A 112,593-nucleotide genomic window follows, 5' to 3' on the forward strand; every position below is an offset into this window, starting at 1 on the left:
TCGCTTCCTTTGTACTCACCCTCTCGGGCTTTCCTCCGGGCTTCCCTTCGGTGTTTCCGACTCTATCAGATCTTTTCTCGATCCGATTTCCTCGGCGCTTTCCAGGTTCCCGCTCCGCTTTCGCTTCGCGTTTCCCTTTCCGGCGGTTCCGACTCTATCAGATCCTTTCGGTGTCTGACTCCCAGTCAGGGGGCTTGTCCTCCCGGCCGTTGGGCCGTTCCGACGAGTGAGACTTTAGCGGATTCCTTGCTCCCGAGCTAATCGGGGGCCGAGTTCTTTCGAACGCGGATTCCTCATTTCGCAAATGCGCACGCCAAAACAACCGGCGCTACAGCGACGATCAGTGGCGTGGACTTGCGGAATGGCTGTCCGGGGACCGACCGGAGTCGGCGCTCACGTCGGACAACTCGGAGAACAGTACGGATCGAGGTGGGGCGTGTCAACCGGCGGTCGTGGATCACCCCGGAGGCGTACGTCGGCTCCGGGGTGGGGGGTCAGGACCTGCGGGTCCGGCGGTCAGTCCTTCTTGCCGGAGGCGAGTTCGCGGCTGCGGTCGCGGGCGGCTTCGAGGGCGGCGATCAGGGCGGCGCGGACGCCGTGGTTCTCCAGCTCGCGGATGGCGTTGATCGTCGTACCGGCCGGGGAGGTGACGTTCTCGCGCAGCCTGACCGGGTGCTCACCGCTGTCGCGGAGCATCACGGCGGCGCCGATCGCGGACTGGACGATGAGGTCGTGGGCCTTGTCGCGGGGCAGGCCGAGCAGGATGCCGGCGTCGGTCATGGCCTCGACCAGGTAGAAGAAGTAGGCCGGGCCGGAGCCGGACAGGGCGGTGCAGGCGTCCTGCTGGGACTCGGGGACCCGGAGCGTCTTCCCGACGGCGCCGAAGATCTCCTCGGCGTGCGCGACGTGCGCCTCGGTGGCGTGCGTACCGGCGGAGATGACCGACATGGCCTCGTCCACGAGGGCCGGGGTGTTGGTCATGACGCGGACGACCGGGGTGCCCGCGGCCAGGCGTTCCTCGAAGAAGGCGGTGGGGATGCCGGCGGCGCCGCTGATGACCAGGCGGTCGGCGGGGAGGTGCGGGGCCAGCTCGTCCAGGAGGGCGCCCATGTCCTGCGGTTTGACCGTGAGGATCAGGGTGTCGGCGGTCTTGGCGGCCTCGGCGTTGGTGACCGGGGTGACTCCGTGGCGCGTACGGAGTTCTTCGGCGCGTTCCGGGCGGCGGGCCGTGACCAGGAGGTCGGTGGGGGCCCAGCCGGCGCGGATCATTCCGCTGAGCAGGGCTTCGCCGATTTTGCCGGTGCCGAGGACTGCGACTTTCTGGCTCATGGGGGCCAGTCTGGCACCGGGGTGCCGGGCGTGGGGGGTGCTGTCCGGTGGGCGGAACGCGTGGTCAGGGCGTGCGTCGGCGCAGGGTCGCCGCGCCCAGGACGAGGACCAGGAGCGCGCAGCCCGTCACGATCAGGACGTCCCGCACGAAGGTGGCCGTCGTGTCGGTGTGGTGGAGGAGCTGGTTCATGGCGTCGACGGCGTAGGACATGGGGAGGACGTCGGAGACGGCCGTGAGGGCGGGGTGCATGTCGGCGCGCGGGGTGAACAGGCCGCACAGGAGGAGCTGCGGGAAGATCACCGCCGGCATGAACTGGACCGCCTGGAACTCCGAGGCCGCGAAGGCGGAGACGAAGAGGCCGAGGGCCGTGCCGAGCAGGGCGTCGAGCAGGGCCACCAGGAGGAGCAGCCAGGGCGAGCCCAGTACGTCCAGGCCCAGGAACCAGACCGCGAGGCCCGTGGCCAGGGCGGACTGGACGATCGCGAGGGCGCCGAAGGCGAGGGCGTAGCCGGCGATCAGGTCGGCCTTGCCGAGGGGCAGGGAGAGGAGGCGTTCGAGGGTGCCGGAGGTGCGCTCGCGCAGGGTGGCGATGGACGTGACCAGGAACATCGTGATCAGCGGGAAGACCCCGAGCAGGGAGGCGCCGATGGTGTCGAAGGTGCGGGGGCTCGCGTCGAAGACGTAGCGCAGCAGGACCAGCATCAGGCAGGGCACGAGGATCAGCAGCGCGATCGTGCGCGGGTCGTGGCGGAGCTGGCGCAGGACCCGGGTGGCGGTGGCGGTCGTGCGGGAGGCGCTCAGGGCACCGGCGGGCGCGGGCGCGGGGGCCGGTGCGGAGGTCGTGGCGGTCATCGGGAGGACTCCTGGGTGCGGGGTGCGGTGGCGGCCTCGTCGACCAGGCGGAGGAAGGCCGCTTCGACGGTGTCCGTACCGGTGCGGGTGCGCAGGGCGTCCGGGGTGTCGTCGTCGAGGATCTCGCCCTCCCGCATGAGCAGGAGGCGGTCGCAGCGTTCGGCCTCGTCCATGACGTGGGAGGAGACGAGGAGTGTGGTGCCGCGGGTCGTGGTGAGGTCGTGGAAGAGGTCCCACAGGTCGCGGCGCAGGACCGGGTCGAGGCCGACGGTGGGCTCGTCCAGGACGAGGAGTTCGGGGGCGCCGAGCAGGGCCACGGCCAGCGAGACCCGACTGCGCTGGCCGCCGGAGAGGGTGCCCGCGAGGGCGTCGGCGTGACTGGTGAGGTCGACGTCGGTGACGGCTCGGGTGACGTGCTCGTGCCGACGGCCGGCGGCGGCGTGACCGGGGTCGAGGACCGCGGCGAAGTACTCCAGGTTCTGCCGGACGGTCAGGTCGCCGTAGACGGAGGGGGCCTGGGTGACGTAGCCGACGCGGCTGCGCAGGGCGGGGTGTCCGGCCGGGTGGCCGAGGACGTCCAGGGTGCCGGTGACCTTGGCCTGGGTGCCGACGATGGCGCGCATGAGGGTCGACTTGCCGCAGCCGGAGGGGCCGAGCAGGCCGGTGATCCGGCCGCGCGGGACGGTGAAGCCGAGGTGGTGCAGGACCGTGCGCCGGCCGCGGACGACGGTGAGGTCGTCGGCCCGGACCGCTTTATTCATCATGTGATGAATAATTGCCCCGGGCGGGCACCGGCGTCAAGGCCCCTGAAGACGACGTCAAGGGGCCGAGCGGTGCTCGGCCCCTTGACGTGGTCGGGGTGTTCGTCAGGCCTTGGCGGCGACGAGAAGCAGGACGTCGTACGTCTCCTCGACGATCCCGTCGGGGAAGGCCACGAGCAGATGGGCGCGCTCCTCCTCCAGGAAGGCGGTCCTGCGGTCGGCGGGCATCACGAGGAAGTCCGAGTGGCTGCCGATGTTGGCGATGTGGGTGTCGACCGGGACATGCCGGCTCCAGCGGACCTCTCGGCGGACGAAGTCCAGGCGCCCGCTGGGGTCCGCCATGTCGGTGCTTCCCCGGGCGCGGCGTTTCCTGGCCGCGAAGTCCACGCCCAGCAGGCGGCCCCTGCGCTCGGCCGCCTCGGCGATCCAGCCGACGTCGAGGGCGTCGGTGTTCCACCACAGCGCCAGCGCGCCGCCCGGCCGCAGCACGCGCAGGGCCTCCGGCACCGACCGGGCGGTGTCGGTCCAGTGCCAGGCCTGGGCGTAGGTGACGAAGTCGGCGTGGGCGTCGGTGACGGGGAGGGCGTTGCCGCTGCCGCGCACGAGCCGGACGTGCGGCAGTTTGCGGCGGAACTCGGCGGCCATGCCCTCGCCGGGTTCGACGGCGAGCACGTCGGCGCCGCGCTCGTGCAGGAGGGCGGTGGAGATGCCGGTGCCGGCGCCGACGTCCACGACCCTGGCGCCGGTGAGCGGCCGGCCGGCCAGTTCCTCGACGGCGTCGAAGAGGGCGGGCGGGTAGGAGGGACGGTGCGCGGCGTACTGGGCGGCCGCGGCGTTGAAGGAGTGGGCGCGGGCGGCCGGTGAGGTCGGTGAGGGGGGCGTCGGGGTCATACGGCCATGGTGGTCGACCGGGTGGGGCGGACGCGCCGGGTTTTCGGGGGCTCGCCCGTACGTGCTGACGGCCGCCGTACCGTCGCCGCCGGTGGCGGCCGTCCGACGGGACTTCCCTACTTCCGCCGCTTCTTCTTCGACGGGTTGCCGGTGCGGCGGGCGGTGCGGCGCTGGTGGGCCTCGCGGGCCTGGTCGTACTCCTCGCGGTGGAGCTTCTCGCCCGGGGCCTCGGTGAGGGAGCGGAAGAAGTAGGCGAGGAGGGAGCCGACGAAGCCGATGGTGAGCAGGCCGCGCAGGGAGGCCTGGCGCTGGGGATCGGGACGCTTGCCGAAGCCCTCCCAGGTGTTGCGGAAGGCGAGCGCGCTGCAGATCGCGAACATGGCGATGACCAGCACGGTCACGAAGGAGCCGGTGTCGGCGATCCGGACGCCCTCGTAGGCGAAGCGCAGCACCAGACAGGAGGCGGCGGCCGCGGCGAGGGAGCCGACGGCGACGCCGGCGCGGCGGGCCGCGTAGCCGTGGTCGTGGTTCACCCAGGAGGTGCCGAAGAAGCGCAGGGGCTCGGGGCGGGGGCCGCCGCCCTGGCTCGCGCCGTCTGGGGAGCCCGCCGGGGTGTCCGGGGTGCCGGTTTCGTCGCTCTCGTCGCTCACGGCATCGATTATGGCGAACGGCCGCGGTGCCGGACGGGGGCGGGCTCCCGAGCGGGGTCAGCCGCAGCGCGAGGCGATGTAGCCGTCGCTGCCGGTGTGGACGTAGGCGTCGGAGACGTACTGGCCGTTGTCGATGTTGTCCCAGATGTTCGACGTGCCGTACGGGCCCGAGACCGTCGTGCCCGGGGACTGGCAGAAGACCGGGACGCTCACGCCCTCGGGCAGGACGCGCACGATCCCGTAGTCGGTGCCCGGGCCGCTGCGGACGTTCAGGCGGACGCCCGGGGCCACCGGGTACGTGCTGATGGCCGCCTGCGCGGTCACCGACTCGTCGGCGGTGCCGGCCCCGGCCTCTTCGGTGCGGTCAACAGCCATGTGGTTCCTCCCCGTTGCGCCCCATGGTCGCCATGGGTGTCAGTGATCCCCGTGATCGAGCCGCGGTACAGGTGTGCGCGACTCGCGCGCGCAGGCTAGCAAGCCGCCTCTGTCTCGCACGAGTCATCGACTAGGCTCCGTGCGTCGCGCGCGCGGACGAACAGCACGGGGGTGGTCCCATGGCGCCAGGGAGGAACACGGGGACCGGCGCGGAAGCGGACCTTCCCGAGTACGCCGGTCACTACCGCCTGGAGTCCTCTCTGGGGTCGGGCGGCATGGGCGTCGTCCATCTGGCGCGCAGCACCTCCGGGATGAAGCTCGCGGTGAAGGTCGTCCACGCGGAGTTCGCCCGTGACCCCGAGTTCAGGGGCCGGTTCCGGCAGGAGGTGACGGCCGCCCGGCGCGTGAGCGGTGCTTTCACCGCGCCGGTCGTCGACGCCGATCCGGAGGCCGAACGGCCGTGGATGGCGACGCTGTTCATTCCCGGGCCCACCCTGTCCGAGCACGTCAAGCGGAGCGGGCCGATGCCGGCCGCGCAGTTGCGTCGGCTCATGGCGGGGCTCGCCGAGGCCTTGCGCGACATCCACCGGGTGGGGGTCGTGCACCGGGATCTGAAGCCGGGCAACGTGCTGCTGGCCGAGGACGGCCCGAAGGTCATCGACTTCGGCATCTCCCGGCCGAAGGACAGCGAGCTGCGCACCGAGACCGGCAAGCTGATCGGCACGCCGCCCTTCATGGCGCCCGAGCAGTTCCGGCGCCCGCGCGAGGTCGGGCCGGCCGCCGACATCTTCGCGCTCGGCTCGGTGATGGTGCACGCGGCGACCGGGCGCGGGCCGTTCGACTCCGACAGCCCGTACGTCGTCGCCTATCAGGTGGTGCACCACGAGCCCGATCTGTCCGGGGTGCCGGAGAGTCTCGCGCCGCTCGTGCTGCGCTGCCTGGCCAAGGAGCCCGAGGACCGTCCGACGCCGGACGAGTTGATGCGGGAACTGCGGTCGGTGGCGGCCTCGTACGACACGCAGGCCTTCATACCGGCGCAGCGTACGGGCGATGCGGCGCAGGGCCGCGGTGACGCGGGGCACGGTACGGGCGACGGGGCGCCGCGTACGGCCGGCCCCGCGGGTGTCGGCGGGGCGTCGGCCGGGCGGTGGGCGAGGCGATGGGCCGGGCGGTCGGGTGACCGGTCAGGTGACCCGGCAGGTGACCGGTCGGGTGACCCGTCGGGTGATCCGTCGGGTGATCCGATGAGTGACCGGTCGGGTATGTGGTCGGCCGGGCGGGCCGAGGCCCGGGAGCAGCCCGAGTCGACAGCCGGGGGGCGAGCCGGAGCCGGGAGGCGGACCGGGCCGATGGTGGGGAGGCAGACCGGGGCCCGGGGGCGGCCCGGGACGGCGGACAGGAGCCGGACCAGGGCCGGGGGGCGACCCGAGCCGGCGGGCGGGAGGCGGGTCGGCGGGAAGGTGGCCGTGGGGGCCGGGGCGGTGGGGCTCGTCGTGGCCGCGGCCGTCGCGTCGGTCCAGCTGATCGGGGGCGGTGGGCCGGTGCCGGCGGGCACGGGCCCGCGCACCACGGCGGCGGCGTTCGCCTCCTGGCAGGCCAGACCGGTGCCCGAGGCGTCGGGGATGCCGCAGTGCGCGTACGGCGCGGGGACGGTGTTCTGCGCCCGGACCGGTGCCGCCTTCGCCCTCTCCCCCGGCGACGGCAAGCTCCTGTGGCACCGTTCCGTTCCCGCCGTGCCCGCGTGCGGACCGCCGGTTCCGGTGGGCTCCCTCGTGCAGTTCTGCGCGGACGGCGGCGCGCTGCTCACGGCACGCGACCCGCGCTCCGGCGCCGAGGTGTGGCAGCGGCGGCTGCCGCGCGGCACGACGGTCCGCCACGCCGGCGGCACGGCCCTGCTCACGGCCCCCGACGGCACGGTCACCGGCGTGGACGGCGGGTCGGGCCGGTCGAAGTGGCACCGGCGCCTTCCCGGCTACAGCACGCCGGCCCTGACCTCGTTCGCCGGGGACCCGCTGGCGTACGCGACGACCTCGTCGCCGGACGGGGCGCACACGCATGTGGCCGCCGTCGATCCGGACACGGGCGCGGTGCGCTGGGAGGCGTCGCTGGACGGGACGCTGAACCCCGTCGGCAGCCAGGGCGGATCCCTGTTCTTCCTGTCCGTCGACGGGACCTCGGCCACGGACGCCGTGGTCCGCTACACCCCGGCCGCGAAGGCGACGCGCCGGGTGGCCCTTGCGGTGCCGCGTCTGTCGCCGCAGGCCGCCGTGCACGGCGGCACCGTGTACCTGCTGGCCGCGGGAGGCTCGCTGGAAGCGGTCGATGTGGACGCCGGCCGGCGGCTGTGGCACCTGGAGACGTCCGTCAGCCGCGGCTCGGCGCCGGTCTCCGACGGCCGGCACGTCTGCTTCACCGCGGCCGACGGGCGGCTGCTCGCCGTCGACGCGCGGGCCGGCCGCCTCGTCGGGCAGACTCCGGCCCGGCTCGGCGCCGACGCGGGCACGGTCACCGCCGACCTGCCCGCACCCCTGGTCGTCGACGGCCGGATCTACGCCGCCGCCCCCGACGGGACGGTCTTCGGCGTGGCCGCGCGCAATCCCGCCGACTGGTGACACGGCAGGGGGCCGCCCCGACGGGAAGCGGCCCCCGATGTACCTGCGGGCTCAGCCCAGCTTGGTCACGTCGCGCACGGCGCCCCTGTCCGCGCTGGTCGCCATCGCCGCGTAGGCGCGCAGGGCGGCGGAGACCTTGCGGTCGCGGTTCTTCGGGGCGTACACCCCGTCCAGCGCCTGCTCACGGCGGGCCAGCTCGGCCTCGTCGACCAGCAGCTCGATCGTGCGGTTCGGGATGTCGATGCGGATGCGGTCGCCGTCCTGGACGAGGGCGATCGTGCCGCCGGAGGCCGCCTCGGGCGAGGCGTGACCGATGGACAGGCCCGAGGTGCCGCCGGAGAAGCGGCCGTCGGTGATCAGGGCGCAGGTCTTGCCGAGGCCTCGGCCCTTCAGGTACGAGGTCGGGTAGAGCATCTCCTGCATGCCGGGGCCGCCCTTGGGGCCCTCGTAGCGGATGACGACGACGTCGCCGTCCTTGACCTCGTGGGTGAGGATCCGCTGGACGGCCTCCTCCTGCGACTCGCAGACGACGGCCGGGCCCTCGAAGGTCCAGATCGACTCGTCCACGCCGGCCGTCTTCACCACGCAGCCGTCGACCGCGAGGTTGCCCTTGAGGACCGCGAGGCCTCCGTCCCTGGAGTACGCGTGCTCGGCGGAGCGGATGCAGCCGCCCTCGGCGTCGTCGTCCAGGGACTCCCAGCGCTCGGACTGCGAGAAGGCCTCGGCGGAGCGGACGCAGCCGGGGGCCGCGTGCCACAGCTCGACCGCCTCCGGGGACGGGGAGCCGCCGCGGACGTCCCAGGTCTTCAGCCAGTCCGCCAGGGACGGGCTGTGGACCGCGTGCACGTCCTCGTTGAGCAGGCCCGCGCGGTGCAGTTCGCCGAGCAGGGCGGGGATGCCGCCGGCGCGGTGCACGTCCTCCATGTAGTACGTGCGGTTCTTGGCGACGTTGGGCGCGACCTTCGCCAGGCACGGCACGCGGCGCGAGACCGCGTCGATCTGCTCCAGGCCGAACGGGACGCCCGCCTCCTGGGCGGCGGCCAGCAGGTGCAGGATCGTGTTGGTGGAGCCGCCCATCGCGATGTCCAGGGCCATGGCGTTCTCGAAGGCCTGGAAGGTGGCGATGTTCAGGGGCAGGACCGAGTCGTCGTCCTGCTCGTAGTAGCGGCGGGTGAGGTCCATGACCGTGCGGGCCGCGTCCTCGTAGAGGCGGCGGCGGGCGGTGTGGGTGGCGAGGACCGAGCCGTTGCCTGGCAGGGAGAGGCCGATGGCCTCGGTCAGGCAGTTCATCGAGTTGGCGGTGAACATGCCGGAACAGCTGCCGCAGGTCGGGCAGGCGTTCTCCTCGATGCGGAGGATGTCCTCGTCCGAGATCTTCTCGTTCACGGCGTCGGAGATCGCGTCGACCAGGTCGAGGGTGCGGACCGTTCCGTCGACCAGCGTGGCGCGGCCGGACTCCATCGGGCCGCCGGAGACGAAGACCGTCGGGATGTTGAGGCGCAGCGCGGCCATCAGCATGCCCGGGGTGATCTTGTCGCAGTTGGAGATGCAGACCAGGGCGTCGGCGCAGTGGGCCTCCACCATGTACTCGACGCTGTCGGCGATCAGGTCGCGGGAGGGCAGCGAGTAGAGCATCCCGCCGTGCCCCATGGCGATGCCGTCGTCCACGGCGATCGTGTTGAACTCGCGCGGGATGCCGCCCGCCTCCTTGATCGCCTCGCTGACGATCCGGCCGACCGGCTGGAGGTGGGTGTGGCCCGGCACGAACTCGGTGAAGGAGTTCGCGACCGCGATGATCGGCTTCCGGCCGATGTCCGCACCGGGTACACCGGAGGCACGCATCAGGGCGCGGGCGCCCGCCATGTTGCGGCCGTGGGTGACTGTGCGGGACCTCAGCTCGGGCATCGTCGCTCGCTCCTTCGAAGACCTACGAAGACCTACCGCCAGAGAGTTCTGGCACTACGCCCGAGCGTACGCCGCTGCTCCAAGGACTGGACACGGTTGTCCGGAATACGGGACGCGCGTATCACCGGTCCGTGAGGTGGTGCTGTACGACGGGGGCGACGCGGGCGACGATCTGGTCCAGGTCGGCGGACGCCAGCGGCTCCAGCTTGATCACGTAACGCATCATCAGCACGCCGACCAGCTGGGCGGCCGCCAGCTCGGCGCGCAGTTCCGCGTCCGGCAGCTCCACCTGGGCGGCGATCCGGCGCAGCAGCTGGGAGGCGATCAGGCGGCGGAAGACGGCGGCGGCGGTGTCGTTGTTGACGGCCGAGCGGAGGATCGCGAGCAGCGGCGTGCGGGTCGTGGGGTTCTCCCAGACGCCGAGGACGAAGCGGGCCAGCCGCTCCCCCGTCCCGTCCGGCGGGCCGGCGGCCACCTCGGCGGAGGCGTTCAGCGCGGGCGCGAAGACCACCGCGACGGCCGCCTCGAAGACCTGTTCCTTGGTGCCGAAGTAGTGGTGCACGAGCGCGGAGTCGACCCCGGCCGCCTTGGCGATGCCGCGGACGGAGGTCTTGTCGTAGCCGCGCTCGGAGAACTCCTCGCGGGCCGCGGTCAGGATGCGGTCGCGGGTGCCGGCGGATTCCGTGCGCGGCGGCCGGCCCCGTCTGCGGACGCTGCGCTCGCCGGCCGCCGGCGGCGTGGGCTCGGACTCGGAGCCGTTCATCGCCGGGGCACCCGTACCGCCGCGGCCAGGTGCTTGCGGGTGAAGGCCAGGGCCTCGGCGAGGTCGGCCTCGCGCTCGGCGCTCGACATCGCCCGCCGGGTGTTGACCTCGATCACGACATGGCCGTCGAATCCGGACAGGACCAGATGCTCCAGCAGCTCGGCGCAGGGCTGGGTGCCGCGGCCGGGCACCAGGTGCTCGTCCTTGGCGGAGCCGCGGCCGTCGGCGAGGTGCACGTGACCGAGGCGGTCGCCCATGCGGCCGGCCATCTCCAGGGCGTCGGTGCGGGCCGTGGCCGCGTGGCTGAGGTCGATCGTGAAGTGCCGGTAGTCGTGCTGGGTGACGTCCCAGTCGGGGGCGTACGCCAGCATCTCGCGGTCGCGGTAGCGCCACGGGTACATGTTCTCGACCGCGAACCGTACGTCCGTCTCGTTCGCCATCCGCCAGATCCCGTCGACGAAGTCGCGCGCGTACTGCCGCTGCCAGCGGAAGGGCGGGTGGACGACGACGGTGGAGGCACCCAGCTTCTCGGCGGCCGCCTGGGCCCGCTGGAGCTTCATCCAGGGGTCCGTCGACCAGACCCGCTGGGTGATCAGCAGACAGGGGGCGTGGACGGCCAGGATCGGGATGCCGTGGTAGTCCGACAGGCGGCGCAGCGCCTCCAGGTCCTGGCTGACCGGATCGGTCCACACCATGACCTCGACGCCGTCGTATCCGAGGCGCGCGGCGGTCTCGAAGGCCGTCGCCGTCGACTCCGGGTAGACGGAGGCTGTCGACAGCGCGACGGGGACGTCCCTGGGTTCGGCCACGGATGCCACCTTAAGGGGTTGAGTGGCTCGGGCGTGGGGTGCCTGTTCGCCGTTGTGACCTTCGCCATTTGCGGGTGCGGGTCCGTGGTGCGTACGCGCGGCCACGCGGCGCGGCCGCCCGTCGATACGGACCTCCGCCCTCCGGAGCGCTAGGCCGAACCCATGTGATCGAGGCGCCGCAGGATGACGCCCTCCCGCAGCGCCCACGGGCAGACCTCCAGGCTCTCCACCCCGAACAGATCCATCGCGCCCTCGGCCACCAGGGCGCCCGCCAGCAGCTGGCCGGCCCTGCCCTCCGAGACTCCGGGCAGCTCACCGCGCTGCGCCTCGGTCATGCCGGCCAGGCGCGGGACCCAGGCCTCCAGGGACTCGCGCTTGAGTTCGCGCTGGACGTAGAGGCCGTCGGCGCTGCGGGCGGCGCCCGCGATGCGGGCGAGCTGCTTGAAGGTCTTGGACGTGGCGACGACGTGGTCGGGGGTGCCGAGGCGGCTGAACTCGCCGACCGTGCGCGCGATCTCCGTACGGACGTGGCGGCGCAGGGCGCGGACGTCCTCGGGGTCGGGCGGGTCGCCGGGCAGCCAGCCCGCCGTGAGCCGGCCGGCGCCGAGCGGCAGCGAGACGGCGGCGTCCGGCTCCTCGTCCATGCCGTAGGCGATCTCCAGGGAGCCGCCGCCGATGTCCAGGACCAGCAGCTTGCCGGCGGACCAGCCGAACCAGCGGCGCACGGCGAGGAAGGTGAGGCGGGCCTCCTCCTCGCCGCTGAGGACCTGGAGCCGTACGCCGGTCTCGTCGGCCACGCGCGCGAGGACGTCGTCGGCGTTGCTCGCCTCCCGGACGGCGGAGGTGGCGAACGGCAGCAGGTCCTCGACGCCCTTGTCCTCGGCGGCCTGGAGCGCGTCCTGGACGACGTCGACCAGCTTGTGTATGCCGTCGTCGCCGACGGCGCCGCTGTCGTCGAGGAGTTGGGCGAGCCGGAGTTCGGCCTTGTGCGAATGCGCGGGCAGCGGGCGCGCGCCGGGGTGGGCGTCCACCACCAGCAGATGCACCGTGTTCGAACCCACGTCCAGGACACCGAGTCTCATGTACGGAACGCTACTGCCAGATCGCCGGTCCACGGTCCCCGGAGCGGTCCTCGGCCACTTACCCTGGACCTGTGCCAAAGACGAAAAAGGCGAAGGCCGGCAAGGCGGACACATCGCATAGGACCGCCACGTCCTCCAAGGGGTCGAAGATGAGCGACGAGAAGGGGCTCGACTTCGCGCGCGCCTGGGTGGAGTTTCCCGATCCCGCGGACGACGAGCAGGTCTTCCGCTGTGATCTGACATGGCTGACCTCTCGCTGGAACTGTGTCTTCGGCAGCGGCTGCCAGGGCATCCAGGCGGGCCGCGCGGACGACGGGTGCTGCTCGCTGGGCGCGCACTTCTCGGACGAGGACGACGAGAAGCGGGTCGCGGAGCACGTGGCGAGGCTGACCCCGGAGATCTGGCAGCACCACGACGAGGGCGTGCGGGGCGGCTGGGTGTCGAAGGACGAGGAGGGCTCCCGGCAGACGCGGCCCTTCCAGGGCTCCTGCATCTTCCAGAACCGGCCGGGGTTCGCGGGCGGCGCGGGCTGCTCGCTGCACATCCTCGCCCTGAAGGAGGGCCGGGAGCCGCTGGAGACCAAGCCGGACGTGTGCTGGCAGCTGCCGATCCGGCGGACGTACGACTGGATCGACCGCCCCGACGACACACGGGTCCTGCAGGTCTCCATCGGTGAGTACGACCGCCGGGGCTGGGGGCCGGGCGGCCACGACCTGCACTGGTGGTGTACGTCGGCGACGTCGGCGCACGGCGCGGGCGAGCCGGTGTACGTCTCCTACCGGGCCGAGCTGACGGAACTGATGGGCAAGGCGGGGTACGACCGTCTGGTCGAGCTGTGCGAGGCGCGCCTGGCGTCCCAGCTGCCCCTGGTCGCCCCCCACCCCGCCGACCCGGCGCCGTAGCACCGCCTCTCGCCTGTCGCCCCGCTCCCTAGCCGCCCGACGGGCTCGGCGTACCGCTGCCGGACGGGGTCGGGGTCGGTGTCGGGGATGCCGGAGGAGTCGGGCCCGTCGGGGTCGGGCTGCTCGGTGGGCCGGAGGGTGGGGTGGCGGGCGGGGTCGCGGGGGGTGTGGCCGGCGGGGTCGGCGTCGCGGGGGAGGACGGCGGGGGTGCGGGGGAGGTCGGGCGGGTCGGGGCCGTGCCGTAACCGTCGATCGTGACCACCGCGCCGGCCGGGGAGATCGCCACCTGTGCGTGCCAGGGGCCGGAGGGCTCGCGCAGATGGTCGACGTACACCTTGATCGTCAACGTGTCGCCGGGGGCGAGGGTTCCCGAGGACCGGCTGAGGTAGAGCCAGCCGGCGGCGGTGGACGCGGACCAGCGCACCGGGGCCGACGCCGTCGCGGCGAGGGTGATCAGCGTGGTGTCGCCGTCGTTGGCGGCGCTGACCTCCAGTTGCCCGGCGCCCTTCCGGCCCGCTCCGGCGACGCCGACGACCTGCACCGCGACGTCCGCCTTGCCGTTCCCGCCGACGCGGACAGCGGGCTTCGCGCTGGCGTTCCCCGCGTTCTCGTAGCCGCTGTCCCGGTCGTCGGCGAGGGCGTCGGGGCCCTGCGCCTCGCGCGCGGAGGCCGAGCGGCCGTCGCCGTCCGCCGTGGGAGCGCCCCGGTACGCGGCCCACAGGGCCAGGACGGGGGCGGCGACGACGGTGGCGACGACCGTCGTCGTCACCGCACGCGCGCGGAGCCGGTCGCGGCGGGCCGCGCGGTCCTTGGGGTCCATCGGGAAGCCGCGCCGGTCGAAGCGGGGCACGGCGGCGCCACGCGCGCGTGGAGGATGGGCGAGAGCCAGGTGCAGGGCCGCGCGGGGTGCCTCCAGGACGGGCAGTTCGGCGGGCGTGACGGTGGTGCCGGGCCAGCGGCCGGAGGCGGCCCGCTCGGCGGTGCGGCGGCAGCGCGGGCAGTCGTCGACGTGCCGGACCAGTTCGCGGCGCAGCGCGGTGCTCAGGACCAGCCCGCCGTCCCCGGTGAGGTGGGCCACGCTCGGGCAGCCGCCGGTCTCGACCACGGCCAGGGCCGCGCGGGTGCGCTCGACCTCGCAGGCGGCGGAGGCGAGCAGTTCGCGCGCGGTGGCGGTCTCCATGCCGAGGACGGCGGCGACCTCGTGGGCGGCGAGGTGGTGGCGGACGGCGAGTTCCAGCGCCTCGCGCTGCTCCGGGGTGGTCCCGGCCGCCTCCGGCCAGGCCAGCAGGGCGAGTTCACGGCGCCGCCGCTCCTGGACGTCCGGGGCGCAGGCCGCGTCGGGTGCCTGCCGCCGTGCCGGGCCGTGGTCCTCGCCCGCCGCCGTCCCCTCCGCTCTCGGCGCCGCCGGGCGGCCCGCCGCGTGCGTGGCCTGACGTTTCTGCTTGGCCTCGGCCAGCCCGCGCAGGCACGCCCAGCGGGCCAGCGCGTACAGCCAGACCCTGCGCTCGGCGGCGGCCTCCGGGACGCGGTGAGCGCGCCGCTCGGCGAGGGCGAGGACGTCACGGAGGGCGGTGGTGGCCGCGTCGTGGTCGCACAGCACCGACAGGCAGTAGGTGAACAGCCCGTCCAGATAGGGCTCGTAGCGCGCCGGCATCCGGTGGGCGAGGGTGCGCGCGGCGGCGCGGTCACGCGCCTCCCGCTCCTTGCGCGCCTCGCGTGCTTCGCCCGCCGCGCGGTGGGCCCGGTGCGAGCCGGTGGTGCGGGTCGTGGTCTCCGGGCTGCTCCTCATCACCCGTGCGACCGTAGGCGGCCGCGGAGCGCGCCTTCTCGCGCCTTGAGCAGTTTTAATCCGTACGGGTGAAACGATCCCTCATAAGGGGACAGGAACCCTTTGTTCCGCGACCCGGACCCGATGGGCGGTGGCCGATGCCGGTTCACCTGCACAGCCCGCGGGGACCGGTTGTCAGTGGCGGGGGCTACGGTTTCCGCATGGCTGCCCGTACCAAGACCATCAAGGACCGCCCGTCCTACCGCTGCACCGAGTGCGGCTGGCAGACGGCCAAGTGGCTCGGCCGCTGCCCCGAGTGCCAGGCGTGGGGCACGGTCGAGGAGTACGGCGCGCCCGCGGTCCGTACGACGGCACCGGGCCGGGTCACCACCTCCGCGCTGCCCATCGGCCAGGTCGACGGCCGCCAGGCCACCGCCCGCACGACCGGCGTGCCCGAACTGGACCGGGTGCTCGGCGGCGGTCTCGTGCCCGGCGCGGTCGTGCTGCTCGCGGGCGAGCCCGGGGTCGGCAAGTCCACCCTGCTGCTGGACGTGGCTGCCAAGTCCGCGAGCGCCGAGCACCGCACCCTGTATGTCACCGGCGAGGAGTCGGCGAGCCAGGTGCGGCTGCGCGCGGACCGCATCGGCGCGCTCCACGACGACCTGTATCTGGCCGCCGAGACCGATCTGTCCGCCGTCCTCGGGCACTTGGACGAGGTCAAGCCGTCCCTGCTGGTCCTGGACTCGGTGCAGACGGTGGCCTCCCCTCAGATCGAGGGCGCGCCCGGCGGCATGGCGCAGGTGCGGGAGGTCGCGGGCGCCCTCATCCGCGCCTCGAAGGAGCGGGGCATGTCCACGCTCCTCGTCGGCCACGTCACGAAGGACGGCGCGATCGCCGGTCCGCGTCTCCTGGAGCACCTGGTGGACGTCGTCCTGCACTTCGAGGGCGACCGGCACGCGCGCCTGCGCCTGGTGCGCGGGGTGAAGAACCGCTACGGCGCCACGGACGAGGTCGGCTGCTTCGAGCTGCACGACGAGGGCATCACCGGCCTCGCCGACCCCAGCGGCCTCTTCCTGACCCGGCGGGACGAGCCGGTGCCGGGCACCTGCCTGACGGTCACGCTGGAGGGCCGCCGCCCGCTGGTGGCCGAGGTGCAGGCGCTGACCGTCGACTCCCAGATCCCCTCCCCGCGCCGGACGACCTCGGGCCTGGAGACGTCCCGCGTGTCGATGATGCTGGCGGTGCTGGAGCAGCGCGGCCGGATCAGCGCGCTCGGCAAGCGGGACATCTACTCCGCGACGGTGGGCGGCGTGAAGCTGTCCGAGCCGGCCGCCGACCTCGCCATCGCCCTCGCCCTCGCCTCCGCCGCCAGCGACACCCCGCTGCCGCAGAACCTGGTGGCCATCGGCGAGGTGGGCCTCGCGGGCGAGGTGAGACGGGTCACGGGCGTGCAGCGCCGGCTCGCCGAGGCGCACCGGCTGGGTTTCACCCACGCGCTCGTGCCGACCGATCCGGGCAAGGTGCCGTCCGGTATGAAGGTCCTGGAAGTCGCGGACATGGGGGACGCGCTGCGGGTCCTGCCCCGCTCCCGTCGCCGAGAGGCCCCACGGGAGGCGGAGGAGCGCCGGTAGACTTTGCGCAGGTCTCGCCCGTCCGTACGAACCGTGTGCGGGTGCGGGGGCGCGTCAGAACCTGCGACCGGAGGAGTGCAGTGGCAGCCAACGACCGGGCAGCAGCTCCCGGAAAGTCCGGTGGGAGTGCCGGTTCCGATGGCCTGATGCGCGCCTCGCTGAGCGCCGTGGCTCCCGGTACGGCTCTGCGTGACGGCCTGGAGCGCGTGCTGCGCGGCAACACCGGCGGCCTGATCGTCCTCGGCTCGGACAAGACGGTCGAGGCGATGTGCACGGGCGGCTTCGTGCTGGACGTGGAGTTCACCGCGACCCGGCTGCGGGAGCTGTGCAAGCTGGACGGCGGCATCGTGCTGTCGTCCGACCTGTCGAAGATCCTTCGCGCGGGTGTGCAGTTCGTGCCGGACGCGACCATCCCCACGGAGGAGACGGGCACGCGGCACCGTACGGCGGACCGGGTCAGCAAGCAGGTCGGCTTCCCCGTCGTGTCCGTCTCGCAGTCGATGCGCCTGATCGCCCTCTACGTCGACGGCCAGCGCCGCGTCCTGGAGGACTCCGCCGCGATCCTGTCCCGCGCGAACCAGGCGCTGGCCACGCTGGAGCGCTACAAGCTCCGCCTGGACGAGGTGGCCGGCACGCTGTCGGCGCTGGAGATCGAGGATTTGGTGACGGTCCGGGACGTCTCCGCCGTCGCGCAGCGGCTGGAGATGGTCCGCCGCATCGCCACCGAGATCGCCGAGTACGTGGTCGAGCTGGGCACCGACGGCCGTCTCCTCGCCCTCCAGCTGGAGGAGTTGATCGCGGGCGTCGAGCCGGACCGTGAGCTGGTCGTCCGGGACTACGTCCCGGAGCCGACGGCGAAGCGCTCCCGCACGGTCGAGGAGGCGCTGTCCGAGCTGGACGCGCTGAGCCACGCGGAGCTGCTCGAAATGGGCACGGTGGCGCGTGCGCTGGGCTACACCGGGTCCCCCGAGACGCTGGACTCGGCCGTGTCCCCGCGCGGCTTCCGGCTGCTGGCCAAGGTCCCGCGCCTGCCGGGCGCGATCATCGACCGCTTGGTGGAGCACTTCGGCGGCCTGCAGAAACTGCTCGCCGCCAGCGTCGACGACCTCCAGACCGTGGACGGCGTCGGTGAGGCCAGGGCCCGCAGCGTGCGGGAGGGCCTGTCGCGGCTGGCGGAGTCCTCGATCCTGGAGCGGTACGTCTGAGCCGCCCGCCGGCGCGGACGGAGCGGGGCCCCGCGCCTCTCTTCGGGGCGCCGCGGGTGCCCTCAGCGGTTCGGCGACGTCCGGCGCAGTTCGGCAGCGTCCCGAAGGGGCGCGGGGCCGTGCCGACAGGCGGCTGTGCCGCGTGGGCGCGACCGGCCACGGCGGACCCGCGGCCGACCGACGGCACAGCGCGGCGCTGCCTGCGGAGCGCTCAGTCCGCCGACAGCACGAACGAAGCCTTCAGCGTCCCGAACCCCGGCGTCCTCGCCTCCAGCAGATACGTATCCGCCTTCGCCGAGCCCGCCGCAGGCGTCCCGCACTGCGGTGCGCTCGGCTTGCGGTCCCACTTCACCGTGTACGTGATGCTCCGGCCCGCCGGCACCCGGAACGCGAGGTTCGCCGCGCCCTGGGGGCAGTCGGCCGAGGACCAGTAGGCGTTGCTGCCGCTGGACGGCGTGATGGTCAACACCGCGTGCTTCGGCCCGAGATCGACCTTGCAGTCGGCCGAGGAGCTGTTCTTCGCGGTGAGTTCGAACGTCGGCGTCTGGTCCGGCGAGTAGCTGTTGCGCAGGCTCTTCAGGCCCAACGCCACTGTGGAGGAGGTGCAGTCGGGCAGTGGGGAGGACGCCGGGAGCGCGTCGCCCGCGACGACCGTACCGCCACCGGCCGTACCCGAGGACGAGCCGCCGCCGGAGCCCGGGGAACCGGAGCCACCGGAGGAGCCCGAGGATCCGTCACCCGAACCGGAGCCGGCGCTCCCCGAGGAATCCCCGCCGCCCGACTCGTCGCGGCCGCCGGGGTGTTGGCTGATGGCGGGCCCGGAGGAGGAGGGGCCCGGCGTGATGGTGGGCGCGGGATTCTTGCCGTTGGACGCGTCGCTGCTCTTCTTGCCGCCTCCGCCGCCGGAGGTGACGATCCAGGTGATCAGCAGCGCCAACACGGCGACCACGGCCAGCAGTACGGCCCTCCTTCGCCAGTAGATGGAGGAGGGAAGCGGCCCGACCGGATTGCGCAGAGATCCCACGGCCCAAACCTTACGAGAGATCGGCGCGCTGTCCTGCGTCACCCGCCGCGCCGACGACAACTTTTCCGGATCATCATTCCGGCAACTGCCCCGACTCCCAGGGTTCTTCGCCCTTCGCCACGCTCGGTGACCGCGCGGTCACCCACCCTGCCCGGTGAGGCGTGGCAGGATCGGAAGGCCATGACTGAGAAGCTCCACGCCCCCGTGATCGCCTGGTTCGACGCTCATGCCCGCGACCTCCCCTGGCGCCGCCCGGAGGCGGGCCCGTGGGGTGTGATGGTCAGCGAGTTCATGCTCCAGCAGACTCCCGTCAACCGGGTGCTGCCCGTCTACGAGGAGTGGCTGGCCCGCTGGCCGCGCCCCGCCGACCTCGCCAAGGAGGCGCCGGGCGAGGCGGTGCGCGCATGGGGCCGGCTCGGCTATCCGCGCCGGGCGCTGCGACTGCACGGCGCCGCCGTCGCCATAACGGAGCGGCACGGCGGGGACGTACCCACGGACCACGCTCAGTTGCTGGCGCTGCCCGGGATCGGCGAGTACACGGCCGCGGCCGTCGCCTCCTTCGCGTACGGCCAGCGGCACGCGGTGCTGGACACGAACGTGCGCCGGGTGCTGGCGCGGGCCGTGACGGGCGTGCAGTACCCGCCGAACGCGACGACGGCCGCCGAGCGCAGGCTCGCCCGGGAGCTGCTGCCGCAGGACGAGCGGACGGCGGCGCGCTGGGCCGCCGCCTCCATGGAGCTGGGCGCGCTGGTGTGCACGGCGAAGAACGAGGGGTGCGGGCGGTGCCCGATCGCCGCGCAGTGCGCGTGGCGGCTCGCGGGCAAGCCGGAGCACGCGGGGCCGCCGCGGCGCGGGCAGACGTACGCGGGCACGGACCGCCAGGTGCGCGGCAAGCTGCTGGCGGTGCTGCGCGAGGCGCACGCGCCGGTCTCGCAGGAGGTGCTGGACCGGGTGTGGCACGAGCCGGTGCAGCGCGCCCGCGCGCTCGACGGGCTCGTCACCGACGGTCTGGTGGAGCCGCTCGCGGACGGTCTGTATCGGCTGCCGCTCAGCTGACGGACAGCCAAGTCACAGGAACCTCCGCGCCGCTACCGAGCCACAACTCCTACAAAGCACCCCATAAAGGGACATAACAACCGCCCCCTTTACCCCGGACCTACTTCCGTTACACAACCGACGGATAGCCGATTGCTGGCCGAAGGCTGGCCCGCACAGCGCCGTGACAACCACTGCCTAACTTCTCTTCTGTGCCCGGCAGACCACCGGACACGTACACGGGGAACGCAGGACGCAGGACTTCAGGCATGAGCCGGAGTGAACGGGGAACGGAGGCGGTTGATCATGGCGCAGGGCGAGGTGCTCGAATTCGAGGAGTACGTCCGCAGTCGGCAGGACGCGCTGCTGCGCAGCGCCCGCCGACTGGTCCCGGACCCGGTCGACGCCCAGGACCTGCTGCAGACCGCGCTGGTGCGCACGTACGGCCGCTGGGAGGGCATCGCCGACAAGCGGCTCGCCGACGCCTACCTGCGCCGCGTCATGATCAACACCCGGACCGAGTGGTGGCGGGCGCGCAAACTGGAGGAGGTCCCCACCGAGCAGTTGCCGGACGCGTCCGTGGACGACTCCACCGAGCAGCACGCCGACCGGGCCCTGCTGATGGACGTCATGAAGGTGCTCGCACCGAAGCAGCGCAGTGTCGTCGTGCTGCGACACTGGGAACAGATGTCCACGGAGGAGACGGCCGCCGCCCTCGGCATGTCGGCCGGTACGGTCAAGAGCACGCTGCACCGGGCGCTCGCCCGGCTCCGCGAGGAGCTGGAGGCCCGCGATCTGGACGCACGCGCGCTGGAGCGTGAGGAGCGGGAGCGTTGCGCGGCCTGACAGGGCCCGGGTCCGACGGGGCCCAAGGCGGTACGCAGGCGGTGATCACGGTGGGGTCCGTGCTCGCCGCCCTCGGCCTTTTGGTCGCCGCGTGCGGCACGGGCGGCACGGGCGCCCGGGACGAGGGCCCGGCACACGCCTCCGCGGTGGCGGGGGCCGTCGCCTCGCCGTCGCCGAGCCCGTCCCGCCCGTACAAGAAGGTGGACGCGGTCACGCTGCTCCGGCAGGACCCCGCGGTCTCGACGACCGTCAAGCAGGAGCTGAAGCCGTGCAGCGGCGACGAGTACCCGGTCGACGTCACCTACGGCCGGCTCACCGGCGGTACGGTGGACGACGTCATCGTCAATGTGCTGACCTGCGCCGACGCGGTCGGGATCGGGTCGTACGTGTACCGCGACGAGGGCGGGTCGTACAAGAATGTCTTCAAGGCCGAGGAATCGCCGGTTTACGCGGAGATCGACCAGGGCCTGCTGACCGTCACCAAGCAGGTCTACAAGAAGAGCGATCCGATCTCCAGTCCGTCCGGCGAGGATGTGATCACCTACGACTGGACCGCGGGCCGCTTCGTCGGACGGCCGCCGGTCCACACGGACTACGGCAAGACCGGCTCGGGCGAGGACGCGACGCCCGCGCCGGACAACTGACGACCACGACCACCGAGCGACCACGAGGACTGAGAGCACCGGGATGGCAGACCAGACCCACGTCCTGTTCGTCGAGGACGACGACGTCATCCGCGAGGCCACCCAGCTCGCCCTGGAGCGGGACGGCTTCGCCGTCACCGCCATGCCCGACGGCCTGTCCGGCCTGGAGGCGTTCCGGGCGGACCGTCCCGACATCGCGCTGCTCGACGTCATGGTGCCGGGCCTGGACGGCGTCAGCCTGTGCCGGCGCATCCGCGACGAGTCGACCGTGCCGGTGATCATGCTGTCCGCGCGCGCCGACTCCATCGACGTCGTCCTCGGTCTGGAGGCGGGCGCCGACGACTACGTGACCAAGCCGTTCGACGGTGCCGTGCTCGTCGCCCGGATCCGGGCGGTGCTGCGCCGCTTCGGGCACGCGGGCGGCGGCGCGCACGCCGACGGGCCCGCGGAGGAGGTCTCCGGCGGCGTGCTCACCTTCGGCGACCTGGAGATCGACACCGAGGGCATGGAGGTGCGCCGGGCCGGGCAGCCGGTGGCGCTCACGCCGACCGAGATGCGGCTGCTGCTGGAGTTCTCCTCGGCGCCGGGCACCGTACTCTCCCGTGACAAGCTGCTGGAGCGCGTGTGGGACTACGGCTGGGGCGGTGACACCCGGGTCGTCGACGTGCACGTACAGCGGCTGCGTCAGAAGATCGGCCAGGACCGCATCGAGACGGTCCGCGGCTTCGGCTACAAGCTGAAGGCCTGAGCGAGGCGCGCATGAGGGGGTTCCTCCGCCGGCCGATGCTGCTCATGGAGCAGGCGAACCTGCGCACCGGGCTGAGATGGAAGCTCAGCGCGGCCATCGCCCTGGTGGCCGGGCTCGTGGCGATCATGCTGAGTCTGGTCGTGCACAACGCGGCCCGGGTGTCGATGCTGGACAACGCGCGTCAGCTGGCCAACGACCGCGTCCAGATCGCCCAGCGCAACTACGAGCTGAACCGCCGCCCCAACTTCCCCAACATCAAGCTCGACGACCCCCGACTGCCCGACGCCCTGCGCGAGAAGCTCGAACAGGGCCGGATGGTCAGCGACGTCTCCGACCACGGCGGCATCGCGGACATCTGGGCGGCCGTGCCGGTCAAGGACGGGCACGTGCTGTCGTACCACAGCCACCTGCCGGGCCCCTCGGCCGAGATGCTGAACGAACTCGACCAGGCGCTGGTCATCGGCTCCGTCTCGGTCGTGCTGGGCGGCAGCGCGCTCGGCGTGCTGATCGGCGGCCAGCTCTCCCGCCGACTGCGCAAGGCGGCGGTCGCCGCGAACCGGGTCGCCAAGGGCGAGACCGAGGTGCGGGTGCGCGAGGAGATTGGCGGGGTCGTACGGGACGAGACCGACGATCTCGCACGCGCGGTGGACGCCATGGCGGAGGCGCTGCAGCAGCGCCTGGAGGCGGAGCGCAGGGTCACCGCCGACATCGCCCACGAACTGCGCACCCCGGTGACCGGCCTGCTCACGGCCGCCGAACTCCTGCCCCCCGGCCGCCCCACGGAACTGGTCCTGGACCGGGCGAAGGCGATGCGCACGCTGGTCGAGGACGTCCTGGAGGTCGCCCGGCTCGACGGCGCCTCGGAGCGGGCCGAGCTGCAGGACATCATGCTCGGCGAGTTCGTCTCCCGGCGCGTGGCGGCCAAGGACCCGGACATCGCCGTACGGGTGGTGCACGAGTCGGAGGTCACCACCGACCCGCGCCGCCTGGAGCGCGTGCTGTTCAACCTCCTCGCCAACGCCGCCCGGCACGGCCGCCCGCCGGTCGAGGTGACCGTCGAGGGCCGCGTCATCCGGATAAGGGACCACGGCCCCGGCTTTCCCGAGGAACTCCTCGCGGAGGGCCCGAGCCGCTTCCGCACGGGCAGCAAGGACCGCGCCGGCCAGGGCCACGGCCTCGGTCTGACGATCGCGGCCGGCCAGGCCCGCGTCCTCGGCGCCCGTCTCACCTTCCGCAACATCCGCCCCGCCGGCTCCCCGCCCCACCTCCCGGCCGAGGGCGCTGTAGCGGTCCTGTGGCTCCCGGAGCACGCGCCGACGGCGACGGGCAGCTATCCTCTGCTGCCGTTGTCGGGGGGCACGTCCTGAGGGGCGGGGCTGTTCCGACGGCGCTCAGCGCAGCAGATCGTCGGCGAACCTCACCGCCGTGTCCCCGTCCAACGGCCCGTGCCCCAGCAGAAACCGGTACCAGAAGAACCCGTAGAACTGGTCCACCAGCAGATCCACATCCCTGCCGGCGTCCAACTCCCCCCGCGCACGCCCCCGTTCGAGCACGTGCCGCACCGCGTCCCGCCGCGCCTGCGTGAACGTCCGCATCAGCTCGGCCAGATGCGCGTCGCGCGCCGCCTCCCGGACGAGGCTCCGCAGGGCCGGCCCGGTCGGCGTCCGCTGGGACGCCTCGAACGTGGCGACGGCCAGCGCCCGTAGGTCCCCGCGCAGGCTCCCGGTGTCCGGCGCGGGCACGTCCTGGGCGGCGCGGTCGGTCAGCGCGTCCAGCAGGACGGCACCCTTCGACGGCCACCACCGGTAGAGGGTCTGCTTTCCCACGCCCGCCGCCCGCGCGATCGTCTCCACGCTCACCGGCGCGCCGTCGGCGTGGGCGAGCAGGTCCAGCGCGGCATCGAGGATCGCCCGCCGCGCGGCCTCGTTGCGGCGCCGTCCGGTGTGCGGGCGGGGTTCGTTGCTGTCGTGCACGGACCCATCCTCTCCGACTCGGCGCATCCAGCCTTGACGAGACTAGCGGTCTCGGCAATTCTCTAACGAGACCGACGTTCTCGGCAAAGGGCCCGGAACCCGGTGGACCTCGGGAGAGAGCCAGTCATGACCACTGCGAACACCCCTGTGCAGCCGCTCGCCGGACAGCGTGTCGTCGTGATGGGCGGCAGCTCCGGCATCGGCGAGGCGACGGCCGCGGCCTTCGCGGCGGACGGCGCGGAGGTGGTCGTCACCGGCCGCGGGCAGGCCCGCCTCGACGCCGCGGCGGAGCGGATCGGCGGCAAGGTCTCCACGTACCGGCTGGACGGCGCCGACCGCGCCGCACTGGACGCCTTCTTCGCCGCCTGCGGCACCGTCGACCACCTGGTCGTCGCCCTCAGCGGCAGCAAGGGCGGCGGCCCCTTCGCCGAGCTGGACCTCGCCGAGCTGGCCGCCGGATTCGACGGCAAGTTCTGGCCGCACGTCCAGACGCTCCAGGCCGCGCTGCCCGCGCTGCGCCGCGACGGCTCGGTGACCCTGGTGACGGCCGCCTCCGCCCGCGCCGCCCTGCCCGGCACGGCCGGCCTCGCCGCGATCAACGGCGCCCTGGAGGCCGTCGTCCCGCCGCTCGCCGTGGAGCTGGCCCCGCTGCGGATCAACGCGGTCTCGCCGGGCGTCGTCGACACGCCCTGGTGGGACGGCGTACCCGCCGAGCGGCGCGCGGCCCTCTTCGACGGCCTCGCCGCGACCACCCCGGTGGGCCGGGTCGGCCGCCCCGAGGACATCGCCCTCGCCATCCACCTGCTCGCCACCAACGGCTTCATGACGGGCGTCGTCCTGGAGGCGACGGGCGGAGCGACCCTGGCCACGGGCCGCTGAGCACGGGGCGCGGGCGCGCGCAAAGCAGAAGACCCCGGGGCGGACACCAACCGGGGTCTTCGGCTCGGGACGAGGTCAGACGGCCTCGACCATCGGCATCGGCGCCGCATCCTCGCTCTTCTGCGCAGGCCCGCCGCCGGCGCCCCGCAGCGGGACCTCCTTCACGAACACCGCCGCGACCAGCACGAGCACCGCGATCCCCGCGCCCAGCAGGAACGCCGAGTGCGTACCGGCGGAGACGGCGTGCTGGTAGGCGTCCCGGATCACCGGCGGCAGCTTGCTCAGGCTCTTGGCGTCCAGCGCCGCGCTCTTCTCGGTCATGTGCTTGCCGGCCGCACCGGCCCGCTCGGCCATGACGTGCTTGACCCGGTCGTTGAACAGCGCGCCCATGATGGCGACACCGAAGGACGAGCCGAGCGTACGGAACAGGGTGGTGGACGACGACGCCACGCCCATGTCCTTCATCTCCACGCTGTTCTGCGCGACCAGCATGGTGATCTGCATCAGGCAGCCCATGCCGAGACCCAGGACGGCCATGTAGACGCCGGAGGTCAGCCGGGTCGTGCCGGCGCCCATGGTGGACAGCAGGTACAGTCCCGCGGTCATCAGCACACCGCCGACGATCGGGAAGGCCTTGTAGCGGCCGCTGTTGGTGGTCACCCGGCCCGCGACCATCGAGGTCACCAGCATCGCGCCGAGCATCGGCAGGAGCAGCAGGCCGGAGTTGGTCGCGGAGGCGCCCTGCACCGACTGCTGGTACAGCGGCAGGTAGAGCGTCGCGCCGAACATCACGAAACCGGTGATGAAGCCGATGAAGGACATCAGCGTGAAGTTGCGGCTCCTGAAGATGTGCAGCGGCAGCACCGGCTCGGCGGCCCTGGTCTGCCAGAACACGAACCCGACCAGCGTGGCCACGCCGATGCCGATCAGCTCCATGATCCGCGCGGAGGTCCAGGCGTACTGGCTGCCGCCCCAGGTGGTGACGAGCACGATCGAGGTGATGCCGACGGTCAGCAGCACGACACCGAGGTAGTCGATGCCCGCCTTGGCCCGCTTCTTCGGCAGGTGCAGCACGGCGCTGACCAGCGCGAGCGCGACGGCGCCGAGCGGCAGGTTGATGTAGAAGGCCCAGCGCCAGCCCCAGTTGTCGGTGATGGTGCCGCCGACCAGCGGGCCGCCGATCATCGCCAGCGCCATGACGCCGGCCATCATGCCCTGGTACTTGCCGCGCTCCCGCGGCGGGATCAGGTCGCCGATGATCGCCATCACGCCGACCATCAGACCGCCGGCGCCGAGGCCCTGCACGGCCCGGAAGCCGATGAGCTGGCCCATGTTCTGGGCCATACCGCTGAGCGCGGAGCCGACCAGGAAGATCACGATCGAGCTGAGGAAGGACCCCTTGCGCCCGTACATGTCGCCGAGCTTGCCCCAGATCGGGGTCGAGGCCGCGGTGGCCAGGGTGTAACCGGTGACCACCCAGCTCAGGTGCTCCAGGCCGCCCAGTTCACCCACGATCGTCGGCATCGCCGTACCCACGATCATGTTGTCGAGCATCGCGAGCATCATCGCGATCATCAGCGCGAGCAGGACGACCCGGACGCTCCTGGGCTTTTTGCCCTTATCTGTGGGCTTTTGACCCATGGTGGCGTTTTCTATGGTGTCCGCCATCTTTCTTTCCATTCCCCCTGCGGCTTCTACTTACTTGCCGCCCGGCTAGTTAGCTACACTCGGGAAGGTAGTCCTGTTACTAGCCGGGCGTCAAGTAAGTTTCGTGGGAGTGCGAGGAGTACGAGGATGGGCGGCACCATGGACGGCACGAAGCAGCAGCGCCGCGGCAACACCCGCCAGCGCATCCAGGACGTGGCGCTCGAACTCTTCGCGGAGCAGGGCTACGAGAAGACCTCTCTGCGTGAGATCGCCGAGCGTCTCGACGTCACGAAGGCAGCCCTGTACTACCACTTCAAGACGAAGGAAGAGATCATCGTCAGTCTCTTCGCGGACCTGACGAAGCCGATGCAGGAGCTGATCGACTGGGGCCGGGAGCAGCCGTCCACCCTGGAGACCAAGCGGGAGATCATCCGGCGCTACAGCGAGGCACTCGCCGGCGCGGAGCCGCTGTTCCGCTTCATGCAGGAGAACCAGGCGACGGTGCGGGAACTGCAGATCGGCGACACCTTCAAGGACCGCATGCGCGGCCTGCGGGACATCCTCGTCGACCGGGACGCCGACCTGGTCGACCAGGTGCGCTCCGTCAGCGCGATGTTCACCCTGCACGCCGGGATGTTCGCGATGAACGACGTGGAGGGCGACCGCGAGAAAAGGCGTGAGGCCACTCTCGCGGTCGCCATGGACCTGATCACACAGGCGCACGAGCACGCCTGCCGGCGGCACTGAGGCGCTCCACGGGCAGTGGCCGCGACCTGCCGTCGGGCGACCGCGGGTCCGTCGCGGCCTGTCGCGCCCACGCGGCGGAGCCGCAGATCGGCGCGGCCCCGCGCCTCTTCGGGGCGCCGCGGAACCGCGCCGGCTTCGCCGAAGCCGCTCGGCTCAGCGGCCCGCGCCCTTGCCGCGCAGGAAGGCGACCGGGTCGACGGCGGAGCCGTAGCCCGGATTCGTACGGATCTCGAAGTGCAGGTGGGGGCCGCTGGAGTTGCCGGTGGAGCCGGACAGCGCGATGCGCCGGCCGGTGGCGACCACCTGGCCGGCCCTGACGTCGATCCGGGACAGGTGCGCGTACTGCGAGTAGGTGCCGGTGCCGTGCTTGATCACGACGGCGTTGCCGTACGCGGGACCGTCGCCGGCGCCGTTCGGACCGGCCTTGACGACGGTACCGCCGTGCACGGCGACGACCTCGGTGCCGGTCGGCACGGCGAAGTCCTGCCCGCTGTGCTTGGCCTGCCACATGGCACCGGACTGCATGAACCGGGCCGACAGGGTGTACTTCTTCACCGGGTCGACCCAGGAGGCGGCGGACGGCGCGGCCGCGCTCGCGGCCCCGGTCCCCACGACGGCCGCGGCCCCGACCGTGGCGGCCAGGACGGCCGTCCGGGCGCGAAGCGAGGACGTACGGAAAGAGCGGGACGTGGCGCGCTGGAACATCGGAACCTCGTGCATTCGAAAGACAGGACCGCCACCCGGCGAACAGACGTCCCGCCCGGCGGCCATCCCTTGGCAGTCCAGCACCCCACACACCCCAAAACGCCCAAATACGGCACTCAGTAGTAGAAGACTGTAAATCCCCCTTCTTTACCATCGCTTTTACTGGAATTTGCCTGGCAAACGGGGCCCTATCCAGCTTCGTAGGGGCCCTCGCGCCTGTGCGGCTTATCACCGGCACCCCACGCCGACGATGGCGGAAACGTGACGGGCACCTCTCGGCACCTACCCCCTGGTAACCCTACGGTTCCCCGCGCGCCACCCGCGTCACAGATCATGTCCCTGACATTCAGGCCGCCCACCGCGCGAGAGGACACCACCGATGAGCAGAGCCCCCTGGGCCAGCCGCGTCACCGCCACCGCCGTTTCCGCGACCGCCCTGACCGCCCTGATCGCACTGGCCGCCCCGGCCCAGGCCGCGAGCGCCACCGTCCCAGCCTCCGCCTCCGCCACCAAGGTGGACTACGCGACCTGGCAGAAGGACTGCCAGGCGGTGATGGACCAGGCCCTGCCGTACCTGCAGGAGCGCATCGCCGCCGCCAGGCCCGGCGAGAAGCAGGCGATCGTCTTCGACGTCGACAACACGACGCTGGAGACCGACTTCGGCTTCAGCTACCCCCAGCCGGCCAACAAGCCCGTCCTGAACGTCGCACGGTACGCCCAGGAGCACGGCGTCTCCCTCTTCTTCGTCACCGCCCGCCCGGGCATCATCGAAGAGCCCACCGAATGGAACCTGGAGTACGACGGCTACGACGTCTCCGGTCTCTACGTCCGCGGCCTGAGCGACCTCTTCAAGGACGTCGCCGCCTACAAGACGGCCCAGCGCGTCGACATCGAGAACAAGGGCTACACGATCATCGCGAACATCGGCAACAGCGCCACCGACCTCTCCGGCGGCCACGCCGAGAAGACCTTCAAACTGCCGGACTACAACGGGCAGTTGTCGTAAGCCGCGGGGTTCCAGCCATGGAGAAGGGGCCGGCGCTGTCCGCACCGGCCCCTTCTCTGTTCGGCTGATCCGCCGGAGGCTTACGCCTCCTTGCTCAGGTTCGGTCCGGCACCGCCGGCCGCCTGCTCGATCGGCGGGACGTCGGGCAGCGCCGACTTCTCCTCACCGCGGAAGGTGAAGGTCTGGGCGTCGCCCTCGCCCTCGGTGTCCACGACCACGATGTGACCGGGGCGCAGCTCGCCGAAGAGAATCTTCTCCGAGAGCGTGTCCTCGATCTCGCGCTGGATCGTGCGACGCAGCGGACGCGCGCCCAGCACCGGGTCGTAACCCTTCTTGGACAGCAGCTCCTTGGCGGACTGGGACAGCTCGATGCCCATGTCCCGGTCCTTCAGGCGCTCGTCCACCTTGCTGATCATCAGGTCGACGATCCGCAGGATGTCGTCCTGCGTCAGCTGCGGGAAGACGACCACGTCGTCGACGCGGTTGAGGAACTCGGGGCGGAAGTGCTGCTTCAGCTCGTCCGACACCTTGTTCTTCATGCGCTCGTAGTTGGTCTTCGTGTCACCCGAGGCCGCGAAGCCGAGGTTGAATCCCTTGGAGATGTCCCGGGTGCCGAGGTTGGTCGTCATGATGATGACCGTGTTCTTGAAGTCCACGACCCGGCCCTGGGAGTCGGTCAGGCGACCGTCCTCCAGGATCTGCAGCAGCGAGTTGAAGATGTCCGGGTGGGCCTTCTCGACCTCGTCGAACAGGACGACGGAGAACGGCTTGCGGCGGACCTTCTCGGTCAGCTGGCCGCCCTCTTCGTAACCCACGTATCCGGGCGGGGAACCGAAGAGACGCGAGACCGTGTGCTTCTCGCTGAACTCCGACATGTCGAGGGAGATCAGCGCGTCCTCGTCACCGAAGAGGAACTCGGCGAGCGCCTTGGACAGTTCGGTCTTACCGACACCGGACGGGCCGGCGAAGATGAACGAACCACCCGGACGCTTGGGGTCCTTCAGGCCCGCGCGCGTACGACGGATCGCCTTCGACAGCGCCTTGACGGCGTCGTTCTGGCCGATGACCCGCTTGTGCAGCTCCTCCTCCATGCGGAGCAGGCGGCTGGACTCCTCCTCGGTCAGCTTGAAGACCGGGATGCCGGTGGCCGTGGCGAGGACCTCGGCGATCAGCTCGCCGTCGACCTCGGCGACGACGTCCATGTCGCCGGCCTTCCACTCCTTCTCCCGCTTCGCCTTGGCGGCCAGCAGTTGCTTCTCCTTGTCACGGAGAGAGGCGGCCTTCTCGAAGTCCTGCGAGTCGATCGCGGACTCCTTGTCCCGGCGGACGGCGGCGATCTTCTCGTCGAACTCGCGCAGGTCCGGCGGAGCGGTCATCCGGCGGATGCGCATCCGGGAACCGGCCTCGTCGATCAGGTCGATCGCCTTGTCCGGCAGGAAGCGGTCGGAGATGTACCGGTCGGCCAGGGTGGCGGCCTGGACCAGGGCCTCGTCCGTGATGGAGACGCGGTGGTGCGCCTCGTAGCGGTCGCGCAGGCCCTTGAGGATCTCGATCGTGTGCGGCAGGGACGGCTCGGCGACCTGGATGGGCTGGAAGCGGCGCTCCAGGGCCGCGTCCTTCTCCAGGTGCTTGCGGTACTCGTCCAGCGTGGTCGCACCGATGGTCTGCAGCTCACCGCGGGCCAGCATCGGCTTCAGGATGGAAGCCGCGTCGATGGCGCCCTCGGCGGCACCCGCACCGACCAGCGTGTGCAGCTCGTCGATGAACAGGATGATGTCGCCGCGGGTGCGGATCTCCTTGAGCACCTTCTTCAGGCGCTCCTCGAAGTCACCGCGGTAGCGGGAGCCGGCGACCAGGGCGCCGAGGTCCAGCGTGTAGAGGTGCTTGTCCTTCAGCGTCTCGGGCACCTCGCCCTTGACGATGGCCTGGGCGAGGCCCTCGACGACGGCGGTCTTGCCGACGCCGGGCTCACCGATCAGCACCGGGTTGTTCTTGGTACGGCGGGACAGCACCTGCATGACCCGCTCGATCTCCTTCTCGCGCCCGATGACCGGGTCGAGCTTGGACTCACGAGCGGCCTGGGTGAGGTTCCGGCCGAACTGGTCCAGGACGAGGGAGGTCGAGGGCGTGCCCTCGGCCGGCCCGCCGGCGGCGGCGGTCTCCTTGCCCTGGTAACCGGAGAGCAGCTGGATGACCTGCTGCCGCACCCGGTTGAGGTCTGCGCCCAGCTTGACCAGGACCTGGGCGGCGACGCCCTCGCCCTCGCGGATCAGGCCGAGCAGGATGTGCTCCGTGCCGATGTAGTTGTGGCCCAGCTGAAGGGCCTCGCGGAGCGACAGCTCCAGGACCTTCTTGGCACGGGGGGTGAAGGGGATGTGACCGGACGGGGCCTGCTGGCCCTGGCCGATGATCTCCTCCACCTGCTGGCGGACCGCCTCAAGCGAAATGCCGAGGCTCTCCAGGGCCTTAGCGGCGACACCTTCGCCCTCGTGGATGAGACCCAGGAGGATGTGCTCGGTGCCGATGTAGTTGTGGTTGAGCATCCGGGCTTCTTCCTGAGCCAGGACGACAACCCGCCGCGCGCGGTCGGTGAACCTCTCGAACATCGTTAATCGCTCCTCAGAGCGGTCAGGCAGTGGGGGGGAACTTCCCCTCCCTGTCCTTCCGCAGCTTAGTCCCGCAAGCGGGGACCGCTCATTCCAACTGCCGACACCGTCCTTGGCCTCCTGACCCCGAACGCCGACATCTGCTCCAACCTGATGGTGCGAGACGATGTTCCCGCAGGCCAGGTAGTTACCCCCATCGCCAGTACGCCGATGGCGAACGTGAGACAGCCGGCCCTGCGTGTCGCCCCCTCCCACTAGGCATGTCTTACCCGCGGACGCTGACACTCCATGCCGTGCGCCCCCGTTCGCTCCGCTATGGGCGAACAACCCCGCGCCTCCCCCGACCCCCACTCGCCCCCTTTTCAGGCACGCAGCGCATCCGCTTGAACACGCAACGTAACTCCACGCCCGTTTCACCGGTTGCACCTGGCACGACCCCCACGACGCAGGCGGACCCCCATGACGCGCATGACGTCCACGACCCCCGCGCACCTCGACGTCCACACCGTTCCCCTTCCCCGCAGGCCCCTCGCCCGGCGACCCGAAGCCTGCGCCGACCCGGCCGCTCGGGCTCGTCACTGGTACGAGAACGATCTGGGGTGGGCGACCGTGCCCGGACAGCCGCTGCGGCTGGTCACGGGCGTGCGGTTCGACGTCCTGGACGTACCGGCCGAGGCGGGCGCGCGAGCGCTCCGGCGTCTCGCACCGGGCTCTCCGGTGGCCCTGCGGGGCGACCGGATGGAACTGCTGGTGGCCGCGGGCAGCGCGGAGGAGCTGCCGGGGCTGCTGGACTGGCTGGAGTGGAGCGCCGTCACCCTCGATCTGCGGGCGCTGGGCGCGGGCGACGTACTGGAGGCACCAGTGCCGCCGGCCGGGGCGGAGGCGGCCGGGAGCGCGCCACAGGCGCCGATGTCGTCCCTACCGGTGACCGGTCGCGTGCGGGGGGCCGCCGTGTGGCTGCGGCCCCCCGGGCCGGGATGCGAGGTCGAGGCCTCGCTGCCGGCGCTGTCTGCCGTGGGACGCGAGGGGAGCGTCCCCGATCTCGTGCGGCTGGTGGACACGGTGGCAGTGGCATGTCACCGCGCCCAGCTGCGGCGCGCGTGCGCCGGGCCGTCGCCCGCCGTGCGGCGGGATCAGCCGTTGGCCTTCTCGTAGGCCTCGCGGATGTTCCCCGGAACACGGCCGCGGTCGTTGACCTCGTACCCGTTCTCCTTCGCCCACGCGCGGATCGCCGCGGTGTCCTGGCTGCCACCGGAAGCGGCACGCGCCTTTCCGCGTCCGCCAGAGGCACGGCCCCCGGTACGACGGCCGCCCTTCACATAGGGCTCCAGAAGCCCACGCAGCTTGTCCGCATTGGCGGTCGTGAGATCGATCTCGTACGTCTTGCCGTCCAGCGCGAACGTGACGGTCTCGTCCGCCTCGCCGCCGTCGAGGTCGTCGACAAGAAGGACCTGAACCTTCTGTGCCACCGGATTTCCTTTCATCGATAACGTTGAGGGCCAGGGGTGTGTGGCGTCCGCCGTTTCGCCGCCCCTGTTATATGCAGTACTGCACTACGCCGGAAAGCAAACCGCTTTTGCCGGAAAAACACAAACCCCTGGGAGAGCACCAGCGGCCCGCCACCGCCCGGAAACATGCGCGTTTCGGACATAGGGCACCCGGGCAATGACGATCACAGATGCAGAAGCATCCGGCTGTTGCCCAAGGTGTTCGGTTTCACTCGTTCGAGACCGAGGAACTCGGCGACGCCCTCGTCATAGGAACGCAACAGCTCCGCGTACACATCGGTGTCGACGGGCGTCTCCCCGATCTCCACGAAGCCGTGCTTCCCGAAGAAGTCCACTTCGAAGGTCAGGCAGAAAACCCGCCGAACCCCGAGCCAGCGCGCCGTCTCCAGCAACTTCTCCAGCAACTGATGCCCGACGCCGGCGCCCTTGAGACCCGGCTTCACCGCGAGGGTGCGGACTTCCGCGAGGTCCTCCCACATGACGTGCAGCGCACCGCAGCCGACCACCTCGGCGTTGTCGTCGCGTTCCGCGACCCAGAACTCCTGGATGTCCTCGTAAAGCGTGACGGTGGCTTTGTCGAGCAGGATGCGGTCACGCGCGTAGGCGTCGAGGAGGCGACGTACGGCCGGGACATCGCTGGTCCGCGCCCGGCGGACGGTGATGGCTTTTGCCGAGACTTCGGGGTGCTCTGCTGACATGTGCGGACGTTATCGCCCGGCGCCACCCTCTGCCGAGCCGGGGTTCTGCTCTTGCGCGGGTCCGGCGGGCTGCTGTCGCCCGGCTTCCTCTTGCCGGGGTTCGGCGGCTTCGGGGGCTTCCCGGGTTTCCGGTCCCTGGACGATGCGCACGGCGTCCCGCAGGGCCTGGCGCTGTTCCGCGCTCATCATCCCGAAGAAGGCGACGAGAGCGGCGGCCGGGTTGTCGCTCTGCGACCAGGCGTCGTTCATCAGGGCGGCGGCGTACGCGGCGCGCGTCGAGACGGCCTCATATCGATAGGCCCGTCCTTCCGCCTCCCGGCGCACCCAGCCCTTCTGATGGAGATTGTCCAAAACCGTCATCACGGTGGTGTAGGCGATCGAGCGTTCCTGCTGGAGGTCTTCCAGGACTTCTCGAACGGTCACCGGGCGGTTCCACTTCCACACCCGCGTCATGACCGCGTCTTCGAGTTCTCCCAATGGGCGAGGCACAGCTCAGAACAATAGTGGGAGATCCCGGCAATGGCGTGCCGGACGTGCACTAGGCCCGCGAATGCGAACAAAAAGGGCGTACGACTCGGCGCCGCACCGGGATGCGGGAGTCGTACGCCGGGTGAGGTCGCTCAGGCGTCGCCGGCGGCGGAGGCCTGGCCCGCACTCTCCGCGCGGGCGAGGGCGGCGTCCACGGCCGCGTCCTCCTTGGCCTTGGCGGCCCCGCCCTGGGTCTTCACGATCACCCTGACCACACCGATGAAGAACACGGCCATCACGACCGGGGGCACGAGCGCGGAGACGTAGTCCATGCCTCCAGAGTAGCCACGCGGGAACGGGCGAAAGGGGCGGGGTGCGCGAACCGCACCGCCCGCCCCCGGGACCTGGGCGGATGCGGCGGCGCGGCGGGTCGGCGGGTCGGGGGCTTCCCCGAGGGTGGACGGCTGTCCCGCCGCGGCGGACAGCGGCGCGGTCAGCCCGCGGCCAGTTGTTCCGGTGGGGGTGCGGGCTTGCGGCGCGGGGGGAACACCTCGCCCGGCGTCGGGATGGGCCGGTCGGGTCGCGGCGGGGGCTGCTTGGCGGGGACCGGCTCGGGGCGCGGATCGGGCTTCTCGGCGGGTTTCCCGGGACTCCCGGGCTCCTGGGCCGGAGTCTGCGCCGAGCCCCCGGGGAGCGCCATCAGGCGCGTCCTCGCGGGCGGTACGGCGGGGGCGGGCACCCTCCGGGGGCCCTGCGCGAACCGGGCCCGCACGTCCTGCTCGGTCAGCGCCCGGCAGCGGTCCAGCAGTGCGGCGGCCGCGGGGTTGCCGCCCAGCGCCCGCAGCGCGGCCAGGTCCTGCGGCGTCGGCCGGTACCCGGCCCCCAGCACCTCCTCCAGGAGGGCGAGATAACCGGCGGCGCCGCCCGGCAAGGCGGCCCGGTACCGGCCGAGGTCCGCCACCAGGAACGCGCGCAGTCTCGCCCCCTCGCGCATCGCCTCGTCGAGCGACTCGGCGAGCCGGAAACAGTCCTGGACGTCCCCGGCAGAAGCCTGACCGGGGTGGAGGGCGAGGGCGAGGGCGCGGCGGAGCACACGCAGCTCCTCCGCGCCGAACGCCATGCCGCCGCGGGATCCGTATGGCGTGGGCATGCGGCGACGCTACCGCTAATCGGACAAAAGTGATGGAACGGAATGCTGTGTCGGCCGCGTGTCGCTCCCGGTTTCCCTCGACCGGGGCCACGGACACACCCACGCGCGCGTGGGTGTGAGAAGACCGGCGCCGTGCGAAGAGGGCACCGGCCGGTTCACAGCCGCGACATGTTGCGCTCGTACACCAGGCGCAGCCCGATCAGCGTCAGCCACGGCTGGTGCTCGTCGATCGCCGAGGACTCCCCCAGCACCATCGGCGCGAGCCCGCCCGTGGCGATCACCGTCACGTCGTCCGGGTCGTCGGCCAGCTCCCGGGCCATCCGCTCGACCACCCCGTCGACCTGCCCGGCGAAGCCGTACACGATGCCCGCCTGCATGGCCTCGACGGTGTTCTTGCCGATCACGCTGCGCGGCCGGGCCACCTCGATCTTGCGCAGCTGCGCGCCCTTGACGCCGAGCGCCTCCACGGAGATCTCGATACCGGGCGCGATGACGCCGCCGACGTACTCCCCGCGCGCGGAGACCGCGTCGAACGTGGTCGCCGTGCCGAAGTCGACGACGATCGCCGGGCCGCCGTACAGCTCCACGGCCGCGACGGCGTTGATGATCCGGTCGGCGCCGACCTCCTTGGGGTTGTCCGTGAGGATCGGCACGCCGGTCTTCACGCCCGGTTCGACGAGCACCGCGGGCACGTCGCCGTAGTACCTGCGGGTGACCTCGCGCAGCTCGTGCAGCACCGAGGGGACGGTCGCGCAGATCGCGATGCCGTCGATGCCGTCGCCCAGCTCCTCGCCGAGCAGCGGGTGCATACCCATCAGGCCCTGGAGCAGCACCGCCAGCTCGTCCGCCGTGCGGCGCGCGTCCGTGGAGATGCGCCAGTGCTCGACGATGTCCTCGCCGTCGAACAGGCCGAGGACCGTGTGCGTGTTGCCGACGTCGATCGTGAGCAGCATCGCCGTTACTCCGCCTCGCGCAGGTCCAGGCCGATGTCCAGGATCGGCGAGGAGTGGGTGAGGGCGCCGACCGCCAGGAAGTCCACACCGGTGTCGGCGTACGCGCGCGCGTTGCCGAGCGTCAGCCGGCCGGAGGCCTCCAGCAGGGCCCTGCCGCCGACGATGCCGACGGCCTCCGCGCACTCGCCGGGCGTGAAGTTGTCCAGCAGGATCAGGTCGGCGCCCGCCTCGACCACCTCGCGCAGCTGGTGCAGCGTGTCGACCTCGACCTCGATCGGCACGTCCGGAAAGGTCTCCCGCACGGCCTTGAAGGCCTGTGCGACGCCGCCGGCGGCGACCACGTGGTTGTCCTTGACCAGGGCCGCGTCCGACAGCGACATGCGGTGGTTGACGCCCCCGCCGCAGCGGACGGCGAACTTCTCCAGCGAGCGCAGGCCGGGGGTCGTCTTGCGGGTGTCGCGGACCTTCGTCTTCGTGCCCTCCAGCGCGTCCGCCCACGCGCGCGTGGCGGTCGCGATGCCGGACAGACGGCACAGGATGTTCAGCGCGCTGCGCTCGGCGGTGAGCAGATCGCGCGTGCGCGTGGTGACCGACAGCAGCTTCTGGCCGGCCTCGACCCGGTCGCCGTCCTCGGCGTGCCGCTCGACCTCGAACTCGTCCGTGCACACCACGGACAGGACGGCCTCGGCGACCCTGAGGCCGGCCACGACGCCCGCCTCGCGCGCGGTGAAGTCGCCGGTGGCGGTGGCCTCCTCGGGGATGGTCGCGACGGTCGTCACGTCCACGCCGCCGTCCAGGTCCTCCTGGATGGCGACGTTGGCGACGTCCTCGACCTCGATCGGATCGAGCCCGGCGGCGGCCAGCAGCTCGGCGAGCGCGGGGTCGAGTCCGCACTCCAGGTACTCGTGGTCGCCCTCGGCGCCGCAGGCGCAGTCGTCGCCGCAGCCGCCGGCGGGAACGAGGGGAAGGTCGTCGGTGCTCACGTCTGTCACTGCTCCTGGGGCGCTGGGTTCGCTGGTGTTACCGGGTCGGGGGGAAGTCTGCGCTGTCCGTGCCGCGTACGGCCAGGGACCGGTCGGGGTTCAGCCGTACGACGATGTGGCGCCGCCAGTTCGCGTCGTCGCGCTCGGCGCGGTCCTCGCGCCAGTGGCAGCCGCGGGTCTCCTCGCGCAACTGGGCGGCGGCGACCAGGACCCGGGCGACGCACAGGAGGTTGGTGGCCTCCCAGGTGTCGACGCCGGGCTCGGCCGTCTTGCCCTGCTCCGCCAGGGCGTCACGGGCCTGCACGTGCAGCTGCTGGAGCTGTTCGGCGGCCCGCGCGAGGGACTCCCCGGAGCGCAGCACACCCGCGCCCTCGGTCATGATCCGCTGGATGGCGAAGCGGGTCTCGGGGGCGAGCAGCGGGTGGGCGGGGGTCTCCGGGTACGGGACCGGTGCGGGCACGCGCGCGTGGAGGCCGTTCCCGGCCTGCTCGGCCGCGATGTCGGCGGCGATCCGCTCGGCGTAGACCAGGCCTTCGAGCAGGGAGTTGGAGGCCAGCCGGTTCGCTCCGTGCACGCCGGTGCAGGCGACCTCGCCGCACGCGTACAGGCCGGGCACCGTCGTACGGCCCCGCGCGTCGGTGCGCACGCCGCCGGAGGCGTAGTGGGCGGCCGGGGCGATCGGGATGGGCTCGGTGAGCGGGTCGATGCCGTTGGCGCGGCAGGCGGCCAGGATGGTCGGGAAGCGGTGCTCCCACATGTCGGCGCCGAAGTGCCGGGCGTCGAGGTACATGTGCTCGGCGCCCTGCTCCAGCATCCGCCGCAGGATGCCCTTGGCGACGATGTCCCGGGGCGCCAGCTCGGCCAGCTCGTGCCGGCCCACCATGAAGCGCACGCCGTCGGCGTCGACCAGATGGGCGCCCTCGCCGCGCACCGCCTCGGAGACGAGCGGCTGCTGCCCCTCCGCCTCCGGGCCGAGGAACAGCACGGTCGGGTGGAACTGCACGAACTCCAGGTCGCTGACCTCGGCGCCCGCGCGCAGCGCCAGCGCCACACCATCGCCGGTCGACACGGACGGGTTGGTGGTCGCGGAGAACACCTGCCCCATGCCGCCGGTCGCCAGGACCACCGCGGGGGCGTGCACGGCGCCCACGCCGTCGTGCTGCCCCTCGCCCATCACGTGCAGCGTGACACCGGCCGTACGGCCCTCGGTGTCGGTCAGCAGGTCCAGCACCAGCGCGTTCTCGATCGTGCGCAGCCCACGCGCGTGTACGGCCTCGACGAGCGCCCGGGAGACCTCCGCGCCGGTGGCGTCGCCGCCCGCGTGCGCGATCCGGCGCCGGTGGTGGCCGCCCTCGCGGGTGAGGTGGATGTCGCCCTCGCCGTCGGTGTCGAAGTGCGCGCCGGTGGAGATCAGCCGCCGTACCGCGTCGGGGCCCTCGGTGACGAGGAGCCGTACGGCCGCCTCGTCGCACAGGCCCGCGCCGGCGACCAGCGTGTCGTCGAGGTGCTGCTCGGGGGTGTCGCCGTCGCCGAGGGCCGCGGCGATGCCGCCCTGCGCCCAGCGCGTGGAGCCGTCGTCCAGCCGGGCCTTGGTGACGACGACCGTCGTGAGCCCGGCGGCCTCGCAGCGCAGAGCCGCGGTGAGGCCGGCCACGCCGGAGCCGACGACGACCACGTCCGCCGAGATGCTCCACCCGGGGGCGGGCGCGTGCAGTCGTATGCCTGTGCTGGTCACGAGGCGGCTCCGAGGGTTCCGAAGGTCAGGGGGAGGTTGTCGATCAGCCGGGTCGTACCGACGCGGGCTGCGACGGCGAGGACGGCCTCGCCGGTGAAGTCGTCACCGATCTCGGTGAAGTCGGCGGGGTCGACCAGGGCGAGGTAGTCCAGCCGCAGCGGCGGGAGGAACCGGGCGGCCTCGTCCAGCACCTGGCGGGCCGCCGCGCGGACCGCGGCCGGACCGCCGGGGGACGCGGTGGCCACCGCGTGCGCGTCGGCGGCCGCGCGGGACTCCCCCAGGGCGCTGAGCGCCTCGGCACGCGCGTGCGTGGAGGGCACTTCGCGGGCACGCGCGCGCAGCGCCTCCTGCGCCGCGTGCCGGTCGCGGCCCGCGAACAGCGCGCGGGACAGCGCGAGTGCCGTGTCGCGCTCCTCGGGCGAGAGGTAGCGGTTGCGGCTGGACAGGGCGAGCCCGTCCGGCTCGCGCACGGTCGGTACGGCGATGATCTCGACACCGAAGTTCAGGTCCCGCACCATGCGCCGGATCAGCGCCAGCTGCTGGGCGTCCTTCTGCCCGAACAGGGCCGCGTCGGGGCGGGTGAGGTGCAGCAGCTTGGCGACGACGGTGAGCATGCCGTCGAAGTGGCCCGGCCGCGAGGCGCCCTCCAGGCGCTCGCCCATGGGGCCGGCGGTGATGCGCACCTGGGGCTCACCGCCCGGGTAGACCTCGTCCACGGAGGGCGCGAAGACGGCGTCCGCGCCCGCCTGCTCGGCGAGCTTCAGGTCGGCTTCGAGGGTGCGCGGATAGCGGTCGAGGTCCTCGCCCGCGCCGAACTGCAGCGGATTGACGAAGACGGTGACCACGACCTCGCCGTCCGGTCCGGCCAGCTCGCGCGCGGAGCGGATCAGGGTCGCGTGGCCCTCGTGCAGGGCGCCCATGGTCATCACGACGGCACGGCGGCCACGGCGCACGCGCGCGTGCAGCTCGTCGGTGGTGCTCAGCAGTGCGGCGGTCATCAGGCGTTCCCCTCGGTGCCGTTGGTGCCGGCGGATCCGTCGGCCAGCACGCCGAGCAGGTCCTCGGCGAGTTCCGGTTTCAGCAGGCCGTGGGCGAGGGCCCGGTCGGCGGTGGCGCGGGCCATCGCGAGGTAGCCCGCGACGGTCTGCGGGGCGTGCTTGCGCAGCTCGGTGACGTGCGCCGCGACCGTGCCGGCGTCCCCGCGCGCGACGGGCCCGGTGAGCGCCAGGTCGCCGGAGCGCAGCGCGTTGTCCAGGGCGGCGCCGAGCAGCGGGCCGAGCATCCGGTCGGGTGCCGTCACACCGGCCGTGCGCAGCAGCTCCATCGACTGCGCGACCAGGGTGACCAGGTGGTTGGCGCCGAGCGCGAGGGCCGCGTGGTAGAGCGGGCGGTTGGCCTCGCTGATCCACTCGGGCTCGCCGCCCATCTCGATGACCAGGGCCTCGGCGGCCAGCCGCAGCTCCTCGGGCGCGGTGACGCCGAAGGAGCAGCCGGCCAGGCGCTGGACGTCCACCGGGGTGCCGGTGAACGTCATCGCCGGGTGCAGCGCCAGCGGCAGCGCGCCCGCGCGCAGGGCGGGGTCGAGCACCCCGACGCCGTACCGGCCGGAGGTGTGCACGAGCAGCTGGCCCGGCCGTACGGCACCGGTCTCGGCGAGGCCGGCGACCAGGCCGGGCAGGGCGTCGTCGGGGACGGTGAGCAGCACCAGGTCGGCCCGCTGGAGAACCTCGGCGGGCGGCACCAGGGGCACGTCCGGGAGCATGGTCTCGGCGCGCCTGCGGGAGGCGTCGGAGACGCCGGAGACGGCCACCGGGCGGTGCCCGGCGAGCTGGAGGGACGCGGCCAGCGCGGGGCCCACGCGGCCGGCGCCGACGACACCGACGGTGAGCCGCGCGGGGCGGTCCTTGAGGTCTGGCTGGTGGACTGTACTCACGCGACGGCGGCCTTCCCGTTCCAGTCCGCTCGGGGTACCGGACGATGTACCGAACGATTTCTCGTCATGTTAACGCTATCCGGTTCGGCGGCGGCCGGTTGTCCACAGGCTGTGGGTTTCGACACGCCCGCGGACGGGGGCGCCGCGCGGAAACCCCCGTGCGTCGCGCGCGTGCGGCACGGCATGATCCGCGGCATGACGGACACGGCTGAAGAGGACCAGAGGCAGGCACGGTACGAGCGGCGGGTGGCCGCCGCGAAACAGGCGCGGCGCGTGCTGTCGCGCCCTCGCTTCGAGGGCACGATCCGGGACCGCCTGGACTGGCTGGCGCGGACGGCGCCCGAGGTCTACGACCTCGACGAGCGGGCGGACGTCTACGGCGACCGGATCGTGGGCGCCCTGGAGGAGCGGGTCGCCGGCCTGCTCGGCACCGAGGCCGCCGCGTTCTTCCCGACGGGCACGATGGCCCAGCAGGTGGCCCTGCGCTGCTGGGCGGCGCGCACCGGCGACCGCACGGTCGCCCTGCACGCCCTGTCCCACCCCGAAGTGCACGAGCGGAACGCCTTCAGCCAGGTCAGCGGCCTGCGCCCGGTGCGGGTGACCAGCGAGCCCCGGCTGCCCACGGCCGCCGAGATACGCGACTTCGACGAGCCCTTCGGCGCGCTGATGCTGGAACTGCCCCTCAGGGACGCCGGTTATGTGCTGCCCACCTGGCAGGAGCTGACGGCGACCGTCGAGGCCGCGCGGGAGCGCGACGCGGTGGTGCACTTCGACGGCGCGCGCCTGTGGGAGTGCACGGAGCGCTTCGGCCGCCCTCTGGAGGAGATCGCGGGCCTCGCCGACAGCGTCTACGTGTCGTTCTACAAGTCCCTCGGCGGTTTCGGCGGCGCCGCGCTGGCCGGGCCCAAGACCCTGGTCGAGGAGGCGAAGACCTGGCGGCACCGGTACGGCGGCATGGTCTTCCAGCAGTTCCCGACCGCCCTCGCCGCGCTCGTCGGACTGGAGACGGAACTGCCGCGGCTGCCGGAATACGTGCGGCACGCGCGCGTGGTGGCCGGCGCGCTGCGCGAGGGTTTCGCCGAGGCCGGGCTGCCCTGGGCGCGCGTCCACCCGCACGAGCCGCACACCCACGAGTTCCAGGTCTGGCTTCCGTACGACCCCGGCGTGGTGGCCGAGGCCGCGGTGCGGCAGGCGGAGGAGACCTCGGTCCTGCTGTTCGCGCGGGCCTGGGACCGCGGCGGACCGGACCTGGCGTTCACGGAGGTCACGGTCGCCGCCGCGGGCCTGGAGTGGACTGCGGACGACGTGCGGGCGGCCGTCGCCGACTTCGTGACACGCCTGCCCGCACGCTGATCACAGCGCGCGGGGACGCAGCCACCGGCGCAGGGTGTGGCGCACGCGTCCGCGTGCCCGGCATTCGGCGATGACCGCGCTGAAGCGCCGGTACTCGCGCAGTTCGCGCGCCACCATCAGGTCGTGGCGGCCGGGCGCGGGCGGCTCGGGCTCGCCGAGCACTCGCGCGCGGTAGCTGTCGAGGAGGTACTGCTGGGTGATGCTCATGGCTGGTCGCCTTCACGGGACGTGGCTGATCTGTGGCTGATCGGGCTCCGCGGCTGCCCCGGTCCCTCAAGCCTGGCCGAGGCCCGTGCGGAAGTCCCGTGGATTGACGGCTGCCGTCAATCCACGGGGGCACTGTCAGTGGGCCGGTGCACGATGGACACATGAGCGTGACGATCGACGTCTCCGGACTCGCCGACGAGGGCGCCCCCGGGTCGGGCGGGGCCGGGAAGTGGGGGCGCGTGTGCGTCGTGCCCTCCCCGCTGGCGGAGCTGGGGATGGCCCTGCACGCGCTCAGCGAGCCCGGCCACCACCCCGACCTCCAGGGCTGGGCGACCGCCGTCTCGTCCCGGCTGGACCCCCGGCTGGCCGATCGCCTGTGCGAGGCCGACTTCCTGTGGCGTACGACGTTCTCGGACGTCTTCGCCCCGTTCGCGGGCATCCCCGGTCGGCGCACCCTGCCCGGCGCCACCCTCGCCGAGGAGCTGGACCTGCTGGACAAGCTGACGGACGATCAGTTCGTCAACGCCGCGCTGGAGTTCACCTGCCAGCTGAGCTACGACGTCCAGGAGCCGCCCCTGCTCGACGACCCGGAGCTGCGCCGCCGCTCCCTGGAACTGGCCGCCGCGCGCGGGACCGTGCAGGAGCGGTTCGCGCGCCGTCTGCTGGATGACCCGCCGGTCGTCCGCGCGTGGTTCCGGCAGCTGATGCTCGACTGCGACGAGGCCTTCTTCGCCGACACCTGGGCCCGCGTCCAGCCCCAACTCGCCGCCGACGCACGGCACAAGACCGAGCTCCTGCGCCGCAGGGGCCTCGGCGAGGCCCTCGCGTCCCTGTCCGAGGCCATCTCGCTGGACGAGGAGGCCGGACTCATCACGGTCGACAAGCTCTCGGTGGGCCGCACCGCCACGGGCGACGGCGGCCTGGTCCTGGTGCCGACCAGCCTCGGCTGGCCGCACGTCCTGGTCCTGCACCGGTTCGGCTGGCAGCCCTCGATCTCCTACCCCGCGAGCGGCACCCGCCCGCAGGCCCCGTCCGTCGAGCAGCTCACGCGCCGCCTGGAGGCCCTGGCCCACCCCGTGCGCATACGCCTGTGCCGGCATCTCGCGCGCGCCCCGCACACCACCGGCGAACTGGCCGACGCGCACGGCATGTCGGCCCCCGAGATATCCCGGCATCTGGCGGTGCTGAAGAAGGCGGGCCTGATCACCGACTGCCGCCGCGGCCGGTACGTCCAGCACCAGCTGAACCTGTCCGCGGTGGCCCGCCTGGGCAGCGACTTCATCGAGGGCGTCCTGCGCTGAGGAGCCGGAGAAGCGGCCCCCGCGGGGCTGCTTCGGGCAGGGCCCGGCTCAGCCGTGACCGCCCGCGCGCACCAGCCCGGTCTCATACGCCAGCACGACCACCTGCACCCGGTCGCGCAGGCCCAGCTTGGTCAGGATGCGGCCCACATGGGTCTTCACCGTGGCCTCGCTCAGCACCAGCCGCGCCGCGATCTCGCCGTTGGACAGGCCCTGCGCGACCAGCACCATCACCTCCCGTTCCCGGTCGGTGAGCCGCTCCAGCTCCTTGTGCCGCGGCTCCTTGCCGCTGGAGGGCAGCATCGGCGCGAAGCGGTCCAGCAGCCGCCGGGTGGTGGAGGGCGCCACGACGGCGTCGCCGCTGTGCACGGACCGGATGGCGGCCAGCAGCTCACCGGGCGGCACGTCCTTGAGCATGAACCCGGAGGCGCCCGCCTTCAGCCCGGAGAAGGCGTACTCGTCCAGGTCGAACGTGGTCAGGATCAGCACCTTCGGCGCGTCCGGCTCCGCGCAGATCCGCCGGGTCGCCTCCACGCCGTCCAGCTTCGGCATGCGGACGTCCATCAGGACCACGTCGACCGGGGTGGTGCGCAGCACCTGGAGGGCCTCGACACCGTCGCCCGCCTCGGCCACGACCTCCATGTCCGGCTGGGCGGCGAGGACCATCCGGAAACCGGTGCGCAGCAGCACCTGGTCGTCGACGAGCATCACGCGGATCGTCATCGGGTCTCTTTTCGAAAGTGGCTGACAGGTGTCATCAGGGGCGCGTGAAGGCGTCAGTGCGCCGGTTTGAGCGGGAGCAGGGCGCTGATGCGGAATCCTCCGCCCGGGCGCGGCCCCGCGTCCAGCGTGCCGCCGACCATACCGACCCGCTCGCGCATGCCGATCAGCCCGTGCCCCTGCCCGTCGGCGCCGCCCTCCTCGTACAGCTCGTGCGGAGCGCCCTTGCCGTCGTCCTCGACGAGCAGGCCGAGGCCGTCGTCGAAGTAGACCAGCCGCACGCTCGCGCCCGCGCCCGGCCCGCCGTGCTTGCGGGTGTTGGTCAGCGCCTCCTGCACGATCCGGTACGCGGTCAGCTCCACGCCGCTCGGCAGCGGGCGCGGGGTGCCCTCGACCTTGAAGTCGACCGGGAGCCCCGAGCTGCGGCACTGCTCGATGAGGTCGTCGATCTGCTCCACGTCGGGCTGCGGGACGTACTCCCCGCTCTCATGCTCGCCGGTGCGCAGCACGCCCAGCAGGCGGCGCATCTCGGCGAGGGCCTGCCGGCCGGTGGAGGAGATCGTCTCCAGGGCCTTCCTGGCCTGGTCGGGGGCGGCGTCGAGGACGTAGGCGGCGCCGTCGGCCTGCACCACCATGACCGACACGTTGTGCGCGACGACGTCGTGCAGCTCGCGCGCGATCCGGGCCCGCTCTGCGGCGACCGCGACCTTGGCCTGCGCCTCTCTCTCCTTCTCCAGCCGGGACGCGCGCTCCTCCAGCTGGGCGAAGTACGCCCGCCGGGTGCGCATGGAGTCGCCGAGCACCCAGGCCAGCGCGAACGGCACCGTCTGGAAGATCGCGATGGCGACCTGCCCGATGAAACTGGCGTGCCCGGCCGGCCAGCGGATCTGCGCGAGGGTCGCCGCGACGAGGCTCGTGCAGAGCGCGAGCCGGGAGGCCCAGCGGGCGCCGATCGCCGCGACCGTGTAGGCGATCACCAGCATCGCGAAGTCCGAGACGGTCGTCTCGATGTCCAGGGTCAGCTGCGCCAGCCCGGTCGCGCACGCGACCAGCAGCATCGCCTCCGGGTAGCGGCGGCGCAGCGCGACGACGGCGCACAGAACCACCGACACGGCCATGCCTGCGGCGGCCGACCCGTGGTGACCCCGTGTGCCGTTCGTATTGACCACGCTCACGCCGGACAGCCCGAGCAGGACGACGGCCCAGAAGGCGTCGACCCAGGTCGGGTGGCGGCGGAGGAAGTCATAGAGACGCTGCACGTAACCCAGAGTAGGGAAACGGGATGCGTGCAGGGGTCAACCGGAGGGCCGATCCACTCCCGGTGCGCGTACTCCGCAAGGTGGAGGAAGTGATCATCTGTGCGCCTAGTCTGTTCCGGTGACGGATGAAACGGCGTGGGACCGGCAGGACCGGCAGGGCTGGCGCGCGGCGGCCGGGGCGGCGCTGTACGGCCCCGGCGGCTTCTACCGGCGTCCGGAGGGCCCGGCCGGTCACTTCCGTACGTCCGTGCACGCCTCCGCGCTGTTCGCGCGGGCCGTGGCCCGGCTGCTGTGCCGGGTGGACGAGGCCCTGGGGCGGCCCGGCGTGCTGGACTTCGTCGACATGGGAGCGGGTCGGGGCGAGCTGGTCACCGGGGTGCTCGCCGCCCTGCCCGCCGACGTCGCCGCACGCGCGCGCGGGTACGCCGTCGAACTCGCCGACCGCCCGGCCGGCCTGGACGCCCGCATCGCCTGGCTGCACGAGCCCCCGGCCGCCGTCACCGGACTGCTGTTCGCCAACGAGTGGCTGGACAACGTGCCCGTCGACATCGCCGAGGTCGACCCCGCGGGCGTGCCCCGGCTGGTCCTCGTCGCGCGGGACGGCAGCGAACGGCTCGGGGCACCGGTGACCGGCGCGGAGGCGGACTGGCTCGCCCGCTGGTGGCCGCTGCCCGCCGAGGAGGGACTGCGCGCCGAGATCGGACTGCCTCGGGACCTGGCATGGGCGTCGACGGTGGACCGGGTGGTGCGGGGGCTCGCGGTGGCCGTGGACTACGCGCACACCCTCGACAGCCGTCCCCCGTTCGGAACGCTCACCGGCTTCCGGGCGGGCCGCGAGACGGCACCCGTGCCGGACGGGTCGTGCGACATCACGGCGCACGTCGCCCTGGACGCGTGCGCGGCGGCTGGCGCGGCGCACACCCCAACCGACACGTCCTGCGTCTCACCTGGCCCCTCGGGCACGGTTCGAGAAACGGCGCACGCGCCCGAGGACACGGCGCAGGAGCCCCCCGGTACGGCGCGTACAGTGGCGCCCGCGCGCCTCCTCACGCAACGCGCCGCCCTGCACGCCCTGGGCATCACCGGCGCACGCCCGCCGCTCGCGCTGGCCTCCACGGACCCCTCCGCGTACGTGCGCGCCCTCGCGAGCGCCGGAGAGGCCGGCGAGCTCACCGCGCCGGGCGGCCTCGGCGGCTTCGGCTGGCTGGTCCAGCCGGTCGGCATCCCGGACCCGCTGGAAACCCGGGCCTAGCCCGCTACTTGTCGATGTCGCCGACCACGAAGAACATCGATCCCAGGATCGCCACCATGTCCGCGACCAGCGTCCCGGGCAGCAGCTCGGTCAGCGCCTGGATGTTGTTGTAGGACGCCGAGCGCAGCTTGAGCCGGTACGGCGTCTTCTCGCCCTTGCTGACCAGGTAGTAGCCGTTGATGCCCAGCGGGTTCTCGGTCCACGCGTACGTGTGCCCCTCCGGGGCCTTCAGGACCTTCGGCAGCCGCTGGTTGATCGGCCCCGGGGACAGCTCGGCCAGCCGGTCCAGACAGGCGTCGGCGAGGTCGAGCGCGTTGTGGGTCTGCTCCAGGAGCACCTCGAAGCGGGCGAGACAGTCGCCCTCGCTCCGGGTGGCGACCTTCAGGGTGCCCTGGAGATCGCCGTACGCCAGGTAGGGCTCGTCGCGGCGCAGGTCGAAGTCGACGCCCGAGGCGCGCGCGATGGGCCCGCTGACGCCGTACGCGTGCACGACCCCCGGCGTCAGCGCGCCGACCCCGCGCGTGCGCCCCCGGAAGATCTCGTTGCCGAGCACCAGGTCGTCGAAGACGTCCATGCGCGAGCGCACGGCGGAGACGGCCGCACGCGCGCGTGCGGCCCAGCCGGCCGGCAGGTCCTCCTTGAGGCCGCCGACGCGGTTGAACATGTAGTGCATGCGCCCGCCGGAGACCTCCTCCATCACGTTCTGCAGCACCTCGCGCTCGCGGAACGCGTAGAACACCGGGGTGATGCCGCCCAGCTCCAGCGGATAGGAACCGAGGAACATCAGGTGGTTCAGCACCCGGTTCAGCTCGGCGAGCAGCGTGCGCGTCCACACCGCCCGCTCGGGCACCTCCATGCCGAGCATGCGCTCCACGGCCAGGACCACGCCCAGCTCGTTCGAGAACGCCGACAGCCAGTCGTGGCGGTTGGCGAGCACGATGATCTGCCGGTAGTCGCGCGCCTCGAAGAGCTTCTCGGCGCCCCGGTGCATATAGCCGATCACCGGCTCCGCGCGCACGATGCGCTCCCCGTCCAGCACCAGCTTCAGCCGCAGCACGCCGTGCGTGGACGGGTGCTGGGGACCGATGTTGAGCACCATGTCGGTGCTCTCCGCGGCGCCGCCGATCCCGACCGTGGTCTGGGTCGTAGGAGTCATGGCCCCAGTCTCCCCTACGTACGCTGGAGCCATGGAAACGGGGAGCCCGCGTGAGACGGGCACGGCGGGGACGACGGGCACAGACGGGCCGGCAGACACGGCGGGGACGGCGGGGCCACCGGGGGGCGAGGCGGTGTGGCGGGGGCTGCCACCGGGCCTGCTGCGGATGCGCCGGCTGCTGCTCGGGGTCTGGACGGCGGTGCTCGCGCTCGCCGCGGGTCTGCTGCCGGGCCTGTTCGCGGGCCCCGCGTGGGCGGCGTTCGCGCTGCTGCCCGTGGTGTGCGCCGCGTGGTGCTGGCGGCTGCTGGGGCGCAACTGGCGCTCCTGGCGCTACGCCGAGCGCGCGGACGACCTGCTCATAAGCCGCGGTGTCCTGTGGCGCGAGGAGACCGTGGTGCCGTACGGGCGGATGCAGCTGGTGGAGGTCACCTCGGGACCGGTGGAGCGGCGCTTCAAACTGGCCACCGTGCAGCTGCACACGGCGGCCGCCGCGACCGACGCGACCATCCCCGGCCTGGACCCGGCCGAGGCGGAACGGCTCCGGGACCGGCTCACCGAGCTGGGCGAGGCCCGATCGGCGGGCCTGTGACCAGCCCGGGACACGGCGACGGCATAGCCGCCGCGCATGCCGATGCCGCGCGCGCCGAGGGCACCGAAGAGGGCGCGCAAGGGGGCGGGGGGCGCGTGCGCGCAGCCGAGCGCAGACTGCATCCGGTCACGCCGTTCCGGCGGGCGTGGGCGCCGGTCGCCGTACTCGCCGGCTGGGCGGCGCACGACCCGAACAGCGCGCAGGAGCAGCTGGCGCGGCTGACCGGTGCCATGCTCCTGCTGGGGCTCGCGGTGCTGGTGCCCGTGGCCGGTCTGTACGGCTTCCTGTCCTGGTGGTTCACGCACTTCGCGGTCACAGAGTCCGAACTGCGCATCCGCACCGGCCTGTTGTTCCGGCGCACCGCGCACATCCGGCTGGAGCGCATCCAGGCCGTGGACGTCTCGCGTCCCCTCCTCGCGCGCGTGGCGGGCGTCGCGAAACTGCGGATCGACGTCGTCGGCACCGACAAGAAGGACGAACTGGCCTTTCTCGGCGAGCAGGAGGCGCGCGCCCTGCGCGCGGAACTACTCGCGCGCGCCGCGGGCTTCACACCCGAGACGGCACGTGAGGTCGGTGAGGCACCGGCCCGCGAACTGCTGCGGGTGCCCCCTCGCGCGCTCGCGCTCTCCCTGGTGCTGACGGCAGCCACCTGGGGGTCCCTGTGCGCCGCGCTCGTCCTGCCGACCGTGCTGTGGCTGACCACCCACAACCTGTGGACGGTCCTCGCGACCGGCCTGCCCCTGCTCGGCGGCGCAGGCGCCGGCAGCGCGCGGCGGTTCGTCGCCGAGTTCGACTGGACCGTGGGCGAGTCACCGGACGGGCTGCGCCTGGACCACGGCCTGCTCGACTGCACCCACGAGACGGTGCCGCCCGGTCGGGTGCAGACCGTGCGGATCGTCGAGCCCCTGCTGTGGCGGCGGCTCGGCTGGGTGCGGGTCGAACTGCACGTGGCCGGGTCGGCCAACTCGGTGCTGATACCGGTCGCCCCGCGCGCGGTCGCCGAATCGGTCATCGCGCGCGTACTGCCGGGCGTGACCGTTCCCCGGGAACTGTCCCGCGCACCGGGGCGGGCCCGGTGGTGCGTTGCGCTGTGGTGGCGCGGCTACGGCCTCGCGGTCACCGACACGGTGTTCGCCGCCCGGCACGGTCTGCTGCGCCACAGGCTCTCGCTGGTCCCCCACGCCAAGGTGCAGAGCGTACGGCTCACCCAGGGGCCCTGGCAGCGCCTGTGGCGGCTCGCCGACGTCCACGTGGACACCGGGGCCGGAAAGACCGTCACCGCCCGGCAGCGGGACGCCGAAGAGGCCGTACGGCTCCTGCACGAGCAGGCCGAACGGTCGCGCACAGGACGCCGCGACGCGCGCCCGGACCGCTGGATGACCGTCGGCTGAACGGACTTCGCTCTCCGGGACGAGACAAGGCCCGGCTCCTCTCGGGAAGCCGGGCCCTGTGCCTCACGGGACTACGCAGCGGCGCCTCAGGAAGCCGCGCTGCGCAGCCGCTGGACGTCGATCTGCTCGGTCTCGTCGTGCGCGGTCAGGTCGATGACCTGGCCGGCCGCGGGCGCCTGCGCGTCCTTGAACTCGGCCTCGGCCTCCGCCTTGTGCACGGCGAGGGCCTCCTGGCCGACGACATCGGCGAGGTCTTCGTTCTGTACGGAGTCCAGCGCGGTCCCGGGCGCGGCCTTCTGCGTGCCGAAGAAGTCGAAACCACCCTCGACCACCGGGCGCCGCGCGGGCGCGGCGGGGACGACCGCCACCGCGGTCGGCACAGTGAAGTGCCCGGCGGGCGGCTGGGCCACGGCCGGGGCCGCCTCGCCGGCGGCACGCCGGGCACCGGCCTGGCCCGGGACGACGGCCGCGCTCGGGGCAGCGTTCTGGCTCTGGACGACGGCCGCGCTCGGGGCAGCGTTCTGGCTCTGGACGACGGCCGTGCTCGGGGCAGCGGCCTCGCTGCGGGCGACGGCCGCGCCGGGTGCGACGCCCTCGCCGCCGGCGGCACGGATGCCGTCGGACGCACCGCCCGTCCGCCCCTCCGGCGCAGCGCCGGTCACGCCTGCCGCGGCGCCCTCGGCGGCTGCGGTACCGGCGGATGCCCCGGCCTCTTCTCCTTTGGCGACGGACTCGGCCTCGGCATCGGCGCCCTCGGACAGCCCGGCCTCGGAAGAGGCGCCCTCGGCGCTCTCGGGCGCGGCCGCCTCCCCACCGAACACCACGGGCTCGGACGCGGACGTGGACGTGGCCCCGTCCTCAGCCCCGGCACCGTCCTCAGCCCCGGCCTCGGGCTCCGCCCCGGCCTCGGCGTCGGTATCGACGCCGGCCGAAGCCTCACCCTCGAACGCGGCCAGGGCCGTCAGGGCGCGCCGGTACAGCCGCGCCCCCTCCGGGGAGAACACCGCGTACGCGGGCTGCCCGTCCCCGTCCGCCGCCGCGACCGCCTTCACGGAGTCGGCCGGCTCCGGCCGCGGCTCCGGCTCGGCGCTCCGCGCCGGCGGCAGGGCGGGTGCGGAGGAGGGCACGGCGGCCTCGATCTCCAGCAGCCGGCGGCCCTCCAGGGCGCTCGCGCGCTCGGTCTCCGCCGTGGCGTACCGGCGCAGCAGCGCCGCGTGCTCGTTGCGCAGGCCGGCCAGCTCGGCGCGCTTGGCCCGCAGGCGCTGCTCCAGCTTGGCGCGCAGCTCGCGGGATTCCTCCAGGTCGGTCTCCAGTTCGGCGATCCGCTCCTCGTTGCGCCATTCGTCGCTGGCACGCGCGCGTGTGAGTTCGGCGACCTGCTTGCCCGCCTGCGCGTCCCAGTGGCGCATCACGACCGCTCCGACGACGGCAGTCGCCGCGGCGGCCGCTGCCAGCACGCGCAGCACCGTGGTCTCGGAGAACACCCAGGGACCCAGCGCGCAGACGACGGAGACGCCGGCGATCGCCGAGGGAGGCAACAGCCGGTGCAGAGGTGGGGAATGGCGGTGGCGTCCACGTGGCATGGCCAGAAACTTACCGCGCGTAGGCGAATCGCGGGCCCCCGCCCCGTAAAAACACGGCGACACCGCGTGCTTCACGGGGCGTCAGGGCAACGGCGTCAGTTCGCGGTCAGCCGGGTGCTGAGCCACTGGAGCGCGGCCGGGATCTCCCGCATCCACGTGTTGAAGTTGTGGCCACCGCTCGGAAGGATGATCGAGGAAATCCTGGTCACGTTCGTGCCCTGGACCGCCTTGATGAATTTCATCGTGTCCTTGTAGTTGTGCTCACCGACCTTGCTGCTGGTGACGAGCAGCGAGGTCTCGGGCGGGGTCAGGTGCTTGATGGCCCAGAACAGGTCGGCGCGGTTCTGCAGGTCCTTGTTGCCGTGGAAGAGGTCGCCGGTGGTGGGATCGATCGGCGCCTTGTAGTACGGCGACAGGCCGACGGCGGCCGCGTACGAGCCCGGGTGGTGCATGGCGATCTTCAGCGCGCAGTAGCCACCGGTCGAGTCGCCGATGATGCCCCAGCTGGAGGGCGTCTTGTCCACCCGGTACTGGGACATCACCGAGTCGCGCAGATCCTTGGCGAAGAAGGACTCGGTCTGCGGACCGCCCGGGATGTCCACGCACTCGGTGTCCCGCGGCGGCGCCACGGTCGGCCGCAGCATCACCAGGATCATCGGCTGCATCTTGCCGCTCTTGGCCAGCCCGTGGGCGGTGCTCGGGTAGTTCAGCTTGTTCACCAGCGCCTCGGCCGTGCCGGGGTACCCCGTGAGGACGACGGAGACGGGGAACTTGTGCGTGCGGTTCTGCGGCTGGAAGTACTCCGGGGGCAGGTAGACGTAGGCCGGCGTCGAGAGGTGGGTCGTACGGCCGACGATGTCGACCTTCTGGACCTGCCCGGTCATCTGCGGCATTCCGCCGCCCACGCCCGCGACGTGGGTCGTGGAGACCACCTGGAGGGAACTGTTCGGGCCGCCCGCTATGTGGTCGACGACCACACCCTGGGCGTTCTCCTGGCCGAAGAGGTCCGCCCAGCTGGCGTAGAACCCGAAGGCCTGGTTGGCGGCGAGCCCGACTGAGGCGAAGAGCGCCAGCTGGGTGGTCAGCAGAAGACCGATCCGCCCGCCGATGGACTGCCAGCTCTGCCGCGCCAGCCGCGGCCACAGCCACACCGTGCCGGCGAACAGCACGATGGCGAACACGATCGCCAGCATCAGCACTTTATTGCTCGTGAGACCCATGGGCTGCTACCTGCCTGCGCTTTCCGCCCGGTTACCGCCCGCGCTTCGTTGCGAGAGCTTGCCCGGGGCTTTCCTCGGCCTTTGACCCGACTTTCCGGTGAAGAGTGAACCTCTTGCTCCGGGACACCGTCCTAGAGGGCGCAATGTCGCCGGATGCCCTGATCGGGCCCGGGTTCAAGGTCTCTCGCAGAACTACGGGATGCGATGTCTGTCAGGATAGATGGGGAATTGTCGGGCGGGGTTCCGGGCCGATTCAGCCGGGCGCGGCGCATACTGCGCGGCCCGCGCCCCGAGGCCGTCCCGACGCTGGTCAGCAGGGCGGCCGCGCTCGTGGGCGTCCTGGACATCGCCGCGGGGGTGTTCCCGCGCTTCCGTCACAGCCGCATGCACGCGATCGCCGAGGTGCTGCCAGGCTCCTTCGGACCCTTCGCGGCGGCGCTGTCGCTGAGTTCCGGCGTGCTGTTGCTGCTGCTGGCGCACGGGCTCGGGCGGCGCAAGCGCCGGGCCTGGCGCGCGGCGGTCGCGCTGCTGCCGGCGGGTGCCGTCGCGCAGTTCGCGTACCGCCACTCGCTCGCCGGGGTGCTGATCGCGGTGGCGCTGCTGATCCCGCTGCTGCGGCACAGGAACGAGTTCGCCGCGCTGCCGGACCCGCGCAGCAGGTGGCGCGCCCTCGCCAATTTCGTCCTCATGAGCGCCGGATCCCTCGTCCTCGGCCTGGTGATCGTCAGCGTTCATCCGCACCGGACCATCGGCGACCCGAGCCTGGCCGACCGCCTGACGCACGTCGTCTACGGCCTGTTCGGCTTCGAGGGCCCCGTCGACTACTCGGGCAACGCCTCCTGGACCGTCGCCTTCTCGCTCGGCGCGCTGGGCTGGATCACCGCGGTCACCACGATCTACCTGGCCTTCCGCCCCGAGCACCCGGCCGCGCGGCTCACCGAGGAGGACGAGGCGAAGCTGCGCGAGCTGCTGGCCAAGCACGGCCACCGCGACTCCCTGGGCCACTTCGCGCTGCGCCGCGACAAGGCGGTCGTCTTCTCGCCCAGCGGCAAGGCGGCGGTCACCTACCGCGTCGTCTCGGGCGTGATGCTCGCCAGCGGCGACCCCATCGGCGACGTCGAGGCCTGGCCCGGCGCCATCGAGCGCTTCATGGACGAGGCCAAGGCCCACTCGTGGACCCCGGCCGTCATGGGCTGCTCGGAGACGGGCGGCGAGGTGTGGACCCGCGAGACCGGCCTGGACGCCCTGGAGCTGGGCGACGAGGCGGTGGTGGACGTCGCGGATTTCTCGCTCGCCGGACGCGCGATGCGCAACGTCCGACAAATGGTCAAGCGCATCGAGCGGGCCGGCTACGAAACCCGGGTGCGGCGCATCCGTGACCTCAGCGACGGCGAGCTGGACCGCATCCGGCGCGCCGCCGACGACTGGCGCGGCACGGACACCGAGCGCGGCTTCTCCATGGCGCTGGGCCGCGTCGGCGACCCGGCCGACGGCAACTGCCTGATCGCCACCGCCCACAAGCAGGACGACGAGCCCGGCGAGTACGGCGACCTGAAGGCGATCCTGCACTTCGTGCCCTGGGGCACCGACGGCGTCTCGCTGGACCTGATGCGCCGCGACCGCAGCGCCGACCCGGGCATGAACGAACTGCTGATCGTCGCCGCCCTGCAGGCCGCGCCGAAGTTCGGCATCAACCGGATCTCCCTGAACTTCGCGATGTTCCGCTCCGCCCTCGCGCGCGGGGAGAAGATCGGCGCCGGCCCGGTGCTGCGCGCCTGGCGCGGACTGCTGGTGTTCCTCTCGCGCTGGTTCCAGATCGAGTCGCTGTACAAGTTCAACGCGAAGTTCCAGCCCCGCTGGGAGCCCCGCTTCGTGGTGTACCGCCACTCCGCCGACCTGCCCCGCATAGGCATCGCCGCCATGCAGGCCGAAGGCTTCGTCAACCTCGCGCTGCCGCTCCCGCGCTTCCTGCGCCGGCGCAAGGCGGCCGCCGAGCGCCCCTGCGCGCACTCGGTGGCGGAGCGGGACGTGCGCGCGGCCTGAAAGGACCGAAGCGTCGCGGCCCGGACAGGCCGGAGGATCGCGGCCCGAGCGGGCCGTGTCCTCCCGCCCGAAGGGCCGGCCGGACACGGACGGCACAGGACCGCGCGGCATGACCGAAGACCGGTCCGGACGGCAAGCCCCGCCCCCTCCAGCACAGGGGCTGCCGCCCGGGCCGCCGCGCGTTCCCGGCCCGCTCCCGCGTCATGGCGGACGCCCCCGGGGCCTACGCTGAACGTATGAACAACCTGAGCGGGCGCGGCCGGGTGACGGGTCTTCCGGCATGGGACCGGTGCGCGGTCATGGGCGTGGTCAATGTGACCCCCGACTCCTTCTCCGACGGCGGCCGCTGGTTCGACACGGCGCTCGCCGTCAAACACGGCCTGGACCTCGTCGCCGAGGGCGCCGACCTGGTGGACGTCGGCGGCGAGTCCACCCGGCCGGGCGCCACGCGCGTGGACGAGGACGAGGAACTGCGGCGCGTCATCCCGGTCGTGCGCGGCCTCGCCTCCGAGGGCGTCGTCGTCTCCGTCGACACCATGCGTGCCTCCGTCGCCGAACAGTCCCTCGCGGCCGGTGCCGCCCTGGTCAACGACGTCAGCGGCGGCCTGGCCGACCCCGCGATGATCCCGGTGGTCGCCGCCGCGGGCGCTCCGTTCGTCGTCATGCACTGGCGTGGCTTCCTGGCGGGCGGCAATGTCAGGGGCGTCTACGAGGACGTCGTCGCGGAAGTCGTCGACGAGCTGCACGCGCGCGTGGAGGCCGTTCTGGCGGGCGGCATCGCCCCGGACCGCATCGTCGTCGATCCCGGCCTCGGCTTCTCCAAGGAGGCCGAGCACGACCTCGCCCTCCTCGCCCACCTCGACCGCCTGGGCGCCCTGGGGCACCCACTGCTCGTGGCCGCCTCCCGCAAACGGTTCCTCGGCCGTGTCCTGGCCGGTCCGAAGGGGGCGCCCCCGCCGGCCCGGGAGCGCGACGCCGCCACCGCCGCCGTCTCGGCCCTCGCGGCACAGTCCGGTGCGTGGGCGGTCCGTGTGCACGAGGTACGCGCCACCGCGGACGCCGTACGGGTCGCTCGCGCCGTGGAAGAGGCGCGTACGGCGGGCACGGCGCCCGGCGCGGCAACCGGGAGCGAGGCGCGTGAGACGGCTCACGCACCGGGCACACCCGGCGAGCGCGGCGCTCAGGACGGCGGACGCGCACCCGGCGCCGACGGCGAGCGCGCTGCGGAAGGAGAGCGGTGAGCGCCGCCCACACCGACGTCGAGCAGGTGGAGGCCGCCAACACCGCCTTCTACGAGGCCATGGAACGCGGCGACTTCGAGGAGCTGTCCTCGCTCTGGCTCAGCCCCGCCGACCTGGGCGTGGACGAGGAGTACCACGACCCGGCGGACAGCGGGGTGGTCTCCTGCGTGCACCCCGGCTGGCCCGTGCTGACCGGCCGCGGCGAGGTGCTCAGGTCGTACGCCCTGATCATGGCCAACACCGACTACATCCAGTTCTTCCTCACCGACGTGCACGTGTCCGTCACCGGTGACACCGCGCTCGTGACCTGCACCGAGAACATCCTCAGCGGCGGCCCCGCACCCGCGGACGGCGCGGAGCTGGGACCGCTGGTCGGCCAGCTCGTGGTCGCCACGAACGTGTTCCGGCGCACACCCTCCGGCTGGAAGATCTGGTCGCACCACGCCTCCCCCGTCATGACGGAGAGCGAGGACGCCGAGGACGCCGAGGACGTCCTGGACAACGAACCCGGACCGAACGGAGCGAACCCGGACGAAGGGCCCCTCGGCTGAGCGGGCCGGCGTCCCGCGCTGACATACGGGGACTGGAAGAAGTGGTTGGAATCACCTACCCCTGGGTATGAGCCGCATTCAACCCCTGGCGCGACCGGGTTTCCCAGGGGAAACAGGAAGTGAACGCTCATGGTCCCGTCGCGGCCCCACGGCCCTGCGACCCGGCTGTGTCAGTGCCCGCAGGTAGATTCGTCCTCAGGACGGCGTGCCGCCCGCACGCGGTACGGGCCGGTCCTTCCCGACGATTGCAGGAGTGATTCGCGTGGATCGTGTCGCGCTGCGCGGCCTCAAGGCCCGCGGGCACCACGGTGTGTTCCCCAAGGAGCGCGAGGAGGGCCAGACCTTCATCGTGGACCTCGTCCTCGGCCTGGACACCCGGCCGGCCGCGGCGGACGACGACCTGACGAAGACCGTGCACTACGGCGTCGTGGCCGAGGAGGTCGTGGCCGAGGTCGAGGGCGAGCCGGTGAACCTCATCGAGACCCTCGCCGAGCGGATCGCGCGGACCTGTCTGAAGCACGAAGGGGTCCTGGAGGTCGAGGTGTGCGTCCACAAGCCGGACGCGCCGATCACCGTGCCCTTCGACGACGTGACCGTCACCATCACCCGGAGCCGAGTATGACCCGACCTTTCCTCCAGGGTCACAGCGACCCGACCGTCCAGCCGGTGCCCGCCTCGGTCGTCGAGCAGGTGGACGCCGCCGACACGACCCTGCAGAACCCGAAATGGGCCGTCATCTCCATCGGTGCCAACCTCGGCAACCGTCTGGAGACCCTCCAGGGCGCCGTCGACGCGCTGGAGGACACGCCGGGGGTGCGCGTGAAAGCGGTCTCCCCCGTGTACGAGACGGAGCCGTGGGGCGTCGAGCCCGGCAGCCAGCCGTCGTACTTCAACGCGGTCGTGGTCCTGAAGACCACCCTGCCCCCCGACTCGCTGCTGGAGCGGGCGCACGCCGTCGAGGAGGCCTTCAAACGGGTCCGCGACGAGCGCTGGGGCCCGCGCACCCTGGACGTCGACATCGTCGCCTACGCCGACGTCACCTCCGAGGACCCGCGGCTCACCCTCCCCCATCCGCGCGCCCATGAGCGCGCCTTCGTGCTCGCGCCCTGGCACGACGTGGACCCGCAGGCCCAGCTGCCCGGCCGGGGCCCGGTGGCCGATCTCCTGGCGGCCGTCACCCGCGAGGGCGTGGCGCCGCGCGCCGACCTGGAACTCCGACTGCCCGAGTAGTCGTTAAGGTCAAGACGGCAAGGTCGACACGACCGCGGTCCGGGCCGGTCCGGGGGAGCTGAAGGGACACCGTGAGAGAGCTGCGCATCAGGGTGCTGGTCGGCGTGTTCGTCGTGGCCGGGATCCTGTCCTGGGCGGGCGCCCGCCTCTGGAACTCGATCGGGACCCTGCCCAGCGTCCCGCTGGCCGCGCCCATCGTGCTCGCCCTGATCGCCGCGGTCCTGCTGTCGACGGCGCTCTCGCTGCGTGCCCGGCTCAAGGCCCAGCGCGAGCGCCGGCCGGGCGCCAAGGGCGTCGATCCGCTGATGGCCGCGCGCGCGGTCGTCTTCGGCCAGGCCAGTGCCCTGGTCGCGGCCCTCGTCGCCGGCATGTACGGCGGCACGGGCGCGTTCCTGCTGGAGCTGCTGGACCTCCCCACACGCCGTGACCAGGCCATCTACGCAGGCTTCTCGGTCCTCGCGGGTATCGCGGTGATAGCGGCGGCCCTCTTCCTGGAGCGTGTGTGCAAGCTCCCGGACGACGAGGACCAGAATCACCCGGGGGCGGAGCCGGCGGCATGACTGCGGCGCCGCCCCGCCGGTCCCGGCGCGCGGTGTTCAGCGCGCCATGATCAGGCTCATGGCCTCGTTCCGGGTGGCGACGTCCCGCAGCTGACCGCGGACGGCCGACGTTATGGTCTTCGCCCCCGGCTTGCGGATACCCCGCATCGACATGCACATGTGCTCGCACTCCACGACCACGATCACGCCCCGGGGCTCCAGGATCTCCATCAGGGAATCCGCGATCTGCGTCGTGAGCCGCTCCTGGACCTGCGGGCGGCGGGCGTAGACGTCCACGAGCCGGGCCAGCTTGGACAGTCCCGTGATCTTCCCGGACGTCGAGGGGATGTACCCGACGTGCGCCACGCCCCGGAACGGCACCAGGTGATGCTCACAGGTCGAGTACACCTCGATGTCCTTCACCAGGACCATCTCGTCGTGGCCGATATCGAACGTCGTCGTCAGGACGTCCTCCGGCTGCTGCCACAGGCCCGCGAAGATCTCCTTGTACGCCCGGGCCACCCGCGCCGGCGTCTCGCGCAGGCCCTCACGGTCCGGGTCTTCTCCGACCGCCATCAGCAGCTCCCGCACGGCGTTCTCGGCGCGCTTCTCGTCGAACTCGCCGATGCGTCCCTCGCCGTCCAGCGTCACGGGGTCGGTCATCTGGTGCCTCGTTCCTGTCGTCCGCATGCGTGCATAAGGAAAATGCCGCGCCCCCCAGGCTAAAACCCTGGGGGGCGCGGCATTCATTCCGGCCCTGTTGGCCGAAACACGCTCAGCTCTCGGAGCGGTCCTCCGGCGTCTGGTCCGTCACCGGGGCGGACTCCGCGGCGGTGGACTTGGCCGTGCTGATCGCGGCCGTCGCGCCGTTCGCACCGTTGGTCAGTGCCAGCTCCCTCGGGGAGAGCACCGGCGGCCGGGTGGACGGGGTGCGGCGCGAGGAGCCGGTCCATGCGGGCCGCGGCGGGCGCTTCACGATCGGGGCGAAGATCTCGGCGATCTCCTCCTTGCCCAGGGTCTCCTTCTCCAGCAGCTGGAGCACGAGCTGGTCGAGCACGTCGCGGTTCTCGACCAGGATCTCCCAGGCCTCGTTGTGCGCGGTCTCGATGAGCTTCTTGACCTCCTCGTCGACCAGCGCGGCGACCTCTTCCGAGTAGTCGCGCTGGTGAGCCATCTCACGGCCGAGGAAGGGCTCGCTGTTGTCGCCGCCGAACTTGATCGCGCCGAGCCGCTCGGTCATGCCGTACTGCGTGACCATCGCGCGGGCCAGGTTGGTGGCCTTCTCGATGTCGTTCGCGGCGCCGGTGGTCGGGTCGTGGAAGACCAGTTCCTCGGCCGCGCGGCCGCCCAGCATGTAGGCGAGCTGGTCGAGCATCTCGTTGCGCGTGGTCGAGTACTTGTCCTCGTCCGGCAGGACCATCGTGTAGCCCAGGGCGCGGCCGCGGGACAGGATGGTGATCTTGTGGACCGGGTCGGAGTTCGGCGAGGCCGCCGCGACCAGGGCGTGACCGCCCTCGTGGTACGCGGTGATCTTCTTCTCCTTGTCCGACATGATCCGGGTCCGCTTCTGCGGGCCCGCGACCACGCGGTCGATCGCCTCGTCCAGCGCCTTGTTGTCGATCAGCTTCTGGTCACCGCGGGCGGTGAGCAGCGCGGCCTCGTTCAGCACGTTCGCGAGGTCGGCGCCGGTCATGCCCGGAGTACGGCGGGCGACGGCGGACAGGTCGACGTCCTGCGCGACCGGCTTGCCCTTCTGGTGGACCTTGAGGATCTCCAGACGGCCCTGCAGGTCCGGCGGGTCCACCGCGATCTGCCGGTCGAAGCGGCCGGGGCGCAGCAGCGCCGGGTCCAGGATGTCGGGCCGGTTGGTGGCGGCGATCAGGATGACGCCGCCCTTGACGTCGAAGCCGTCCATCTCGACGAGCAGCTGGTTCAGCGTCTGCTCACGCTCGTCGTGACCACCGCCGAGGCCGGCGCCGCGGTGGCGGCCGACCGCGTCGATCTCGTCGACGAAGACGATCGCCGGGGCGTTCGCCTTGGCCTGCTCGAACAGGTCACGGACCCGGGAGGCGCCGACACCGACGAACATCTCGACGAAGTCGGAACCGGAGATCGAGTAGAACGGCACGCCCGCCTCGCCGGCGACGGCACGCGCGAGCAGCGTCTTGCCCGTACCCGGGCGGCCGTAGAGCAGCACACCCTTGGGGATCTTGGCGCCCACGGCCTGGAACTTGGCCGGCTCCTGCAGGAACTCCTTGATCTCGTGGAGCTCCTCGACGGCCTCGTCACAGCCCGCGACATCGGCGAACGTCGTCTTCGGGGTGTCCTTGGTGATGAGCTTGGCCTTGGACTTGCCGAAGTTCATGACCCGGGAGCCGCCGCCCTGCATCTGGTTCATCAGGAACAGGAAGACGACCACGATCAGAACGAACGGCAGCAGGGAGAGCAGGACGCCGAGGAACGGGTTCTGCTTGGACGGCGAGACCGTGTAGCCGTCCGGGAGCTGCTTGCTCTGGTACTTGTTCTGCAGAATCGTGGCGATGCTCTCGCCCTGACGGTCGATGTAGCTCGCCTGGATCTTCGAGCTGCCGTCGACCTTCTGGCCGTCCTTGAGGGTGACCTTGATGGTCTGCTCGTCGCCTGTGGTCAGCTTGGCCGACTGGGCCCTGTTGTCATTGATCGCCGCAACGACCTGGCCGGTGTCCACCGTCTTGTAGCCGCCGGACGAGCCGACGACCTGCATCAACACGACCACGGCAAGGACGGCCAGCACGATCCACATGACCGGCCCACGGAAGTATCGCTTCACGTCCATCCATACGGAGCGGTGCCGCCCCGTCCCTCCTGCCATAGTGAGTTTGATAAGACAGTTCTTCTGACGGTACCCCAGCATGGTTGTCCGAAGCCGCACGAAGTCGCATCGACGGCTGGGAAACCCGTCTCTGCATGCTTCAACGGCCTGGAACCCGCCGGGGTTCCCGATCGTCCTACAAGGACTGCGCCGACCGGCTCAGCCGCCGTAGACGTGGGGCGCGAGCGTACCGACGAACGGGAGGTTGCGGTACTTCTCGGCGTAGTCGAGGCCGTAGCCGACGACGAACTCGTTCGGGATGTCGAAGCCGACCCACTCGACGTCGATCGCGACCTTCGCGGCGTCGGGCTTGCGCAGCAGCGTGCACACCTTCAGCGAGGCGGGCTCGCGCGAGCCGAGGTTGTTGATCAGCCAGGACAGGGTCAGGCCGGAGTCGATGATGTCCTCGACGATCAGGACGTGCCGGCCCTTGATGTCGGTGTCGAGGTCCTTGAGGATCCGCACGACACCGGAGGACTGGGTGCCCGCGCCGTAGGAGGACACGGCCATCCAGTCCATGGTGACGGGGGTGGACAGCGCCCGGGCGAGGTCCGCCATGACCATCACCGCGCCCTTGAGGACGCCGACGATGAGCAGGTCCTTGCCCGCGTACTCCGCGTCGATCTTCGCGGCCAGCTCGGCCAGCTTCGCGTCGATCTCTTCCTTGGTGATGAGCACCTTCTCGAGGTCGGCACCCATGTCTTTCGCGTCCACCCGCATCACTTTCGGTCGTCCCGCACTTCCGGCGGCCGGCCGCCCGGACCGCCGGAGGATCGCTCCGCTGGGTCGGGATTCAGCCTTGCCGAATCACCAGTCTGCCACCCTGCCGCTGGGCGACGACCCTGCCGGGGAGATTGATGGCCCCCTGGCCGCGCCAGCCGGTGATCAGTCGGTCCACTTCCTCGATGTGGCGGGCGAACAGCGCGCCCGCAGGGGCGCCGGCCTCGATGGCGGCACGGCGCAGGATGCGGCGGCGCACGGCGGGCGGCAGGGCGTACAGCTTGGCGCACTCCAGCAGGCCCGCGGCGTCCCGTACGGAGGCCTCGGCCTGGCGGGCCCAGGTGTCGAGGGCGTCGGCGTCGTCGCGGGAGAGCTGGGCGGTGCGGGCAAGCGCCTCCACGACGCCCTTGCCGAGGGCCTTCTCCAGGGCGGGCAGACCCTCGTGCCGCAGCCGGGAGCGGGTGTAGGCCGGGTCGGCATTGTGAGGATCGTCCCAAACGGGGAGCGACTGGACCATGCAGGCCTTGCGGGCGGTCTGCCGGTCGAGCTGGAGGAAGGGGCGCCGGTAACGGCCGCCGGCCCCCGAGACCGCGGCCATGCCGGACAGGGAGCGGATGCCGGAGCCGCGGGCGAGGCCGAGCAGGACGGTCTCTGCCTGGTCGTCGCGGGTGTGGCCGAGCAGGATCGCGGCGGCTCCGTGGCGTTCGCTCACGGCGTCCAGGGCGGCGTAGCGGGCGTCGCGGGCGGCGGCTTCCGGGCCGCCCTCGCGGCCGACGGCCACGGTGACCGACTCGACCGGATCGAGACCGAGTCCGCGCAGGCGCAGGACGACCTCGTCGGCGCGCAGGTCGGAGCCGACCTGCAGGCCGTGGTCGACGGTGACGCCTCCGGCACGCACGCCGAGGCGGGGCGCTTCGAAGGCGAGCGCGGAGGCGAGGGCCATCGAGTCGGCGCCGCCGGAGCACGCGACGAGAACGAGCGGGGAGGGGGGCCGCTCGGCCGTCCGGCCCGGGTGCCCGACGCGGGCCGTGCGGCCCGGCTGACCCGAGGTGTGGTCATTGAGGATGTCGTGGAGGACGCGGCGGACCGCCAGGCGTATCGCCGCGACCGCAGGATGGGGACCCATGGTCGGTTCCCTTCATGAAGTTGTCGGGGATGGGCCCGATGCCAGTCACTCAGAGTGTGTAGATGGTGACAGAACCGGGAGGTTCCCCGAGCATTGCACGCCTACGCACGGCTCACGGTCCCTCGGACGGGTGATTGGAGGGGCGTTCGCCTGCCGTAGGCCGGATTCGATTCACGACGTGCCGCCGGCGTTCACGACTCGGGCTTGCGGTGCACCCGCGTGACCCAGTCCGCCGGTTTGGCGATCTCGGCCTTGGTGGGAAGCGTGTTGGGCGAGGTCCACACGCGGTTGAAGCCGTCGACGCCGACCTGCTCGACCACGGCCCGTACGAACCGCTCGCCGTCCCGGTACTGCCTGAGTTTGGCATCCAGACCCAGCAGCTTGCGCAGCGCGAGATCCAGCCGGGAGGCGCCCTTGGCGCGCCGCTGCTGGAACTTCTCGCGGATCTCGGCGACCGACGGCACGACGCTCGGTCCGACGCCGTCCATGACGTAGTCGGCGTGTCCCTCCAGCAGGGACATCACGGCGGTGAGACGGCCGAGGATCTCGCGCTGGGCCGGGGTCTGCACCAGTTCCACGAAGGAGCGTCCGCCGTCCTCCTCCTCGCCCTCGGGACGGCCCCCGGCGAGGGACTGCGCGGCTTCCCGGATGCGCTCCAGGAAGGTCATCGGGTCGACGTCGGTCTCCGCCAAGAACGACTGGATCTCGCCCTCGAGGTGGTCGCGCAGCCAGGGCACGGCGGTGAACTGCGTGCGGTGCGTCTCCTCGTGCAGGCACACCCACAGGCGGAAGTCGTGCGGGTCGACGTCGAGTTCGCGCTCGACGTGGACGATGTTGGGCGCGACGAGCAGGAGCCGGCCGCCGCCGTTCTCGCCGGCCGGCAGTTCGCGGGTGGCCGGGGCGAAGGTCTCGTACTGGCCGAGGACGCGCGAGGACAGGAACGACAGCAGCATGCCCAGTTCGACGCCGGTGACCTTGCCGCCGACGGCGCCGAGGACCGCGCTGCCGGGGTTGCCCGCACGCCGTTCCTGCATCTTCTCCAGCAGGGGCTTGAGGATCTCGCGGAAGCCGGCGACGTTGGCGCGGACCCACCCGGGGCGGTCGACGACGAGGACCGGGGTGTCGTGGATCTCGCCGGTGCCCATACGAGTGAAGCCCCGGACGTGCTCCTCCGAGGCCTTCGCGTGCCGCCGCAGTTCCGCGACGACGGCGCGTGCCTCGTCGCGGCTGACGTCGGGGCCCGGTCGCACGAGCCGTGTCGCGGTCGCCACCGCGAGGTTCCAGTCGACCATCCCGGGAGATGTGGTGCCACCGAAGCCAGTCATGCGTCAACCGTACGTGAGCCGTCCCACTTGGGGCAGTGGCCACGGCGCCGGGTGCGCGCCACGCGCGCGTGCGCAGCGGGTGGTGGCGACAACGCCACAGATGTGCGTGCCAGGCCCCGCGAGGCCGGGATGATCCGGACGACACCCCTAGCCGCAACCGCATCCCGCCAGTGCCGTCGCCGTCCTGTCCAGGGCCGACTGGGCCTCCTGGGGGTTCGTCGTGCCGGAGGCCATGAAGGCGAAGCCCAGCAGGCGTCCGTCGGCGTCGACGACCGTGCCGGCCAGCGTGTTGACCCCGGTCAGGGTGCCCGTCTTGGCGTGGACGAGGCCTGCCGCGCCGTCGGTGTAGCGGTCGGCCAGGGTGCCGGTGAAGGCGGCGATGGGCAGGCCGGTGAGGACGGACCGCAGGCCGGGGCGGGCCGGGTCGCCGGCCGCGACCAGGAGTCCGGTGAGCAGGTCGGGCGTGAGCCGGTCGTCCCGGTTGAGGCCGCTGCCGTCGTGGAAGGAGGCGCCGGCCATCGGCAGGCCCAGTTTCGTCAGCCGCGCGGAGATCGCCTTGGCGCCGCCGTCGAAGCTGCCCGGCTCGCCGCTCGCGAGTGCCGTCTGGCGGGCCAGGGTCTCGGCGATGTCGTTGTCGCTGTTGGTCAGCATCCGCTCGACGATGTCGGACAGCGGGGGCGAGGAGACCGTGGCGAGGTTCTGCGCGCGCGTGGAGGCCTTCGAGGGTCCGGGCGGTGTCGTGGTGATGCCTGCGTCCTTGAGGAAGCCGGCGAACTTCGCGGCCGCGTCCGCCGCCGGGTCGCTCACGCGGGGCGCCGGGCCGCTGGTGGAGTCGTCGGTGCGGCCCTCGTCGGCGGTCAGGGCGCTGACCGGGGCGAGGTTGTCGTTCACGCCGATGGGGTGCAGGGCGGGGCCCGTGAACAGGGTCGTGTCGTAGGAGAGCGTGACCTTCCGGATGCCGCGCTTGTTCAAGGCCCTGGCGGTGTCGGCCGCGAGCCGGCGCAGGCCGGCCGGGTCGTCGGCCTGCGTGCGGGCCGTCAGGGTGGGGTCGCCACCGCCGACCAGGACGAGTTCGCCGGTGTCGGGTTCGAGGGACGCGCGCGTGGTGAAGCGGTGGTCGGGACCGAGGGCGGACAGTGCGGCGACGGCGGTGGCGATCTTGGTTGTGGAGGCGGGCATGAGGGCGTTGCCGTCGTCGCTGCCGTACAGCCGCTTGCCGGTGGTCATGTCGACCACGGCCGCCGCGTGGCCGCCGCCGAGCGCGGGGGCATCCAGAAGGGGCCCCAGGAGGTCCGAGAGGGGCTTTGCGCCGGGGGCGGCCTTCTTGGTGCCGACGGCGCCCGTCGCGCCGTCCAGCCCCACCAGGACGGGTCCGGCGCTCGGCGCGGGCTGCGGTGCCCCGGCGGCCGCGGAGTCACCGTGATCTGCGCCACCTGACCGCTCCAGGGCGATCGCCCGGTCGCGCTCGGCCGTACGCTGGCCGTTGGCGTCCCAGGGGCCGGCCACGGTCACCACGCCGGCGGCGAGTGCGAGGCCGGCGGTGGCGGCGCCCGCGGTGTACTGCCAGGTCCTGACGGCTCGCGGACGGGGGAGGTGCGGGGACCGCGAGGCAAGGGCCCGCGTCAACCGCGCGACCCGCGGCCTCATGGCCGTCACGGCCCGCGCCAGACGTGGTCGTACGGCGTTCGCGATCCGCTCCACCTGCGGTCTTGCGCCCCGCCACGGCCTCGGCTCTGGCACGACCACCAGCCCCTTTCGCGATCACACACCTGCGTGAGGGACACTTAACCACCAGAACTATGTGCTGATCATGGAGGAGCCACCGGTGGAGTTCGACGTCACGATCGAGATCCCGAAGGGTTCGCGCAACAAGTACGAGGTGGACCACGAGACCGGTCGGATCCGCCTGGACCGTCGTCTCTTCACCTCGACCGCCTACCCGACCGACTACGGCTTCGTCGAGAACACCCTCGGCGAGGACGGCGACCCGCTGGACGCGCTGGTCATCCTGGACGAGCCGACCTTCCCGGGCTGCCTGATCCGCTGCCGCGCGATCGGCATGTTCCGTATGACGGACGAGGCGGGCGGCGACGACAAGCTGCTGTGCGTGCCGGCCACCGACCCGCGCGTGGAGCACCTGCGCGACATCCACCACGTCTCGGAGTTCGACCGCCTGGAGATCCAGCACTTCTTCGAGGTGTACAAGGACCTGGAGCCCGGCAAGTCCGTCGAGGGCGCCAACTGGGTGGGCCGCTCCGACGCCGAGGCGGAGATCGAGCGGTCGTACAAGCGCTTCAAGGAGCAGGGCGGCCACTGAGCGGTCCCTGTCTCGCTGAACGGGCCGCACGCGTGCGTGTGCGGCCCGTTTGTGTGTCCACCGCGCGGTCACGCGCATACTGTGGCCAGCGGAAGGTGTCATTCAGGGAGCGGTGCGAGGTGACGGAGGCGGAGGACCGCAAGCCCCGGTCGGACGAGGCGCGGTACGACCCGGAGATCACGTCCGAGTTCGCCATTCCCCAGGGCATCGAGGTCCCCGAGGGCGGTGGCGAGTCGGAGACCACGTCCGAGTTCGCCGTGCCGGACGGACTGGAGGTGCCGCAGCCGGACGCGGAGCCGGAGGCGTCGGCCTTCACCCTGCCGAGCACCTACAGCGCGAAGAGCGCCCCCACCGCCTTCACGCCGGCGACCGGGACACCGGCGGTCAGCCTGATCAAGGACGCGCCCTGGCAGGACCGGATGCGCACGATGCTGCGCATGCCGGTGGCCGAGCGGCCGGCGCCGGAGCCCGTGCAGCGCCACGAGGAGGAGGGCCCCGCGGTTCCGCGCGTGCTCGACCTGACGCTGCGTATCGGCGAGCTGCTGCTCGCGGGCGGTGAGGGCGCGGAGGACGTGGAGACGGCGATGTTCGCGGTGTGCCGCTCCTACGGCCTGGACCGCTGCGAGCCGAACGTCACCTTCACCCTGCTGTCGATCTCGCACCAGCCGTCGCTGGTGGAGGACCCGGTCACGGCGTCGCGGACGGTACGGCGGCGGGGCACCGACTACACGCGCCTGCAGGCCGTGTTCCGGCTCGTGGACGACCTGACCGACCCGGAGACGCACGTCTCGCTGGAGGAGGCCTACCGGCGGCTGGCGGAGATCCGCCGCAACCGCCACCCCTACCCCGGCTGGGCGCTGACGCTGGCCGGCGGGCTGCTGGCCGGTGCGGCCTCCGTGCTGGTCGGTGGCGACCTGATCGTGTTCGTCGCGGCGGCCGTCGGCGCGATGCTCGGCGACCGGCTGGCCTGGCTGTGTGCCGGGCGCGGGCTGCCGGAGTTCTACCAGTTCACCGTCGCCGCGATGCCGCCCGCCGCGATCGGGGTCGCGTTCGCGCTGGCCGACGTCGATGTGAAGGCGTCCGCCGTGGTCACCGGTGGGCTGTTCGCTCTGCTGCCCGGACGGGCGCTGGTGGCGGGTGTGCAGGACGGCCTGACCGGCTTCTACATCACCGCCTCCGCGCGCCTGCTGGAGGTCATGTACTTCTTCGTCGGCATCGTCACCGGCGTGCTGGTCGTCCTGTACTTCGGCGTGAAGGTCGGCGGCAAGCTGAACCCGGACGCGTCGCTCGTGACCAACGAACGGCCGCTGATCCAGATCGCGGCGTCGATGCTGCTGTCGCTGACCTTCGCGATCCTGCTCCAGCAGGAACGTTCGACCGTGCTCTGGGTGACCCTCAACGGCGGCGTCGCGTGGTCGGTGTACGGCGCGATGCACTACGTCGGCAACATCTCGCCGGTGGCCTCCACGGCCGTGGCGGCAGGTCTGGTGGGTCTGTTCGGACAGCTGCTGTCGCGCTACCAGTTCGCATCGGCGCTGCCGTACACGACGGCGGCGATCGGGCCGCTGCTGCCCGGCTCCGCCACGTACTTCGGGCTGCTCAGCATGGCCCAGAACCAGGTGGACAAGGGGCTGGTGTCACTGGCCAAGGCGGCGTCGCTCGCCATGGCCATCGCGATCGGGGTCAACCTGGGGTCGGAGATCTTCCGGCTGTTCCTGCGGGTCGGCTCCGCCGGCAAGCGCCGGGCGGCGAAGCGGACGCGGGGGTTCTAGCCTCCGGGCGCCGTCCACGGGCTCCTTCAGTGGTTGCGGTAGTCGTACGGGTACTGGTTCTGGTCGTAGTGCTGCTGCGGCTGCTGGCTGTAGTGCTGCGGCTGCTGCGGCTGCTCCTGGGCGTACTGCTGGGGGTACTGCCCCTGGTCGTAGTACTGCTGGTCCCAACCCTGCTGCTGGGGCTGCTGGTACGGCTGCTCGTACTGGTGGTCGTAGCCGTGGTCGTACGGCTGCTGCTCCGGCTCGATGCGGCGCAGCTGCGTCGTCGCGTCGTCCCTCACCGGCTGCTGCGCCTGGTGCTGGTACGCGGCCTGCTGCCGGGGGACGGCGGCGGGCTGCGGGGCGGGGCTCGGGGCCGGCACCTTCTTGGCCTTGCCCCGCGCGCGCAGGAACTCGATCGCGATCGGGACCACCGAGACCAGGACGATGAGGATCAGGATCAGCTCGATGTTGTTCTTGACGAAGTCGATCTTGCCGAGCCAGGAGCCGAGCAGGGTGACGCCCGCGCCCCACAGGACACCGCCGATGACGTTGAACGTCACGAACGAGCGGTACTTCATGCCGCTGACGCCCGCGATGATCGGCGTGAACGTGCGCACCACGGGCACGAAGCGGGCGAGGACCAGGGACTTCGGGCCGTACTTCTCGAAGAACTCGTGGGCCTTGGTGACGTTCTCCTGCTTGAACAGGCGGGAGTCCGGGCGGTTGAAGAGGGACGGACCGACCTTCTTGCCGAACATGTAGCCCGTCTGGTCGCCGAGTATCGCGGCGAGGCAGATCAGGCCGATCGCGCCCCACAGGGGGAAGTTCATCTGGTGCGAGGTGATCAGCAGGCCGCAGGTGAACAGCAGCGAGTCACCGGGCAGGAAGAATCCGATGAGCAGGCCGGACTCTGCGAAGACGACGAGCAGCAGGCCCCAGATGCCGAAGCTGTCCAGGAGGTTGTTCGGATCGAGCCAGCTCGGGCCGAGGGCGAGTGTCATCACGGGTCCGGGCTCCTGAAGGGTGAAGGGCGGCTGCGGCGGCTGAACGGCGTACTTCCCTGTGAGTGCCGCCCAAAGCTATCAACGTGAAGTGACCGCCCCGGGTTCCACCGGTGCCTCCAGGATGCACTGTGGACCGACCGAGAGAAAGCTGTGACTCATGGGACTCGAAGACTACGGCGGTGGCCAGGGGCCCCAGCCGGACGTGCTGGTCGTGACGACGAACGACGTGCCGGGGTACCGGGTGGAGCAGGTGATCGGCGAGGTCTTCGGGCTCACCGTCCGCTCGCGCCACCTCGGCAGCCAGATCGGCGCCGGGCTGAAGTCGATGATCGGCGGCGAGCTGAAGGGGCTCACCAAGACGCTCGTACAGACCCGCAACCAGGCCATGGAGCGCCTGGTGGAGCAGGCACGCGCGCGTGGTGCCAACGCCGTGCTGGCGTTCCGCTTCGACGTGACGGAGGCCGCCGACGTGGGCACCGAGGTGTGCGCGTACGGCACCGCCGTGGTCGTCGCCCGGCAGTGACCCGGGTCCCGGCCTGGGTGTGACCTCGCGCACACCCAGGCCGGGACCCGCCGGAGCGGGTCAGGAGCCGTGCCGGTCGGCGTTGGCGAGGATCGCGTCGTGCAGGTGCTGGGCGAGCCCCTCGCGCACGGCGTCGTAGAACGCCTTGAAGCGCTCGTCGGACACGTACATCCCGGCGAAGCACCGGTGCATCTCGTAGGAGACGCCGAAGTACCAGCGGCTGACGTGCTGCCGGTGCTCCTCGGCCAGGTCCATCGCCGCCTCGCCGGCCGGCTCCTCGCCGGCGTCCATCAGGGCGGCGTACCGCTCCTGCCAGTCGTCGACCTCTGCCTGGATGCGCTTCCAGTCCTCCTTGGTGTAGGTGGCGGCGCGGCGCTGCGACTCGGCGTACGCCTCGGTGTCGCCCCAGCGCGCCTCCGCCTCGGCGCGGTACTTCTCGGGGTCCTTGTCCCCGAAGACCTCGAACCGCTCCTCGGGCGTGAGTTGGATGCCCATCGCGCGTGCCTCCATGGCGTGTTCCACGGCCTCGGCCATCTTCTGGAGCTTCTCGATCCGGGCGGTCAGCAGGTCGTGCTGGCGGCGCAGGTGTTCGCGCGGGTCCACCGTGGGATCGTCGAGCAGGGCCGTGACCTCGTCGAGCGGGAAGCCGAGCTCCCGGTAGAACAGGATCTGCTGGAGCCGGTCGAGGTCGGCGTCGGTGTAGCGCCGGTGGCCGGCGTAGGTGCGCTCGCCGGGCACGAGCAGGCCGATCTCGTCGTAGTGGTGCAGGGTGCGCACCGTGATTCCGGTGAACCCCGCGACCTGTCCCACGGAGTAGCTCACTTTTCCGCTCCTTGTCATCGGTACGTCCACCACGCTGAGGCCTCACGTGGCGTGAGGTGCAAGTCCGGCCGGAACCTTCCTCTCGGGGTGTCCCCGATCCTCGACTCAGGGTCATTCCGGATGTCCGGCCGGTCCCGCCCGCCTATGGTGGCCGGTGAGGAGGCGCTCATGGCCCTGCACAAAGGTCCCGAGAGGCATCAGGAACGGACGATGTCGGTGAACCCGTTCTTCGGTGAGGCCAATCCGGTCGGCGACATGACCGCGGCCCCGCCCACCCACCGGCTCCCGGACGGCCCGCTGGCGCCGTCCACGGCCTATCAGCTGGTGCACGACGAGCTGATGCTGGACGGCAACTCCCGGCTGAACCTGGCCACGTTCGTCACCACCTGGATGGAGCCGCAGGCCGGGGTGCTGATGGGCGAGTGCCGCGACAAGAACATGATCGACAAGGACGAGTACCCGCGCACGGCCGAGCTGGAGCGGCGCTGCGTGGCGATGCTCGCGGATCTGTGGAACGCGCCGGATCCGTCGGCTGCGGTGGGCTGTTCGACGACCGGGTCGAGCGAGGCGTGCATGCTCGCCGGGATGGCGCTCAAGCGGCGCTGGGCCCGGCGCAACGCCGACCGCTACCCGGGCGCCCGGCCGAACCTGGTCATGGGGATCAACGTCCAGGTGTGCTGGGAGAAGTTCTGCAACTTCTGGGAGGTGGAGGCCCGGCAGGTCCCGATGGAGGGCGACCGCTTCCATCTGGACCCGCAGGCCGCGGCCGAGCTGTGCGACGAGAACACCATCGGGGTCGTCGGCATCCTCGGCTCGACCTTCGACGGCTCCTACGAGCCAATCAAGGAACTGTGCGCGGCCCTGGACGCCCTGCAGGAGCGCACCGGGCTCGACATACCGGTGCACGTGGACGGCGCGTCCGGCGGGATGGTGGCGCCGTTCCTGGACCCGGACGTGGAGTGGGACTTCCGGCTGCCGCGCGTGGCCTCGATCAACACCTCCGGGCACAAGTACGGGCTGGTGTACCCCGGCGTCGGCTGGGCCCTGTGGCGGGACGCGCAGGCGCTGCCGGAGGAGCTGGTGTTCCGGGTGAACTACCTGGGCGGCGACATGCCCACCTTCGCGCTGAACTTCTCCCGGCCCGGCGCCCAAGTGGTCGCGCAGTACTACACGTTCCTGCGCCTCGGCCGCGACGGCTACCGGGCGGTGCAGCAGTCGACGCGGGACGTGGCCGGCTCGCTCGCCCGGCGGATCGGGGAACTGGACGACTTCCGGCTGCTCACGCACGGGGACCAGCTGCCGGTGTTCGCGTTCACCACGGCCGACGGCGTCACGGCGTACGACGTCTTCGACGTCTCCCGGCGGCTGCGCGAGAGCGGCTGGCTGGTGCCCGCCTACACCTTCCCGGCGAACCGCGAGGACCTCTCCGTGCTGCGGGTCGTGTGCCGCAACGGCTTCTCGCACGACCTGGCCGATCTGTTCCTGGCGGACCTGACCCGTCTCCTGCCCGAGCTGCGCCGCCAGCCGCATCCCCTGACCCGCGACAAGGAGGCGGCCACCGGCTTCCATCACTAGTGCCCCGGCAGGCAACGTTCGCCCCGTCGCGACGCCCGGCACGCTCCCCCGCTGCGCGGGAGGTGCCCCCACTCGCCGCACCGGACGCGGCTCCTTGACCGGCAGACGTTGGCTGCCGGGGCACTGGCCCGGCGGCCGGCGGACCGCGCCCGGCGCGAGAAGAGGGATCGCCGACCCGCGGCCGGCGTAGTGCCGTACCGCTAGCCGCCCTGTTCCAGAGCCACCAGCTCGAACGCCGTCTTTCCGTCCAGGGACTCGCGGATGATGTCGGCGTGGCCGGCGTGCCGCGCCGTCTCGCGGATCAGGTGCAGGCACACCCAGCGCAGCGAGACGCGGCCCTCCGGCGGGAACCAGGGATCCGGCGGCAGCGGGAAGGTGTCGTCCAGCCTCGGCGCGGAACGGATGAACTTCTCCGTCTCGGCGGCCACCTGCTCCCAGTACGCCAGCTGCGAGGCCACCGTCTCCTCGCCGACCAGCTGGAAGGTCTCGTGCCAGTTCGACTGGTCGCGGCGGATCGCAGGCGGCTCCTGCTTGGCGCGGGCGATCCAGCTCTGTTCGACCTCGGCGGCATGCTTGAGCAGGCCACCGAGCGACAGCTCGCTGACGCTCGGCCGGGTGCGGGCCTGTTCCTCCGTCAGCCCGAGCAGTGCCCGGCGGATGCCGCCGCGCTGCTCCTCGATGAACGCGAGCAGCGCCCCGCGCTCGTCGCCCTGTGCCTCTGCCGGTACGTGCGTGACCATGGCCGGCCGCCTTTCGTCGGTGCCGTCGGGGGCCCTTCGCCCCTGACACCGACGAACGTACGGGCCATTGAGGTCAGATCCTGACCTCAATGGCCGAGCGTCCGTGGGAACGCCGGTAAAGGGTCAGAACGGGAACCCGCTGCGCCCGTGCTGCACCGAGATCCACTTGATGGTCGTGAAGGCCTCCAGCGTCGTCTCGCCGTTCAGGCGGCCGATGCCGGAGTGCTTCTCGCCGCCGAACGGCACGAGCGGCTCGTCGTGGACCGTGCCGTCGTTCACGTGGAACATCCCGGTGTCGATCCGCTTGGCGAAGGCGACGCCCCGCTCGATGTCCCCGGTGTGCACGGCGCCGCTGAGGCCGTAAGGGGTGTCGTTGACGATCCGGACCGCCTCCTCCTCACCCTCGAACCGGATGAGGAAGACGACCGGGCCGAAGATCTCCTGCTGGAGCAGCGCGGAGTCGGCCGGAAGGTCGGTGAGCACGCTGGGTTCGACCAGGTTGCCCTCCGCGGCGCCCCGGACCAGGGCCGTGGCGCCCTCGGCGATCGCCTGCTCGACGACGCCGGAAAGGGCGCTGGCCTGCTGGGAGTTGATCACCGGGCCGATGACGGTCTGCGGGTCGCGCGGGTCGCCGGTCTTCAGGGTGCGCACCTTGGCGACGAACTTCTCGGTGAACTCGTCGGCGACGGAGGCGTCCACGAGGACCCGGTTGGCGGCCATGCAGACCTGGCCCTGGTGGACGAACCGGCTGAAGACGGCCGCGTCCACGGCGTAGTCGAGGTCGGCGTCGTCGAGGACCACCAGCGCGCTGTTGCCGCCCAGTTCGAGCACCGAGCGCTTGAAGTTCCTGGCGCACACGGTGGCGACGTGCCGGCCGACCGCGTCGGAGCCGGTGAAGGAGATGACCTTCGGGACGGGGTGCTCGATGAAGGCGTCGCCGATCTCGGCGATGTCGGTGACGACGACGTTGAGCAGGCCGCCGGGCAGGCCGGCGTCCTCGAAGATCTTCGCGATCAGGGTGCCGCCGGCGATCGGGGTGTTCTGGTGCGGCTTGAGGACCACGCCGTTGCCGAGCGCGAGGGCTGGCGCGACCGACTTCAGGGACAGCAGGAAGGGGAAGTTGAACGGGCTGATCACGCCCACGACGCCGACCGGCACCCGGTAGACGCGGTTCTCCTTGCCGTCCACCGGGGAGGGCAGGATCCTGCCCTCGGGGCGCAGCGCGAGGTGGATCGACTCGCGCAGGAACTCCTTGGCGAGGTGCAGCTCGAAACCGGCCTTCACGCGCGTGCCGCCCAGCTCCGCGGTGATCAGGTCGGCTATCTCCTGCTCACGGTCCTCTATCAGCCGCAGCGCGCGCTCGAAGACCCCGCGCCGGGTGTAAGGGTTGGTCTCGGCCCACTGCTTCTGGGCACGAGCGGCGGCCCGGTAGGCCTGGTCGACCTCCTCGACCGTGGCCACCGTGATCGAGGCCAGCTTCTCGTCGTCGTACGGGTTGAAGTCGATGACGTCCCAGGATCCGGTGCCCGGACGCCACTCGCCGTCGATGTACTGCTGGGCCAGGTCGCTGAAGTAGGACGACGCCATGTGATCCCTCAATCGTTAGCGGACACCAGATCTACGCCACGTCTGATCACACGTCATCGTACTTGTGCCGGAAGGTGGTTGAAGGTGTCCTCTCAAGAACGGCCGGCCCTCCGGCCGCGCCTCAGGACAGCTGGAGCAGCCCGCGCAGCAGGTCCCTGCTCTCGTCCGGGCCGGGGCTGTCCTGCTGGAGTTCCTTCAGCGCCTGCTCGTACTGGGCGACGTCCTCGCGTTTGTCGAGGTAGAGGGCGCTGGTCAGCTGCTCCACGTAGACGACGTCGGACAGGTCGGCGTCCGGGAAGCTGAGGATGGTGAAGGCACCGCTCTCGCCGGAGTGCCCGCCGAAGCTGAACGGCATGACCTGGAGGCGTACGTTGGGCCGCTGCGAGACGTCGATGAGGTGCTGGAGCTGGCCGCGCATCACCTCGCGGTCGCCGTACGGGCGGCGCAGGGCGGCCTCGTCGAGGACGATGTGGAACTCGGGGGCGCCGTCCGCGAACAGGTGCTTCTGCCGTTCCAGGCGCAGGGCGACCCGGCGCTCGATGTCGTCCGGACTCGCGCCCTTCATGCCGCGCCGGACCACCGCGCGCGCGTACTCCTCGGTCTGGAGCAGGCCGTGGACGAACTGCACCTCGTAGACGCGGATCAGCGAGGCGGCGCCCTCCAGGCCCACGTAGGTGGGGAACCAGCTGGGCAGGACGTCGGTGTAGCTGTGCCACCAGCCCGCGACGTTGGCCTCGCGCGCGAGGGAGAGCAACGACTGGCGCTCGGCCTCGTCCGTGATGCCGTAGAGCGTCAGCAGGTCTTCGACGTCCCTGGTCTTGAAGCTCACCCGGCCCAGCTCCATCCGGCTGATCTTCGATTCGGAGGCGCGGATCGAGTAGCCCGCCGCCTCGCGCGTGATCCCCCGTGCTTCACGCAGCCGCCTGAGTTGCGAGCCGAGCAGCATCCGCCGCACCACCGATCCGGGCTCTCCCGCGCTCACGTTCGCCAGCCTCCCCAACCGTCTTCAGGGCCCGCAGTCTGCCACTAAAACGCTTCGCGCAGTACTCGTCCGGTTACGGAAACGGAAAGAGCCGGGCCGTTTCGGTCCGCGTACGACCGGGGAGAGGTCGGGACCACTGGCGCCGAGGGCCACAAAGATGGCAGAAAAAATGGCCAAGAAGCGGTACGCGCGGTGTCATTTCGGTCGCGTGCACGTGCATCTGCCCTTGCATCTGCTCTACGCATCCGAAACCATGGTGCCGCGCCACCGCTGCATCGCAACGACCGCGAACTCCCCGGGAGTGCCTCGCATGGGAACGAATGGATCGACCATGCTCAAGCCGTTACGGCAGGGCCTTCCGCCGCTGGATCCCGCGGCCGTGTCCGATGCGGCCTCCTGCGCCCTGCCCGCCCGCTACGAAGCGGTGCGCGAGGCCCGGCGGTTCACCCGAGCCACCCTCGACCAGTGGGACGTCGGGGACCATTTCGACGACATATGCCTCGTCGTCTCCGAACTCGTCACCAACGCCCTGCGCCACGCGGTGCCGGCCGACCAGGCACCCGACTGCGACCACCGCGCGCGGTCGGTCCGGCTGCACCTGATGCGCTGGTCCGAGCGGTTGGTGTGTGCGGTGCGCGACCCGAGCCACGAGTCGCCGGCACCGCGCGACTCGGACGACTTCGCGGCCGAGTCCGGGCGCGGGCTGTTCCTGGTCGACTCCTTCGCCGACAGCTGGGGCTGGCACCCGCTCGCGGGCACGCTCCAAGGCAAGGTGGTCTGGGCGATGTTCCGGCTGCACCCGGCCGCCTGACGCGCTACGGCGCCGAGCGACGCCCGGTGTCTACGCGCGTCGCCCGGTCGGTGCCGCCTCGTTCGACATCGTTGCCACCACGAGCCCCGCCGGCGTCGGTGGTCAGCCGGCGATCAGATGGTCGAACTCGCCGTCCTTGACGCCGAGCAGCATGGCCTCGATCTCCGCGCGCGTATAGACGAGCGCGGGACCGTCCGGGAAGCGCGAGTTGCGCACGGCGACCTCGCCGCCCGGCAGCCGGGCGAACTCCACGCACGAGCCCTGCGAGTTGCTGTGCCTGCTCTTCTGCCAGGCCACTCCGTCCAGCTGCGTGGCAGCCATGCCGTTGTACACGTCGTACCCCCCGTACACGCCGTCAACGTCGCGGTCCACAGGTCGCTCCCCGGTGGTGCACTGGCTGGTGTGGCCATGGATGCTGTAGTCAACCGATCCGGATCATAACCTTGTTCACGTGCAGATGCATGAGCATATGCACGTGCACGCGCGGTTGTCCCATGGTTACAGCTTTGACGTTCGCTTTACCCGCCGGAAGACGCCTGTGTCAGTGCGTCCGTTCCAGCGTCTGCCCGAGAGCAGGCAGGACATGCCCCCGCCAGCCCCCGTCCATGATCTTGCGCGCCATCATCTGAGCCGGGTCGTCCGGATCGAATCCCTCGTGCACTAGGAACAGACGCGTGCCGCGCCCTTCCTGTTCCAGGGTCCACGTGATCGTCCAGTCGGCGGGGTTGGCCGGATCGGCGTCCGACCAGCGGACGGACAGCATCCGCTCGATGTCGTAGGCCAGGACCCGCACCTCCACGACCCCGGAGAAGTCGGCGTTGGGACGCGGGACGGAGGCCATCCGGTACCGATGCCCCACCTCCAGCCGGAAGCCCTCCGCGCCGGGCATCTGCCACTGGGCGAGCAGGTCGGGGTCGGTCAGGGCGCGCCAGACCTTGGCGGGCGGGTGCGGGAAGAACTGGTCGACGCGGATGACGGTCAGGCCGTCGGCGTCGTCGGCGCGGGGTCCGGTGCTCATGACCGGTGGTCGTCGGGCATGCGGTGGTCGTCGGGCATGCGGTCATCGTCGGGCATGCGGTCGAGCAGATCGCCGAGGCCCTTCAGCTGCTCGCGCCAGAACCGCTCGTACGGATGGAGCCAGTCCTGCACCTCGGCGAGCGGGGCGGCCTGGAGGCGGTAGATGCGCCGGCGCCCGGAGCGCTGCTCGGAGACGAGACCGGCCTCCCGGAGCACCCTGAGGTGTTCCGACAGGCTCGGGCGGCGCATGTCGAAGTGGTCGGCGAGAGCCTGGACCGGCTGGGGTCCGCGCTCGCGCAGCAGCCGCAGCACCTCGCGGCGGGTGGCGTTGGCGAGCGCGGCGAAGACGCGGTCTTCGGCGGCGGCCTGACTGACCCCGGCTGCGGTCATCGCGGACCTTTCTGGCGATCGGGCTACGGGCGAGCCTCCGTGAGCAGCATCAGACCGTTGCCGTCGGGGTCCGCGAAGGAGGCCATCCGGCCCCACGGATACGGCTCCGGGCCGCGTACCTCGAAGCCCGCCTCGGCGAGCCGCGCGCAGTCGGTGTCGACATCGGTCGTCACCAACATGATCCCCCGGGCCGAACCGGGCTCGAAATCCCCCATCCCCGGCCCGGCGAGCGTGAAGACGGTCTGCGCCCCTTCGGGGGCGACCTGCAGCCAGCGGCCCTGGGGCATGTGCCGGTCGGCCGTGACCGTCAGCCCCAGGACGTCGCGGTAGAAGCGCAGGGCTCGGTCCTGGTCGGCGACGGGGAGGGTGACGAAGGACGCGTGCGTGATGGTCATGACCGCAGAATAGGTAGGCAATTCCCTACGCGTCAATCGTAGCAAATTGCCTACCTGTATCTGCTGACCTCGCTGTTCCCTACCTGCTGGAGTACGGCAGCAGCGCCATTTCGCGGGCGTTCTTGATCGCCCGCGCCAGCAACCGCTGCTGCTGGGCGGTGACCCGGGTGACACGGCGGCTGCGGATCTTGCCGCGGTCGGAGATGAACTTCCGCAGCAGCTCGGTGTCCTTGTAGTCGATGTACGTGACCCCGGCCTGCTCCAGGGGGTTCGGCCGGCCACGGGCCGGTTTGCGGTCGCTCTTGCGCGGCATCAGATCTCCAGCAGGGTGTCGAAGGCGGGCGGGAACTTCTTCCAGGCGTCGCGACCGGCGGCGTACTCGGCGTCGGTGAGCAGGCAGGACTCCAGCAGGTGAAGGAGCCCGTCGCGGTCGAGGCCGGGCGAGGTGAAGACCAGGTGGGTACGGCGGTCGCCGTGCTCCGGGTGCCAGTCCAGGGCGGCCGCGGCCCGGCGCACCGGCGGCACCATCTCCCAGGCGGCGTCCGGCAGCGCCGCGAGCCACGGCCCGGCGCTCTCCACGCACAGCGCGCCGCCTGCCGCGTCCCAGTGGAGCAGCGCATCGGGCTTGTCGGCGAGCCAGAACCGGCCCCGGCTCCGGGCCGCGGCGCAGGTCAGGTCCTCCAGCGCCGCGTACAGCCGCTCGGGGTGGAACGGCCTGCGGCGACGCCAGACCAGGGTCGCCACCCCATGCCCGTCCGCCTCGGCGGGCAGCAGGGCACAGGCCGGGTGCTGAGCGGCCGCGGCGGCCTCCACGTCGAATCCGTCGAGGGCGGCTCGGGCCAGGGGGCTGAGCGGAGGGCGGTGCGGGGGCTGGAGCGGGCGGTGGGCTGCACGTGCAGATGGCGGTTCCGGTGCAGGTGCGGGCCTGGTGGCGGGCGGTGCGGAGGCGGGCGGGTCCGGCGCCTGCCGCGGTTCCGGCGAGGGCCGCGACGCCCCAAGCCCTTGCGTCTCGCGTGGGGTGCCGTGAGCTTCCGGGGCCCGCGGTGTGCCGTGGCCGATCGGGATGCGGCGGGCCGTGGGGTGCAGCTGGGCGAGCAGTTCGCGGTCCTCGTCGTCGGCCTCCGGGGAGTCGGCGACCGCGAGGACGGGGGCGTACTCCAGCTGCCGCGCGAAGGTGTCGGCGACCGTGCGCTGATCAGTGGCCGCCGCCGCGAGCCCGGCCTCGGCGAGGTCGTCGCCGTTGCCGAGGTACGGCAGCACCAGCGCAGGGTCGACGGCGGTGATGACCGACGTGACGGTCAGTCCACCGGACGCGATCACCTCGGCCATCGCCTTCGGCTCGACCGAGTCCCACAGCTCGACGATGGCGAGCCGGGTCGTCCCGTCGGCGGCGAGCCGGCGCAGCTCCGGCACCAGGTCCTCGCGCAACGCACAGCACGCGCAGTCGTTGACCAGCGGCGTCTCGCCCGAGGACAGGACGCCGACGCGGTCGCGGACCGTGCGCACGACCGTGCCGGTGGCGGCAGTCGCCAGGTCGTGGTGGAGTACGACACCGCCGGGCACCTCGGCCAGCAGCCGCTCGACGGCCGCCCTGCGCGCGTCGGCGTGCAGCCCGCCGACGACGGCCACCGCCAGGCTCACGCGCCGCCCCGCTTGCCGTACCGGCGCTCGAAGCGCTCCACGCGCCCGGCGGTGTCCAGCACGCGCGCGGTGCCGGTGTAGAAGGGGTGGCTGACGTTCGAGATCTCGACGTCCACCACCGGGTAGGTGCGGCCGTCCTCCCACTCGATCGTCTTCTCGCTCGTCATGGTCGACCGGGTGAGGAAGGCGTGGTTCGCGGCCCGGTCACGGAACACGACGGGCCCGTAGTCCGGGTGGATTCCCTTGCGCATGGCGGTGGCTCAGCGCTCCTCTCGGAAGTCGACGTGCCGGCCGGCGACGGGGTCGTACTTGCGCAGCGTCATGCGGTCCGGGTCGTTACGGCGGTTCTTGCGGGTGACGTACGTGTAGCCGGTCCCGGCGGTGGACCGGAGCTTGATGACCGGGCGGAGTTCGTTGCGTGCCATGCTGCTATCTTACTGAAAATGAATTCCATTACGAACAACGAATGAGGAGAGCTACGTCACCGTGTCCGCCCACTGCATGCTCACCGGCGCCCGGCCCGGCTTCGGCAACCGGATCTCGCGCTCCCACCGGCGCACCTCCCGCCGCTTCGACCCCAACATCCAGACCAGGCGCTACTGGCTGCCCGGAGAGGGCCGGCACGTCCGGCTGCGGCTGAGCGCCCGCGCCGTGAAGACCGTCGACGTGATCGGCGTGGAGGCGGCCGTGGCCCGGATCCGCGCCCGAGGGGTGCGGATCTGATGGCGAAGAAGAGCAAGATCGCGAAGAACGAGCGGCGGAGGCGGATCGTCGCCCGGTACGCCGCCCGGCGCGCCGAGCTGAAGGAGATCATCCGGCGGCCCTCGGCCACGGACGCCGAGCGGGCCGCGGCACTGCGCGAACTGCGGGCGCAGCCGCGCGACGCGAGCGCCACGCGCGTACGCAACCGCGACCAGGTGGACGGCCGTCCGCGCGGCTACCTGCGCGCCTTCGGACTGTCCCGGGTAAACGTGCGCGACCAGGCTCACAACGGATTCCTGCCCGGTGTCCGGAAGTCCTCCTGGTGACTGCTGGTAGCTTGCTGCGGGCCGTCCGCACGAGGCGGCCCGCCGCTACCACCTGAGCTTGGGAGCTTTCCGGTGACTTCTGCGACTGCAAGGGTTGCGCCTGCGAAGGCGCGGACCGCCGCCGTGGCCGTGGGTCTGGTGGGCGCGCTCGCCGCGCTGACCGCGTGCGGCGGGGGCGGCAACGACAAGACCGCCGCCAAGACCACGCCGCACGCGAGCGCGACCCCGACCGCGTCCTCGACCTCGGGCGCCGCGTCCGTGACCGGCGCGCCCGGCAAGCTCCAGGGCAGCTGGCTCACCACGAACGGCGGCAAGATCGTGGCGCTGGTGATCAGCGGCAGGAAGGCCGGGCTGTTCGTCACCGGCCGGAAGGTGTGGTGCGAGGGCACCGCGGGCGAGGAGTCGGGGATGCAGATGATCCATCTGACCTGCCCCGACGGCAACAAGGAGCGGGTCACCGGCATGGTCGACTCGGTCGACACCAAGTCCCTGAAGGTGACGTGGTCAGGCAGGACCGGCCAGGAGACGTACACCAAGGCGGAGGGCGGCCAGCTGCCGACCGTGCCGCCGCGCCACCTGAAGAAGAAGTGAGGCCCGGCGCCTCGGCGTCAGCAGGCGGGGTGCCGCCGTGGGACGGGTCCACCTGAAGCGGTGATTCCGCGGGGGTGGACGAACGGAGCCGCGCGACAGGCGCCATGATGCAGGGGCACCGTCACGACCTCGATGGGACCTGCTCATGCGCGCCATTCCGCTCACCGTCACCGCCCTCGCCGCCGCCCTGCTGCTGACCGCTTGCAACGGCGGTGGGAGCAAGAGCAGCACCAGCGGCGGCAGCGGCAAGAACAGCTCGGCCTGCGAGATCGGCAAGGTCTCCGTGCAGATCGGGTCGGCGAGTGTGGCTCCGGGCGTCGGCGACACGGGCGAGATCCCCGTCAGCCTCACCAACCAGAGCGCCCCCTGCACCCTGGACGACTTCGCCGGGGTGGTGCTCGGCGCCGGCGGCACCGAGGCCAAGGTCCCCGTGCTCAAGGGCGCCAAGGCCCAGAAGCTGAAGCTCAACAAGGGCGACTCGGCGAGCTTCACCATCACCTACGTGCGCGGCAAGGAGGGCGGCAAGACCAGCCTGGCCGCCAAGACCGTGAAGATCACCCTGCCCGGCACGAGCGCCTCCCGCAGCTTCCCGTGGTCGTACGGCCCCGTCGCCGGCCAGGGCAGCGGCCCGAACGCCTCCGTGAGCGCCTTCCAGCAGGTCGGCGACTGACGCCCGCGATCGCGGCTCACTCCAGCCGGGGGCGGGATCCGACCTGCGCGCGGTCCGCCGCCCGCGCGCCCTCCGTCCAGCCGGCCGCGTCGCTCACCCCGCGCAGCCGGGTCGTGGTGGTCTGCGGGAACATCCGCTCCAGCCGGTCGGTGACGGCTGTCTCCCGGGTGGCCAGGACCGGCAGCAGGTCCTGGCTGACCTGGGTCTCGGCGGCGGCCGCGAGCCGGTCGCCCACGCGGTGGGCGTAGGCCGCGAGGAACGACTGCCGGAAGGTCTTGGTCCGCTTGCGCCCGCCCGCTCGCTGCGCGGCCTCCGCCGTGGCCATCGCGTGCGTGGCCTGCACGAGCAGCGAGGTGTAGAGCAGCTCGACCACCTCCAGGTCCGCCTCGAAGCCGACGACCGTGGAGAAGGCGAGCGGTTCGTTCCACACCGCGCGGCAGTGGTTCGCACCCGCCACCGCGTCCAGCAGCACCGCCTTGGCCTGTTCGTACGGCGGCTCGACCCCGATCCGGCAGGCGCCGGGGGCGTCCGGCGCGGGCGCGGCCGCCGCGAGCAACGCCTCGTCGACGCTGTGCCGGGCCATCAGCTCCTGGGCCTTGGCGCTCAGCGCCTCCGCCTCCTGCGGATACCCGGTCGCCTCGGCCTTCGCGAGCAGCGCGCGGATGCGAGCGAGCATCCGGGAGGACTGCGGGCCGACTGCGCGGCGGTGCTCCTCCATCAGCGGCTCCAGGGCGGGCAGGCGCAGCAGCAGGCGGTACAGCTCCAGTGCCGTCGTGGCCTGCGAGAAGCGGTCGGGACCGCGCGCGGGGTCCTCGGGCAGGTCCGCCAGCTGCGTCCGCCAGCGGCGCCCGCGCCCCCGGTCCCGCCGGGCCTGCGCCCGGATCAGCGCGGCGGCCAGACGTACGTGCGTGTCCGCCAGCTCGCGTCGTACCAGCCGTACGACATCGGCGGGCTGCCAGCCGCGCTGCCAGGCCGCAGCGACGAACTCCTCTCCGCGCCGCGCGAGTTCGGCATCGGCGGAGGCGTCGGCGGCGAGCAGGGACGCGCCCGTGTCGAGCCCGGTGTCGGTGTCGTCGTACAGCGCGGCCCGAAAGGCCCGCTCGACGGTGCTGGCAGTGCTGTTCACGCCCTCGATCGTGCCACGCCCCACCGACAGCGGGCCGGGCTTTGTCCACAACCTGTGGACAAAAGCGAGGGGGGCGACACCTCTTCGACCGGGCCGGCGCGACCAAGGTAGTGGCCGAGGGGTGCCAGGACCGGGAGGACGGCTCCCGGCCAGCCCCGCACGCAGCGGCCGGGGGCGGCTCGCACGGCTCTGGGAGCGCCGATGGTCGGCGACGTCTCGACCCCTGGAATTGCGCCCTGCGCGCGCGGGCCGGTGGCGAGCATGGCGGCATGGTGGACACGTCTCTCTACGCGGCCTTCCTGATCGCCGCTTTCGCACTCTGCGTCACCCCTGGGCCCGACATGATGTTCATCGTGGCGGTGGGCGGCCGGGGCGGGCCCCTGACCGGACTGACCGCGGCCGTCGGGGTCGCCTGCGCGATGTTCGTGCACACGGTGACCGCGACCCTCGGGCTGTCGGCGCTCTTCCTGACGCTGCCGACCCTCTATCACGCGCTGCGCTGGGCAGGTGCGGCCTACCTGCTGTTCCTCGCGTCCAAGGCGTTCCGCGGCGACGGCGGCGCCGAGACGGCGCCGGAGGAGGGCGGTTCGGGGCGCGAGCGGGTGCGCCGGCGGGCGTTCTGGCGTGGGGTCGTGACCAATCTGCTCAACCCGAAGGTGATCCTGTTCAACGTCTCCTTCCTGCCGCAGTTCGCGAACCCCTCTCTGGGGCACGTGCGCGAGCAGTTCCTCGTCCTGGGGTGCACGATCACGCTGATGGGCGTGATCGTCGACGGCTCGGTCGGCCTGCTCTCCGGACGGCTCGCCACGCTGCTGCGGCGCAGCCGCCGGGTGGCCCGGGGTCTGGACTACTTCAGCGGAACGGTGTTCGCGGGGCTCGCGGTACGACTCGCGGCCACCCCGAAGTGAGGGAGACGGCGCACAGTCCGTAGGAGAACTGGACTGTCAACCACCGGTTGACAACACCCGAGGCGCAACCTACGGTTGACACATGGCGACCAACCCGAACATCACGGCATCCGTACGCCTCGACGACCTCATCGAGGCCATCAAGAAGGTTCACCCCGAACCCCTCGACCAGCTCAAGGACGCGGTGATCGCCGCCGATCACCTCGGCGACGTGGCCGACCACCTGATCGGCCACTTCGTCGACCAGGCGCGGCGTTCCGGCGCGTCCTGGACCGAGATCGGCAAGAGCATGGGAGTGACCCGGCAGGCGGCGCAGAAGCGGTTCGTGCCGAAGGAGTCCAACGACCTCGACCCCAGCCAGGGCTTCAGCCGCTACACCCCCCGCGCGCGCCAGGTGGTCGTGTCCGCGCACAACGAGGCGGTGGCCGCCCGCAACCCCGAGGGCCGGCCCGAGCACCTGGTCCTCGGGCTCCTGGCCGAGCCGGAGGGTCTGGCGGCGAAGGCGATCGTCGCGCAGGGCGTCCCGCTGGACTCCGTACGCCAGGCCGCGACGGCCGCGCTCCCGCCCGCCTCGGACGACGTACCCGATCTGATCCCCTACGGCCCCGAGGCCAAGAAGACCCTGGAACTCACCTTCCGCGAGGCCCTGCGGCTCGGCCACAACTACATCGGCACGGAGCACATCCTGCTCGCCCTCCTGGAGCAGGAGAACGGCGAGGGGGTCCTCAGCGGCCTCGGCATCACCAAGGCCGGGACCGAGGCGTACGTCGCGAAGGTGCTGGCGCTTCTGGTGGAGCAGCACAAGACGGCGGCGGGGCAGCCGGCGGACGACTCCCCCTCCCCGGAGGACTGAGCCCCCACCACCGGGGGCCCCGCGGCCCCGGACGGTGAGACCGCCGACACCCCCTCCAGGCACCGAAACCGCAGCTCGGGGCCGATTGTCAGACCCTCCTGCCAGACTCGCACCCATGACCGACCGGTGGGCGCTCGCTCCGGCCGAGGACGGTGGCGTGGACGTCGCCCCCCTCGGCCCGGACGGGCTGCCCGCCGGGCCGGTACGGCGGGAGAGTGATCTCGCCGGGGCGGTGCGGAGCCGCCCGGAGGTGACGCGCTGGGTGTGGCGGTCCACCCCCGAGGTCTACCCGCGTCTGCTCGCCACGGGGGTGCGAGTGGAGCGGTGCTACGACATCGAGGACGCCGAGACACTCCTGCTGGGCCATGAGGGACGGTACGGCGAGCCACGCTCGGCCGCCGCCGCCCTGGCCCGCCTCCGGGGCGGCCCCGTACCGCCCGACCCTCCGCTGCGCGCGGCCGAACCGGGCGCCCAGTCCCCGCTGTTCGAGCCCACGGGCGCCCCGCTGCCCCTGACCGACCTCCTCGCGGTCTACGCCGACCAACTGCGCCGGCACGAGCGCACGGCCCACCCCGACCGCATGCGTCTGCTGACGGCCGCCGAGTCGGCGGGGATGCTGGTGGCCGCCGAGATGAACCACGCGGGCGTGCCCTGGAGCGCCGAGGTCCATCGCGAGCTGCTCCACGAACTGCTGGGCGAGCGGTACGCGGGCGGTGGCGAGCCGCGCCGCCTCGCCGAGCTGGCCGACGAGGTGTCCACCGCCTTCGGCCGCCGGGTGCGCCCTGATCTGCCGGCCGACGTGGTCAAGGCCTTCGCCCAGGCCGGGATCAAGGTGCGCTCGACCCGCCGCTGGGAGATCCAGTCCGTCGGCCACCCGGCCGTCGCGCCCCTGCTGGAGTACAAGAAGCTCTACCGCATCTGGGTGGCCCACGGCTGGTCCTGGCTTCAGGACTGGGTGCGCGACGGGCGCTTCCGCCCCGAGTTCCTCGCCGGCGGGACGGTCACCGGGCGCTGGGTGACCAACGGCGGGGGCGGGCTGCAGATCCCCAAGGTGATCCGCCGGGCCGTGGTCGCCGACCCCGGCTGGCGGCTCGTGGTGGCCGACGCCGACCAGATGGAGCCGCGCGTCCTCGCCGCGATCTCCCGCGACCCCGGCCTGATGGAGGTCGCGGGCCGCGAGAGCGACCTCTACCAGTCCGTCTCCGAGCGCGCCTTCTCCGGCGACCGCGACCAGGCCAAACTCGCGGTCCTCGGCGCGGTCTACGGCCAGACGTCGGGCGACGGCCTGAAGAACCTGGCCGCGCTGCGCCGCCGCTTCCCCAAGGCCGTCGCCTACGTCGACGACGCCGCCCGCGCGGGCGAGGAAGGCCGGCTCGTGCGCACCTGGCTCGGCCGGACCTGCCCGCCGGCCGCCGGGTCCGGCGAGGAGGCGGCGGAGGAAGCGGGCATCCCCCTGGGCGAGGACGACGGCGAGGCAGCGGCAGCGGACGGCCAGGCCTGGGTCCCCGGCTACGCCTCCGCCGACTCCCGCGCCCGGGGCCGCTTCGCACGGAACTTCGTCGTGCAGGGCAGCGCCGCCGACTGGGCCCTGCTGATGCTCGCCGCGCTCCGCCAGGCCTGCGCGGACCTCAAGGCCCAGCTGGTCTTCTTCCAGCACGACGAGGTGATCGTGCACTGCCCCGCCGAAGAGGCCGACACCGTCGTACGGGCCATCCGCGCGTCGGCCGATCTCGCCGGGCGGCTGACCTTCGGCGAGACACCGGTGCGCTTCCCGTTCACGACGGCGGTGGTGAAGTGTTATGCCGACGCGAAGTGAACGGGGATCAGGGGCACTTGGGCCGGTCCGGCTGATCGCGCTGACCGCACCGATCGCGTTGGCCCACCTGATCCGGTTGATCCGGCCGCACCGGCCGGCCCAGTCGGCCCGGGCTGTCCGGTTGCCCCGGCCGGTCCTCGACGAGCAGGGCGCGCAGCTCGCTCAGCACGGTCTGCTCGTCCGTGCCGTCCAGGGCCGCGAGCGCCGCGCGCCAGGCGTCGTGCGCCTCCGGCCACCGCCCCTGCTCGCGCAGCAGCAGCCCGTGCTGGTGCCGGGCGAGACCGCCGATGTACCGGTCGGCGCGGGCGTCCGCGCGCCGCAGCAGCTCGGCGCACTCGCCACCGGCCCGCTCGGCCTCCCCCAGCTGCCGCAGTGCCCGGACCAGACCGAGCCGGGTCTGGGACTCGCCGTGCCAGTCCCCGGCGCCGCCGAGGATGCGCAGGCTCTCCTCGAAGTGCCGCGCCGCGGCGGCCGGTTCGCCGAGCGTGAGGTGGGCGTAGCCGATGTTGCAGTGCGCCGAGTGCTGCACGATGACGGCGCCGATCGCGTCTCCGATCGCCAGCGAGCGCCGGTGCTGCTCGATCGCGGCGCGCGGATCGGTGTGCTCGTAGAGGTTGCCGAGATGACTGCGGGTGACGGCCTCGCCGTAGGGGTCGTTCAGTTGCCGGGAGTAGGCGAGACTGTGCCGCAGCGCCTCCCCGGACTCCGCGAACCGCCCGAGTCCCTCCAGCAGCAGCCCACGGTTGTTCAGACAGCGCCGGATACGGGAGGCGATGCCGAGTCGCCGCCAGATCTCCAGGCACTGGTCGGTCAGCGCGAGGGCGTCCTTCTGCCGGCCGGTCAGGAAGTGCAGGCCGGCGAGGTCACCGAGCGCGTACGCCTCGGCCGCCGCGTCCCCGAGCCGCCGCGCCGCCACGAGCCCGGCCCGTCCGAGCACCTCCATCTCGGCGACGAGTCCGCTGCGCTGCGCATAGGGAAAGATCAGTCGCACCAGCACCGACAGGTATCCGGCGCGACGCGGCTCGGCGGTGTCCGCGTTCCGCGCGACCAGGGCGACGACGTTCTCCAACTCCACCTCGCCCCATCCGAAGGCCTCCTCGGCGGAGCCGAAGTACCCCAGCTCCGCCACATCGGCCGCGTGCGCCGCCGGCTGTGCCGAGGTCGCCCGCCGCCGGTCCTCCAGGTCGAGCCCGGGCTCCACGATCGCCTCCAGCATCCGCTCGGCGACGGCGGCGTACCAGCGCAGAGCAGCCAGGTCGCAGTCGGAGTCGGGCGCGGGCGCGGAGTTGCTCACGGCGTGGGGCGCGGAGTCGGGCTCCGGGTCGGCGGGGACGCCGGCGGTGCCTCGTCGCTGGTCCGCCAGTTCGCGGGCGAAGTCGCGGACCAGGTCGTGGGGGGCGTAGCGGCCGTAGGCCGTCTCCTCCAGGAGGGCGACGTCGACCAGGCGGTCGAGGGCGGCTTCGGCGCGGCGTGCGTCGGTTCCGGTGAGACGGGCGATCAGCGGGGCGCCGTAGGTCGGCAGATCGAGCGCGCCGATGCGGCGCAGCGCGAGGGCCGCGTCCCGGTCGGCCTCCCGCTCGGCCGCGGCGAGCGCGTCGTGCGCGACGGCGAGAGAGCGCCGGACGCTCAGATCGTCGTACTCCAGGTGGCGCAGTCGGCCGCCCGTCTCGGCCAGTTGGCCCGCCAGCACGTCGGGGGTGAGGGCGCTACGGGCGGCGAGCCGGGCGGCGACCACGCGCAGCGCCAACGGGAGCCGCCCGGTCAGCTCGACCAGCGGGTGCCCGGCGTCCAGCCCGCCCCGCCCGCTCACCGCGCGCAGCAGCGCGGCACTGTCCTCGCCGGTCAGCGGTGTGAGAGGAAGGCGCCGCGCGCCGTCCAGCGCGGTCAGCGGCGAGCGGCTGGTGACGATCACGGCACAGCCGGGCCCGGCCGGCAGCAGGGGCCGTACCTGGGCCGCGCTCGCCGCGTCGTCCAGCACCAGCAGAATCCGCGCCGGGGCGAGCAGCGAGCGGAGCAACGCGGCTGCCGCGTCCGGGTGTTCGGGGATGCTGCGCGGCTCAGCGCCCAGGTCCCGGAGCAGTGCGGCGAGGGCCTGCGTGGCGGTGAGCGGGGTCATGCCGGGGGTGGCACCGTGCAGATTGACGTAGAGCTGACCGTCGGTGAAACGTTCCCTCAGCTCGTGGGCGACGTGCAGGGCGAGCGCGCTCTTGCCGACGCCCGCCATGCCGCTGATCACGGCGATGGCGGGAGCCGGCGCGGGCGGCTCGGTGAGCGCGCGCCGCAGCTCGCGAAGCGCGTCGGCGCGCCCGGTGAAGTGGGCGGGAGGAGCGGGGAGCTGGGCCGGGCGCGGGGCCTGCCGAACGGCCGCTTCACCCGCCTCAGGCCCGTCCCCGCGCTCCTCTTCCCTCCCCCCTGGCTCCCCCGGCTGCTTCTTCTCCCCCTTCTCCGGCTCTCCGGCGGCCTCCACGGACACCCCGTCCGCGCAGCCCTGCCGACAGCCGCCCCGCTCGCCGCCCGCCCGCTGCTGCTCCCGCCCTCGTTCCGCCGTCCCCCTCGCCTGCTTCCGCTGCGGTTCCTCGCCGTTCCCCCGCAACACCTCGACATGCGCCTCACGGACCGCCGGGCCGGGCTCGATGCCGAGTTCCTCGATCAGGCGGGTCCGCAGATCACGGTGGACGGCGAGCGCCTCGGCCTGGCGACCGGTGCGGTGCAGGGCGAGCATCAGCTGACGGTGGTACGCCTCGCGCAGCGGATGCTCGGCGACGAGCGCGGCCAGCTCGGGCACGAGCGCGGCCAACCGGGCGCCGCCGAGGGCGATTTCCGCGTCGTAACGCCACTCCAGCAGGAGCAGCCGCGCCTCCTCCAGGCGCTGCACCAGGGCGTACCCGCCCAGGTCCACGGGGAGCCCGCTCAGCGGGGTCCCACGCCACAGCGTGAGCCCGGCCGTGGCCGCCCGTACGACGCCCGGCCAGTCACCCCGGGCGTGCGCGGCCCGCGCCTCGGCGACCCGGGCGTCGAAGACGTGCACGTCCAGCTCACCGTGCTCGACGCGCAGCAGGTAGCCCGGCGACACGGCCCGGAGCCGCTCGGGGTCGTCCAGGAGCCGGCGCAGCCGGGTGACGTGGTTGTGCAGGGAGGCATGCGCGGAGACGGGCGGCGCCCCGCCCCACAGGGCGTCCTTCAGCGACCCGACGGACACGACCCGGCCCGCCTCCAGCAGCAACGCGGCGAGCAGGACGCGCACTTTGGGGCTGCCGACGGCCCGGACGCCGTTGTCGCGAGTGTCATGCGGGGCGGCGGCGACCATGTCGCCGGGGACGATGTCCGGGACGACGTCCGGTGCGGCGTCGTCAGAGAGGACACCGGGGGTCTCGTACGACGCCTCGTACGGGAGTGGGTCGTACAGCACCGGCGGTCCCAGCAGTCCGAACCGCAGCCCGCACCGCCGCTTCACGCCGCTTCACTGCCTTCCCGCGCGGTCGGGGCGACCGCGCTCCGCGGCGGGCGCGTGCCCACCGTTCCTTGGCGGAAACCCGCCCTGTCCGCAACGGTTTCCCGCCACCTGCCGTCGGCCGGATCAGCCTGCCCGACAGCCGGCCTCCGGTACTCTCGGGCGAGTTCCGGCCAACCGGTGCGCGACCTGCCGACGAACCGTTGGCCACATGTTAGCGATCCGTTGGTGACGCTTGATGTGATCACTCCATCGGATCCGGCCCGACGGCGCGCGCGTGTGTCGCGTAACTCGGGGGAGTGTCGCCGCAGGCTGGGTCCGGGGACGCGGGGGCCCCGGTCGGCGGAGGTGAACGACCGGGGCCCCGTCCCGTTTTCGCCCGCGCCGGTGATCCCGGCGGACGCCGCCGCTCCGCTCGACCGGCCGACGGCCCTCACGCGCAGCCCCCGTACGATCGCCGGACCGGCGCCCACCGCGCGCGACGGCCCGATGTGCTCGCCGTTCAGATCACGGGCGGACGCCCCAGCCGGGTGAGCCGCCAGACGGTCCGCCAGCGCATGGGCCGACGCTCGCCGGCCGACTCCCGCAGACCCTCCACGAACCCCGCGAACCATGCCTTCAGCCCTGCCGGGGAACGGGTGCGGGCGAGGGTGAGGAGTGTCCACACCCCGAGGTGGACGGGGACGAGGGGCAACGGCAGCCGGCGGCGGACCAGCCAGACGCGGTTGCGGGCGTTGACGCGGTAGTAGATGGCGTGCCGGGCCGGCGAGGTCTTGGGGTGCTGGAGCAGCAGCTCCGGGGCGTAGCGGATCTTCCAGCCGGCGTCGGCGGCGCGCCAGGCGAGGTCGGTCTCCTCGTGCGCGAAGAAGAACTCGGCGGGCCAGTCCCCGGTCTCGGCCAGCATCGCCATGCTCAGGGCGTGCCCGCCGCCGAGGAAACCGGTGACGTAGCCCCCGCGCATCGGGTCCGACTTCCCCACCCGGGGAACATGGCGCTGCTGGGTCTCACCGTGCTCGTCGGCGATCCGGAACCCGACGATGCCGAGGCGCGGATCGGCGGCGTACAGGTCCCGTACACGGCGCAGCACATCGGCGTCGACGAGCAGCCCGTCGTCGTCCAGCTCGACCACGACGTCCACGTCCCCGAACTCGCGCAGCCGGGCCAGGGCCACATTGCGGCCGCCCGGGCAGCCGAGGTTCTCCTCCACGTCGATGGTGGTGACCTCGCCGGGCAGGGAGAGCCGACGGGCGAACTCGGGCAGCCGGCAGCCGTTGCCGACGATCACGATGCGAGCGGGGGCCAGGTCCTGCTTGGCCACCGACTCCAGCAGGGCGTCGACTTCGGCGGGCCGGTTGCCCATCGTCACCACGGCGACGGCGATCCTCGGCTCCACCACGTCCCTCACCCCATCCGGCCGACGGCCGCGCCACACCCTGACCGCGCGGCGCCCACCGTTCACGAAGATGTTGCCTCAGCTCCGCGGGTTCCCCCGACCCGGATTCACTTTGCCGCCCCTCTGCTCCGGTTTTGTCGGCACCACCCCCGGCACCACCCCCGGCACCACCCCCGGCGCCTTTCGCGGCCCCTTCCCCAGCACCACCCCTCGGCGCCTCACTCCGACACCGGCTCCCGGCATGACAAAACCCCGGAGCGGAGTTATCCGGTCCGGGGTCCAGTGGAGCCGCCTTCGGGATTCGAACCCGAGACCTACGCATTACGAGGGCCTGCGTGATCATGACGGGTGGTGTTCGGTGATCACGCTCGGTCCTGTTCTCCCTGGTCAGAGACTTGCTGGCCGCCGGTGCATGACGTCCCATCCAATGGGTGCTTCCCCGTCCGCTCACGCATCGCTCACGCAAGATGGATCAGCTGGAACGGAGTCCCCACACAGTGGGGCGGAGATGGACGTGCCGGCACCTCGGCGTGACGATCAAGAGCTCCCCTGGATCCTTCTCATTCGGTCGGCGAGCAACTGCGCCACGGTGTCTCCGAGTTCGAGGTCGGGACGAACATCGAGCCATGCGTCCAGTTCTTCCGCAAGGTCCGCGTCGACGACCTTCCCCTGGAACCAGCGCAACAGGGACAGCAGGTTGGTGATCGTCAGAAGCTCGGCGGCGCCGTCAACGTGGACGGCGCGATCGAACCCCTCCTCCAGATCTGCGGTCAGGGATTCCAGGTAACGTTCGCGTCTCGCATCGGCAATTTGCATGGCCTGCTGGCGAGTAACGGAGAAGCAATCCAGTATTCGCCTCACCACCGAATCTACCTGCAGATTCGATGGCACCTCCTGCGCCCCGGCCTCTATTGCTTTGCGCGTGAACCCCACGTATTCGTCGGCGATACGGCTCCAGTCGGGAATCTGCAGCTCACGATCGATGAAATCGAGCAGCCGCGAAGCGAAACCGATACGCTTCGTGAGGTCGACATCGGGCTCCTCGTTGACCGGATAGGAGTCTGTGATGGCGATGTCCAACAGGACGAGAATCCACCGCGCCCGGCGCCCGCGGGACAATGGCGGGGACAACCGCCACAGGGCCTCCGACAGCTGGGAAGGTTCAAGCCGGATGAGCGTCCGGTAGTCGCTTATTGGACTGTTCAACACGATCACCGAGCGTATGGCTGAATGGCTTCGTCGGGAACAGACACGCCCGCATTGCGGAAAGCGTCAACGCCCGACTGAAGATAAGAATCAGGGACATCGAGATCCAGCAGAGGATAATAGTGGCCACTCTGGTCACTTATCATACTGACCCCTCCATTCTCGAAGATCACGTCCCCGGCACCCCGCACCGGTCCCCCCCGGAACAGTACCGAGTGCTTGATCTTGCGGGATACCTCGAGGAGGACCCGCAGCTTTCCATCGGGGCCGACGGCCCACAAGTATTGTCCGCCACCGGATACTGCCTCGTCGAACGCCCTGCTTCCCGCATCGATGGGAGCCACTCCCGCGGCCTCCGCATCGGCCAGTTCCCGGGCAAGGAATTCAGGGTCGTCGTACTGGTTGGGGAACAGCCGCGGCTGGGAGTCTTCCACCGCCGACAGTGACGTGGGGGAGCCACCAGTAGAAAGACCCGAGAAGGCGCCGCCGAGGGCGCCGAGGAGCAGGTCGCCGGGGGTGGTGGGTTCGCACAGGGCGTTGTCGAAGGCCCAGGTGTAGGCGGCGCCGACGCCTGCGTTGACGGCGGCCGAGGTTGCCGTGGCGGCCGTGCTGCCCTCTTCGAGGCCGAGGAGGTCGGCGGCGCCCGCGCCGGCCGCGGGCATCAGCAGTCCGGCGCCGAAGCCGTACAGGGCGCCCTTTGCCGCGGAGGTGCCGAGGCCGCTCCAGCTGAAGTCGTGGGGGTGGCTGAGGCTGTAGCTGATGCCGCCGAAGACTCCGCCGATGATGCCGCCGACGGCGGCGCTGACGCATTCGGGGCAGGCGCCGGAGGGGTCTGTGAGGGTGGCTGGGTCGTCGTCGGTGTAGGCGTAGGGCGACGTTGCGGGTTCGGCGAGGGAGGCGGGGGCGGGGTCGGTGCTGGTGAAGCGGCCGGTGCCGGGATCGTAGGTACGGGCGCGGAGTTGGTAGCCGAGGGCGGTGCCGGCGGGGTCCTTGTACTGGCCGGTGTAGGCGAAGGGGTTGGCGGGCGCACCGGTGACCAGGGCGGTGGCCGTGGTGTTGCCGTACGCGTCGTAGCTGTACTTTTCCTGGTCGACTCCGGTCGAACTGGTGAGGTCGGTGATGGAGCCGGACAAGTCGTGGTGGTCGTAGTAGGTGCCGGCGGTGGTGCGCAGGGTCTGGGGCTCGCCGAGAGGGTCGTAGCGGTAGTCGCCGATCAGGGTGCCGGAGCCGTTGGTCTCGTCGGCGATCTGGGGCAGTGGGTTGTTGATGTCCCAGTAGGTGGTGCGGGAGAGCGTGCCGTTGGTCTTGGTGGTGGTGCGGTTGCCGGCGGCGTCGTAGGTGTAGGCGTATGCGGTGGAGCCGACGGTGGCACCGGAGAGCTCGCCGGCGGCGTCGTACTTGTAGGTGGTGGTGCCCGCGGCGGTCTGGTCGCCGTCGGCGTCGTAGGCGTAGGCGGTGGTGGTCGATCCGGTGACGGACTTGGTCAGTTCGTCGGCCGCGTCGTAGGTGTAGTTCGTGGTGGCCGTGCCGGTCGCCTTGGTGAGGCGGTTGCCGGCCTTGTCGTAGGCGTAGGCGGTCTTCGACGAGCCTGTGGGGCAGCCGGTGGAGCCAGAAGGGGCCGTGCACTCGGACAGCAGGCGGCCGTTGGTGTCGTAGCTGTAGCTGGTCGGCGGCTGTGCGGTGCCGGCGCGGGCGGAGGTGACCGTGGAGGGGGAACCGTTCGCGTCGCGGGTGGCGGACCAACTGGCCAGGGTCGCGGTGGAGTTGGCCGAGGCGATGGTGGTGAGGCGGCGGGCTCCGTCGTAGGTGCGGGTCTCCGTGTAGCCGTTGGCGGTCGGGAGCGTGGTGGTGGTGAGGTCTCCGGCGACGTCGTAGGCGTACTTGGTGCTGGCCGAGTTGGCAGTCTGGCCGGTGACCTCGTCGTCGGAGTTGTAGGTGAAGGTGGCCTGGTAGCCGTCCGGGTAGGTGCGGGCTGTGACGTCGTTGTCGGCGTCGTAGGTGTAGGTGAACGGCGTGCTGCTGCCAGGGACGGACAGGGTGAGCAGCCGGCCGGCGCCGTCGTGGGTGGCGGTGCGGCTGCCGGTGGCGTCCGTGATGCCGGTGACCTCGCCGGCCGCATCGTAGGTGTAGGAGATGGCGGCGGTGCCGTCGCTGTAGGTGCGGCCGGTCGGCCGGCCCCGGCCGTCGTAGGCGGTGGTGATCGTCTGGCCGCGGGCGTTGGTCTTGACGGTCGGGTCGCCGTCGGCGTCGTAGGCGTAGGACACGGCGCGGGCGAGGGGGTCGGTCTTCTTGGTGAGGCGGTGGTCGGCGTCGTAGGCATACGCGGTCGTCCGGTTGTTGGCATCGGTGCGGCCGGTGATGTCGCCGACGGGGTCGTAGGTGTACCCGGTCACACCGGTGTCCGGTGCCGTGACGGTGGTGAGGTGGTCGCCGGCGTCGTAGGCATAGGTGGTGGAGTTGCCGCGGCCGTCGGTGGTGGAGGCGACGTTGCCGTCTTCGTCGTAGGAGCGGTGGGTGGCGGCGCCGGTGGGGTCGGTGACGGTGACCGGGTTGCCGTCGGCGTCGTAGGCGTAGGACCAGGTGTAGGCGGCGGCGTTGGCGCCGGTGACGTTGCCCCGCGGGTCGGTGGCGGTGATCCGGCGGCCGTCGTCGTCGACGGTGTACGTCGTCACCTCGCCCAAGGGAGAGGTGACGGACGTCAGATCGTGGTCGGCGTCGTAGGCGTACGCGGTGGAGTAGGAGCGCCCGTCGGTGATCTTCGTGACCCGGTTGGTCTTGTCATAGGTCCAACTGACGCTCTGGTTCAGCGGATTGGTCACCTTGGTGGTGTTGTTGTCCGCGTCATAGGTGTAGGTGGTCGCTCTGCCGAGCGGGTCGGTGACCTTCACCGGCCGGTGGTCAGCGTCGTAGGCGGTGGCCGTGGTTGCGCCGGTCGGGTCGGTGGCGGTGAGCCGGTTCCCGGCGCTGTCGTAGCCGTAACTCCACGTGTACTTGGCCGGGGTGGCGCCGGAGAGGTTGCCGCGGGGGGTGATCGTGGTCAGCAGATGGCCGGCCTTGTCGTAGCCGTAGCTCGTGACGGCGCCCAGCGGATCAGTGACGGAGGCGACGAGGCCGGTCGCGTTGTAGGCGCGGACGGTATTCCCGCCGACGGCGTTCTTGACGGACGTCAGACGGTTGGACGCGTCGTAGGCATACGTCGTGGCCGCGCCGAGCGGGTCGGTCACCGAGGTCAGGTTGCGCGCCGCGTCGTAGGTGTACGACGTCTTCTTGCCGCGTGGATCGGTGACGGAGGTGACGTCGTCCTTGGTGTCGTAGCCGTAGGTGGTCGTGTTGCCCAGCGGGTCCTTGCTGGTCAGCCGCCTGCCCGCGGCGTCGTAGGTGTAGGTGGTCTTTTCGCTCAGCGGCGAGGTGACCGAGGTGAGGTTCCCGGCGGTGTCATAGCCGTACAACGTCGTCTTGCCGCGCGCCGTCGTGAGCGAGGAGGTGAGGCCGGCCGTCGTGTACGTCAGGTTCGTCACGCCGCCCGCGGGATCGGTGATCGACGTGAGTCGCCCTGCGGAGTCGTAGCCGTACGTCGTCTTGTCCGAGCGTCCGTCGGTGTGGGTGGCGACGTTGCCGGAGCTGTAGGTCCATGTGTCGGTCGCGACCGGCGTGACATGGGTGAGCAGGTGACCCGAGTTGTCGTAGGTGTCGGTGGTGTGGTCGCCCAGTGGGTCGAGGACGGAGGTGCGGTTGCCGTAGCCGTCGTAGCCGTAGTAGGTCCGGTTGCCGAAGGGGTCGTACCGGGCCGTCAGCAGACCGCCGGCATACAGATCGCTCCATACGCCGCCGTCCGGGGCGGTGATGTCCGTCTCCCCGCTGGTGTAGGCGAACGTGGTCTTCCGGCCGGCTGCGTCGGTCTGGGTGACGACGCGTCCGGAGGAGTCGTAGTCGTTGCCGACGACGTCGTGGCCGCGCGTGTCGTTGATGTTCGAGAGCCGGCCTGCGGTGTCGTACGTGTAGGTGGTGGTGCCGCCGTCGAGGCCCGTGACGGTCGTCAACCGGCCTCCGGAGTAGGCGTAGTCGACATGCCGGCCGTCCGCCAGCGTCACGCTGCTGAGCATGCTGCCGCTGTACGAAAGGCTTACCGCGCGGCCGGCTGCGTCGGTCACCGTCACCGGCTGAGTCCCCGAGTAGGAGAACGTCAGCCCCTGACCCGAGCGGTCCTGCCTGCTGGTGAGCAGTCCCGCAGCGCTGAACCTCAGCACGTGGCGGTCCAGCGTGGTCAGCGTGTAGCCCCCGCCGGAGAGCGCCACCAGAGTCGAACGGGCCAGGATGGGTGCGGTGAAGTCGCCGGTGGAGGTCTTGGTGTAGGTGAACGTGGAGCCGTTCTCGTCGCGGAGCGTGACGTCACCGTTCGCGGCCACCGAGAGGGAGGTCTCCCAGGGCAGCGTCCAGCCGGTGCCCAGCGCGCCCGGCGTGGTGTCGTTTGAGGAGTAGTCGCGCGACAGCGTGAACGGCACGCCCGCACCGGCCACCGTCGCGTCGGTGAACGCCTCGGAGAACGCTCCGGTCGCCGTGTTGACCGGATCGCACTCCAGCGCCTGCGGCCGGGCCGCCCCGGAGGCCGTGCCACCGCAGCGGCCACCGTAGGTCTGGGCGGCCTGCAGGCTGGAGAACGTGTGCGCGTTGACGGCAGTCCCGCCGGCCGTGCCGCCGGCGTCTGTGACCGTACCGACCACGTTCAGGCTGAGGTAGGTGGATCCGCCGGTGGGGCAGGTCGAGGGCACCGTGTACGTCGCGGACACCCGCGGCGGGGCCGGTGTGGGGCCGCCGTTGCTGGTGTTGAGCCGCGTGAACGACGAGTGCGCGGTCACGACCTGACCGGTGTCGATGGTGACGTTCGCGCCGCAGCCGGAGAGTTCCCACGTGACGTGGACCGTGGCCGTCACATCGAGGTAGGTCCTGCTGGTCGAGTCGTAGTCGTCGACGGAGTCCCAGATGTCCGCTGCCAGCGTCAGCGTCTCGCCGGGGACGACCACACCCGTGTTGAACGCACCCGGGGAGACCCCCGTGTTGGCCCAGGACCGCGGATCGCCCGCCGATCCCGACATGACCACGTTGTCAGGAACACCCCACACGCTCGTGTCGGCAGCCGCGCCGGCTCCCGCAGCAACAGACGTCGACCTCCCATCGCGCTGCTGGGTCGCCTTCCGCGCCTTGTCGCTCTCCTTACGCAGGGAGGACGTGGTAGGACGAGACCCTCGCTTGGACACGACCGACGCGGCGCGCGAACCGGAGGCGCGGTCCTGCTTGACCTCTGTGCGGCGCTGGGCGAGCGTCATCACGTGCTGCGACTCGACGGGCCTCGGCTTCGCGCCGGCCACGAAACCGCTGCCCAAGGCGGGCGCAGCCATCGCCGCGCCGGGAATAGCTGAGGTGAGACCCGCGAAGAGGGTGAGCACCACCCCGGCTCTGAGCACCCTGAATCGACGTACGTTCATGACACAGCCCCCCTTGGCCCGATACTCCGTGGCACCGCGACACTCAGCCGGTCATGAACATGCCGCAATGAAAGGGTTTACTGCACACCCACTCGCGGTCAATGCCCGGATTTACCGATAAAGATGATCTTGATTCTTATTCGCCAAATGCACGGGCGGTGCGCAAGGTGAGGATTTGCCCTCTTGTTTCCAGTGCACTCCATGCGACGGAAACGGTTTCCTTTGCCTCATGTTCGTGATCTTCACTGCTGGTTGACCCTGCCATCTTGCAACCATGGGCAGTCAGAGGGATGTACGTGACTGGAGATGACAAGCTCCACTTCAGCCCGAACGACTGATTGTCCGAAAGCCGACACGAAAGCGGTCATGGACGCCGTTTTCGGCGGCCTGCGGACTGGGGGCGGACTGGGAAACGTTGCACCCAAAGAAATCGCAGGTCAGATGGCAGGGTTGAAGTTCAAGGCTTCTTGCTCTCCTCCAGTTCGAGGTCGACCTTGGGGAAATGTCCCGTCTTGGCGACTCCCTGATGGTGGATCAGCTTTGTTTGACGACACTTTGACAGCGGTCTACGCGGTTGTCGTCGCACGCGGAGCGGCGCCCGTCCCGGGCATCGCGGACGGGCGCATCTGGTAAGAGCCGGTCAAGGCTTCCGGTGACGTCCTCGGCCGGGGCCGAGACCAGGCGGAGCAGGCTGGATGTCCGGCCCGCTCTCGGGGGCAGGCTCGGGAACGTGGCCGAGGAACTCCCGGGCAGCGGCCGCGTTCGGTGCCACGCCGACTGTCACCCATGTCTGCCCGTCCCACTCCATCAGGGCGCGCGGGGCGTCGGGCGCGACGTGGGAGGCGCGGGCTCCGCCGGCGAGGGGGACGGCGCGGCGGGTGCCGGTCATCTCCCGTTCCGCAGCCCGGCGCCGGTCGCGTCGGGCGGCCCACTCGTGCAGGGGCTCCTCTTCCGGCATCGTCCGCGCCTCCTGGTGCTCGTTGCCGTCAGACCCTAGACCAGGTCACGGTCTGCCCGTCGGGGGTGACGGTGACCTCGAAGTGGTCCAGGCCCGGGGCGCCGTCGGCACGCCACCGGGTGACGGTCTCCTCGATGTCGTCCCACAGGTGAGCGGGGCCGCCTTGGCGGACGGTCCAGGTCTCGCCGTCCTGAACGACGGCGGCCCAGGCGCCGGCGTTCACGTCGATCAGGAGGTGTTCGGTTCGGCCGTCCCGGTTGAGGGTGAGTCGTTGCGCGTGAGGGGCGGCGAGCTGGGCGACGAAGCGCGTGTTCCAGTCGTCCAAGGCGTCCGCGGCGAGCCCGGTGGTGCGTTCCTCGCCGTCGTCGATGTCCGGCAGGAGGCCGAGCGGGGGCGGGAGCTGGGGGCGGGCGATCATGAAGGAGACGTGCCCGCCAAGGAGTCGGCCTCGTGCGGTTCCGTCCTCGCCCACGGTGAGCCGGGCGAGTTCGGAGGAGTAGAGCCAGCCGGACAGGGTGGCCAGGATGATCCCGCCCGGCCGGGTCTGCTCCACCCACGCGTACGGGAGCTCGGTGACGCCGCATGTCGCGATCAGCCGATCGTACGGGCCGCTGTCGGCGTGCCCGGCGAGCCCGTCGCCTGTGATCAGGAACGCCGCGTAGCCGGCATGCCCGAGCGCGGCGCGGGCCCGGGTGGAGACCTCCGGGTCCACTTCGATGGACGTCACGAGGTCTTCGCCGAGTCGCTGGCAGAGCAGGCTGGTGGAGTATCCGGTGCCTGTGCCGATCTCCAATAGGCGGTTGCCGTCCTCGACCTGGAGGTCTTCGAGCATCCGGACGACGAGGCCGGGCAGGGTGCTCGATGAGGTGGGCTCGCGCAGGATCTCGCCGCGGATGTCCCGGGGGGCGATGGTCCCGGCGATCTGGGTGACGAGGGATGCGTCTTGGTAGCAGCCGGCCAGCCATCCGGGGTCTTCGGGGAGGACCGGCCGCCACGCGGTGGTTCCGGGGCTGTCGGCCCGTTCGAAGTAGCCGCCGCGCAGGAACTCGTGCCGGGGCACGGCTTCGACGGCGGCCCGCCATGGGTCGGTGCGCAGGTGGCCGCTGTCGGCCAGGCGCTCGGCGAGCGCGAGGCGGAGGGCCTTGTCGTCGTCGGTCACGTCGTGGTCTTCCTCTCCAAGAGGTCGGCCAGGGCTGCGCACATGGGCAGACCCGTCTCGGGTTCCAGCCAGTACCACTGACCGGAGGGGTTGCACTCCAGGAACCACCATTGCCCGTCCTCGGCCACGCAGAAGTCGAAAGCCCCGAAGACAAGCCCGAAGTGGTCCATGTAGTGGCGCAGCGCAGGAGTGATGCCCGGTGGCGGCTCCACGGGGGTGTAGGTGAGCCGGTCGTAGTCGGTGCGCCAGTCCAACAGGTCGGAGTCGATGCGGACGCAGAACTCCCGGGCACCGATGACGGTCACCCGTACGTCCGCGGTCTTGGCGATGCGCTTCTGGAACAGGTGCGCCGTGCCCGCCACGCCGTCATCGATGTCCGCGGCGGACACCTCGGCGACCTTGACGACGTTCGACACCCCGTCCACCCGGTACACGGGATTGTGGAGCGGCTTGTAGATCACCGAGCCCTCACGCTTGATGAAGGCCCGTGCCGCGTCCGGACTGGAGGTGATCAGCGTGGGCGGCACCCGGAAGCCGGCCTCTACCGCCGCGGCGAGCCCGGACGGTTTGAACTCCGCATCCCCGATGCGGTGCGGGTGGTTCACGTACAGGCAGCCGGGCAGGGCGGCCAGTACCCCGCCGAGCCCGTACCGGGCCTGCGTGATGGCGAACCGAGCGTCCTGGTCGCTGAGGTGCGGGAAGGCGAACCCGGTCGGCCGGCGGTAGTACAGGGCGCGGACGTTGGCCAGGTCCGCGGTGCGGGAGGGGGTCAGGAGGCGGCCCTCGATCCCGTGCGGGGTGATCTCTGCCTCCACCGACAGTGATGCGGGGAAGTCCCCCGAGTCGAGCCGCACGACCGGGATGTCCCGGCCGTGCAGCTCGCGGATCACCACGTCGGCGGTGGGGTCGTGGAGGCTGGTGACGACCAACACCGGACGTGTGTCAGTCACTGGTCGTTGTCGCTCCCGGTGTCGCTGTCCTGGGTGGTGCCGTTGCCGTCAGGGCTGGTCCCGGTGGAGGGGCTGGTGCCGGTGCTGGTTCCGTGGCCGGGCATCTCCATGACCTGACCACTCGCGTCGAAGAACTGGGCGGTCTGGGTGTGCGGGTCCAGTCGGACGGTTGTGTAGCCGGGGGCCATCGTGGGGTACGGCGCCATGCGGCCGACTCCCCAAGGCTGTGGGGTGATGGTTCCCTGCGGGACCGCCGTGCTCGTCGGCAGACGGTCAGAGTGAACGAACATGCCTCTCCTCGGTGTCGCAGTGGTGGATCCCGGCCGGGGCGGGTGGAGCAACGAGGCGTGCCCCGGCCGGGCTGGTGCCGCGCGCCGTTCTGGCAGCGGGCGGCAGGGTTGGTCCCCTCGGGGGTGGGGACCGATTCCCCCGCGGCGTCTTGCCGGAGTCCCGCGGGGGCGTCTGTCAGGCGATGGCCGGCTGCCGCTGCATGAAGTAGGCGAGGGCCTGCGCCTTGAGGCGGTCGAGGTCGTCCTCGCACACGTAGACCGGCGCGTGCTGTCCGTCCCACTGCAACGGTCCGAGCCAGACAACCGGTAGGCCGGTGCGCCCGCACCCGAGCCAGCAGTCACCGATGACCCAATGCGCTTCCACAGGGCAGTCCTCCTTTCGCGTGGTGCAGGTGGCTCCGGGCGGGCGTGACGGAACGCCCGGAGCCACCACCCCCGGGGACAGATCACGGGATATCCCAAGGGGGGTCTGTGGGGGAGGTGAGAGACGGTCCCGCAGTTGAGCGCCCGCAGTGCCGCAGCGAGGCCGGCGCAGTCGCTGAGGTGGGCGTAGCCGCGGATGCCGTCGCTTGCCTCGCTCGCGTACACCGCCCGTTCCAACGGCTCGCCGTGCTCGATCGGGCCGGGGCCCGCGGGGACCTCCGCAATCTGCTCGCAGCTCCACGCCGTAGGGGCCTGAACCAGGCGCCCGGTGGCCGTGAGCCACGGCATCGGGCCAGCGGGGGACGTCCCACTCCCCGCTCGGTATTGGACGCTGGCCGGGAAGCTGAGGCGCGACCGCTTGGTCTCCACGCTCACCGGCGGCCCCCTCCCTCGCCCAAGGCCGCTCGCCCGGTGAGGACGAGCGACTCCACCTCATCCGGGTAACAGAGGTCACCGGGCGACTGCATCGGCAGGCACCAGTACCCGCGCCCCTTGGGTTCGGTGATCCGACTCGCAGGGACGCCGAGGAAGTTGTCACGGCCCAGGTAGCTCACGCCCCGGAAGTCGCCCTCTCTCAACCGCCATTCGGCCGTGCCGGGCACCAGGGCGTAATACAGCTGGGCGTGGAGGTCCATGAACGCGGCACCGCCGTCGAACCACCGGGCGAGGAAGGCGTCGACCTTCCCGAGCTCATCCGACTTGGCAGCGGCCCACACGATGCGAGCGGGGATCCGTACGGCGGAGAGGATGCCGCCGCAGCACAAGAGCGCGATCCCTTGCTCGTCCCACTGACGACGCGCTGTATGCCGATCGTCCGCGGCACCAAGGAGCCAGGAGGTAGCGGCGAACTGCCGCTCTGGCAGGGTCGTCGTGCCCGTTGCCTCAAGCACGGTGGATGACGGATCGCGGGCGGCGGTGGCTGCGGCTCTCTGCTGCGTGGTTCCTGATTGGGTCATCGTCAACGCCTTGGTCGGGGCGGAGGGGGGAGGCCCGCTCGCATGCCTCGGGGAAGAAACCTGCGGGCGGGGCAGCCGACGGGGGAACGTTCACGGGTGCGTCCCTCGTGGCTGGCAGCCAGTCAACGACGACCGGGCCAGGTGGGGGGACTCCACGAGGTGACTCCAACACGGAGTCAGCGCACAGTCGTTGGACATAGCATCGAGTCACCGCTACTCGGGGGAGCCGTAGATGAGCCATCAGTCACCGGATCCGCGGGTGATCATTTCCGGTCTGCTCGGGGACGAACGTCTGCTGCGCGCGCTGGCCAAGCGGGACATGGGCTCTGTGTTCCGCATGCTCAACAGCCGGGGTGTGAGCACGCGGCGGCTCGCCGCGGCGGTGGACATCACACAGGGGCGGCTCTACGACTACATGAACGGCAAGAGCCGGGTAGAGAAGCTGGCCCTGTTCGAGCAGATCGCCGACGCCTTCCATATCCCCGGCCACTTACTGGGCCTGGCCCGCCGGGCATGGGAGCCAGCCGCCGCCGTACCGGAGCACCATCGAACGGACCATCCGCCACCGGACGGTGACGACCTCGCCGCCGTGGACCACTTCCGCAACGCGGACCGGCAGACCGGCGGCGGCCGTCTGTACGGGGCCGTGGTGCGGCATCTGTCGGACCGGGTGGCACCCCGGCTCGTCGACACGGCGAGCGGGCCGCAGGTGTTCGCTGCGGCGGCGGCCTTGACGGAGATGGCCGGCTGGATGGCGCACGACTCCGGACAGGATGACCTTGCCGGGCTGCACTTCGCGCGGGCTCTGCCCCTGGCCCGTACCTCCGGTGACCTCCCCCTGGCCGCCAATATCGCCGCGAGCAGCAGCCACCTCGCGCTTCAGACCGGTGATCCGGCGGCGGCCGTGGGGTGGGCGCGCACCGGGCTCGACCTCGCAGCGCAGGGGCCCCGGATTCCGGCGCTGACCGCACGGCTGCACACGATGAAGGCCCGCGCCCTGGCCGCCGCCGAGCAGCACGCCCCGGCCGCCCGTGCGCTCGAAGCAGCACAGCAGGACCTGGAGGGCGCCACCGATGCTGGGCACCCGTGGCTGAGCCCTTTCGACGCTGCCGCCCTGGCAAGCGAGTCCGCGCTGATTTTCCGTGACCTGGAACGGCTCGACGACGCCCTGCAGCATGCCGAACAGGCCGTCGCCCTGCGGGAGACCGGACGGGCACGGTCGCTGGCGCTGAGCCAGATCAGCCTTGTGAACATCCAAGTGCGGCGCAGGGAGTTGGACGCCGCGGTGCACGCCGCGCATGCGCTGTTGAGTACGAGCCCGACCCTGGGGTCTGTCCGGGTCGTCCAGCAGCTCGACGAGTTGCGCCGCCTGCTGGAGCAGCACAAGGCGCATCGGCCGGTGCGTGAGTACCTGGTGCGCTTCGACGATGCGCGCAGGGCCAGAATGCTTCTCCTGGCCGACCTGATCCCGCCACCACCGGGAGGCACCCCCGCATGAGGCCCACCGCACCCGACCCCGGCGACACAGAAGCCTGGAACGCCTACCTCGCCGAAGGCAACGCCAAGCAGGCCCGTAAACGCGTGGCGGCTGACGTCCTGTTGCGTGATCCGACCGGGCGCGTACTCCTGGTGAACCCCACCTACAAACCGGACTGGGACCTGCCGGGGGGCATGGCGGAGGCGAACGAGCCGCCCGAGGAGACCGTGGGCCGCGAACTCCTCGAAGAGCTGGGGCTGAAGATCACGGTGACTGGGCTGCTGGTGGTGGACTGGGTGGCACCGCATGGCCCATGGGATGACCAGATCGCCTTCATTTTCGACGGCGGCACGCTGCCCCAGGACCAGGCCAACCAGCTGCGTCCACGGGACGAAGAGCTTGCCGAGGTCGCGTTCGTCGACCCGGAAGAAGCCCACGCCCGGCTGGGCGAACGCATCCAGCGCCGCTTCACAGCCGCAATGGCCGCCCTCGCAGCGGAACGCCCCCTGTACCTACACGACGGTGTACCAACACACTGAACGCACCACAGGCCGGTCGAGAGCAGGTAGTGGGACCCGCCCGTGCGCGAGGCCCGCTACCTGCTCTCGACCTGAAGGGGGTATGCGAGCGCGACCACAACTCAGGTAGCAGCCGAAGCACCCATGCCTACCGGCGCCGACCGGGCCGCTGTTCGGTGGGTGTCACCGCTGCGGGTTGGGGACCGCGGCCCTGCTGAATGGAGATCGAGCCTGCCCTCGTCGAGCTAAGGCGGGCGGCCTCAGCGCGGCGGTTGGGTGCCGGGTTTCGGCTGGTGTGCTGGATGCGAGTGATCAGGACGCGGGCGGGCTGGCGGGCGGTCGTCAGCTCGCGCTGGGCAGCGGCTTCCTTGATGAGCTGGTGGGGCTGGTGTCCGCGGGCTTCGGCGTCGGCAAGGACGGTGGCGAGCGCGGGCCAGGCCGGGTCGGAGAGGATCCGCTCGGCGTGGTCCGGGACGGCCGCTCGCACGTCGCTGGCCAGAACGCGGCGGGATTCTTCCCTGGGCGGTCGGGCTATGAGTTCGGCGAGCGTCGAGGCGAGGGCCATGTCAGCGGCTGTCTGGAGGTGCTGGACGGCCTGGCGGGCGGCGTCGGCCTGGTGGGCGTGGTTCTTCGCTTCGTGCCAGCGCCTGGCGACGATGGTGGCCCAGACGAGGGCTGCGACTAGGGCGGCGAGTGTGCTGCCGTCGGGGCCGGTGGCGGTGTGGACGATGTCGCGTGCCGCGCTGCGCAAGGCGTGGGCGGCTCGGTCTTCGGCGCGAATCTGGGAGCGCTGGGCTCGGGCGAACGCCTTGGCGGCGGCGTTGAGTTCGGCGCGCAGGTTGTCGGGTGCGTTCTGGGCGGTGGCTTCGAGTAGTTCGCCGAGGGCGGTGATGTGGGCCTGGGCGTGGGTGTCGTCGGCGAGGTCGGTGTGGAGGGTGTCGAGTGCGTCGGTGGCTTGGTGCCAAGGAGTGGTGGGGTAGTTGCGGCGGGCGGTGGGGTGTTCTTCGGGCTGGCTGGATTCGAGACGGGCCTTGATTTTGGGCAGGGAGAGGTCGGGGGCGATCTTGCTTCCGGGGTGGTAGATCTGCTCGTCGGCCTCGTTGACGTCGCCAGGGCGGCCGGCGGCGTAGCCGAGCAGGTCACCTGACGGGCCGCGGCGGACCTGGACCTCGACGCCGCTGGCTTCGAGGTAGGCAATGAATTCCTCGGCGTTGGTGACGTGGGGGATGGCGGCGCGGATGCGGTCCTGGAGCCACTCGGGGCTGGGCTCATCCCAGCCGAGACGTTCGGCCTTGTGCATCTCGGCCTGGGTGGGCCGGCGGGCACCGGTGCGGTCGCCCTTTTTCAGCCAGCGCAGCCCGTAGTTCTTCTCTATCTCGCGGCACTCGTCACCGACGCGCACGCCGCTGCCGTGGAGCTTGGGGCGGCGTCCGTCTTCGCGGACGGTGGTGGCGAGGATGTGGATGTGGTCGTCGGCGTGACGTACGGCGATCCAGCGGCAGGCCAGGTCGTCACCGGTCGGCGCGATGCCGGCCGCTTCAACGATGCGCTGGGCGATCTCGCCCCACTCGGCATCTGAGAGGTAGCGGTCCTCGGGGGCGGCGCGGACCGGGCAGTGCCAGACATGGTCGGTGACCGGCTTGCCGAACTCGCCGTTGCGCAGCCGTACGGGTTCGTCGAGGTAGCGGGTGAGTTCGGTGAGGGTGGCCTTCTCGTCGCGGCCGGGGTCGGGCATGCCGAGCATCGCGAACCCGGCCACGATGTGCGGATCAAGGTGCTCGTCGCGGTCGCCGGGGCCGTAGAGGTAGGCGAGCAGACCGCGGATGTTGGACCCGGCCGGTTTGATGGCGGCGATCACGCGGGCGCCTCCGTCTCCGCATCGGCGGGCTGACGCAGGGCTTCGGCGATCAGCTCCAGCACGTCGTGGAGTTCGGTCAGGCGTTGGCGGATGTCGGGTGGGGTGCGGTCGCTGTTGAGGGCGCGGGCGATCTGGTTGACGTTGACGCCGATCCGGTTGAGCTGGCGCAGGACCTGGGCGCGGAAGATGTGCGTGCGGCGGCGGTCCTCGGACAGTGGCAGGTTGGCGGTGAACCGGCCGGTGATGAAGGCGAGGACGATGTCGGCGGCGAACCCGGAGTCGCCCTTGTAGCCGTGCTCGGCGGCAACGTCTTGGAGGCGGGCGCGCTCCTCATCGAGGAACCGCAGGGGGCCGACGCGTGCGTCACGCTTTTCGCCGGTGAAGCGGCGGATCGACGGCTGGACGCTCTTCACGACAGGCTCACCACCGACCGCCTCGGCGCTGTCGGCGGTGCGTACGGGGCGGAGGATCTCGCGCTGGACGGTGTGGAGTGTGTCCTGGTCGGGGCCGCCCTCGGCCCCGACGTCCTGGCCTGGCGCCCCCTGGTGCTGGGCCGTCTCCGCCACCCCCGGGGCGGAGACCCCCGAAGACCGGCCGTGAGTCGGACTCGGGGTACTACTGGCTCCGCCCGGGGCAGCACGTCCGAACGCGCGGCGCAGACGGTTCATCAACGCAGGGGACTTCCTCAGCTGCGGCAGCTCGTCGGGGGCATTCTCGGGGTCGAGTGGGTCGTGCGTCATGGACGGTTCTCCGGAGAGGGGTGGGGAGGGCGGCAGGTCACGGCGGAGATCAGGCGGAGTTCGGGCGGCTGCCGCCTCATCCACAGGTGTGGACGATCGCGTGGTGTCCGGGGTGGTGACCGGCGGGCCGGGTGACCGGAAGGGTTCCGGTCACCCGGTGGCGGTTCCGGTCAGTGGCCGGGCCGATCGGTCTCGGCGGAGGGTTCGAGTTCGGGCCGGAGGATGTCCATCACTTCGGTCAGTCGCTTGCTGCCGACCGTCAGCCCTTTGTCCTCAACCGCCGTTCGGACGACGGCCCGGGTGAGTTTGCCCTGCTCAGCGGCAGCGGCCCGGCCGATCTCTACGAGCGCCTGGAGTGGGGCGCCGGGCGGACGGCCACCGCGCAACCTGCCCGCCGCAGCGTCGACGGGTGTTTCCGGCGGCTGGACGGAAACGGCGGCCGACGGCTCAGCGGCCGGGCTGGGCTGAACCAGTAGGTCGGCAGGCCGGGCGCCCTCAGCCGGAGTCCCGGCGGACTGGCCGACAGCGGTGACCGAATGCTCGGCGAGCCGGACGGATGTGGCAGCCAGTGGTTTGGGCACCTGCGCTGAATCAGGAACCGAATGGTCGCCTACGGGCCGCGCGACGAGTTCGTGGATCTGCCGCATGAGCACGCCGAAGGCCACCATCGCGGCGGTCGGGGGGACCGCGGCGACCACGTAGTCGAGCAGCGGCACGCTGCCGACTGCGCGTGTGCCGGTCACCCCGGCCACGTTGAGCCCGATGGAGCCGAATGATCCGATGGCGGTGACGCCGATGGCCCAGTTGTCGGTGACGCGGCGCAGGCCCGCTCGGAGCATGAGGAGTTCGCCCGCGACGATGAACGCGTCCAGCGTGGCGGGCCAGGCCCATCGGCGGGTCGGCGAGTCGCGGAGTCCGTGCTGGGCGGCGACCTCGGCCAGGTGTGCGTAGGAGAGCCAGAACGCACCGGCGGTCAGGGCGACGATGACGATGCCGGCCGTGCGGAGCACGTACTGCTCCGCGGTGGGCTTCGTCTTCGCTGGTTGTTCCTGACCGGGCTGGTCGCCGCGCGTCGGGCGGTCTCGGCGACGGGACATGAGAGGGAGCCTCAAGCGGGGTACTCCTGGGGTAGTGGTGTGGTGCGTCTTTGGCGTCTTGGCCGTTGCAGGCGCAGGTCACAGTGGGTACGGCAACCGCCTCGGCCCTCCGTCCCGGCAGGCGCCGCTGACGTCGTGTTCCGAGTCGGAACACGACGTCGGCGCATCCTGGCCGGCCTGCTGCCGGTGTGGCCGTGCCCCCTGGTCGGGACGGTGGCGTTGCGTCTTCCGTCCTAGTGGGCAGGGCTGTGACCTGCGGCGATACGGCAGGACGGTGGCGGACGGCGCAAGACGGATATGGGCGGCGTCTTGGCGGCAGGGGTGCGATTGATGATCGCGTTGCCGTCTTGGCCCCGGTTGCCGTCTTGCCTGTAGGCCGTGTGACCTGCGAGATCACGGCAGGGACGGCAAGTACGGCAACCAGGGGCGCCGGGCTCAGCCCTCGCCGCGAGTGGTGTCGGCGTCGACGGGGTGGACGGCGGGGCAGTACCGGCGCCAGGCATCCAGGAACTTGTTGCGCATGTAGCCCTTGCGCTGGGTCCGGTCGGCCATGCGCACGTTGCCAGGCTTGATCTCGAAGTCGCGGAGCATCCTGCTCAGCTCGCGGGCACTCAGCCCGCCGCGTCCCCACTCCGCCCACGGAGCCTCCGCGTCCTGGCGCAGGTGGTGCAGGAGTTCCTCGGTGGACAGGCTGTCCACCTCGCGCTGGGCGTAGAAGACCCGGCGGATGTCGGCAAGGATCCGCGCCCCGCTCGGGTGGTCCTCCTCGGCCGCCGTTTCGGCGGCGACCATCCGCCCACACGCGAGGCGCGCCAGCCTGGGCCAGTGCCCGCCGGCCAGGTCGGCGACGATGACCAGGGGCTCCCAGGTGTCCGCGGCACGGTCCTCGACCGGCATCTCCGGCTCCAGGTTCGCGGCCTCGTCCAGCAGCGGCTTGGCCCACGCGGCGATGCGGTCGCGCAGGTTATGCAGGGCCGGGATGTCACGGCGCGAGCGGAATGGTTTGACCTTCTCGCCCTCGGCCCGGCGCCGCATCCGGATCACCACCGCCCGGTCCATGACCGTGTCGGGCAGATCGCCGATCCCCGCGATGGCCGCCATGGCGAAGGTGGCGAAGCGGTGCGGGGTGTGGTCGTTGCCGACGACCCGGGTGACGTACCGGTTGCGCTGGTGACCGGCGTTGAGCAGGCCGCGCATCTCCTCGTTCTTCTCGGCCATCTTCGGGGTGCCGAAGATGGTGTCCGCCTCGTCCACCAGGAGCGTGGGCGGGTTGTCCTCGGTGATCGACCGGAAGATGGCCGCCGGGGTGGTGTTGATGGTGAGCATCGGCTCGTGGACCGTCTCGGTCAGCACGTCCAGCAGCCGCGACTTGCCACACCGCTTCGCAGGCCCCACCACCGCCAGACGCGGGGCGTGCTGCCAGGCGGGCTGCAGGTGCGTCGCCGCTACCCACAGCGTCACGGCATCCAGCGCCTCCGGCGAGGGCAGGATCACGAACTGGGCGATCTGCGCACGCAGTTCGTCCAGCAGCGCCGAGCCAACCGTCGGCTCCGCATCGGGTACTTCCTCCAACCCGCTCGTCGCGCCCGCCTTGTGGGCGCTATGGGCCCTGTGGGCCGGCGCATCGTCGCTCAGGTCCGGATCGGCGCCGTCAGCCTGCGCGGCACGCCGGTGAACGCCGGGCTGGCCGGGGATGGCGGTGGTGGGCCAGGTTGCCTTGGCCGGGGCGGAATAGGACTCGGGGTTCTCAGGTTGCACTCGGCAGCTCCTCGTCTGGCGGTGGCGGGCTCGCACGCCCTTGCCGCCGGGTCGGTTCACATGGGATCCCTGGGGAGTCATCGGGCCTCCGGCGTCGCACCGCCGGGGGCTCTCCCTCTTCTCGCGGGCGTTCGGGCACCGCGAGGGAACACGGACAGTACGTCCGCGCCCGTCCACAGTCCAGCGTTTCTGTGTCAGCTCAGCGCAGAACCGCTCGCTACGCTCCCGCACCCTCACGCCGCCAGCCCCAGCAAGGCCAACAGGTCCGCGGTCACCACCCGGTAGGCGTTGCCCAGACGCAGCACCTTGCACGGGTACTGGCCGCGCTTCGCCAGCTCGTACCCCTTGCTCCGGCCGAGACCCAGAGCCCGGTTGCCCGTCTCCAGGTCAACAGCGGCGGGAAGCCCCAGCAGCTCTTCTCGGCTCATGCCCTTCATCCGGCTCGCGGGTTCGTTCTCGCGCATACGCGCTCCATCCATGACTGAGCCCTCGGCGAACACGGCGATCGCGCTCGTCTCCAGGCCATGGAATCAACGGTAGGCAAGCTACTGTGTCTTCATGACACAACACCGTTCCGACCATGGATACGAGAAGGACGACGAAGACGACGTCCTTGAGTGGGAGGACCACGTCATGGCCACCGTGGCCGGCGAGGTCCGCAGACGACGGAAGGAACTGCGGTGGAGCGCACAGGACCTGGCCGACAGGTGCGAGGAGATCGGCTACCCGATCCCCCGCAACGTGATCGCCAACATGGAATCGGGCCGCCGCGCCGTCCTCCCGCTGGTCGAGGTCATGGTCCTCGCCAAGGCCCTGCGCATGTCCCCCATCAGCCTGATCTACCCCGTCGGCTACGTCGACGAAGTCCGCCAACTCCCCTACCAAGAGCCGCGACCGGCCTGGGACGCCCTGCAGTGGTTCACCGGCAATTCGCCGGCTGAAGACGCCACCGACCACATGCTCGACCACTTCCTAGCGCACGACCTCGAACTCCGCTCGGCCCTGGCCGCCGTGGAAAGCGAGGACTACGAACGCTGGAAGGTCAGGACAGCCGCCAACCGCGTCCAACGGGAAGCAGCCGAGCGGGCCTTGGCCCGCTACGTCGATCAGGCCGCCAAGGCCAAGGACGAACTGCGCCACCACCGCGACGCCATCCGCGAAGCCGGCGGTACCCCACCCCACCTGCCCTCGCAGCTTGATGACGTCGACCCACCCGAGTCCGATCCCCACACCACCCCGGAGGAACGCCTTTGAAGGGCTCCACCTACCGCCGCTGCTCCTGCCGCGACCCGAAGACCGGCAAGGAACTCGGCACTTCCTGCCCGAAGCGCAACAGCAGGAACCACTGCACGTACTCCATACGCCAGGAGCTGCCGCCCCGCGAGGACGGCACCAGGCGGTCCTTCGCCCGTGGCGGCTACGACAGCCGCAAAGCCGCCCAGGCTGACCTCGACCACGTACGCGCCCTCCTCGGGCTCGCCGAGTCGGACGACCCCGAGGGCATCCAGCTGATCGCCGAGATGCTGTCCGACGTCAGCCGCGACAAGCTGCCCCTCCCCGACGTGGAGGAGACGAGGCGCCGCCTCAACGCCGGTCAGGACTTGGTGGGCAGCCTCACCGTCAGCGAATGGCTGGACCGGTGGCTTGCGGGCAAGCGCATTCGGAAGTCGGGTATCAGCCGCTACGAGACCGATGTCCGTGTGCACCTCAAGCCCCACATCGGTGACCGGCGCCTCGACCGGCTGCGGGTGATCCACCTCAGCGAGATGTTCACCGCCATCACCGACGCGAACGCCGAGATCCTGGAGCAGAACGCCCAGCGGCGAGCGGCGGTCGAGGAGTTGGCGG

107 protein-coding genes (1 of these 107 only partly in view) are annotated in these 112,593 nt (G+C 71.6%); 40 read left to right on the forward strand and 67 right to left on the reverse strand.

Annotation, left to right across the window (positions count from 1 at the left end):
- Positions 1–516 precede the first annotated feature (516 nt).
- The 6 genes from proC to ACZ60X_RS24880 form a co-directional block, all read right to left on the reverse strand.
- Entirely contained in the window at positions 517–1,329 is an 813-nt protein-coding gene (gene proC, locus ACZ60X_RS24855) for a pyrroline-5-carboxylate reductase (RefSeq protein ID WP_469602405.1), read from the reverse strand.
- A 64-nt stretch (positions 1,330–1,393) separates the two neighbouring features.
- Positions 1,394–2,182 (reverse strand): ABC transporter permease, encoded by a 789-nt coding sequence (locus tag ACZ60X_RS24860; RefSeq protein WP_469602407.1) that lies wholly within the window; start codon positions 2,180–2,182, stop codon positions 1,394–1,396.
- Positions 2,179–2,946, reverse strand: coding sequence for an ABC transporter ATP-binding protein (locus ACZ60X_RS24865; RefSeq protein ID WP_469602411.1), 768 nt, complete (start codon positions 2,944–2,946; stop codon positions 2,179–2,181). The genes ACZ60X_RS24860 and ACZ60X_RS24865 overlap by 4 nt, the downstream gene beginning before the upstream one ends.
- Positions 2,947–3,048: 102 nt before the next feature.
- Positions 3,049–3,834: a class I SAM-dependent methyltransferase gene (locus tag ACZ60X_RS24870; RefSeq protein ID WP_469602413.1), complete on the reverse strand. Its 786-nt coding sequence runs from the start codon at positions 3,832–3,834 to the stop codon at positions 3,049–3,051.
- Positions 3,835–3,950: 116 nt separating this feature from the next.
- Positions 3,951–4,484 (reverse strand): EamA/RhaT family transporter, encoded by a 534-nt coding sequence (locus ACZ60X_RS24875; protein WP_469602416.1) that lies wholly within the window; start codon positions 4,482–4,484, stop codon positions 3,951–3,953.
- Between the two features lie 57 nt (positions 4,485–4,541).
- Positions 4,542–4,859: an SH3 domain-containing protein gene (locus ACZ60X_RS24880; RefSeq protein ID WP_469602418.1), complete on the reverse strand. Its 318-nt coding sequence runs from the start codon at positions 4,857–4,859 to the stop codon at positions 4,542–4,544.
- A 179-nt stretch (positions 4,860–5,038) separates the two neighbouring features.
- Between ACZ60X_RS24880 and ACZ60X_RS24885 the strand changes: the two genes are divergently transcribed.
- A complete protein-coding gene (locus ACZ60X_RS24885; protein WP_469602421.1) occupies positions 5,039–7,471 on the forward strand; it encodes a serine/threonine-protein kinase in 2,433 nt (810 codons plus the stop codon).
- A 51-nt stretch (positions 7,472–7,522) separates the two neighbouring features.
- On the opposite strand, the gene ilvD is transcribed toward ACZ60X_RS24885, so the two are convergent.
- The 4 genes from ilvD to ACZ60X_RS24905 form a co-directional block, all read right to left on the reverse strand.
- Positions 7,523–9,376, reverse strand: coding sequence for a dihydroxy-acid dehydratase (gene ilvD / locus ACZ60X_RS24890; RefSeq protein ID WP_469602423.1), 1,854 nt, complete (start codon positions 9,374–9,376; stop codon positions 7,523–7,525).
- Positions 9,377–9,497: 121 nt separating this feature from the next.
- On the reverse strand, positions 9,498–10,139 hold the full coding sequence (locus ACZ60X_RS24895) for a TetR/AcrR family transcriptional regulator (RefSeq protein WP_469602426.1): 642 nt from the start codon (positions 10,137–10,139) through the stop codon (positions 9,498–9,500).
- Positions 10,136–10,948 carry a sugar phosphate isomerase/epimerase family protein gene (locus ACZ60X_RS24900; protein WP_469602428.1) on the reverse strand — a complete coding sequence of 271 codons (813 nt, stop codon included), beginning with the start codon at positions 10,946–10,948 and terminating at the stop codon, positions 10,136–10,138. Before ACZ60X_RS24900 ends, ACZ60X_RS24895 begins: the two co-directional genes overlap by 4 nt.
- A gap of 149 nt (positions 10,949–11,097) precedes the next feature.
- A complete protein-coding gene (locus ACZ60X_RS24905) occupies positions 11,098–12,030 on the reverse strand; it encodes a Ppx/GppA family phosphatase (RefSeq protein WP_469602430.1) in 933 nt (310 codons plus the stop codon).
- 71 nt (positions 12,031–12,101) lie between these two features.
- On the opposite strand from ACZ60X_RS24905, the gene ACZ60X_RS24910 reads away from it, so the two are divergent.
- The gene (locus ACZ60X_RS24910; RefSeq protein ID WP_469602433.1) at positions 12,102–12,932 is read left to right on the forward strand and encodes a DUF3109 family protein; all 831 of its coding nucleotides are present in this window, start codon (positions 12,102–12,104) and stop codon (positions 12,930–12,932) included.
- 28 nt (positions 12,933–12,960) lie between these two features.
- Here the strand turns inward: ACZ60X_RS24910 and ACZ60X_RS24915 are convergent, their stop codons facing one another.
- Complete coding sequence (locus ACZ60X_RS24915) at positions 12,961–14,724, reverse strand: BACON domain-containing protein (protein WP_469602436.1); 1,764 nt, start codon at positions 14,722–14,724, stop codon at positions 12,961–12,963.
- A 197-nt stretch (positions 14,725–14,921) separates the two neighbouring features.
- On the opposite strand from ACZ60X_RS24915, the gene radA reads away from it, so the two are divergent.
- Together radA and disA are read left to right on the forward strand one after the other, a co-directional pair.
- Positions 14,922–16,331, forward strand: a complete 1,410-nt coding sequence (gene radA, locus ACZ60X_RS24920) for a DNA repair protein RadA (protein WP_469602439.1) — start codon at positions 14,922–14,924, stop codon at positions 16,329–16,331.
- Positions 16,332–16,411: 80 nt separating this feature from the next.
- Entirely contained in the window at positions 16,412–17,536 is a 1,125-nt protein-coding gene (gene disA / locus ACZ60X_RS24925) for a DNA integrity scanning diadenylate cyclase DisA (protein ID WP_469602442.1), read from the forward strand.
- Between the two features lie 211 nt (positions 17,537–17,747).
- Here the strand turns inward: disA and ACZ60X_RS24930 are convergent, their stop codons facing one another.
- Entirely contained in the window at positions 17,748–18,560 is an 813-nt protein-coding gene (locus ACZ60X_RS24930) for a hypothetical protein (RefSeq protein WP_469602444.1), read from the reverse strand.
- 180 nt (positions 18,561–18,740) lie between these two features.
- On the opposite strand from ACZ60X_RS24930, the gene ACZ60X_RS24935 reads away from it, so the two are divergent.
- From ACZ60X_RS24935 to cseC, 5 genes are all read left to right on the forward strand, one after another.
- Positions 18,741–19,616, forward strand: a complete 876-nt coding sequence (locus ACZ60X_RS24935; RefSeq protein WP_469602447.1) for an HhH-GPD family protein — start codon at positions 18,741–18,743, stop codon at positions 19,614–19,616.
- Between the two features lie 285 nt (positions 19,617–19,901).
- On the forward strand, positions 19,902–20,441 hold the full coding sequence (locus ACZ60X_RS24940; protein WP_158923421.1) for a SigE family RNA polymerase sigma factor: 540 nt from the start codon (positions 19,902–19,904) through the stop codon (positions 20,439–20,441).
- 41 nt (positions 20,442–20,482) lie between these two features.
- Positions 20,483–21,085 carry a hypothetical protein gene (locus ACZ60X_RS24945; protein WP_469602450.1) on the forward strand — a complete coding sequence of 201 codons (603 nt, stop codon included), beginning with the start codon at positions 20,483–20,485 and terminating at the stop codon, positions 21,083–21,085.
- A gap of 43 nt (positions 21,086–21,128) precedes the next feature.
- Positions 21,129–21,833, forward strand: a complete 705-nt coding sequence (cseB, locus tag ACZ60X_RS24950) for a two-component system response regulator CseB (protein WP_469602453.1) — start codon at positions 21,129–21,131, stop codon at positions 21,831–21,833.
- 11 nt (positions 21,834–21,844) lie between these two features.
- Positions 21,845–23,200: a two-component system sensor histidine kinase CseC gene (gene cseC / locus ACZ60X_RS24955; protein ID WP_469602456.1), complete on the forward strand. Its 1,356-nt coding sequence runs from the start codon at positions 21,845–21,847 to the stop codon at positions 23,198–23,200.
- Between the two features lie 24 nt (positions 23,201–23,224).
- On the opposite strand, the gene ACZ60X_RS24960 is transcribed toward cseC, so the two are convergent.
- Positions 23,225–23,806: a TetR/AcrR family transcriptional regulator gene (locus tag ACZ60X_RS24960; protein ID WP_469602459.1), complete on the reverse strand. Its 582-nt coding sequence runs from the start codon at positions 23,804–23,806 to the stop codon at positions 23,225–23,227.
- A gap of 126 nt (positions 23,807–23,932) precedes the next feature.
- On the opposite strand from ACZ60X_RS24960, the gene ACZ60X_RS24965 reads away from it, so the two are divergent.
- The gene (locus ACZ60X_RS24965) at positions 23,933–24,685 is read left to right on the forward strand and encodes an SDR family oxidoreductase (protein ID WP_469602462.1); all 753 of its coding nucleotides are present in this window, start codon (positions 23,933–23,935) and stop codon (positions 24,683–24,685) included.
- Positions 24,686–24,760: 75 nt separating this feature from the next.
- On the opposite strand, the gene ACZ60X_RS24970 is transcribed toward ACZ60X_RS24965, so the two are convergent.
- The gene (locus ACZ60X_RS24970) at positions 24,761–26,353 is read right to left on the reverse strand and encodes an MDR family MFS transporter (RefSeq protein WP_469602463.1); all 1,593 of its coding nucleotides are present in this window, start codon (positions 26,351–26,353) and stop codon (positions 24,761–24,763) included.
- A 126-nt stretch (positions 26,354–26,479) separates the two neighbouring features.
- Between ACZ60X_RS24970 and ACZ60X_RS24975 the strand changes: the two genes are divergently transcribed.
- Positions 26,480–27,079 carry a TetR/AcrR family transcriptional regulator gene (locus ACZ60X_RS24975; RefSeq protein ID WP_469602465.1) on the forward strand — a complete coding sequence of 200 codons (600 nt, stop codon included), beginning with the start codon at positions 26,480–26,482 and terminating at the stop codon, positions 27,077–27,079.
- 153 nt (positions 27,080–27,232) lie between these two features.
- Here ACZ60X_RS24975 and ACZ60X_RS24980 read toward each other — a convergent pair whose 3' ends face one another.
- Positions 27,233–27,784 (reverse strand): M23 family metallopeptidase, encoded by a 552-nt coding sequence (locus tag ACZ60X_RS24980; RefSeq protein ID WP_469603092.1) that lies wholly within the window; start codon positions 27,782–27,784, stop codon positions 27,233–27,235.
- A 379-nt stretch (positions 27,785–28,163) separates the two neighbouring features.
- Here ACZ60X_RS24980 and ACZ60X_RS24985 point away from each other — a divergent pair, with 379 nt between their 5' ends.
- Positions 28,164–28,790: an HAD family acid phosphatase gene (locus tag ACZ60X_RS24985; RefSeq protein ID WP_469602468.1), complete on the forward strand. Its 627-nt coding sequence runs from the start codon at positions 28,164–28,166 to the stop codon at positions 28,788–28,790.
- An 80-nt stretch (positions 28,791–28,870) separates the two neighbouring features.
- Here the strand turns inward: ACZ60X_RS24985 and ACZ60X_RS24990 are convergent, their stop codons facing one another.
- Positions 28,871–31,396, reverse strand: a complete 2,526-nt coding sequence (locus tag ACZ60X_RS24990; protein WP_469602470.1) for an ATP-dependent Clp protease ATP-binding subunit — start codon at positions 31,394–31,396, stop codon at positions 28,871–28,873.
- A gap of 468 nt (positions 31,397–31,864) precedes the next feature.
- On the opposite strand from ACZ60X_RS24990, the gene ACZ60X_RS24995 reads away from it, so the two are divergent.
- On the forward strand, positions 31,865–32,551 hold the full coding sequence (locus ACZ60X_RS24995; protein ID WP_469602472.1) for an SCO3374 family protein: 687 nt from the start codon (positions 31,865–31,867) through the stop codon (positions 32,549–32,551).
- Here the strand turns inward: ACZ60X_RS24995 and ACZ60X_RS25000 are convergent.
- The 10 genes from ACZ60X_RS25000 to ACZ60X_RS25045 form a co-directional block, all read right to left on the reverse strand.
- A complete protein-coding gene (locus ACZ60X_RS25000) occupies positions 32,530–32,865 on the reverse strand; it encodes a histone-like nucleoid-structuring protein Lsr2 (RefSeq protein ID WP_469602475.1) in 336 nt (111 codons plus the stop codon). The two genes, ACZ60X_RS24995 and ACZ60X_RS25000, sit on opposite strands and share 22 nt — an antisense overlap.
- Before the next feature lie 203 nt (positions 32,866–33,068).
- On the reverse strand, positions 33,069–33,602 hold the full coding sequence (locus ACZ60X_RS25005; protein ID WP_469602478.1) for an amino-acid N-acetyltransferase: 534 nt from the start codon (positions 33,600–33,602) through the stop codon (positions 33,069–33,071).
- Positions 33,603–33,611: 9 nt separating this feature from the next.
- Entirely contained in the window at positions 33,612–34,055 is a 444-nt protein-coding gene (locus tag ACZ60X_RS25010; RefSeq protein WP_469602481.1) for a BlaI/MecI/CopY family transcriptional regulator, read from the reverse strand.
- Positions 34,056–34,222: 167 nt separating this feature from the next.
- The gene (locus tag ACZ60X_RS25015) at positions 34,223–34,402 is read right to left on the reverse strand and encodes a hypothetical protein (protein WP_469602484.1); all 180 of its coding nucleotides are present in this window, start codon (positions 34,400–34,402) and stop codon (positions 34,223–34,225) included.
- Between the two features lie 161 nt (positions 34,403–34,563).
- The gene (locus tag ACZ60X_RS25020) at positions 34,564–35,190 is read right to left on the reverse strand and encodes a hypothetical protein (RefSeq protein WP_469603095.1); all 627 of its coding nucleotides are present in this window, start codon (positions 35,188–35,190) and stop codon (positions 34,564–34,566) included.
- A 185-nt stretch (positions 35,191–35,375) separates the two neighbouring features.
- Positions 35,376–36,173, reverse strand: coding sequence for a type III pantothenate kinase (locus ACZ60X_RS25025; RefSeq protein WP_469602487.1), 798 nt, complete (start codon positions 36,171–36,173; stop codon positions 35,376–35,378).
- Between the two features lie 5 nt (positions 36,174–36,178).
- Positions 36,179–37,156: a carboxylating nicotinate-nucleotide diphosphorylase gene (gene nadC / locus ACZ60X_RS25030; RefSeq protein ID WP_469602490.1), complete on the reverse strand. Its 978-nt coding sequence runs from the start codon at positions 37,154–37,156 to the stop codon at positions 36,179–36,181.
- 37 nt (positions 37,157–37,193) lie between these two features.
- On the reverse strand, positions 37,194–38,891 hold the full coding sequence (locus ACZ60X_RS25035; protein WP_469602493.1) for an L-aspartate oxidase: 1,698 nt from the start codon (positions 38,889–38,891) through the stop codon (positions 37,194–37,196).
- Positions 38,888–39,889 (reverse strand): pantoate--beta-alanine ligase, encoded by a 1,002-nt coding sequence (gene panC / locus ACZ60X_RS25040; protein ID WP_469602496.1) that lies wholly within the window; start codon positions 39,887–39,889, stop codon positions 38,888–38,890. Before panC ends, ACZ60X_RS25035 begins: the two co-directional genes overlap by 4 nt.
- A complete protein-coding gene (locus tag ACZ60X_RS25045; protein ID WP_469602499.1) occupies positions 39,889–40,824 on the reverse strand; it encodes a Rossmann-like and DUF2520 domain-containing protein in 936 nt (311 codons plus the stop codon). The genes panC and ACZ60X_RS25045 overlap by 1 nt, the downstream gene beginning before the upstream one ends.
- A gap of 195 nt (positions 40,825–41,019) precedes the next feature.
- Here ACZ60X_RS25045 and ACZ60X_RS25050 point away from each other — a divergent pair, with 195 nt between their 5' ends.
- Positions 41,020–42,177 (forward strand): threonine aldolase family protein, encoded by a 1,158-nt coding sequence (locus ACZ60X_RS25050; protein ID WP_469602502.1) that lies wholly within the window; start codon positions 41,020–41,022, stop codon positions 42,175–42,177.
- Here the strand turns inward: ACZ60X_RS25050 and ACZ60X_RS25055 are convergent, their stop codons facing one another.
- On the reverse strand, positions 42,178–42,384 hold the full coding sequence (locus ACZ60X_RS25055; RefSeq protein ID WP_469602504.1) for a hypothetical protein: 207 nt from the start codon (positions 42,382–42,384) through the stop codon (positions 42,178–42,180).
- A 161-nt stretch (positions 42,385–42,545) separates the two neighbouring features.
- On the opposite strand from ACZ60X_RS25055, the gene ACZ60X_RS25060 reads away from it, so the two are divergent.
- Positions 42,546–43,685, forward strand: a complete 1,140-nt coding sequence (locus ACZ60X_RS25060) for a DUF5937 family protein (RefSeq protein ID WP_469602507.1) — start codon at positions 42,546–42,548, stop codon at positions 43,683–43,685.
- Between the two features lie 48 nt (positions 43,686–43,733).
- Here ACZ60X_RS25060 and ACZ60X_RS25065 read toward each other — a convergent pair whose 3' ends face one another.
- Positions 43,734–44,405, reverse strand: coding sequence for a response regulator transcription factor (locus ACZ60X_RS25065; RefSeq protein ID WP_469602510.1), 672 nt, complete (start codon positions 44,403–44,405; stop codon positions 43,734–43,736).
- Between the two features lie 53 nt (positions 44,406–44,458).
- Positions 44,459–45,661 (reverse strand): sensor histidine kinase, encoded by a 1,203-nt coding sequence (locus ACZ60X_RS25070; RefSeq protein WP_469602511.1) that lies wholly within the window; start codon positions 45,659–45,661, stop codon positions 44,459–44,461.
- A 118-nt stretch (positions 45,662–45,779) separates the two neighbouring features.
- On the opposite strand from ACZ60X_RS25070, the gene ACZ60X_RS25075 reads away from it, so the two are divergent.
- Positions 45,780–46,913 carry an SAM-dependent methyltransferase gene (locus ACZ60X_RS25075; RefSeq protein ID WP_469602514.1) on the forward strand — a complete coding sequence of 378 codons (1,134 nt, stop codon included), beginning with the start codon at positions 45,780–45,782 and terminating at the stop codon, positions 46,911–46,913.
- Positions 46,914–46,917: 4 nt separating this feature from the next.
- Here the strand turns inward: ACZ60X_RS25075 and ACZ60X_RS25080 are convergent, their stop codons facing one another.
- Positions 46,918–48,069, reverse strand: a complete 1,152-nt coding sequence (locus tag ACZ60X_RS25080) for an NADH-quinone oxidoreductase subunit D (protein ID WP_469602516.1) — start codon at positions 48,067–48,069, stop codon at positions 46,918–46,920.
- Between the two features lie 31 nt (positions 48,070–48,100).
- On the opposite strand from ACZ60X_RS25080, the gene ACZ60X_RS25085 reads away from it, so the two are divergent.
- A complete protein-coding gene (locus ACZ60X_RS25085) occupies positions 48,101–48,658 on the forward strand; it encodes a PH domain-containing protein (RefSeq protein ID WP_469602518.1) in 558 nt (185 codons plus the stop codon).
- A gap of 95 nt (positions 48,659–48,753) precedes the next feature.
- Complete coding sequence (locus ACZ60X_RS25090; RefSeq protein WP_469602519.1) at positions 48,754–50,049, forward strand: PH domain-containing protein; 1,296 nt, start codon at positions 48,754–48,756, stop codon at positions 50,047–50,049.
- 86 nt (positions 50,050–50,135) lie between these two features.
- Here the strand turns inward: ACZ60X_RS25090 and ACZ60X_RS25095 are convergent, their stop codons facing one another.
- On the reverse strand, positions 50,136–51,632 hold the full coding sequence (locus tag ACZ60X_RS25095; RefSeq protein WP_469602520.1) for a hypothetical protein: 1,497 nt from the start codon (positions 51,630–51,632) through the stop codon (positions 50,136–50,138).
- Between the two features lie 95 nt (positions 51,633–51,727).
- Positions 51,728–52,852 (reverse strand): alpha/beta hydrolase, encoded by a 1,125-nt coding sequence (locus ACZ60X_RS25100; protein ID WP_469602522.1) that lies wholly within the window; start codon positions 52,850–52,852, stop codon positions 51,728–51,730.
- 204 nt (positions 52,853–53,056) lie between these two features.
- Here ACZ60X_RS25100 and ACZ60X_RS25105 point away from each other — a divergent pair, with 204 nt between their 5' ends.
- From ACZ60X_RS25105 to ACZ60X_RS25130, 6 genes are all read left to right on the forward strand, one after another.
- Positions 53,057–54,895, forward strand: coding sequence for a phosphatidylglycerol lysyltransferase domain-containing protein (locus ACZ60X_RS25105; RefSeq protein ID WP_469602523.1), 1,839 nt, complete (start codon positions 53,057–53,059; stop codon positions 54,893–54,895).
- Between the two features lie 236 nt (positions 54,896–55,131).
- Positions 55,132–56,136: a dihydropteroate synthase gene (folP, locus tag ACZ60X_RS25110; RefSeq protein ID WP_469602526.1), complete on the forward strand. Its 1,005-nt coding sequence runs from the start codon at positions 55,132–55,134 to the stop codon at positions 56,134–56,136.
- Entirely contained in the window at positions 56,133–56,687 is a 555-nt protein-coding gene (locus tag ACZ60X_RS25115) for a nuclear transport factor 2 family protein (RefSeq protein WP_469602528.1), read from the forward strand. Before folP ends, ACZ60X_RS25115 begins: the two co-directional genes overlap by 4 nt.
- A 262-nt stretch (positions 56,688–56,949) precedes the next feature.
- Positions 56,950–57,309 (forward strand): dihydroneopterin aldolase, encoded by a 360-nt coding sequence (gene folB, locus ACZ60X_RS25120; protein WP_358655199.1) that lies wholly within the window; start codon positions 56,950–56,952, stop codon positions 57,307–57,309.
- Entirely contained in the window at positions 57,306–57,917 is a 612-nt protein-coding gene (gene folK, locus ACZ60X_RS25125) for a 2-amino-4-hydroxy-6-hydroxymethyldihydropteridine diphosphokinase (protein ID WP_469602533.1), read from the forward strand. Before folB ends, folK begins: the two co-directional genes overlap by 4 nt.
- A 71-nt stretch (positions 57,918–57,988) precedes the next feature.
- Positions 57,989–58,477: a DUF3180 domain-containing protein gene (locus tag ACZ60X_RS25130; protein WP_469602536.1), complete on the forward strand. Its 489-nt coding sequence runs from the start codon at positions 57,989–57,991 to the stop codon at positions 58,475–58,477.
- Between the two features lie 36 nt (positions 58,478–58,513).
- On the opposite strand, the gene folE is transcribed toward ACZ60X_RS25130, so the two are convergent.
- The 6 genes from folE to dacB form a co-directional block, all read right to left on the reverse strand.
- The gene (gene folE / locus ACZ60X_RS25135) at positions 58,514–59,119 is read right to left on the reverse strand and encodes a GTP cyclohydrolase I FolE (RefSeq protein ID WP_469602539.1); all 606 of its coding nucleotides are present in this window, start codon (positions 59,117–59,119) and stop codon (positions 58,514–58,516) included.
- A 112-nt stretch (positions 59,120–59,231) separates the two neighbouring features.
- A complete protein-coding gene (ftsH, locus tag ACZ60X_RS25140; protein WP_469603097.1) occupies positions 59,232–61,271 on the reverse strand; it encodes an ATP-dependent zinc metalloprotease FtsH in 2,040 nt (679 codons plus the stop codon).
- A 195-nt stretch (positions 61,272–61,466) separates the two neighbouring features.
- A complete protein-coding gene (hpt, locus tag ACZ60X_RS25145) occupies positions 61,467–62,027 on the reverse strand; it encodes a hypoxanthine phosphoribosyltransferase (RefSeq protein WP_037753105.1) in 561 nt (186 codons plus the stop codon).
- 73 nt (positions 62,028–62,100) lie between these two features.
- Positions 62,101–63,153, reverse strand: a complete 1,053-nt coding sequence (gene tilS / locus ACZ60X_RS25150; RefSeq protein WP_469602542.1) for a tRNA lysidine(34) synthetase TilS — start codon at positions 63,151–63,153, stop codon at positions 62,101–62,103.
- A gap of 191 nt (positions 63,154–63,344) precedes the next feature.
- Positions 63,345–64,478 (reverse strand): zinc-dependent metalloprotease, encoded by a 1,134-nt coding sequence (locus ACZ60X_RS25155; protein ID WP_469602545.1) that lies wholly within the window; start codon positions 64,476–64,478, stop codon positions 63,345–63,347.
- A gap of 147 nt (positions 64,479–64,625) precedes the next feature.
- Positions 64,626–66,179 (reverse strand): D-alanyl-D-alanine carboxypeptidase/D-alanyl-D-alanine endopeptidase, encoded by a 1,554-nt coding sequence (gene dacB, locus ACZ60X_RS25160; RefSeq protein ID WP_469603099.1) that lies wholly within the window; start codon positions 66,177–66,179, stop codon positions 64,626–64,628.
- 124 nt (positions 66,180–66,303) lie between these two features.
- Between dacB and ACZ60X_RS25165 the strand changes: the two genes are divergently transcribed.
- A complete protein-coding gene (locus tag ACZ60X_RS25165) occupies positions 66,304–66,795 on the forward strand; it encodes an inorganic diphosphatase (RefSeq protein WP_014674108.1) in 492 nt (163 codons plus the stop codon).
- A 119-nt stretch (positions 66,796–66,914) separates the two neighbouring features.
- Complete coding sequence (locus ACZ60X_RS25170) at positions 66,915–68,567, forward strand: threonine/serine exporter family protein (protein ID WP_469602548.1); 1,653 nt, start codon at positions 66,915–66,917, stop codon at positions 68,565–68,567.
- Positions 68,568–68,593: 26 nt separating this feature from the next.
- On the opposite strand, the gene ACZ60X_RS25175 is transcribed toward ACZ60X_RS25170, so the two are convergent.
- Positions 68,594–69,553 (reverse strand): DedA family protein, encoded by a 960-nt coding sequence (locus tag ACZ60X_RS25175; RefSeq protein ID WP_469602550.1) that lies wholly within the window; start codon positions 69,551–69,553, stop codon positions 68,594–68,596.
- Positions 69,554–69,710: 157 nt separating this feature from the next.
- Here ACZ60X_RS25175 and ACZ60X_RS25180 point away from each other — a divergent pair, with 157 nt between their 5' ends.
- Entirely contained in the window at positions 69,711–70,076 is a 366-nt protein-coding gene (locus ACZ60X_RS25180) for a YbjQ family protein (protein ID WP_469602552.1), read from the forward strand.
- Between the two features lie 60 nt (positions 70,077–70,136).
- On the opposite strand, the gene ACZ60X_RS25185 is transcribed toward ACZ60X_RS25180, so the two are convergent.
- Positions 70,137–70,898 (reverse strand): MerR family transcriptional regulator, encoded by a 762-nt coding sequence (locus ACZ60X_RS25185; protein ID WP_469602554.1) that lies wholly within the window; start codon positions 70,896–70,898, stop codon positions 70,137–70,139.
- Positions 70,899–71,066: 168 nt separating this feature from the next.
- On the opposite strand from ACZ60X_RS25185, the gene ACZ60X_RS25190 reads away from it, so the two are divergent.
- Positions 71,067–72,473 (forward strand): glutamate decarboxylase, encoded by a 1,407-nt coding sequence (locus tag ACZ60X_RS25190; RefSeq protein ID WP_469602556.1) that lies wholly within the window; start codon positions 71,067–71,069, stop codon positions 72,471–72,473.
- A 200-nt stretch (positions 72,474–72,673) separates the two neighbouring features.
- Here ACZ60X_RS25190 and ACZ60X_RS25195 read toward each other — a convergent pair whose 3' ends face one another.
- The 3 genes from ACZ60X_RS25195 to ACZ60X_RS25205 all read right to left on the reverse strand — a co-directional run bounded on the left by ACZ60X_RS25195 (position 72,674) and on the right by ACZ60X_RS25205 (position 75,746).
- Entirely contained in the window at positions 72,674–73,213 is a 540-nt protein-coding gene (locus tag ACZ60X_RS25195) for a DinB family protein (protein WP_469602558.1), read from the reverse strand.
- 123 nt (positions 73,214–73,336) lie between these two features.
- Positions 73,337–74,800: an aldehyde dehydrogenase family protein gene (locus ACZ60X_RS25200; RefSeq protein WP_469602560.1), complete on the reverse strand. Its 1,464-nt coding sequence runs from the start codon at positions 74,798–74,800 to the stop codon at positions 73,337–73,339.
- A gap of 121 nt (positions 74,801–74,921) precedes the next feature.
- Complete coding sequence (locus ACZ60X_RS25205; RefSeq protein ID WP_469603102.1) at positions 74,922–75,746, reverse strand: helix-turn-helix domain-containing protein; 825 nt, start codon at positions 75,744–75,746, stop codon at positions 74,922–74,924.
- 346 nt (positions 75,747–76,092) lie between these two features.
- Here ACZ60X_RS25205 and ACZ60X_RS25210 point away from each other — a divergent pair, with 346 nt between their 5' ends.
- A complete protein-coding gene (locus ACZ60X_RS25210; RefSeq protein ID WP_469602563.1) occupies positions 76,093–76,593 on the forward strand; it encodes an ATP-binding protein in 501 nt (166 codons plus the stop codon).
- A 102-nt stretch (positions 76,594–76,695) separates the two neighbouring features.
- On the opposite strand, the gene ACZ60X_RS25215 is transcribed toward ACZ60X_RS25210, so the two are convergent.
- From ACZ60X_RS25215 to rpmG, 8 genes are all read right to left on the reverse strand, one after another.
- Positions 76,696–76,965 carry a DUF397 domain-containing protein gene (locus ACZ60X_RS25215; protein WP_014674096.1) on the reverse strand — a complete coding sequence of 90 codons (270 nt, stop codon included), beginning with the start codon at positions 76,963–76,965 and terminating at the stop codon, positions 76,696–76,698.
- Between the two features lie 169 nt (positions 76,966–77,134).
- Positions 77,135–77,611, reverse strand: coding sequence for an SRPBCC family protein (locus tag ACZ60X_RS25220; protein WP_469602566.1), 477 nt, complete (start codon positions 77,609–77,611; stop codon positions 77,135–77,137).
- A complete protein-coding gene (locus tag ACZ60X_RS25225; protein ID WP_469602569.1) occupies positions 77,608–78,000 on the reverse strand; it encodes an ArsR/SmtB family transcription factor in 393 nt (130 codons plus the stop codon). The genes ACZ60X_RS25220 and ACZ60X_RS25225 overlap by 4 nt, the downstream gene beginning before the upstream one ends.
- 23 nt (positions 78,001–78,023) lie before the next feature.
- Complete coding sequence (locus ACZ60X_RS25230; RefSeq protein WP_469602570.1) at positions 78,024–78,395, reverse strand: VOC family protein; 372 nt, start codon at positions 78,393–78,395, stop codon at positions 78,024–78,026.
- 79 nt (positions 78,396–78,474) lie between these two features.
- Entirely contained in the window at positions 78,475–78,708 is a 234-nt protein-coding gene (rpsR, locus tag ACZ60X_RS25235) for a 30S ribosomal protein S18 (protein WP_469602573.1), read from the reverse strand.
- Positions 78,708–80,036 carry a GTP-binding protein gene (locus ACZ60X_RS25240; RefSeq protein ID WP_469602575.1) on the reverse strand — a complete coding sequence of 443 codons (1,329 nt, stop codon included), beginning with the start codon at positions 80,034–80,036 and terminating at the stop codon, positions 78,708–78,710. The genes rpsR and ACZ60X_RS25240 overlap by 1 nt, the downstream gene beginning before the upstream one ends.
- On the reverse strand, positions 80,033–80,287 hold the full coding sequence (locus ACZ60X_RS25245; protein ID WP_469602577.1) for a type B 50S ribosomal protein L31: 255 nt from the start codon (positions 80,285–80,287) through the stop codon (positions 80,033–80,035). Before ACZ60X_RS25245 ends, ACZ60X_RS25240 begins: the two co-directional genes overlap by 4 nt.
- Positions 80,288–80,296: 9 nt before the next feature.
- Positions 80,297–80,461, reverse strand: a complete 165-nt coding sequence (gene rpmG / locus ACZ60X_RS25250) for a 50S ribosomal protein L33 (RefSeq protein ID WP_030573688.1) — start codon at positions 80,459–80,461, stop codon at positions 80,297–80,299.
- Positions 80,462–80,522: 61 nt separating this feature from the next.
- Between rpmG and rpmB the strand changes: the two genes are divergently transcribed.
- The 4 genes from rpmB to ACZ60X_RS25270 all read left to right on the forward strand — a co-directional run bounded on the left by rpmB (position 80,523) and on the right by ACZ60X_RS25270 (position 82,325).
- On the forward strand, positions 80,523–80,759 hold the full coding sequence (rpmB, locus tag ACZ60X_RS25255) for a 50S ribosomal protein L28 (protein WP_469602580.1): 237 nt from the start codon (positions 80,523–80,525) through the stop codon (positions 80,757–80,759).
- On the forward strand, positions 80,759–81,064 hold the full coding sequence (rpsN, locus tag ACZ60X_RS25260) for a 30S ribosomal protein S14 (RefSeq protein ID WP_469602582.1): 306 nt from the start codon (positions 80,759–80,761) through the stop codon (positions 81,062–81,064). The genes rpmB and rpsN overlap by 1 nt, the downstream gene beginning before the upstream one ends.
- 123 nt (positions 81,065–81,187) lie before the next feature.
- Complete coding sequence (locus tag ACZ60X_RS25265) at positions 81,188–81,655, forward strand: hypothetical protein (RefSeq protein WP_469602585.1); 468 nt, start codon at positions 81,188–81,190, stop codon at positions 81,653–81,655.
- Between the two features lie 145 nt (positions 81,656–81,800).
- Positions 81,801–82,325: a DUF4232 domain-containing protein gene (locus ACZ60X_RS25270; RefSeq protein WP_469602586.1), complete on the forward strand. Its 525-nt coding sequence runs from the start codon at positions 81,801–81,803 to the stop codon at positions 82,323–82,325.
- Between the two features lie 16 nt (positions 82,326–82,341).
- Here ACZ60X_RS25270 and ACZ60X_RS25275 read toward each other — a convergent pair whose 3' ends face one another.
- Positions 82,342–83,451 (reverse strand): DUF2786 domain-containing protein, encoded by a 1,110-nt coding sequence (locus ACZ60X_RS25275; protein WP_469602590.1) that lies wholly within the window; start codon positions 83,449–83,451, stop codon positions 82,342–82,344.
- Positions 83,452–83,720: 269 nt separating this feature from the next.
- On the opposite strand from ACZ60X_RS25275, the gene ACZ60X_RS25280 reads away from it, so the two are divergent.
- The 3 genes from ACZ60X_RS25280 (at position 83,721) to ACZ60X_RS25290 (ending at position 87,028) form a co-directional block, all read left to right on the forward strand.
- Positions 83,721–84,359 carry a LysE family translocator gene (locus tag ACZ60X_RS25280; protein ID WP_469602592.1) on the forward strand — a complete coding sequence of 213 codons (639 nt, stop codon included), beginning with the start codon at positions 83,721–83,723 and terminating at the stop codon, positions 84,357–84,359.
- A gap of 82 nt (positions 84,360–84,441) precedes the next feature.
- Positions 84,442–85,212, forward strand: coding sequence for a Clp protease N-terminal domain-containing protein (locus tag ACZ60X_RS25285; protein WP_469602595.1), 771 nt, complete (start codon positions 84,442–84,444; stop codon positions 85,210–85,212).
- A 115-nt stretch (positions 85,213–85,327) separates the two neighbouring features.
- Complete coding sequence (locus ACZ60X_RS25290; RefSeq protein ID WP_469602597.1) at positions 85,328–87,028, forward strand: bifunctional 3'-5' exonuclease/DNA polymerase; 1,701 nt, start codon at positions 85,328–85,330, stop codon at positions 87,026–87,028.
- Between the two features lie 7 nt (positions 87,029–87,035).
- Here ACZ60X_RS25290 and ACZ60X_RS25295 read toward each other — a convergent pair whose 3' ends face one another.
- The 10 genes from ACZ60X_RS25295 to ACZ60X_RS25340 form a co-directional block, all read right to left on the reverse strand.
- A complete protein-coding gene (locus tag ACZ60X_RS25295; protein ID WP_469603104.1) occupies positions 87,036–90,335 on the reverse strand; it encodes an AfsR/SARP family transcriptional regulator in 3,300 nt (1,099 codons plus the stop codon).
- 646 nt (positions 90,336–90,981) lie between these two features.
- Complete coding sequence (locus tag ACZ60X_RS25300) at positions 90,982–91,875, reverse strand: glycosyltransferase family 2 protein (protein WP_469602600.1); 894 nt, start codon at positions 91,873–91,875, stop codon at positions 90,982–90,984.
- Positions 91,876–92,409: 534 nt separating this feature from the next.
- Positions 92,410–92,952 (reverse strand): hypothetical protein, encoded by a 543-nt coding sequence (locus ACZ60X_RS25305; protein ID WP_469602602.1) that lies wholly within the window; start codon positions 92,950–92,952, stop codon positions 92,410–92,412.
- Positions 92,953–93,083: 131 nt separating this feature from the next.
- A complete protein-coding gene (locus ACZ60X_RS25310; RefSeq protein WP_469602605.1) occupies positions 93,084–98,561 on the reverse strand; it encodes an RHS repeat-associated core domain-containing protein in 5,478 nt (1,825 codons plus the stop codon).
- Between the two features lie 640 nt (positions 98,562–99,201).
- Positions 99,202–99,519 carry a DUF6087 family protein gene (locus ACZ60X_RS25315; RefSeq protein ID WP_469602607.1) on the reverse strand — a complete coding sequence of 106 codons (318 nt, stop codon included), beginning with the start codon at positions 99,517–99,519 and terminating at the stop codon, positions 99,202–99,204.
- Between the two features lie 28 nt (positions 99,520–99,547).
- Complete coding sequence (tgmC, locus tag ACZ60X_RS25320) at positions 99,548–100,678, reverse strand: ATP-grasp peptide maturase system methyltransferase (protein WP_469602610.1); 1,131 nt, start codon at positions 100,676–100,678, stop codon at positions 99,548–99,550.
- The gene (gene tgmB / locus ACZ60X_RS25325) at positions 100,675–101,628 is read right to left on the reverse strand and encodes an ATP-grasp ribosomal peptide maturase (RefSeq protein WP_469602613.1); all 954 of its coding nucleotides are present in this window, start codon (positions 101,626–101,628) and stop codon (positions 100,675–100,677) included. The genes tgmC and tgmB overlap by 4 nt, the downstream gene beginning before the upstream one ends.
- Positions 101,625–101,834, reverse strand: coding sequence for a putative ATP-grasp-modified RiPP (gene tgmA / locus ACZ60X_RS25330; RefSeq protein ID WP_469602615.1), 210 nt, complete (start codon positions 101,832–101,834; stop codon positions 101,625–101,627). The genes tgmB and tgmA overlap by 4 nt, the downstream gene beginning before the upstream one ends.
- A 259-nt stretch (positions 101,835–102,093) precedes the next feature.
- On the reverse strand, positions 102,094–102,282 hold the full coding sequence (locus ACZ60X_RS25335; RefSeq protein ID WP_469602618.1) for a hypothetical protein: 189 nt from the start codon (positions 102,280–102,282) through the stop codon (positions 102,094–102,096).
- Positions 102,283–102,712: 430 nt separating this feature from the next.
- Positions 102,713–103,297, reverse strand: a complete 585-nt coding sequence (locus ACZ60X_RS25340; protein WP_469602621.1) for a hypothetical protein — start codon at positions 103,295–103,297, stop codon at positions 102,713–102,715.
- A gap of 232 nt (positions 103,298–103,529) precedes the next feature.
- Here ACZ60X_RS25340 and ACZ60X_RS25345 point away from each other — a divergent pair, with 232 nt between their 5' ends.
- Both ACZ60X_RS25345 and ACZ60X_RS25350 read left to right on the forward strand, forming a co-directional pair.
- A complete protein-coding gene (locus ACZ60X_RS25345; RefSeq protein WP_469602623.1) occupies positions 103,530–104,795 on the forward strand; it encodes a helix-turn-helix domain-containing protein in 1,266 nt (421 codons plus the stop codon).
- Positions 104,792–105,313, forward strand: a complete 522-nt coding sequence (locus tag ACZ60X_RS25350) for an NUDIX domain-containing protein (protein WP_469602626.1) — start codon at positions 104,792–104,794, stop codon at positions 105,311–105,313. The genes ACZ60X_RS25345 and ACZ60X_RS25350 overlap by 4 nt, the downstream gene beginning before the upstream one ends.
- A gap of 127 nt (positions 105,314–105,440) precedes the next feature.
- Here ACZ60X_RS25350 and ACZ60X_RS25355 read toward each other — a convergent pair whose 3' ends face one another.
- The 5 genes from ACZ60X_RS25355 to ACZ60X_RS25375 all read right to left on the reverse strand — a co-directional run bounded on the left by ACZ60X_RS25355 (position 105,441) and on the right by ACZ60X_RS25375 (position 111,209).
- Complete coding sequence (locus ACZ60X_RS25355; RefSeq protein ID WP_469602629.1) at positions 105,441–107,150, reverse strand: relaxase/mobilization nuclease domain-containing protein; 1,710 nt, start codon at positions 107,148–107,150, stop codon at positions 105,441–105,443.
- Complete coding sequence (locus ACZ60X_RS25360; protein ID WP_469602631.1) at positions 107,147–107,716, reverse strand: MobC family plasmid mobilization relaxosome protein; 570 nt, start codon at positions 107,714–107,716, stop codon at positions 107,147–107,149. The genes ACZ60X_RS25355 and ACZ60X_RS25360 overlap by 4 nt, the downstream gene beginning before the upstream one ends.
- 344 nt (positions 107,717–108,060) lie before the next feature.
- Positions 108,061–108,987 carry a DUF2637 domain-containing protein gene (locus tag ACZ60X_RS25365; protein WP_469602634.1) on the reverse strand — a complete coding sequence of 309 codons (927 nt, stop codon included), beginning with the start codon at positions 108,985–108,987 and terminating at the stop codon, positions 108,061–108,063.
- A gap of 435 nt (positions 108,988–109,422) precedes the next feature.
- A complete protein-coding gene (locus tag ACZ60X_RS25370; protein WP_469602637.1) occupies positions 109,423–110,745 on the reverse strand; it encodes a DUF3631 domain-containing protein in 1,323 nt (440 codons plus the stop codon).
- A gap of 233 nt (positions 110,746–110,978) precedes the next feature.
- Positions 110,979–111,209: a hypothetical protein gene (locus ACZ60X_RS25375; RefSeq protein WP_469602639.1), complete on the reverse strand. Its 231-nt coding sequence runs from the start codon at positions 111,207–111,209 to the stop codon at positions 110,979–110,981.
- Between the two features lie 94 nt (positions 111,210–111,303).
- On the opposite strand from ACZ60X_RS25375, the gene ACZ60X_RS25380 reads away from it, so the two are divergent.
- Both ACZ60X_RS25380 and ACZ60X_RS25385 read left to right on the forward strand, forming a co-directional pair.
- The gene (locus ACZ60X_RS25380; RefSeq protein ID WP_469602641.1) at positions 111,304–111,999 is read left to right on the forward strand and encodes a helix-turn-helix domain-containing protein; all 696 of its coding nucleotides are present in this window, start codon (positions 111,304–111,306) and stop codon (positions 111,997–111,999) included.
- Positions 111,996–112,593, forward strand: the start of a protein-coding gene (locus tag ACZ60X_RS25385) for a tyrosine-type recombinase/integrase (RefSeq protein WP_469602644.1). It continues 1,004 nt past the right edge of the window; only the first 598 of its 1,602 coding nucleotides appear in the window; the start codon lies at positions 111,996–111,998; the stop codon falls past the right edge of the window. Before ACZ60X_RS25380 ends, ACZ60X_RS25385 begins: the two co-directional genes overlap by 4 nt.

This window comes from Streptomyces sp. NPDC104106 (genome assembly GCF_055584345.1).

Bases quoted from the DNA above. Each gene is read 5' to 3' on its own strand.
- rpmG (WP_030573688.1), bottom strand. From the start codon at position 80,461: ATGGCACGCAACGAACTCCGCCCGGTCATCAAGCTCCGGTCCACCGCC.
- ACZ60X_RS25230 (WP_469602570.1), bottom strand. From the start codon at position 78,395: ATGACCATCACGCACGCGTCCTTCGTCACCCTCCCCGTCGCCGACCAG.
- ACZ60X_RS25285 (WP_469602595.1), top strand. From the start codon at position 84,442: ATGGCGACCAACCCGAACATCACGGCATCCGTACGCCTCGACGACCTC.
- ACZ60X_RS25345 (WP_469602623.1), top strand. From the start codon at position 103,530: ATGAGCCATCAGTCACCGGATCCGCGGGTGATCATTTCCGGTCTGCTC.
- ACZ60X_RS25270 (WP_469602586.1), top strand. From the start codon at position 81,801: ATGCGCGCCATTCCGCTCACCGTCACCGCCCTCGCCGCCGCCCTGCTG.
- ACZ60X_RS25280 (WP_469602592.1), top strand. From the start codon at position 83,721: ATGGTGGACACGTCTCTCTACGCGGCCTTCCTGATCGCCGCTTTCGCA.
- ACZ60X_RS25200 (WP_469602560.1), bottom strand. From the start codon at position 74,800: ATGGCGTCGTCCTACTTCAGCGACCTGGCCCAGCAGTACATCGACGGC.
- ACZ60X_RS25065 (WP_469602510.1), bottom strand. From the start codon at position 44,405: ATGACGATCCGCGTGATGCTCGTCGACGACCAGGTGCTGCTGCGCACC.
- ACZ60X_RS25155 (WP_469602545.1), bottom strand. From the start codon at position 64,478: ATGACTGGCTTCGGTGGCACCACATCTCCCGGGATGGTCGACTGGAAC.
- ACZ60X_RS24895 (WP_469602426.1), bottom strand. From the start codon at position 10,139: ATGAACGGCTCCGAGTCCGAGCCCACGCCGCCGGCGGCCGGCGAGCGC.
- folP (WP_469602526.1), top strand. From the start codon at position 55,132: ATGAACAACCTGAGCGGGCGCGGCCGGGTGACGGGTCTTCCGGCATGG.
- ACZ60X_RS24940 (WP_158923421.1), top strand. From the start codon at position 19,902: ATGGCGCAGGGCGAGGTGCTCGAATTCGAGGAGTACGTCCGCAGTCGG.
- ACZ60X_RS25340 (WP_469602621.1), bottom strand. From the start codon at position 103,297: ATGACCCAATCAGGAACCACGCAGCAGAGAGCCGCAGCCACCGCCGCC.
- ACZ60X_RS25245 (WP_469602577.1), bottom strand. From the start codon at position 80,287: ATGCGCAAGGGAATCCACCCGGACTACGGGCCCGTCGTGTTCCGTGAC.
- cseC (WP_469602456.1), top strand. From the start codon at position 21,845: ATGAGGGGGTTCCTCCGCCGGCCGATGCTGCTCATGGAGCAGGCGAAC.
- tilS (WP_469602542.1), bottom strand. From the start codon at position 63,153: ATGGGTCCCCATCCTGCGGTCGCGGCGATACGCCTGGCGGTCCGCCGC.
- rpsN (WP_469602582.1), top strand. From the start codon at position 80,759: ATGGCGAAGAAGAGCAAGATCGCGAAGAACGAGCGGCGGAGGCGGATC.
- folK (WP_469602533.1), top strand. From the start codon at position 57,306: ATGACCCGACCTTTCCTCCAGGGTCACAGCGACCCGACCGTCCAGCCG.
- ACZ60X_RS25380 (WP_469602641.1), top strand. From the start codon at position 111,304: ATGACACAACACCGTTCCGACCATGGATACGAGAAGGACGACGAAGAC.
- ACZ60X_RS24880 (WP_469602418.1), bottom strand. From the start codon at position 4,859: ATGGCTGTTGACCGCACCGAAGAGGCCGGGGCCGGCACCGCCGACGAG.
- panC (WP_469602496.1), bottom strand. From the start codon at position 39,889: ATGACCGCCGCACTGCTGAGCACCACCGACGAGCTGCACGCGCGCGTG.
- ACZ60X_RS25205 (WP_469603102.1), bottom strand. From the start codon at position 75,746: ATGCTGCTCGGCTCGCAACTCAGGCGGCTGCGTGAAGCACGGGGGATC.
- ftsH (WP_469603097.1), bottom strand. From the start codon at position 61,271: ATGGACGTGAAGCGATACTTCCGTGGGCCGGTCATGTGGATCGTGCTG.
- ACZ60X_RS25365 (WP_469602634.1), bottom strand. From the start codon at position 108,987: ATGTCCCGTCGCCGAGACCGCCCGACGCGCGGCGACCAGCCCGGTCAG.
- ACZ60X_RS25295 (WP_469603104.1), bottom strand. From the start codon at position 90,335: ATGGTCGCCGCCGCCCCGCATGACACTCGCGACAACGGCGTCCGGGCC.
- ACZ60X_RS25190 (WP_469602556.1), top strand. From the start codon at position 71,067: ATGGCCCTGCACAAAGGTCCCGAGAGGCATCAGGAACGGACGATGTCG.
- tgmA (WP_469602615.1), bottom strand. From the start codon at position 101,834: ATGGCGCCGTACCCCACGATGGCCCCCGGCTACACAACCGTCCGACTG.
- ACZ60X_RS25350 (WP_469602626.1), top strand. From the start codon at position 104,792: ATGAGGCCCACCGCACCCGACCCCGGCGACACAGAAGCCTGGAACGCC.
- ACZ60X_RS24985 (WP_469602468.1), top strand. From the start codon at position 28,164: ATGAGCAGAGCCCCCTGGGCCAGCCGCGTCACCGCCACCGCCGTTTCC.
- rpsR (WP_469602573.1), bottom strand. From the start codon at position 78,708: ATGCCGCGCAAGAGCGACCGCAAACCGGCCCGTGGCCGGCCGAACCCC.
- ACZ60X_RS25020 (WP_469603095.1), bottom strand. From the start codon at position 35,190: ATGGCGTTCGGCGCGGAGGAGCTGCGTGTGCTCCGCCGCGCCCTCGCC.
- ACZ60X_RS25080 (WP_469602516.1), bottom strand. From the start codon at position 48,069: ATGACTCCTACGACCCAGACCACGGTCGGGATCGGCGGCGCCGCGGAG.
- ACZ60X_RS25050 (WP_469602502.1), top strand. From the start codon at position 41,020: ATGACGGACACGGCTGAAGAGGACCAGAGGCAGGCACGGTACGAGCGG.
- proC (WP_469602405.1), bottom strand. From the start codon at position 1,329: ATGAGCCAGAAAGTCGCAGTCCTCGGCACCGGCAAAATCGGCGAAGCC.
- ACZ60X_RS24980 (WP_469603092.1), bottom strand. From the start codon at position 27,784: ATGTTCCAGCGCGCCACGTCCCGCTCTTTCCGTACGTCCTCGCTTCGC.
- hpt (WP_037753105.1), bottom strand. From the start codon at position 62,027: ATGCGGGTGGACGCGAAAGACATGGGTGCCGACCTCGAGAAGGTGCTC.
- ACZ60X_RS25315 (WP_469602607.1), bottom strand. From the start codon at position 99,519: ATGCCGGAAGAGGAGCCCCTGCACGAGTGGGCCGCCCGACGCGACCGG.
- ACZ60X_RS25180 (WP_469602552.1), top strand. From the start codon at position 69,711: ATGGGACTCGAAGACTACGGCGGTGGCCAGGGGCCCCAGCCGGACGTG.
- ACZ60X_RS25010 (WP_469602481.1), bottom strand. From the start codon at position 34,055: ATGACGCGGGTGTGGAAGTGGAACCGCCCGGTGACCGTTCGAGAAGTC.
- ACZ60X_RS25105 (WP_469602523.1), top strand. From the start codon at position 53,057: ATGTCTGTCAGGATAGATGGGGAATTGTCGGGCGGGGTTCCGGGCCGA.
- ACZ60X_RS24970 (WP_469602463.1), bottom strand. From the start codon at position 26,353: ATGGCGGACACCATAGAAAACGCCACCATGGGTCAAAAGCCCACAGAT.
- cseB (WP_469602453.1), top strand. From the start codon at position 21,129: ATGGCAGACCAGACCCACGTCCTGTTCGTCGAGGACGACGACGTCATC.
- ACZ60X_RS24995 (WP_469602472.1), top strand. From the start codon at position 31,865: ATGACGTCCACGACCCCCGCGCACCTCGACGTCCACACCGTTCCCCTT.
- ACZ60X_RS25015 (WP_469602484.1), bottom strand. From the start codon at position 34,402: ATGGACTACGTCTCCGCGCTCGTGCCCCCGGTCGTGATGGCCGTGTTC.
- ACZ60X_RS24975 (WP_469602465.1), top strand. From the start codon at position 26,480: ATGGGCGGCACCATGGACGGCACGAAGCAGCAGCGCCGCGGCAACACC.
- ACZ60X_RS24870 (WP_469602413.1), bottom strand. From the start codon at position 3,834: ATGACCCCGACGCCCCCCTCACCGACCTCACCGGCCGCCCGCGCCCAC.
- ACZ60X_RS24885 (WP_469602421.1), top strand. From the start codon at position 5,039: ATGGCGCCAGGGAGGAACACGGGGACCGGCGCGGAAGCGGACCTTCCC.
- ACZ60X_RS25005 (WP_469602478.1), bottom strand. From the start codon at position 33,602: ATGTCAGCAGAGCACCCCGAAGTCTCGGCAAAAGCCATCACCGTCCGC.
- ACZ60X_RS24860 (WP_469602407.1), bottom strand. From the start codon at position 2,182: ATGACCGCCACGACCTCCGCACCGGCCCCCGCGCCCGCGCCCGCCGGT.
- ACZ60X_RS25220 (WP_469602566.1), bottom strand. From the start codon at position 77,611: ATGAGCACCGGACCCCGCGCCGACGACGCCGACGGCCTGACCGTCATC.
- radA (WP_469602439.1), top strand. From the start codon at position 14,922: ATGGCTGCCCGTACCAAGACCATCAAGGACCGCCCGTCCTACCGCTGC.
- ilvD (WP_469602423.1), bottom strand. From the start codon at position 9,376: ATGCCCGAGCTGAGGTCCCGCACAGTCACCCACGGCCGCAACATGGCG.
- ACZ60X_RS25225 (WP_469602569.1), bottom strand. From the start codon at position 78,000: ATGACCGCAGCCGGGGTCAGTCAGGCCGCCGCCGAAGACCGCGTCTTC.
- ACZ60X_RS25055 (WP_469602504.1), bottom strand. From the start codon at position 42,384: ATGAGCATCACCCAGCAGTACCTCCTCGACAGCTACCGCGCGCGAGTG.
- folE (WP_469602539.1), bottom strand. From the start codon at position 59,119: ATGACCGACCCCGTGACGCTGGACGGCGAGGGACGCATCGGCGAGTTC.
- ACZ60X_RS24965 (WP_469602462.1), top strand. From the start codon at position 23,933: ATGACCACTGCGAACACCCCTGTGCAGCCGCTCGCCGGACAGCGTGTC.
- ACZ60X_RS25210 (WP_469602563.1), top strand. From the start codon at position 76,093: ATGGGAACGAATGGATCGACCATGCTCAAGCCGTTACGGCAGGGCCTT.
- ACZ60X_RS25195 (WP_469602558.1), bottom strand. From the start codon at position 73,213: ATGGTCACGCACGTACCGGCAGAGGCACAGGGCGACGAGCGCGGGGCG.
- ACZ60X_RS24865 (WP_469602411.1), bottom strand. From the start codon at position 2,946: ATGATGAATAAAGCGGTCCGGGCCGACGACCTCACCGTCGTCCGCGGC.
- ACZ60X_RS25375 (WP_469602639.1), bottom strand. From the start codon at position 111,209: ATGCGCGAGAACGAACCCGCGAGCCGGATGAAGGGCATGAGCCGAGAA.
- ACZ60X_RS25095 (WP_469602520.1), bottom strand. From the start codon at position 51,632: ATGCCACGTGGACGCCACCGCCATTCCCCACCTCTGCACCGGCTGTTG.
- ACZ60X_RS25290 (WP_469602597.1), top strand. From the start codon at position 85,328: ATGACCGACCGGTGGGCGCTCGCTCCGGCCGAGGACGGTGGCGTGGAC.
- ACZ60X_RS25310 (WP_469602605.1), bottom strand. From the start codon at position 98,561: ATGAACGTACGTCGATTCAGGGTGCTCAGAGCCGGGGTGGTGCTCACC.
- ACZ60X_RS25085 (WP_469602518.1), top strand. From the start codon at position 48,101: ATGGAAACGGGGAGCCCGCGTGAGACGGGCACGGCGGGGACGACGGGC.
- ACZ60X_RS24990 (WP_469602470.1), bottom strand. From the start codon at position 31,396: ATGTTCGAGAGGTTCACCGACCGCGCGCGGCGGGTTGTCGTCCTGGCT.
- ACZ60X_RS25025 (WP_469602487.1), bottom strand. From the start codon at position 36,173: ATGCTGCTCACGATCGACGTCGGCAACACGCACACGGTCCTCGGCCTG.
- ACZ60X_RS25060 (WP_469602507.1), top strand. From the start codon at position 42,546: ATGAGCGTGACGATCGACGTCTCCGGACTCGCCGACGAGGGCGCCCCC.
- ACZ60X_RS24905 (WP_469602430.1), bottom strand. From the start codon at position 12,030: ATGAGACTCGGTGTCCTGGACGTGGGTTCGAACACGGTGCATCTGCTG.
- ACZ60X_RS24935 (WP_469602447.1), top strand. From the start codon at position 18,741: ATGACTGAGAAGCTCCACGCCCCCGTGATCGCCTGGTTCGACGCTCAT.
- ACZ60X_RS25100 (WP_469602522.1), bottom strand. From the start codon at position 52,852: ATGGGTCTCACGAGCAATAAAGTGCTGATGCTGGCGATCGTGTTCGCC.